This window comes from Rhodanobacter sp. K2T2 (assembly GCF_013408815.1).
Classification (GTDB): Bacteria; Pseudomonadota; Gammaproteobacteria; order Xanthomonadales; family Rhodanobacteraceae; genus Rhodanobacter.
Genome location: NZ_JACCCA010000002.1, coordinates 57,672 through 173,014 on the forward strand (window position 1 = coordinate 57,672; position 115,343 = coordinate 173,014).

Annotated in this window: 100 protein-coding genes, 2 tRNA genes and 1 riboswitch (2 of these 103 cut by a window edge); of the genes, 50 read left to right on the forward strand and 52 right to left on the reverse strand. The window is 63.4% G+C overall.

What is annotated here, in order from left to right:
• Positions 1-164: the start of a sialidase family protein gene (locus tag HDE78_RS03655; RefSeq protein WP_255457614.1), read on the reverse strand. The gene continues 1,102 nt to the left of window position 1, outside the view; only the first 164 of its 1,266 coding nucleotides appear in the window; the start codon lies at positions 162-164; its stop codon lies beyond the left edge, outside the window.
• A gap of 110 nt (positions 165-274) precedes the next feature.
• Between HDE78_RS03655 and HDE78_RS03660 the strand changes: the two genes are divergently transcribed.
• A complete protein-coding gene (locus HDE78_RS03660) occupies positions 275-1,675 on the forward strand; it encodes an alpha-L-fucosidase (protein WP_179477178.1) in 1,401 nt (466 codons plus the stop codon).
• Positions 1,676-1,810: 135 nt separating this feature from the next.
• On the opposite strand, the gene HDE78_RS03665 is transcribed toward HDE78_RS03660, so the two are convergent.
• From HDE78_RS03665 to HDE78_RS03710, 10 genes are all read right to left on the reverse strand, one after another.
• On the reverse strand, positions 1,811-3,655 hold the full coding sequence (locus HDE78_RS03665; RefSeq protein ID WP_179477179.1) for a beta-galactosidase: 1,845 nt from the start codon (positions 3,653-3,655) through the stop codon (positions 1,811-1,813).
• Positions 3,652-6,009 (reverse strand): GH92 family glycosyl hydrolase, encoded by a 2,358-nt coding sequence (locus HDE78_RS03670; protein WP_179477180.1) that lies wholly within the window; start codon positions 6,007-6,009, stop codon positions 3,652-3,654. Before HDE78_RS03670 ends, HDE78_RS03665 begins: the two co-directional genes overlap by 4 nt.
• A gap of 33 nt (positions 6,010-6,042) precedes the next feature.
• Entirely contained in the window at positions 6,043-7,482 is a 1,440-nt protein-coding gene (locus HDE78_RS03675; protein ID WP_179477181.1) for a glycoside hydrolase family 125 protein, read from the reverse strand.
• Between the two features lie 19 nt (positions 7,483-7,501).
• Complete coding sequence (locus HDE78_RS03680) at positions 7,502-10,108, reverse strand: glycoside hydrolase family 3 C-terminal domain-containing protein (protein ID WP_179477182.1); 2,607 nt, start codon at positions 10,106-10,108, stop codon at positions 7,502-7,504.
• On the reverse strand, positions 10,105-12,867 hold the full coding sequence (locus tag HDE78_RS03685) for a glycoside hydrolase family 2 protein (RefSeq protein ID WP_179477551.1): 2,763 nt from the start codon (positions 12,865-12,867) through the stop codon (positions 10,105-10,107). Before HDE78_RS03685 ends, HDE78_RS03680 begins: the two co-directional genes overlap by 4 nt.
• Positions 12,868-12,878: 11 nt before the next feature.
• On the reverse strand, positions 12,879-15,317 hold the full coding sequence (locus HDE78_RS03690; protein ID WP_179477183.1) for a family 20 glycosylhydrolase: 2,439 nt from the start codon (positions 15,315-15,317) through the stop codon (positions 12,879-12,881).
• Between the two features lie 13 nt (positions 15,318-15,330).
• Entirely contained in the window at positions 15,331-16,359 is a 1,029-nt protein-coding gene (locus tag HDE78_RS03695) for a glycosyl hydrolase family 18 protein (protein ID WP_255457646.1), read from the reverse strand.
• Between the two features lie 32 nt (positions 16,360-16,391).
• A complete protein-coding gene (locus HDE78_RS03700; RefSeq protein WP_179477185.1) occupies positions 16,392-18,032 on the reverse strand; it encodes an alpha-L-fucosidase in 1,641 nt (546 codons plus the stop codon).
• Positions 18,033-18,466: 434 nt separating this feature from the next.
• Positions 18,467-21,046, reverse strand: a complete 2,580-nt coding sequence (locus HDE78_RS03705) for a TonB-dependent receptor (protein ID WP_179477552.1) — start codon at positions 21,044-21,046, stop codon at positions 18,467-18,469.
• A 244-nt stretch (positions 21,047-21,290) separates the two neighbouring features.
• On the reverse strand, positions 21,291-22,316 hold the full coding sequence (locus HDE78_RS03710) for a glucokinase (RefSeq protein ID WP_343205679.1): 1,026 nt from the start codon (positions 22,314-22,316) through the stop codon (positions 21,291-21,293).
• Between the two features lie 407 nt (positions 22,317-22,723).
• Between HDE78_RS03710 and HDE78_RS03715 the strand changes: the two genes are divergently transcribed.
• From HDE78_RS03715 to HDE78_RS03740, 6 genes are read left to right on the forward strand one after another with little or no spacing between them, the layout of a single operon-like run.
• Complete coding sequence (locus HDE78_RS03715; protein WP_179477187.1) at positions 22,724-23,749, forward strand: aldo/keto reductase; 1,026 nt, start codon at positions 22,724-22,726, stop codon at positions 23,747-23,749.
• Positions 23,746-24,621 carry an amidohydrolase family protein gene (locus HDE78_RS03720; protein ID WP_179477188.1) on the forward strand — a complete coding sequence of 292 codons (876 nt, stop codon included), beginning with the start codon at positions 23,746-23,748 and terminating at the stop codon, positions 24,619-24,621. Before HDE78_RS03715 ends, HDE78_RS03720 begins: the two co-directional genes overlap by 4 nt.
• 46 nt (positions 24,622-24,667) lie before the next feature.
• Entirely contained in the window at positions 24,668-25,414 is a 747-nt protein-coding gene (locus HDE78_RS03725; protein WP_179477189.1) for an SDR family oxidoreductase, read from the forward strand.
• Between the two features lie 12 nt (positions 25,415-25,426).
• Positions 25,427-26,284: a fumarylacetoacetate hydrolase family protein gene (locus HDE78_RS03730; RefSeq protein ID WP_179477190.1), complete on the forward strand. Its 858-nt coding sequence runs from the start codon at positions 25,427-25,429 to the stop codon at positions 26,282-26,284.
• A gap of 52 nt (positions 26,285-26,336) precedes the next feature.
• Entirely contained in the window at positions 26,337-27,656 is a 1,320-nt protein-coding gene (locus tag HDE78_RS03735) for an L-fuconate dehydratase (RefSeq protein WP_179477191.1), read from the forward strand.
• Complete coding sequence (locus HDE78_RS03740) at positions 27,623-28,804, forward strand: alpha-hydroxy acid oxidase (protein ID WP_255457615.1); 1,182 nt, start codon at positions 27,623-27,625, stop codon at positions 28,802-28,804. The genes HDE78_RS03735 and HDE78_RS03740 overlap by 34 nt, the downstream gene beginning before the upstream one ends.
• A gap of 35 nt (positions 28,805-28,839) precedes the next feature.
• Here the strand turns inward: HDE78_RS03740 and HDE78_RS03745 are convergent, their stop codons facing one another.
• Complete coding sequence (locus tag HDE78_RS03745) at positions 28,840-29,190, reverse strand: L-rhamnose mutarotase (protein WP_179477192.1); 351 nt, start codon at positions 29,188-29,190, stop codon at positions 28,840-28,842.
• A complete protein-coding gene (gene fucP, locus HDE78_RS03750; RefSeq protein WP_255457647.1) occupies positions 29,187-30,485 on the reverse strand; it encodes an L-fucose:H+ symporter permease in 1,299 nt (432 codons plus the stop codon). Before fucP ends, HDE78_RS03745 begins: the two co-directional genes overlap by 4 nt.
• A 212-nt stretch (positions 30,486-30,697) precedes the next feature.
• Here fucP and HDE78_RS03755 point away from each other — a divergent pair, with 212 nt between their 5' ends.
• The 3 genes from HDE78_RS03755 (at position 30,698) to HDE78_RS03765 (ending at position 33,880) form a co-directional block, all read left to right on the forward strand.
• Positions 30,698-31,468 (forward strand): IclR family transcriptional regulator, encoded by a 771-nt coding sequence (locus HDE78_RS03755; RefSeq protein WP_179477194.1) that lies wholly within the window; start codon positions 30,698-30,700, stop codon positions 31,466-31,468.
• A gap of 143 nt (positions 31,469-31,611) precedes the next feature.
• The gene (locus HDE78_RS03760) at positions 31,612-33,087 is read left to right on the forward strand and encodes a DUF4139 domain-containing protein (RefSeq protein WP_179477195.1); all 1,476 of its coding nucleotides are present in this window, start codon (positions 31,612-31,614) and stop codon (positions 33,085-33,087) included.
• A 22-nt stretch (positions 33,088-33,109) separates the two neighbouring features.
• Positions 33,110-33,880: an enoyl-CoA hydratase/isomerase family protein gene (locus tag HDE78_RS03765; RefSeq protein ID WP_179477196.1), complete on the forward strand. Its 771-nt coding sequence runs from the start codon at positions 33,110-33,112 to the stop codon at positions 33,878-33,880.
• Positions 33,881-33,893: 13 nt separating this feature from the next.
• On the opposite strand, the gene HDE78_RS03770 is transcribed toward HDE78_RS03765, so the two are convergent.
• The 3 genes from HDE78_RS03770 to HDE78_RS03780 all read right to left on the reverse strand — a co-directional run bounded on the left by HDE78_RS03770 (position 33,894) and on the right by HDE78_RS03780 (position 36,390).
• A complete protein-coding gene (locus HDE78_RS03770; RefSeq protein WP_179477197.1) occupies positions 33,894-34,745 on the reverse strand; it encodes a sulfurtransferase in 852 nt (283 codons plus the stop codon).
• Between the two features lie 13 nt (positions 34,746-34,758).
• Positions 34,759-35,562: a CoA pyrophosphatase gene (locus tag HDE78_RS03775; protein WP_179477198.1), complete on the reverse strand. Its 804-nt coding sequence runs from the start codon at positions 35,560-35,562 to the stop codon at positions 34,759-34,761.
• 81 nt (positions 35,563-35,643) lie between these two features.
• On the reverse strand, positions 35,644-36,390 hold the full coding sequence (locus HDE78_RS03780) for an FKBP-type peptidyl-prolyl cis-trans isomerase (RefSeq protein WP_179477199.1): 747 nt from the start codon (positions 36,388-36,390) through the stop codon (positions 35,644-35,646).
• A 165-nt stretch (positions 36,391-36,555) separates the two neighbouring features.
• On the opposite strand from HDE78_RS03780, the gene HDE78_RS03785 reads away from it, so the two are divergent.
• Positions 36,556-37,338: an enoyl-CoA hydratase-related protein gene (locus tag HDE78_RS03785; RefSeq protein ID WP_179477200.1), complete on the forward strand. Its 783-nt coding sequence runs from the start codon at positions 36,556-36,558 to the stop codon at positions 37,336-37,338.
• A gap of 70 nt (positions 37,339-37,408) precedes the next feature.
• On the opposite strand, the gene HDE78_RS03790 is transcribed toward HDE78_RS03785, so the two are convergent.
• From HDE78_RS03790 to HDE78_RS03810, 5 genes are all read right to left on the reverse strand, one after another.
• Positions 37,409-38,341, reverse strand: a complete 933-nt coding sequence (locus tag HDE78_RS03790) for a DUF1684 domain-containing protein (protein WP_179477201.1) — start codon at positions 38,339-38,341, stop codon at positions 37,409-37,411.
• Between the two features lie 68 nt (positions 38,342-38,409).
• A complete protein-coding gene (gene mutL, locus HDE78_RS03795; RefSeq protein ID WP_179477202.1) occupies positions 38,410-40,239 on the reverse strand; it encodes a DNA mismatch repair endonuclease MutL in 1,830 nt (609 codons plus the stop codon).
• Between the two features lie 66 nt (positions 40,240-40,305).
• Positions 40,306-41,895, reverse strand: coding sequence for an N-acetylmuramoyl-L-alanine amidase (locus tag HDE78_RS03800; RefSeq protein WP_179477203.1), 1,590 nt, complete (start codon positions 41,893-41,895; stop codon positions 40,306-40,308).
• A 221-nt stretch (positions 41,896-42,116) separates the two neighbouring features.
• Entirely contained in the window at positions 42,117-42,590 is a 474-nt protein-coding gene (tsaE, locus tag HDE78_RS03805; protein WP_179477204.1) for a tRNA (adenosine(37)-N6)-threonylcarbamoyltransferase complex ATPase subunit type 1 TsaE, read from the reverse strand.
• Entirely contained in the window at positions 42,583-44,082 is a 1,500-nt protein-coding gene (locus HDE78_RS03810; protein ID WP_179477205.1) for an NAD(P)H-hydrate dehydratase, read from the reverse strand. The genes tsaE and HDE78_RS03810 overlap by 8 nt, the downstream gene beginning before the upstream one ends.
• Positions 44,083-44,120: 38 nt before the next feature.
• Here HDE78_RS03810 and queG point away from each other — a divergent pair, with 38 nt between their 5' ends.
• Positions 44,121-45,194: a tRNA epoxyqueuosine(34) reductase QueG gene (queG, locus tag HDE78_RS03815; RefSeq protein WP_179477206.1), complete on the forward strand. Its 1,074-nt coding sequence runs from the start codon at positions 44,121-44,123 to the stop codon at positions 45,192-45,194.
• A gap of 4 nt (positions 45,195-45,198) precedes the next feature.
• Here the strand turns inward: queG and panD are convergent, their stop codons facing one another.
• The 5 genes from panD to pcnB all read right to left on the reverse strand — a co-directional run bounded on the left by panD (position 45,199) and on the right by pcnB (position 49,292).
• Entirely contained in the window at positions 45,199-45,585 is a 387-nt protein-coding gene (gene panD, locus HDE78_RS03820; RefSeq protein ID WP_179477207.1) for an aspartate 1-decarboxylase, read from the reverse strand.
• A gap of 100 nt (positions 45,586-45,685) precedes the next feature.
• Positions 45,686-46,531: a pantoate--beta-alanine ligase gene (gene panC / locus HDE78_RS03825; RefSeq protein WP_179477208.1), complete on the reverse strand. Its 846-nt coding sequence runs from the start codon at positions 46,529-46,531 to the stop codon at positions 45,686-45,688.
• A gap of 16 nt (positions 46,532-46,547) precedes the next feature.
• On the reverse strand, positions 46,548-47,378 hold the full coding sequence (gene panB, locus HDE78_RS03830) for a 3-methyl-2-oxobutanoate hydroxymethyltransferase (RefSeq protein ID WP_179477209.1): 831 nt from the start codon (positions 47,376-47,378) through the stop codon (positions 46,548-46,550).
• 76 nt (positions 47,379-47,454) lie between these two features.
• Positions 47,455-47,934 carry a 2-amino-4-hydroxy-6-hydroxymethyldihydropteridine diphosphokinase gene (gene folK, locus HDE78_RS03835; RefSeq protein WP_179477210.1) on the reverse strand — a complete coding sequence of 160 codons (480 nt, stop codon included), beginning with the start codon at positions 47,932-47,934 and terminating at the stop codon, positions 47,455-47,457.
• The gene (pcnB, locus tag HDE78_RS03840; protein ID WP_179477211.1) at positions 47,931-49,292 is read right to left on the reverse strand and encodes a polynucleotide adenylyltransferase PcnB; all 1,362 of its coding nucleotides are present in this window, start codon (positions 49,290-49,292) and stop codon (positions 47,931-47,933) included. Before pcnB ends, folK begins: the two co-directional genes overlap by 4 nt.
• 176 nt (positions 49,293-49,468) lie before the next feature.
• Here pcnB and HDE78_RS03845 point away from each other — a divergent pair.
• A tRNA-Glu gene (locus tag HDE78_RS03845) sits at positions 49,469-49,544 on the forward strand.
• A 138-nt stretch (positions 49,545-49,682) separates the two neighbouring features.
• Positions 49,683-50,006 (forward strand): ferredoxin FdxA, encoded by a 324-nt coding sequence (gene fdxA / locus HDE78_RS03850; protein WP_179477212.1) that lies wholly within the window; start codon positions 49,683-49,685, stop codon positions 50,004-50,006.
• Between the two features lie 96 nt (positions 50,007-50,102).
• Here fdxA and HDE78_RS03855 read toward each other — a convergent pair whose 3' ends face one another.
• Together HDE78_RS03855 and dapA are read right to left on the reverse strand one after the other, a co-directional pair.
• Positions 50,103-50,705, reverse strand: a complete 603-nt coding sequence (locus tag HDE78_RS03855; protein ID WP_179477213.1) for a hypothetical protein — start codon at positions 50,703-50,705, stop codon at positions 50,103-50,105.
• Positions 50,706-50,739: 34 nt separating this feature from the next.
• A complete protein-coding gene (dapA, locus tag HDE78_RS03860) occupies positions 50,740-51,636 on the reverse strand; it encodes a 4-hydroxy-tetrahydrodipicolinate synthase (RefSeq protein WP_179477214.1) in 897 nt (298 codons plus the stop codon).
• A 135-nt stretch (positions 51,637-51,771) separates the two neighbouring features.
• Here dapA and HDE78_RS03865 point away from each other — a divergent pair, with 135 nt between their 5' ends.
• The 4 genes from HDE78_RS03865 to HDE78_RS03880 all read left to right on the forward strand — a co-directional run bounded on the left by HDE78_RS03865 (position 51,772) and on the right by HDE78_RS03880 (position 55,955).
• The gene (locus tag HDE78_RS03865) at positions 51,772-52,335 is read left to right on the forward strand and encodes a glycine cleavage system protein R (RefSeq protein ID WP_179477215.1); all 564 of its coding nucleotides are present in this window, start codon (positions 51,772-51,774) and stop codon (positions 52,333-52,335) included.
• Positions 52,336-52,633: 298 nt separating this feature from the next.
• Positions 52,634-53,095, forward strand: coding sequence for a peroxiredoxin (locus tag HDE78_RS03870; protein ID WP_179477216.1), 462 nt, complete (start codon positions 52,634-52,636; stop codon positions 53,093-53,095).
• Positions 53,096-53,225: 130 nt separating this feature from the next.
• Positions 53,226-54,605: a PhoH family protein gene (locus HDE78_RS03875; RefSeq protein ID WP_179477217.1), complete on the forward strand. Its 1,380-nt coding sequence runs from the start codon at positions 53,226-53,228 to the stop codon at positions 54,603-54,605.
• Positions 54,606-54,998: 393 nt separating this feature from the next.
• A complete protein-coding gene (locus HDE78_RS03880) occupies positions 54,999-55,955 on the forward strand; it encodes an aspartyl/asparaginyl beta-hydroxylase domain-containing protein (RefSeq protein ID WP_179477218.1) in 957 nt (318 codons plus the stop codon).
• Between the two features lie 95 nt (positions 55,956-56,050).
• Here the strand turns inward: HDE78_RS03880 and HDE78_RS03885 are convergent, their stop codons facing one another.
• On the reverse strand, positions 56,051-57,064 hold the full coding sequence (locus HDE78_RS03885) for an isocitrate dehydrogenase (protein WP_179477219.1): 1,014 nt from the start codon (positions 57,062-57,064) through the stop codon (positions 56,051-56,053).
• Positions 57,065-57,075: 11 nt separating this feature from the next.
• On the opposite strand from HDE78_RS03885, the gene HDE78_RS03890 reads away from it, so the two are divergent.
• Positions 57,076-57,255, forward strand: coding sequence for a hypothetical protein (locus HDE78_RS03890; RefSeq protein ID WP_179477220.1), 180 nt, complete (start codon positions 57,076-57,078; stop codon positions 57,253-57,255).
• An 85-nt stretch (positions 57,256-57,340) separates the two neighbouring features.
• Here the strand turns inward: HDE78_RS03890 and HDE78_RS03895 are convergent, their stop codons facing one another.
• Positions 57,341-57,727, reverse strand: coding sequence for a carboxymuconolactone decarboxylase family protein (locus HDE78_RS03895; RefSeq protein WP_179477221.1), 387 nt, complete (start codon positions 57,725-57,727; stop codon positions 57,341-57,343).
• Positions 57,724-57,987 (reverse strand): glutaredoxin 3, encoded by a 264-nt coding sequence (grxC, locus tag HDE78_RS03900; RefSeq protein ID WP_179477222.1) that lies wholly within the window; start codon positions 57,985-57,987, stop codon positions 57,724-57,726. Before grxC ends, HDE78_RS03895 begins: the two co-directional genes overlap by 4 nt.
• A gap of 129 nt (positions 57,988-58,116) precedes the next feature.
• Between grxC and HDE78_RS03905 the strand changes: the two genes are divergently transcribed.
• The 8 genes from HDE78_RS03905 to HDE78_RS03940 all read left to right on the forward strand — a co-directional run bounded on the left by HDE78_RS03905 (position 58,117) and on the right by HDE78_RS03940 (position 70,654).
• Positions 58,117-59,796: a M48 family metalloprotease gene (locus HDE78_RS03905; protein WP_345776025.1), complete on the forward strand. Its 1,680-nt coding sequence runs from the start codon at positions 58,117-58,119 to the stop codon at positions 59,794-59,796.
• 154 nt (positions 59,797-59,950) lie between these two features.
• The gene (phoB, locus tag HDE78_RS03910; protein WP_179477224.1) at positions 59,951-60,640 is read left to right on the forward strand and encodes a phosphate regulon transcriptional regulator PhoB; all 690 of its coding nucleotides are present in this window, start codon (positions 59,951-59,953) and stop codon (positions 60,638-60,640) included.
• A 307-nt stretch (positions 60,641-60,947) separates the two neighbouring features.
• Positions 60,948-62,039 (forward strand): phosphate regulon sensor histidine kinase PhoR, encoded by a 1,092-nt coding sequence (gene phoR, locus HDE78_RS03915; protein ID WP_255457616.1) that lies wholly within the window; start codon positions 60,948-60,950, stop codon positions 62,037-62,039.
• A gap of 54 nt (positions 62,040-62,093) precedes the next feature.
• The gene (gene ppk1, locus HDE78_RS03920; protein WP_179477226.1) at positions 62,094-64,202 is read left to right on the forward strand and encodes a polyphosphate kinase 1; all 2,109 of its coding nucleotides are present in this window, start codon (positions 62,094-62,096) and stop codon (positions 64,200-64,202) included.
• 97 nt (positions 64,203-64,299) lie between these two features.
• A complete protein-coding gene (locus HDE78_RS03925) occupies positions 64,300-65,817 on the forward strand; it encodes a Ppx/GppA phosphatase family protein (RefSeq protein ID WP_179477227.1) in 1,518 nt (505 codons plus the stop codon).
• Positions 65,818-65,890: 73 nt separating this feature from the next.
• Positions 65,891-66,547, forward strand: a complete 657-nt coding sequence (locus tag HDE78_RS03930; protein WP_179477228.1) for a peptidylprolyl isomerase — start codon at positions 65,891-65,893, stop codon at positions 66,545-66,547.
• Between the two features lie 9 nt (positions 66,548-66,556).
• Positions 66,557-67,285 (forward strand): UDP-2,3-diacylglucosamine diphosphatase, encoded by a 729-nt coding sequence (gene lpxH, locus HDE78_RS03935; RefSeq protein WP_179477229.1) that lies wholly within the window; start codon positions 66,557-66,559, stop codon positions 67,283-67,285.
• A gap of 441 nt (positions 67,286-67,726) precedes the next feature.
• Entirely contained in the window at positions 67,727-70,654 is a 2,928-nt protein-coding gene (locus HDE78_RS03940) for a TonB-dependent receptor (protein WP_345776026.1), read from the forward strand.
• 117 nt (positions 70,655-70,771) lie between these two features.
• On the opposite strand, the gene HDE78_RS03945 is transcribed toward HDE78_RS03940, so the two are convergent.
• The 3 genes from HDE78_RS03945 to HDE78_RS03955 form a co-directional block, all read right to left on the reverse strand.
• Positions 70,772-71,710 carry an alpha/beta hydrolase gene (locus tag HDE78_RS03945; protein ID WP_179477230.1) on the reverse strand — a complete coding sequence of 313 codons (939 nt, stop codon included), beginning with the start codon at positions 71,708-71,710 and terminating at the stop codon, positions 70,772-70,774.
• On the reverse strand, positions 71,707-73,266 hold the full coding sequence (locus HDE78_RS03950) for an NAD(P)/FAD-dependent oxidoreductase (RefSeq protein ID WP_218862018.1): 1,560 nt from the start codon (positions 73,264-73,266) through the stop codon (positions 71,707-71,709). Before HDE78_RS03950 ends, HDE78_RS03945 begins: the two co-directional genes overlap by 4 nt.
• Before the next feature lie 72 nt (positions 73,267-73,338).
• On the reverse strand, positions 73,339-74,217 hold the full coding sequence (locus HDE78_RS03955; RefSeq protein ID WP_179477232.1) for an SDR family NAD(P)-dependent oxidoreductase: 879 nt from the start codon (positions 74,215-74,217) through the stop codon (positions 73,339-73,341).
• Between the two features lie 82 nt (positions 74,218-74,299).
• Here HDE78_RS03955 and HDE78_RS03960 point away from each other — a divergent pair, with 82 nt between their 5' ends.
• Together HDE78_RS03960 and HDE78_RS03965 are read left to right on the forward strand one after the other, a co-directional pair.
• A complete protein-coding gene (locus HDE78_RS03960; protein WP_179477233.1) occupies positions 74,300-75,019 on the forward strand; it encodes a TetR family transcriptional regulator in 720 nt (239 codons plus the stop codon).
• Positions 75,020-75,045: 26 nt separating this feature from the next.
• Positions 75,046-76,674, forward strand: coding sequence for a CocE/NonD family hydrolase (locus HDE78_RS03965; RefSeq protein WP_179477234.1), 1,629 nt, complete (start codon positions 75,046-75,048; stop codon positions 76,672-76,674).
• A gap of 422 nt (positions 76,675-77,096) precedes the next feature.
• Here the strand turns inward: HDE78_RS03965 and HDE78_RS03970 are convergent, their stop codons facing one another.
• Positions 77,097-77,927 carry an autoinducer binding domain-containing protein gene (locus HDE78_RS03970; protein ID WP_179477235.1) on the reverse strand — a complete coding sequence of 277 codons (831 nt, stop codon included), beginning with the start codon at positions 77,925-77,927 and terminating at the stop codon, positions 77,097-77,099.
• On the opposite strand from HDE78_RS03970, the gene HDE78_RS03975 reads away from it, so the two are divergent.
• Together HDE78_RS03975 and HDE78_RS03980 are read left to right on the forward strand one after the other, a co-directional pair.
• A complete protein-coding gene (locus tag HDE78_RS03975) occupies positions 77,903-78,325 on the forward strand; it encodes a DUF4902 domain-containing protein (protein ID WP_255457617.1) in 423 nt (140 codons plus the stop codon). The genes HDE78_RS03970 and HDE78_RS03975 overlap by 25 nt on opposite strands.
• Before the next feature lie 148 nt (positions 78,326-78,473).
• A complete protein-coding gene (locus HDE78_RS03980; RefSeq protein WP_179477237.1) occupies positions 78,474-79,085 on the forward strand; it encodes an acyl-homoserine-lactone synthase in 612 nt (203 codons plus the stop codon).
• Between the two features lie 767 nt (positions 79,086-79,852).
• On the opposite strand, the gene HDE78_RS03985 is transcribed toward HDE78_RS03980, so the two are convergent.
• The 6 genes from HDE78_RS03985 to HDE78_RS04010 form a co-directional block, all read right to left on the reverse strand.
• A tRNA-Ser gene (locus tag HDE78_RS03985) sits at positions 79,853-79,945 on the reverse strand.
• A gap of 73 nt (positions 79,946-80,018) precedes the next feature.
• The gene (gene csrA, locus HDE78_RS03990) at positions 80,019-80,222 is read right to left on the reverse strand and encodes a carbon storage regulator CsrA (protein ID WP_179477238.1); all 204 of its coding nucleotides are present in this window, start codon (positions 80,220-80,222) and stop codon (positions 80,019-80,021) included.
• A 277-nt stretch (positions 80,223-80,499) separates the two neighbouring features.
• Positions 80,500-83,127: an alanine--tRNA ligase gene (gene alaS, locus HDE78_RS03995; RefSeq protein ID WP_179477239.1), complete on the reverse strand. Its 2,628-nt coding sequence runs from the start codon at positions 83,125-83,127 to the stop codon at positions 80,500-80,502.
• A gap of 86 nt (positions 83,128-83,213) precedes the next feature.
• The gene (locus HDE78_RS04000; protein ID WP_255457618.1) at positions 83,214-83,714 is read right to left on the reverse strand and encodes a regulatory protein RecX; all 501 of its coding nucleotides are present in this window, start codon (positions 83,712-83,714) and stop codon (positions 83,214-83,216) included.
• An 80-nt stretch (positions 83,715-83,794) separates the two neighbouring features.
• Positions 83,795-84,832 (reverse strand): recombinase RecA, encoded by a 1,038-nt coding sequence (gene recA, locus HDE78_RS04005; RefSeq protein ID WP_179477555.1) that lies wholly within the window; start codon positions 84,830-84,832, stop codon positions 83,795-83,797.
• A gap of 172 nt (positions 84,833-85,004) precedes the next feature.
• A complete protein-coding gene (locus HDE78_RS04010; RefSeq protein WP_179477241.1) occupies positions 85,005-85,502 on the reverse strand; it encodes a CinA family protein in 498 nt (165 codons plus the stop codon).
• Positions 85,503-85,643: 141 nt separating this feature from the next.
• Here HDE78_RS04010 and HDE78_RS04015 point away from each other — a divergent pair, with 141 nt between their 5' ends.
• From HDE78_RS04015 to katG, 11 genes are all read left to right on the forward strand, one after another.
• Complete coding sequence (locus HDE78_RS04015) at positions 85,644-86,750, forward strand: calcium:proton antiporter (RefSeq protein ID WP_179477242.1); 1,107 nt, start codon at positions 85,644-85,646, stop codon at positions 86,748-86,750.
• Between the two features lie 150 nt (positions 86,751-86,900).
• A complete protein-coding gene (gene mutS / locus HDE78_RS04020; protein ID WP_179477243.1) occupies positions 86,901-89,588 on the forward strand; it encodes a DNA mismatch repair protein MutS in 2,688 nt (895 codons plus the stop codon).
• 33 nt (positions 89,589-89,621) lie between these two features.
• Complete coding sequence (locus HDE78_RS04025; RefSeq protein ID WP_179477244.1) at positions 89,622-90,527, forward strand: urease accessory protein UreD; 906 nt, start codon at positions 89,622-89,624, stop codon at positions 90,525-90,527.
• 32 nt (positions 90,528-90,559) lie between these two features.
• Positions 90,560-90,862: an urease subunit gamma gene (gene ureA, locus HDE78_RS04030; RefSeq protein ID WP_179477245.1), complete on the forward strand. Its 303-nt coding sequence runs from the start codon at positions 90,560-90,562 to the stop codon at positions 90,860-90,862.
• Positions 90,863-90,900: 38 nt separating this feature from the next.
• Positions 90,901-91,494, forward strand: a complete 594-nt coding sequence (locus tag HDE78_RS04035) for a HupE/UreJ family protein (RefSeq protein WP_179477246.1) — start codon at positions 90,901-90,903, stop codon at positions 91,492-91,494.
• Positions 91,491-91,826, forward strand: a complete 336-nt coding sequence (locus HDE78_RS04040) for an urease subunit beta (protein ID WP_255457619.1) — start codon at positions 91,491-91,493, stop codon at positions 91,824-91,826. The genes HDE78_RS04035 and HDE78_RS04040 overlap by 4 nt, the downstream gene beginning before the upstream one ends.
• Positions 91,827-91,839: 13 nt before the next feature.
• Complete coding sequence (gene ureC / locus HDE78_RS04045) at positions 91,840-93,543, forward strand: urease subunit alpha (RefSeq protein WP_179477247.1); 1,704 nt, start codon at positions 91,840-91,842, stop codon at positions 93,541-93,543.
• Positions 93,544-93,581: 38 nt separating this feature from the next.
• A complete protein-coding gene (gene ureE / locus HDE78_RS04050; protein WP_179477248.1) occupies positions 93,582-94,124 on the forward strand; it encodes an urease accessory protein UreE in 543 nt (180 codons plus the stop codon).
• Positions 94,114-94,809: an urease accessory UreF family protein gene (locus tag HDE78_RS04055; RefSeq protein WP_179477249.1), complete on the forward strand. Its 696-nt coding sequence runs from the start codon at positions 94,114-94,116 to the stop codon at positions 94,807-94,809. Before ureE ends, HDE78_RS04055 begins: the two co-directional genes overlap by 11 nt.
• Positions 94,806-95,468, forward strand: coding sequence for an urease accessory protein UreG (ureG, locus tag HDE78_RS04060; RefSeq protein ID WP_179477250.1), 663 nt, complete (start codon positions 94,806-94,808; stop codon positions 95,466-95,468). The genes HDE78_RS04055 and ureG overlap by 4 nt, the downstream gene beginning before the upstream one ends.
• A 536-nt stretch (positions 95,469-96,004) precedes the next feature.
• Positions 96,005-98,275 carry a catalase/peroxidase HPI gene (gene katG, locus HDE78_RS04065; protein ID WP_179477251.1) on the forward strand — a complete coding sequence of 757 codons (2,271 nt, stop codon included), beginning with the start codon at positions 96,005-96,007 and terminating at the stop codon, positions 98,273-98,275.
• 375 nt (positions 98,276-98,650) lie between these two features.
• Here katG and HDE78_RS04070 read toward each other — a convergent pair whose 3' ends face one another.
• Both HDE78_RS04070 and HDE78_RS04075 read right to left on the reverse strand, forming a co-directional pair.
• Positions 98,651-99,241, reverse strand: a complete 591-nt coding sequence (locus HDE78_RS04070) for a response regulator (RefSeq protein ID WP_179477252.1) — start codon at positions 99,239-99,241, stop codon at positions 98,651-98,653.
• A gap of 107 nt (positions 99,242-99,348) precedes the next feature.
• Positions 99,349-99,753, reverse strand: coding sequence for a S4 domain-containing protein (locus HDE78_RS04075; protein WP_179477253.1), 405 nt, complete (start codon positions 99,751-99,753; stop codon positions 99,349-99,351).
• A 56-nt stretch (positions 99,754-99,809) separates the two neighbouring features.
• Between HDE78_RS04075 and HDE78_RS04080 the strand changes: the two genes are divergently transcribed.
• Positions 99,810-100,073 (forward strand): ribosomal protein L7/L12, encoded by a 264-nt coding sequence (locus HDE78_RS04080; protein ID WP_218862021.1) that lies wholly within the window; start codon positions 99,810-99,812, stop codon positions 100,071-100,073.
• A gap of 49 nt (positions 100,074-100,122) precedes the next feature.
• Here the strand turns inward: HDE78_RS04080 and HDE78_RS04085 are convergent, their stop codons facing one another.
• Positions 100,123-100,683: a response regulator gene (locus HDE78_RS04085; protein ID WP_179477255.1), complete on the reverse strand. Its 561-nt coding sequence runs from the start codon at positions 100,681-100,683 to the stop codon at positions 100,123-100,125.
• A gap of 67 nt (positions 100,684-100,750) precedes the next feature.
• Positions 100,751-101,650: an AEC family transporter gene (locus HDE78_RS04090; protein ID WP_179477256.1), complete on the reverse strand. Its 900-nt coding sequence runs from the start codon at positions 101,648-101,650 to the stop codon at positions 100,751-100,753.
• A gap of 117 nt (positions 101,651-101,767) precedes the next feature.
• Here HDE78_RS04090 and HDE78_RS04095 point away from each other — a divergent pair, with 117 nt between their 5' ends.
• The 4 genes from HDE78_RS04095 to HDE78_RS04110 all read left to right on the forward strand — a co-directional run bounded on the left by HDE78_RS04095 (position 101,768) and on the right by HDE78_RS04110 (position 106,720).
• Complete coding sequence (locus HDE78_RS04095) at positions 101,768-102,904, forward strand: phosphotransferase (protein WP_179477257.1); 1,137 nt, start codon at positions 101,768-101,770, stop codon at positions 102,902-102,904.
• A 31-nt stretch (positions 102,905-102,935) separates the two neighbouring features.
• Positions 102,936-103,032, forward strand: a riboswitch (TPP riboswitch).
• A gap of 60 nt (positions 103,033-103,092) precedes the next feature.
• A complete protein-coding gene (locus HDE78_RS04100) occupies positions 103,093-105,291 on the forward strand; it encodes a TonB-dependent siderophore receptor (protein WP_179477258.1) in 2,199 nt (732 codons plus the stop codon).
• A 16-nt stretch (positions 105,292-105,307) separates the two neighbouring features.
• Positions 105,308-105,895 carry a nicotinamide riboside transporter PnuC gene (gene pnuC, locus HDE78_RS04105; RefSeq protein WP_179477259.1) on the forward strand — a complete coding sequence of 196 codons (588 nt, stop codon included), beginning with the start codon at positions 105,308-105,310 and terminating at the stop codon, positions 105,893-105,895.
• A gap of 162 nt (positions 105,896-106,057) precedes the next feature.
• Positions 106,058-106,720 carry an MOSC domain-containing protein gene (locus HDE78_RS04110; protein WP_179477260.1) on the forward strand — a complete coding sequence of 221 codons (663 nt, stop codon included), beginning with the start codon at positions 106,058-106,060 and terminating at the stop codon, positions 106,718-106,720.
• A gap of 100 nt (positions 106,721-106,820) precedes the next feature.
• Here HDE78_RS04110 and HDE78_RS04115 read toward each other — a convergent pair whose 3' ends face one another.
• The 3 genes from HDE78_RS04115 to HDE78_RS04125 form a co-directional block, all read right to left on the reverse strand.
• Positions 106,821-108,329 (reverse strand): SulP family inorganic anion transporter, encoded by a 1,509-nt coding sequence (locus HDE78_RS04115; RefSeq protein WP_179477261.1) that lies wholly within the window; start codon positions 108,327-108,329, stop codon positions 106,821-106,823.
• Entirely contained in the window at positions 108,326-109,024 is a 699-nt protein-coding gene (locus tag HDE78_RS04120) for a carbonic anhydrase (RefSeq protein ID WP_179477262.1), read from the reverse strand. Before HDE78_RS04120 ends, HDE78_RS04115 begins: the two co-directional genes overlap by 4 nt.
• A gap of 147 nt (positions 109,025-109,171) precedes the next feature.
• The gene (locus tag HDE78_RS04125) at positions 109,172-109,507 is read right to left on the reverse strand and encodes a hypothetical protein (protein ID WP_179477263.1); all 336 of its coding nucleotides are present in this window, start codon (positions 109,505-109,507) and stop codon (positions 109,172-109,174) included.
• A 356-nt stretch (positions 109,508-109,863) separates the two neighbouring features.
• On the opposite strand from HDE78_RS04125, the gene HDE78_RS04130 reads away from it, so the two are divergent.
• Together HDE78_RS04130 and HDE78_RS04135 are read left to right on the forward strand one after the other, a co-directional pair.
• Positions 109,864-110,496, forward strand: coding sequence for a DUF4124 domain-containing protein (locus HDE78_RS04130; protein WP_179477264.1), 633 nt, complete (start codon positions 109,864-109,866; stop codon positions 110,494-110,496).
• Positions 110,497-110,712: 216 nt separating this feature from the next.
• Positions 110,713-111,408: a mobilization protein gene (locus HDE78_RS04135; protein WP_179477265.1), complete on the forward strand. Its 696-nt coding sequence runs from the start codon at positions 110,713-110,715 to the stop codon at positions 111,406-111,408.
• Between the two features lie 71 nt (positions 111,409-111,479).
• On the opposite strand, the gene HDE78_RS04140 is transcribed toward HDE78_RS04135, so the two are convergent.
• The 4 genes from HDE78_RS04140 to HDE78_RS04155 form a co-directional block, all read right to left on the reverse strand.
• Positions 111,480-113,282 (reverse strand): DUF885 domain-containing protein, encoded by a 1,803-nt coding sequence (locus tag HDE78_RS04140; RefSeq protein WP_179477557.1) that lies wholly within the window; start codon positions 113,280-113,282, stop codon positions 111,480-111,482.
• Between the two features lie 174 nt (positions 113,283-113,456).
• Positions 113,457-113,651 (reverse strand): hypothetical protein, encoded by a 195-nt coding sequence (locus tag HDE78_RS04145; protein WP_179477266.1) that lies wholly within the window; start codon positions 113,649-113,651, stop codon positions 113,457-113,459.
• Between the two features lie 59 nt (positions 113,652-113,710).
• Positions 113,711-114,148 carry a GGDEF domain-containing protein gene (locus HDE78_RS04150; RefSeq protein WP_179477267.1) on the reverse strand — a complete coding sequence of 146 codons (438 nt, stop codon included), beginning with the start codon at positions 114,146-114,148 and terminating at the stop codon, positions 113,711-113,713.
• The gene (locus HDE78_RS04155; RefSeq protein WP_179477268.1) at positions 114,096-114,653 is read right to left on the reverse strand and encodes a GGDEF domain-containing protein; all 558 of its coding nucleotides are present in this window, start codon (positions 114,651-114,653) and stop codon (positions 114,096-114,098) included. The genes HDE78_RS04150 and HDE78_RS04155 overlap by 53 nt, the downstream gene beginning before the upstream one ends.
• A 586-nt stretch (positions 114,654-115,239) precedes the next feature.
• Between HDE78_RS04155 and HDE78_RS04160 the strand changes: the two genes are divergently transcribed.
• Positions 115,240-115,343, forward strand: partial view of an alkaline phosphatase family protein gene (locus tag HDE78_RS04160; protein WP_179477269.1) — the start only. Its footprint extends 1,681 nt past the window's final position; 104 of the gene's 1,785 nt are visible here — the first part of the coding sequence; its start codon is at positions 115,240-115,242; its stop codon lies off the right edge, out of view.

The window sequence follows — 115,343 nt, forward strand, 5'->3', positions numbered from 1 at the left end:
ACCAGCGCGTCGGGCGTTTGCACGATAGTCGATGCGTGACTTTGCGGGGTCGTCGGCATCGTCGCAACAAATTCGCGCAACCGCACCGCATCGACCTCGCCGTGCAGGACACCGACAGGTAGCGCGAGCAGCGCAAAGGCAAGTCGAATCTTTTTTCGATTCAATCGGTTTTATCCTGATTATTGGCAGAGAAAGATAGCTATTTGGCGGCTTTAATGGATACCATCGAATAGACGTTTTTACTTCCAAATAAAGTTGACTGAAGAGCCCCGTAATGAAGCCCTCCCGTGATCGAACCAATCATTGTCGTCATCTCCACCGCCGCGTACTGGCCGGCGTATTGGCCGTTACCCTTGCCTGCGCCGGCACCGCCGCGGCGGAGAACTTCATCGACGTGACGCCGTCGCCGCAGCAAACGCACTGGCAGGATCTCGAATTCGGCGTGATCGTGCACTTCGGCACCAATACCTTTCTCGACCGCGAATGGGGCGACGGCAACGCCGACCCCGCTGTGTTCAATCCCGACCAGGTCGATCCCGGCCAATGGGTGAAGGCAGCCCAGTCGGCCGGAGCGAAGTATCTTGTGCTGGTGGCCAAGCACCACGATGGCTTTGCGTTGTGGCCCACCGGCCAGAGCGACTACTCGGTAAAGAGCAGCCCGTGGCTGCACGGCAAGGGCGACTTGGTGCGCATGACCGAGCAAGCCGTGCGCAAACAGGGCATGGATTTCGGCATTTATCTGTCGCCGTGGGACCGCCACGAACCGCGCTACAAGGACGCCAAGGCCTACGACGTTTTCTACGCCGCGCAGATGGACGAGCTGATCCAGAATTACGGACCGCTGACCGAATGGTGGCTCGATGGCGCGGGCAGCTCGGGCCATGTCTACGACTTCAAGAAATACATCGAGGAACTGCGCACGTACCAGCCCAACACCATGGTGTTCGCCGACGTGGCGCTTTTCGATTACGGCGACATCCGCTGGGTGGGCCAGGAGGACGGCCACATCCGTGGCGAAAACTGGAACGTGATCGATCGCCATGGCGAACTTCGCTGGCGCCCGGTGGAGGTGGACACCCCGCTGCACAAGCTGCAATGGTTCTGGCACCCCAACAGCGACACCACGCTCAAAAGCGTGCCCGAGCTGATGGACATTTGGGAAAACAGCGTCGGCCTGGGCGGCCAGCTGATGCTGGGTCTGGCGCCGAACCGGCACGGCCTGCTGCCAGCTGCCGATGTGGCGCGCCTGAAGGCCTTTGGCGAGGCACTGCAGGCGCGCTACGGCAACGACAGCGATCTGGCCCGCCGGCACCTGCCGACCGATGCCAACACCGCCGCTGCGCTGGACGGCAACGACGACACCTTCTGGTCGGCGCCGGAAGGGTCTCATCACGCCGAGCTGGAGGTGGACTTTGCCCAGCCGGTGACCTTCGATCGCAGCCTGTCCAAGGAATGGCTCAATGCGGGTCAGCAGGTGCAGAAGTACACCGTGCAGGCATGGGTCGACGGCAGCTGGAAAACCGTCGCCAGCGCCGAGGCGATCGGCCACATGAAGATCGATCGCTTCGCGCCGGTGACCACCAGCAAGGTACGCCTGAACATCCTTTCCAGCGTGGGCACCGCGCATATCCGTGGCTTCGAGTTGTTCGACGTGGCTGAACCGGCCAAGCCCTGACACGTCGTCGATGAACCGGGCTCGGCAGTCCAGCGTGCGGCAGCAAAGCGATATGCGCCGCGCGATACGCCTGCCCTTTCGCCAGCCGGCGGCGCGCGATGGCGGTATCGAAGCGGCGCGTCCGCACACCATGCGTCAGTGCGCCGGCACCGACCACACCGGCTGCGCCGAGCCGGTGACTTTGGCATCGTGGCTCGTCTGCAGATCGAAGATCACCAGCGTGTTGTCGCCGCGCGCCAGCCACGGTGCCGGCACGTACAGCGAACGCTGCGGACCAATATTCCAGATACGGCCGAGGTTTCGGCCATTGACCCAGGCTGCACCCTTACCGAACGCACTGACATCCAGGTAGGTATCGGCCGGCTGCGCCACGTGCACGCGCGCCCGGTGAAATGCCGGGCCGTCCACGGCGGCGGCGGTCCACCCGTGCAGCGCATCGGGCGAACGCATAGGCAGCGGATAGACCTGCCAATCGCTCAGCCGCTTGCCGTCCAGCCAGACCGGATCGACCAGGCCGGCACGCCCATCGGCCAGGTGCGGGCCGTAGTTGATGCGTCCGGTATTCTCCACCAGGATATCCAGCGTATGGCGGCCCGCGCCAAGTGTGATTGGCAGCGTTTCCTGTTTCAGGGCGCGATCGGCCGTACCCACCTGCTTGCGATCCACGTAGACCGCCGCGTAATCGCGCACATTGCCCAGATAGAGCTGCCCCTTGACCGGCCCGCTGACCTGGGTGCGGTAGAGGATGTAGCCGTAATCCTGGCCGAACTGCTCCATCGGCGCCGGTTGGTCGACATGGATGGGGTCGGGCAGGTTGTCCCACAACGACGCCGACTCGCCCAGGGTGATCGCCGGCAGCGTCATGAACGGCGTCGGCTCCGGCAGCGGCGGTGGCGTGACGCCGGTCGCCCTGGCGATGACCTGACGGAACAGCGCGAACTTGGGCGTGGGCCGGCCGGCTTCGTCCAGCGCCGCGTCGTAGTCATAGCTGGTGGTCTGTGCGACGTAGTGATCGGCCGGGCCGCCCTGGTCGTTGGCACCGTTCATGAAGCCGAAGCTGGTGCCGCCCTCGAACATGTAGAGATTGACCGAATCGCCCTGCCCCAGCATCCACGCCAGTTCGCTTGCCTGCTGGACGGCGTCGGTGTGCGCGTGCTTGCCGCCCCAGCCATCGAACCAGCCGGCCCAGTATTCGCCCACCATGCGCGGTTGCCGCGGACGAAAGGCCGCGAGTTTCGCCAGCGCGCTTTTCGCCTCGCCGGGCGCAAAATTGGCCACCGCCAGCACGCCGGGCAAGGCATCGTTGGCCAGCATGTCGGCGCCATCGGAGGTGAACAGCAGGTTCTGGCCCAGCCCGGCGCGAACCAGCGATTGACGGATGTCGTCCATGTACTGCCGGTCATTGCCATACGAGCCGTATTCGTTCTCCACCTGCACCGCGACGATCGGCCCGCCGCGCGCGGCCATCAACGGCGCCAGCTCCTGCCCCAGACGCTGGAAATACGTCTCGACCGCCGCGAGGTAGGCCGGATCGCGCGTGCGCACGCGCAGGTGCGGATCGGCAAACAGCCAGGCGGGAAAACCGCCGGCCTCCCACTCGGCGCAAACGTAAGGGCCCGGCCGCAGGATCACGTTCAGCCCCTCCTCCTGCGCCATGCGCACGAAGGCAGCCACGTCGTTGCGTCCGCTGAAATCGAACTGGCCGCGCTGCGCTTCCACCGCGTTCCAGAACACATACGTCTGTACCGTATTGAGCCCCATCGCACGCGCCTTGCGCAAGCGATCGCGCCAGTACTCTCGCGGGATACGCTGAAAATGCATCGAGCCGGAGATGATCTGGTACGGCTTACCGTGGCTGACGAAATGATCGCCCTGGATGACGATCGGGCCGGCCGCGACCGGCGTATCGGCCGCGGCTGACCTGCCACAAAAGCCGTACAACACCGCACACAGCGACAGGCTCAGCAGGACGCTCTTCATACTGTTTCGCCGAATGAGGGTGGCAAATCGACCGCCGCCGATCCGTAATGTTTGTTCGGCTTGTCGCCCATCACGAACAGCAGATGACCGCCCGCCGCCAGGTCGGCGTGTCGGAACCAGGTGCGACTGTAAGGCTGGCCGTTCCATTGCACCGACTGGATGTATGGCCGGTCCGGCCCGTTGTCGCGCGCCTCGATCACCAGGCGGCGCCCTTGCGCCATCGTCAGCTCCGCGCGGTCGAACAGCGGACTGCCCAACACATAGGTGGCACTGACCGGATCGACCGGATAGAAGCCCAGCGCGCTCAGCACATACCAAGCGCTGATCTGGCCGCAGTCGTCGTTGCCCGCCAGCCCGTCGGGCTGGTCGCGATACATGCTCTCGCACAACATCCGCACGCGCGACTGGGTTTTGTAATGCTGGCCGGCATAGGCGTACAGATACGCCACATGATGGCTCGGCTCGTTGCCGTGCGCGTACTGGCCGACCATGCCGGCGATATCCGGCGGCGCGTCGGGCGGCAGGGCCGAACTCATGTTGAACAGGTGATCGAGCTTTTTGACGAAAGCATCGCGGCCGCCGAACATCGTCATGTAGTGATAGATGTCGTGCTGGTTCAGGAAGGTCGCTTCCCACGCATTGCTTTCCGTGTAGTCGCGCCATTTCTTGAAGTGACCCAGCCCACGCGGGTCGAACGGGGTCATCCACTGCCCGTCGGTCGCGCGCGGCTGCATGAAATGGTTGGCCGGGTTGAACAGGTGCCGATAGTTGCGCGACTGCGCCAGCAGGGTGCGGTGGTCGTCCATCGCGCCGGCGGCCTTGGCCATTTGCGCCACGGCCCAGTCGTCGTAGGCGTATTCCAGCGTCTTGCTGACCGCCTCCTCGACTGTGTCGCTGGGCAGGTAGCCGAGTTTGCGGTACTGGGCCAGCCCACGGTAGTCATCTTGCAGAGCGCGCTGGCGATAGATCGGCCAGGCGCTGGTGTAGTCGATGCCGGTGAAGCCTTTGGCCTGCGCCTCGGCAATCACCACGGCCGAGTGGTAGCCGATCATGCAGCCGGTTTCCACGCCCTGCAGCGGCCACACGGGCGGCCCGGCCGGACTCTCCTTGGCCATGCGCACCAGGCCGTTGACCAGATCCGGAACCCGTTCGGGCTGGATCAGGGTGAACATCGGATGCAGGGCGCGATAGGTATCCCACAGCGAATACGTGCTGTAGTTGTGGGCACCGTTCGGCAATTGATGGATAGTCATATCCATGCCGCGGTAACGGCCATCGACATCGCTGAACAGCGAGGGGGCCAGCATGGTGTGGTACATCGCGGTGTAGAAAATCCGCTGATCGCGCGCCGACGGCGTGCTGATGCGCACACGCCCCAGTTCGCGCTCCCAAGCCGCCACAGCCGCCGCGTGCACGCCGGCGAAATCCCAGCCGGGCAGTTCGGTGTCGAGATTGCGCACGGCGTTCTCGACGCTGACCGCCGAAATGCCCACTTTCACCAGCAACGGCGTGTCGTGCGCATCGGGGTAATACAGAACCGTCTTGAGATTGGTGCCGCTGGCATGCCGCGCGGTGGCCGCGAGCGCCGTGTCGTTGGCGTACACCTGGGCGCGGGCGAACGGCCGCGACAGCTTCATCGCGAAATAGATATGGCGGCCATCGGCCCACTCGTGCACGCGACGTCCACCGGTCAGCGTGCGGTCGTCGACCACGGTCAGCTCGGCATCGGACACGCGCGTGGGCGTGGTCGGGTTGTCCTGCATGCCGTGGAACAGGTCCACCACCAGATGACCGCTCTGCCCGGCCGGAAAAGTGTATCGATGCAGGCCGGCGCGCTCGGTGGCGGTCAGCTCGGCGCGGATGCCGTAATCTTTCAGCAGCACGCTGTAGTAGCCCGGCGTCGCGGACTCGTCGGCATGGTCGTAGCGCGAGCGGTAACCGGCCTGTGGATTTTCCAGGCTGCCCGGCACGATCTTTACCTCGCCGGTGGCCGGCATCACCAATACGTCGAGCATGTCGCCAATGCCGGTGCCTGACAGATGGGTATGCGAAAACCCCATGATCGAACCATCGTCACGGTAATAACCCGAGCACGAATCCCACACGGCGTTGTACGTGTCCGGACTGAGCTGCACCATGCCGAACGGCAGGCTGGCGCCGGGAAAGGTATGGCCGTGTCCGCCGGTGCCGATGAAGACATCGACGTGCCGGGTCAGGTCGGCGAGCGCGGCGGCGGCGCCGGCGGAAGACTCCATCGCCTTCGGCGGCAACGGCAGCGCGGCGGCGAATCCGTCGCTGGCAGCGGCCAGCGCAAAGGCGATGGCGCCCTGCAAAAAACCTCGACGTGTAAGCATGCATCATCTCGGGTCGGGCCACCGCACGGCGATTCAAGCCTTCAGCAGCGCGGGATGGCGTTGGTTGATATCGACGATCAGCTCGCCGAACAGTGTGTTGGCCCAGGCGAACCAGGGACGGGTGAAATGGGTCGGGTCGTCCTGGTCGAAGGCTTCGTGCATGAAACCGGTGCCTGCATCGGTATCGCGCAGCCACGCCAGGCACTGGGCGATCTCGGCCGGCTCGTCGCTGGTGAGCGCGCGCATCATGATCGACATCGGCCAGATCATCCGCAGCCCTTCGTGCGGGCCGCCGACACCCTCGGCGGCGCGGCCTTGAAAGAAATACGGATTGCGCGTGCTCCACACCCGTGCACGGGTGCGCTGGTACAGCGGGTCGCTGCGCTGGCAGCAGCCAAGATAAGGCAGGCCCAGCAGGCTCGGCACGTTGGCGTCGTCCATGAACAGCTGGTTGCCATAACCGTCGATCTCGTAGGCCCAGTGCGCTTCGCTGCCGGCTTCGCGCATCAGTCCGTCGCGCTGCGTAGCCTGTTCCACTTCCGTAGCCAGCGCCTCGCAGCGCGCGGCGAAATCGTTGTCGTGATGGATCGCGCGGCTCATCTGCGCCAGCTGGCGCAGCGACACCGTCGCGAAAAGATTGGACGGCACCAGCAACGGATAGAGGCAGGCGTCGTCGGACGGACGGAACATCGAGTGAATCATGCCGTTGGGCCGCGTCGGATTGCCGTAACCCGCCAAAAACTGGGTCTCGGTCGGCACCTCCGACACGCGCTGAAAATGATACGGGCCGCGGTCGTGCTTGCGCTGCTGCTCGACGAAAGTGGACAGCACGAGGTGCATGGCCTGGCGCCAGTCGTCATCGAACGGCTCGGTATCGCCAGTGGCCTGCCAGTAACCGTGCGCCAGCCGAACGGGATAGCACAGCGAGTCGACCTCCCACTTGCGCTCGCCCACGCCCGGATACTTGTCCGTCACATCGTGCACGGACCAGCTCAGCGGCGAATCGTGCGGGCCGGGCATGAAGGCATTGGCGTAAGGATCGATACGGATGCAGCGCGCCTGGCGCCGGATCAGACCGCGATAGAGCTGCCGCAGCGCGGCATCGCGCGACGCCAGCGGCAGATAGGGATGCACCTGCGCGGAAGAATCGCGCAGCCACATCGCGTCGATGTCGCCGGTAATGACAAACGTATCCGGCTTGCCGTCGAGGGTGCCGATCTGCACCGTGGTATCGAGCGTGTTGGGGTAGCAGTTTTCAAACATCCACGCCAGCTTGGGATCGGCGATGCTCGCGCGCACCGCGGCCAGCTGACGCTCCACCGCCTGGCTGACGAATTTGCGCCCGGACGGCGGCGGACGCTTGCTCGTCAACCGCGGCGCGGCGGCAGCCAGAGCAACACCAGTACCGGCACCCAGGGCCGATGCCGCGCCAGCCAGCCCCATCCATTTCAACAGCTCGCGACGCGTCGGCATGCTTTTACTCCCCGCCTCATCAGTGCGGCAGCACTTGCTGACCGGTAATCGCGAAATCGGCACTCACACCAGGAGCTGAGTCGGGCTGGCCGCCACCGACGAATACCTGATACTGGCCGGCACTGACCGCACGCGTGCCGCCCTCATCCACCGTGCTGAGATCGCGCGCGGACAGCATGAAGTGCACATGACGCTGCTCGCCGGCCGCCAGATGCACGCGCTGGAAACCCACCAGCGCATGGCGACTGGCCAGCGGCGTCTGCGGCGGCACCAGGTAGACCTGGACGACCTCGTCACCCTCCCGTCCACCATCGTTGCGCACGTCTACACCGACGTCCAGCGGCTGGCCGGCGGTCAGCTGCGTGGACGACAGCGTCGGCGCGGCATATGCAAAATGCGTATAGCTGAGGCCATAGCCGAACGCATACAGCGGCGTGCCGCGGAAATAACGGTAAGTGCGGCCTTGCATGGCATAGCTGACGAACGGCGGCAGGTCGCGACTGGAGCGATAGAAAGTCACCGGCAATCGTCCGCCGGGGTTGTAGTCGCCAGCCAGTGTCTGCGCGATGGCCACACCGCCCTGCGCACCCGGATACCACGCCGCGACGATCGCATCGGCGTGCTGCTGCGCCCAGTTCAGCGCCACCGCGCTGCCGGACATCAGCACCACGACCAGCGGCTTGCCGCTGGCGGCGACACGCTGGAGCAAGGCGTCCTGCGCAGGCGGCAGGTCGATGCCGGTGCGATCGCCGCCGTCGAAACCCGGCACGTCGATTTGCAGTTCTTCGCCTTCCACATCCGGCGACAAGCCGACGAAAGCCATCACCGCATCGGCCTTGGCCACCGCGGCTGCCGCTTCGGCGAGCTGCGCCGTCGCCGGCGCCAGCCATTGCAGTCGGATGCCCTGATCCTGCCCGCTGTGCACCAGTTCCAGCCGGATCGCATGCGGTTGCGTGTCGGCAAAATGGAGCGGCACCTGCAACGCACCGGCGCCGGTGCGATCGCCCAGTACCGGCTTGCCATCGACAAAAAGACGTACCGGATCGTGGCCGGCGCAGTCGAAACAGCGATCCACGTGCACCGCCAGTACGTAGTCGCCCGCGCCGGGCGGCAGCAGCTGGCCATCCCAGCGCACCGCGTAGCGGTCGGCGCGCAACCCTTCGGCCGGCGCGATGTTGTCCCAGTCGAAATCGATCCGTCTGTCGGTGCGCCGCACGGTCGGCGAGCCGCCGAAGTCGGTGTTGTCGAAATAGCTGCCGGCCAGCCCTACCCGGCCCTGAGGATCGCGCAAGGCGGTTTCGGGAACCGGAATCGGCACGGCAGCGGCAATGGGCGAGCCCTGCGCATAGGCCACGCGGTCGGCACCGAAGCGATCACGCAAACCTTGCAACGGCGTGACCGGTGCGCGAGGGGTACCGTGATAGTTCGCTTCCAGCGTTTCCAGCGTATCGGCATTGGGCCCGACGACCGCCAGCCGTGTATCGGGGCGCAGCGGCAAAATGCCGTGCGCGTTTTTCAGCAGCACCATCGACTCCAGCGCGGCGCGGAGCGCGAGCTGCCGGTCGGCCGGCGTATCGACCTGATCGGCGCCGATCATCCGGTAGGGATCAGCGGATGCCGGCGCCAGCTCGCCCAGCCGGTAGCGCGCACTGAACAGGCGCACCAGGGCGCGATCGATCACGGCGCTGTCGAGCTGCCCGTGCTGCACGGCCTGCGTGAGATCGGCATAGGCATGGCCGCAGTCCAGGTCGGTGCTTGCACGAATAGACGCCGCCGAGGACTGCGCATTGTCCGGTTTGAAATAATGGGATTTGGTCATGTCGTCGACCGCATCGCAATCGGACACGACAAAGCCGCGAAAGCCCCAGTCCTTGCGCAGACGCTGATCCAGCAGCCAGGGGTCGGCGCACACCGGCGTACCGTGCAGCGCGTTGTAGGCGCACATCACCGATTCGGCCTGGCCCTCGACGATGGCCGCACGAAACGCCGGCAGATAGGTCGCCTCCAGATCGTGCGGCGACACGTCGATATCGAAGCCGTGCCGACCCGCCTCCGGCCCACTGTGCACGGCCAGGTGCTTGGGCGTGGCGATGGCGCGCGGATGCGCCAGGTCGTCGCCCTGGATGCCGCCGATGAAACCCACCGCCAGCTTGCCGGTGAGGAACGGGTCTTCGCCGTAAGTTTCCTGGCCGCGGCCCCAGCGCGGATCGCGAAAAATATTCACGTTCGGCGACCAGATCGTCAGCCCCTGGTAACGGCCGTGATCGTGGCCGGCACCGATGGCGTTGAAACGCGCGCGCGCCTCGGTCGACACCACCGTGCCCACGCCGTGCAGCAGCCACGGGTTCCAGCTGGCGGCCAGCGCGATGGCCTGGGGGAATACCGTGGCGTAACCGCCACGGGCCAGGCCGTGCAGACCCTCGCCCCACCACTCGTAAGCGGACACGCCAAGGCGCGGTATCGCCGGCGCCCCGCTCTGCGTCTGGTCGACCTTTTCGGCCAGCGTCATCTTCGCCACCAGCGCTGCGGCGCGCGTATCGACAGTGTCATTCGCGGCATTGGCCGATCCACCCGCCAGCGCGAGGATGGCGATGATGCCGGCGACAGCAACACGGGGCGTCGTCATCGCCGTGCCTCCATATCCCGTACCGCGCTGGCCTGTTCCAGCGACGGCTGAACGTTGCCAGCCTTCGCTGTCGGTGTGCCTGCCAGCGTGCTGGTGGCGATAGCGTCAGCCAGGGTTTGCCAGTGCAGCGCATGCTGCAGCGCGTCCAGCGACGCGGCGCTTTTCACGTGCAGCGTTTTCGTTTCGCCGGGCAGCAGATCGAACGCGTTGTCGGACAGCTCGGCGTCCAGATCGCCGAAGGAAATCCATACGTCGCGCGCCAGTGCATCGGCGCTCAGGGTGAGCTGATAACCATCACCGGTCTGCGCCAGCGACGCGTGGATGCCGCCAACCGGCCATGTCAGGTTTTTCGGCTCGTCGAAAAACACCAGACTACGAGACAGCGAGCGATCGCCGTCCATCCAGTCGAATACCGCGAAGGTCTTTTTCGGATCGCCGCCGTGCAAGAGCTTGGCGTCGGGATAACTACCCACCGGCGTACTGGACAGCGGTGCCAGCGTCAGCTGGCCCTCGGCATGCGCCAGCACCTTGCCATCGAACGACATGACCCGCATGCGCCAGTGCGCGGGCATGGCAGTGGTACTGTCGGACACCATCGACACCGCGGTGGTGCCATGGTTGCGCAGTGCGGCAAGCATCTGCGGCGCATAAAAACGGCGGGCGTGGAACTGCAGCGCTTTCCAGCGTCCGAAATAGTCAATGCTCGACCACGACGCTCCCGGCCACACGTCGTTGAGCTGCCAGTACAGCGAGCCCATCGCGTGCGGACGCGACGCGCGCAAATGTTCGGCGGCCAGTTCGATGCCGTGCGCCTGCATCACCTGGCTGAGATAGACGAAGGTGGCGAAGTCTTTCGGCTCGCCATACGCGCGCCGTATGTACAGCAGCAGGCGCTGGTTACCATTGCCGCTGTCGTATTTCTGGTGCGCGCGCATCACCGTCGATTCGCTCTGGCGGTCGGCCGGATCGGTGAAGGCCTCCACGGTGCGCATCACCGGGAACGACTGCAGGCCGTATTCGGACTGGAAGCGCGGCGTGACGTCGAGATATTCCTCCACCGGCTTGGCCTTGCCCGACCACACGTCCCAGTAGTGATAGTCGCCGTCGTCCAGCACGTTGGCCGCGCCATCGTAATCGGTGCTGGGCGTACTGGCCCAGTAGGGCACGTCCGGCGAATAGCGCGCGACCACGTCGCGCAGCACATTGCCGAACAGATTGACCATGCCGGTGACGATGCGCTCGCGCTCGTCGGGGCTGATCGACAGCTTGAAGGCCTGGCGGTCGGCCCAGGATTCCCAACCCGTCTGCACCTCGTTGTTGCCCGCCCACAGCACGATGCTGGGATGATCGCGCAATCGCGTGACCTGCTCGATCGCCTCCTGCCGGGTGTTTTCGCGGTAGGCCACATCGTAAGGCGGTATCGCACCGCCGAACATGAAGTCCTGCCAGACCATCAGGCCGAGCCGGTCGGCCTCGCTGTAGAACGCATCGGGCAGGTAATAACCGCCGCCCCACACGCGCAGCATGTTCATGTTGACGTCGTGCGCGGCAGCGAGCACCTGGCGCATCTGCGCATCGGTGGCCCGTGTGGGGAAACTGTCGAACGGGATCAGGTTGGCGCCCTTGGCGAACACAGGGATGCCGTTGACCACGAACGCGAAACCCTTGCCCCAGGCATCCTTATCGCGGCGCAGCGTTACCGTGCGCAGGCCGGTGGCGTGCTGGGCGCGATACACCTCGCCCTTACCGTCGCTCAGCGTGGCGACGAAGGTATACATGTCCTGAGCGCCGTAACCGGTCGGGTACCACAGGCGCGGTCGATCGATCTGCAGCGGCACGTTCAACGTGTGACGACCTGCCCCCATCGTTACCGTGCGCGTGGCGCTGGTCAAGCGCTGGCCATCCGGGCCGATCGCCTCCACCGTGGCCTGCAGCGGCACGCTGGTATCGGCATCGACATCGAGTTCCACGTCGACTTGCGCAACCTCTTTGGAGATGTCGGTTTGCGCGACGTGGAAATCGGCCACGCGCAGCCTGTTCCAGCTGTCCAGATGGACGCTCTGCCAGATGCCTTCGGTGACGATGCGCGGGCCCCAGTCCCAGCCGTACTGGTACTGCGCCTTGCGGATGTAGTTGGCGGTCTGCTTGCCCTTGGGCTCGTCGCCGAAAGCGGAGTCGAACTCGCCCGGCAACGCATAAGGCTGCTTGAGCAGCCACGGCTTGAGCCGCTTGATCGGCGAATACAGACGTACCTCCAGCGTATTGCTGCCGGCATGCAGTACTGCCTTGGCCGGGATGCGCCACTGTCGGAACATGTTGTCTGTGCTGGTCAGCTTGTGGCCGTTGAGATAGACGTCCGCAAACGTGTCCAGGCCGTCGAACACCAGCTCCACATGCTCGTGCGACAACGTGGCGGAATCGACCCTGAACGTCGTGCGGTACTGCCAGTCGGACAAACCGACCCACTGGATGGCCGCCTCGTTATCGCGCACGAACGGATCGCTGACCCGTTTATCGCCGAGCAGATCGGTCTGTACCGTGCCCGGCACCGTCGCCGATTGCCAGCTCGTGGTGCCCGGATGCACGGCGGCGGCGCTATCGCCGGGAGCGAGACGGTATTGCCAGCCCTGATTCAATGACTGACGATCCAGCGACTGCCGGTCGAGCGGTACCTGCGCGGCGACACTGGAATAAGCCGCTGAAAGCAGGATCGCCGCCAGCCATCGGCAGCGGCCGATGGCTAACGCGCGCGCAGGCATGTGCCGGGACATCATGGTTCGGTTTTCCCCGAGGAAAGGTGAGAGACGGCGGGCTTCGCCGTCGGAATCAGTTGCACCGTGCCGATGGCGTAGAGCGGGCCGTTCGACGGCGCCGTGAAGCGCATGCACAGGTCGTGCTGGCCGCTTTGCGCAGGCAGGTCGCCGCGCAGATTCAGGCGCGTACCCAATGCATCACCCGCCGGCAGCGGCAGGCGTGTCAGCACCGCGCCGTCGCAGCTATCCAGCCGCACTTCGAGTTCGCCGAAGGGCGTGGCTCGCGGATAGCCGATCACCTTGACCTGGTCGTGGGCCAGACCGAAGTTGCGCGGCAGGCGCGCCGCGTCGACGCGTATCGCGCCGATGCCGTCCAGCCGCGCGGCCGGGTAGATCTTGCACGCGCGGAAGATGTCGGCGTTGTACACGGGAGTATCCGGCGCAGCGAGGTCCGGCAGCAGCGGCAGGCGCAGGCCGCTGTCGCCATCCGGGCAGGGTCGAAGCTCAATGCTGGACAGCGTCCGCAGGCTTTCGTCGTCGAAGCGGCGGCTGCGCGTAGCCGCCAACGCCGTACCGTCGGCCGCGAAGGCGCGCGCGCGTACCGTGGCCGGCAGGCCGAGGTCGAACGGGCCCGCATAGCGCGCCGATGCCGGCGTGGGCTCGCTGCCATCGGTGCTGTAATGAATCTGGCCGTAGCCCGCAGAACCGTCATCGACCTGGTTGCCGAGCGCGATGCGTGCCTTGCCGCTGGACAGCGTTGCATCGACGCTGCCGTCGAGCGTGATGTCCACCGCAAAGGCACTGTCGGCGTACGGGATGCCCAACGCGCGGTATCGCTGCAGTTGGGGCGCAAGGCGGGTCAGAAAACCGGGCCAGTCGCGCTGCGCCGGCATCGACCACGCCACTTCCGAAAACGCGTCGATGCGTGGAAAAAGCGCGTGGTCGATATGCCAGGCCGAGGGCAAAAACTCCGACCACAGCGTGGCTTCAGTGCCCAGCACGTGGCCGGCCTGCGCCGCCGTCAGCGAGCGGTCGATGGGATCGAAGGCATACACTGTTTTCAGCGGCAATACGTCGTAGCGTCCGTTGGGTTCGTCCGCGCGCAGGCTTTGCAGATGATCGAAATACAGCGAGCCGCCGGGCGCAAGCACCACGTCGTGACCCAGGCGCGCCGCGTCGATGGCGCCCTGCGTGCCGCGCCAGGACATGACCGAGGCGCTGGCCGGCAGACCGCCTTCGAGTATCTCGTCCCAGCCGATCAGCCGGCGGCCGTGCTTTTCCAGATACTTGCCGACCTGATCGATGAACCAGCTCTGCATCGCATCTTCGGTTTTGATGCCGAGTTGCTTCATCTGCGCCTGCACGGCAGGTGAAGCCTTCCACTGATCCTTGATCGCCTCGTCGCCACCGACGTGGATGTAGGTCGAGGGGAACAACGTCATCACCTCGTCGAGGACGTTGTCAATGAAAGCCAAACTGCCGGCATGGGTAGCGTAAAGATAAGGATTGACGCCCCAGTCGACCGACACCGGCGGACGCGCGCCAGTCACGCCGACGCGGTCAGGGTACGCGGCGACGGCCGCCTGTGCATGCCCGGGCATGTCCAACTCGGGCACTACAGTGATATGCCGCGCCGACGCGTAGGCCACGATGTCGCGCACCTGCGCCTGGGTATAAAAGCCGCCGTAGCGTGCAGGCTCGCCATGCGCGCCCGCACCCGGCGGCGTGCGCCACGCGCCGGTGGTGGTGAGTTCGGGATAACGCGTGATCTGCAGCCGCCAACCCTGGTCGTCGGTGAGATGCCAGTGAAAAACATTGAGCTTGTGCTCGGCCATGGCGTCGAGCAGATGCTTGACCGTGTCGACGCTCTGGAAATGTCGGGCCGAGTCGAGCATCAGGCCGCGCCAGCGGAATCGCGGCCAGTCACGCACGCTCATCGCGGGCACGGCGACCGCACCGTGGCGATCGTCCGGAGTCAGCAGCTGCCACAAGGTCATGGCGCCGTAAAACAGGCCGGCGCTATCGCGCGCGGTGAGGCTTATGCCATCGCCATCCACCGTCAGCGCATAGCCTTCGGGCTCGGTGACCGGTGCGTCGCTGGTGAGCGCCACGCGGATCGCATGCGGCGATGCCGTCGATTCCTGCCGAACGCCCAGCTTCAGCGAACGCGTGTGCTGCAGCCGGGCGGCCAGATCCTGCACGGCAGCGAGTGCCGCCGTGTCGCCCGTCGGCACGGAAAGCACGGTATCGCCGGTTATTTCAAAGCGGCCGTCGTGCCGCTCGACCTGCGCCGGCATGGGAATCAACGGCAGCGGCGGCGCCTGACCGGCCCGAGTCAGGACCGGGGTTGCCAGCATGGCCATCGCCCATCCGATAACGAGCCCCAAGCGCCCTGCTGTGCTGCGCCGCACAGGACCGCCCTGCGCTGACGACCGGCCGGTCGACACTGATTTCATCACGCGCTCCGTTTCAACGCTTCACGATGGGCAGGGCATCCCAGATCTTCGGATCTTCCGCACCCAGCACCCAGGAACAGAAACCTTCCAGGTTGTACTGATGCACCAGCTGCAGGCGGTCGTTGAAACTGTGCGCGTCGGGCATGAAGACCCACTCGCGCATGTCGTCGCGATAGAAGTAATACCAGGACTCGTGTTCCACCGGGTCCCACTGGATCTGCGCACCCTGCTCCTTGGCCAGTGGGAACGACGCATCGGCGTCGATGTAGTCGGCACTGATGTTGGAGGCCTCGGTGCCATCGGCCTTCACCGGATTGCCGGTGAACCAGTGATAGCCGTACAGGGCGATACCCAGCGAAAGCTTCTCTTTGGGTACGTATTTGAGCGCGTAATCCAGATGCTTGAGCATCCACGGCAACGCATCGACCGGGCCCGGCGTGGTCCAGCGGGTGTGCTGGTCGTAGGTCATCAGGCAGATCAGGTCGGCGTACTTGCCCAGCGCAGCCAGATCGTAAGCGCCACGCCAGTATTCCCACATCCACTTGGAAAACTCGCCTTCGCCGGCGTGGCCCGGCGCATTGGGCACCACGGCGATCGACAACTGCAGTCCGTGCTTGTGCAGCGCCTCGGCCGTTTGCCTGGCCATCAGCGTATAGGCATCGCGATCGGTCCACGAGATGCTCTCGAAGTCGAACTGGAAACCGGTGTAGCCGTATTCCTTGGCCTGCTGCAGCATCGAGTCGATCATCTGCTGCTTGGCGGTTTCGTCATGCAGCAGATCGTGAAAGCCCTTGCGGCCTGCCGTCATCGAAATGATCGGCATCACCGGCAGGCGATGTTCCTTGGCCACTTTCAGCACATAAGGATTAGGGCCGCCGTTGACCAGGCCCTGGCTGTCCACCCCGTACCAGGTGGGCACCAGCAGGCCGATCTTGTCGACGTGGGCAATCATCGAGTCGACCGACTTTTGCGTGTTCATCATGTAGAACAAGGCGGCCGGCTCCGCGGCATGTGCGGTATGTGCAGCACCGCCGAGCATCATGGCGGCACACAGCCACTGGAAGAATCTTTTCATCATGGGTTCCCGTTACTTGAATCGATACCAGGCATCGCGATGCGAAAAACATAGGCGCCCTCGCCCGACGGCTTACCCGGCAAGTGGATGTGCAGACCATCGGCACACTGGGTTGTCTTGAGCGTGCGCCCGTCGGCCAGCAGCGTGACCGCACCGGCATGGTCGGACGGTTTGATCGAATGGATCACCGATTCGGCGTTGTCCGGCCAGCCCAGCTCGATGGCATACAGCGCACCCGGCCGGGTGGTGAAGCGAAAATCATCGGCGGTATAAGGTTTGGTCTTGATGTCCTGAAAACTTCCGCTGGCCACCTCGGTAGGACCTTCGCCGAACACGCGCCAGGGTCGGGTGTCGTAGATGGCCTGGCCGTTGACCTTCAGCCAGCCGCCGATAGCCAGCAGAATGTCGCGCTCGGCGTCGGGAATGGTGCCGTCGGCGCGCGGACCGATATTGAGCATCAGGTTGCCGTTCTTGCTCACGACATCGGCCAGCAGGTGGATCAGCACGGTGGGCGACTTGTAGGTATCGCCGTCCACGTAGCCCCACGACTTGTCGCTCACCGAGGTATCGGTTTGCCAGTGACGCGCCTGGATGCCGGCCAATTGCCCGCGTTCGATATCGAGCACGCCGGCACCTTCGGGAAAATCGCCCAACTTGTAGTTGACCACCACCCCATCGCGCTTCGCGCCCTGGTTGTAGTAGTAGGCCAGCATCTTCGGCAGCGTGTTGCGGAAAGTCGGATGACCGATCCACCAGTCGAAATAGATCATGTCCGGATGGTAGTCGTCGATCAGCTCGGCCGTGCGCGCCAGCCAGTCGTCCAGCCACGCCTGCGAGACGTAGGTCCAGTCCTCGGCAAGTTTCTGGTCGTCCTTGGACAAATGATCTTCCGCCGGGCCGTACAGTCCTGCGTAGCGCGGATCGTTGACGTCCGAATCGACATGCCGGCCGCCATCGAAGAACCAATCGTGCTCGGCGCGATGCGAGGACACGCCGAAGCGCAGGCCCTGCGCACGCACGGCTTTTTCCAGCAATCCGATGATGTCTTTGTGCGGCCCCATCTGGGCGGCAGTCCACTGCGACAGTTTGGAGTCGTACATCGCAAAACCGTCGTGGTGTTCGGCAACCGGCACCACGTAACGCGCGCCGGCGGCCTTGAACAAGGCGGCCCAGGTCGAGGCATCGAAGCGCTGGGCCTTGAACAGCGGAATGAAATCCTTGTAACCGAATGCCGACAGCGCGCCGTACGTAGCGATTTGGTGGAGATATTCCGTGCTGCCCTTTTGGTACATCAGGCGCGGATACCACTCGCTGCCGAATGCCGGCACCGAGTAAACGCCCCAGTGGATGAAGATGCCGAACTTGGCATTGTCGTACCAGCCGGGGGATCGGTACGTTTCCAGCGATGCCCAGTCCGCGTGGAACGGACCGTCGTCCATGTGCCCGGCAACACGACTAAGAATGGCGCTGCGTTCAGGCGCGAATTTTGCGGCCGCGTCTTGCCATGCCTGATCGGCCTGCCGTGGCGTGAGCGTGCCGGCCGTAGGCGACGTGGGCGACGGCGACACCGCATCCGCCTGAGACGGAAGCTGACAAGACAGACCGATCAGGGCCGCACTGGCGATCGTCGATAATTTCATGCGAACCGTGTCTCCGTAACGGGGGGATCGAAAGTGCGGGTTAGATGCGACACATGGCTGTAGCAACGCCAAAGCATTCCACCTTCGCCTGTGGCGCGTTCCACCGTTCGTTTAAACAGCATGGCCAACGATGAAGACCCTAGGCCTCGGCGTTGGCAGAATATCCTGCATGGGATGCACTGGGAGCAGGGACAACGAAGTACCTCCCGATAACCACCTTTGCTGCGGGAATCGTGCACGCGTTGCACGCGTCCGGAAAACATTTCTACGGCGCCAGGGCAACTCGTCCAGGTCAGATCGCACGCTCTTTGCATCAGCACCATCCATCGTGTCGCGCGGGCCGCAAGCGATAGCTCCGCCAAAAAAAAGACACTGGCGACAGGAGAAACTTGGGAGAGAAATATCCCGCCGCCAGTGTTAACGCACACGTTGCATCAAAGCTTGAAGTTGAAACCGATCGAGTAGGTGCGTCCGTTCTTGTACTCGCCGATCGGCGCGTATTTCACCTCGTTGTACGAGTAGTAAGTCGATTCGAGCAGATTGGTCGCGCTCAATGTCACGCCCATCCAGTCGTTGATCTGGTAGCTGACGCTGAGGTCCAGCTCCTTGTACTGGTCGGAGAACTGCTGCGCATCGAGCCGACCGATCTCGGTGAAATAGGGCGTGCGCCAGCTATAGTTGACACGTGCGGTCCAGGGCCCGTTCTCGTAGTAGGGAATGATGTTGATGGTGTCTCTGGACAGATACGGCAGGTTCAACCCCGGACTGGTGTCGGCATGCGCGTAGGTGTAGTTGGTCTGCAGGCCAAAGCCGTAGCCAAGATCCTGCTGATACATCAAGGAAATACCGCGAACCTTGGCACCAGACACGTTGATCGGCGAGGTGATCGAATAGACGTTGGTCTGGCCGGTGGTCGGGTCGAGATAAGAACGATTGGTGGTCGTATCGACGATGTAGTTGCCGATCTTGCGATAGAACAGCTCGGTAGCCAGCAGGCTGGCCGGGGCAAAATACCACTCGCCGGCCAGATCGAAATTGGTCGATGAATACGGTTTCAGGTTCGGATTGCCCGCGCTGCCGGTGTAGTTTCCGCCCGTGCCATTCAACGACACCGCACCGGCCAAGTCCTCGTAACGTGGTCGCGCGATGACCTTGGAAACGCCGAAGCGCACGACCTTGTTCTCATCGAGGTCGTAGGCGATGTTGAAGCTCGGCAAGGGCTTGTAGTAGCGGGTCTTGCCTTGCACCAGGTAATACGCGCCGCCGTTGCTGGATTGGTAGTAATTGGACTTGTCGGTGGTGTCCACATAGCGCACACCGAAGTTGCCGCGCAAGCCGTTGTCCTCAAAGTTCAACTGCGCATAGATATCGCGAGTGATTTCACGGACGTTGAAGATCGACGGATAATTGAGGGTGTAGGCTCCCTGCGGCTGGCTCTTGAGATAGGCCTCCACATCGGCCAGATTCGCCGTCGGCCAGTTGTTCAAATCCCCGCCGGCATTGAGACCGTCGAACAAACCACTCGGCGCCGTGCCCGGATTGAACTGGCTGAGCGAAATGGCATCAGTGGTGTTGATGCGGTTGCCGGAAGCGTTCTGCAGGTTGTCGTGGTTGATGTACTTGAAACCCATCTGAAGCTGGTTTATCGGGCCCCACTCAAGGTCGCGGCTGGCGTCGAACTGCGCATAGCGCTCGCGATCCTCGGTCTGCTGGTAATCGATGCCGCCTGCCTGATATTTTCCATCGATGTTGGCACCCGGCGCCGAACCCGCCGGTGCGGCGGGCAGACCCCAGTTGGCGGCCGAACCGTTGTCGTAATTGACGGAGGTATCGCGACCGTTGTATCCGAAGTTATAACCGCCGGACTGCAGCAGGTACTTCATCAGGTATTCCGGATCCTTGCCGCCCGCCGCCGCCGTGTAGCCCACCTGACTGGTGAACACCCACTCGTCACCGTTGTAGTCGTGGCGCAGGTTCAAGCTCTTGGTGGTGACCGTCGACTTGCGGTAGTTGGCATCCAGCTCGGCGTAGGGCTGGCCATTGGCGGTATTGCCGGACACCGTGGCATTGGTGATGTAGCCATTGTTGAGCGTCAGGTCGGTGATCTTGTTGAGGTCGCCGCAGCCGGGGCAGACGTAGCGCGCTTCGCTGTAGTTGTTGTACGTGCCGCGAATGTAGATGCCGGTCAGATTGAAATCGTTCTTGTCGTTGGGCCGCCACTCCAGTGCCGACTGAATGCCATCGCGCTGGCGTGTCTGCTGGAAGTAATCGCTATTGATGCCGACCGGGTACTTCGCCGTAGCCACGTCCCCGCTGCCGTGCACGGTGGCTGTCGGTGAAATGCCGCCGACGCCCGGCATGGAGTAGCCGAAGAATTCGATACCCGCTCGCGACAAACTTTCCTTGTCATGCGTCAGCGCTGTCAAAAATCCAAAATCGCCATCGCTGTTTTTCCAGCTCCACAGCACCGAACCACGCGGATTCCCATCACGAGAGCGGTCGTTGTAATCGTAACCGAGCGAACCGCGCAGTGTATTGGCCGGCAGGTCCAGCGGCTTGCGGGTATTCACTATCACAGTGCCGCCGATGCTGCCTTCGTCCAGGCGCGCCTCGGGCGACTTGTAGACTTCCATATTGCCGATGATCTGCGGCGACAGCAGCGTGTAGTTGAACGTGCGGCCGCTGGTGTCGGTGGGATTGCCGCCCCAGTCGCCCGATGCAATGGTCTGCCCGTTGACCAGCACGCGATTGAGCGCCGGATCGGTGCCGTTGATACTGACCTTTTCGCCCTCGCCAAACTGCCGGTCCACGGTGATGCCTGGCAAGTGCGACAGCGATTCGGCGGCGTTGGTATCGGGAAACTTGCCGATGTCCTCGGCACTGATCGCGTCGACCACTGCGTTGGCGTTGCGCTTGATGTTGAGCGACTTTGCAAGGCTCTGTCGATAACCGGTGACCGTCACCGCCTGCAGTGACTGCGCCTGCTTCTGCTTCGCCCGCTCCTCGGGCGTCATGGCTTTTGCGGGAGTTCCGTTCTGAGCCGGCGCGGCCTGCGCCGGGGCTGTTGCGGTTACATCCTGCGCGTGCGCGGCAACGGCCATGCCCAGGCCGGCGAGGATGCTCGCACACAAAAATGCCTTATTGTTTTTCATAAAAGTATTCCCCTCAATTGAAGCGTTCTTGCGTTCTTGGAGGTAAGGTCACGTCCCCTGACGAGACCTGCAGAAAATCAGTCGCACTGGCCGTGGGTATAGCGACTCACTGTTCGTTGCCCACGGATTGCGAAACCTTTCCCGCTTCGGCGCGATTCTGCAAAAACCAGCTGGCGGCACCGATAACGCCGAGCTGACCGTGATCGACCACGTGGATCGGAATCCGGTTGAGAAGCGGACGCATCACGCCCTTGTCCGTGAAACGGTCGACCAGTTCGCTGGCGCGCATGAACTCGGTGATCTTCGACAGAAAACCACCGGCCAGGTACACCCCACCCGTCGCCCCGTACAGCAGCGCTAGATCGCCGGCAAACGATCCCAGCCAGCCGCAGAAGAGCGATAGCGTTTCGTGTGCCAGGGACTTTTCGTCGGCAAGCGCCTCGGCGGAAACCTCTGCCGGCGTGTTCAATGTGGGGTAGCGATCGCGCAGCGCGCAAAGGGCAAGATAGAGGCGGTGCAGGCCCGGGCCGCAAAGCACGGTTTCATAGGGCACGTGGCTGTTGGCCATTGCCAAATGCGACAACAGCTGCTGCTCCAGCGCGGTGCGTGCAGCCAGCTGTATCTGACCGGCTTCGGTAGCCAACACACGCGACGGATTGCCTGGGAAGCGCACGGCGGCGCCCAGCCCGGTGCCCGGCCCAATGATCGCCACAGGTCCCTGCACCGGCATGTTCGACTGCGCCGATTTCAGCAGCGTGGTGTTGCTTTCATCGAGGTGCGCCGTGGCATGGGCAAGCGCCTCGAAATCATTGAGCAGGCAAACCTCATCCATCTGCAGCGCGGTCGCAATCTGGGCGGGTATGACCGGCCACGCCAGATTTTTATTGACCACCATGCCTGCATGCTCGTAACCGGCACAGGCCAGCACCATATGCCGAGGCCGCACATCTGAGCGTTCGCAAAAGCAGCGAATGAGATCTTGCAGGTGCGGATGATCCGCGCATCGGTACAGAAGGTAATCCAGCAAAACAGGAGCACTGCCGCTGGCGCCGCACGCTACGAGGGCCAAGCGTGCATGCGTGCCGCCAATGTCGGCAGCAAGGAACGCACCGCGCTTCCGATCAGGCTGCACGGCAGTGCGCTGAAGCGAATCGGAAACTGCCGCCGCTTTCACCGAGGCGCCGTCCGCCACGAGCTGCGCAGGCGGTGATTTGCCCGAAGCTGCGTCATGCCGATGCTTTGTCGACCCGTGCATATCCACCCGCCACCCCGCGAATGCCATTCGTCCCTTCGCCGACTGGCCGTCTATATGTACGGCCATGTTGTTCATCAGCGAACGTTATGTTTATCTGTAACCCGAACGCAACTTAGACCTTTTCCCTGCTCGCCGCAACAAAAAAATCAGCATCTTACGTGCTGCATTGCCACATATGAACTCAAAGTTTATCTGTACACACACGAATCAATTGCGCCATCATGACCGGCAATGATTGAAAAAGTCCGGTGCAATGGACGGGGCGAGGGTCTGGAGAACGACTCATGACGACATCCGAGGTAACAACCCGCGCCGAACGCGCCGTCGGCAAGTCTGGCATCGTGCTCTCGCCGCTCGCCTTCGGCGGTGCGCCGATCGGCAATCTGTATGCTGCCGTAGACACCGCCACGGCGATCGACACCGTATCGCGTGCATGGCAACGAGGCATTCGTCACTTCGACACCGCGCCCTACTACGGCTACGGACTGAGCGAGCGTCGTTTGGGCACGGCGCTGTCCGCCTTCGATCGAAAAAGCTTCACCCTGTCGACCAAGGTGGGCCGTGTCATCGAAAGCCGCCGTAGCAACGTGGATCACGCGGACGGTTTCGCCGTCGACCAAGGCAGCGCGCATTTCGACTACAGCCGCGATGGCGTTATGCGCTCGATCGAGGCCAGCCTCGCCCATTTGCAGACCGATCACGTCGAGTTGCTTCTGCTACACGACATCGGCGCGCTGACGCACGGTGCGCGGCACGAGCATGTCCTTCGACAAGCATTGAACGAAGCGCTACCTGCCATGGCAGAGCTGCGCGACCGCGGGGTTTGCCGTGCCATCGGGCTAGGCGTCAACGAGGAAGCGGTGTGTCTCGAAGTGATGCGGCAGTTCCCGCTCGACGCCATCATGCTCGCCGGGCGCTACACCTTATTTGAACAACAGCACAGTCGTGCCGTCATGGCCGAGGCTCAGGCACGGGGCGTGGCGATCCTGGCTGCCGGACCCTACAACTCCGGCCTGTTGGGCGACTCCGCCGGCCCGGGAGAGTTCTACAACTATCAGGCAGCTACACGGGAAGTAAGGCAAAAGGCACAGTACCTGTACGACATCTGCGCCGCTGCCGATGCCGACGTGGGTGCGGCGGCGCTGCAATTTCCGCTGGCGCACCCCGCAGTTGCCAGCGTGGTCTGCGGCTTGCGTTCGCCAGCGGAGGTGAACATCGCCGCCGAGCGTCTGCAGATGCCCATAGCGTCGGCGATCTGGCCGGCACTGCGCGAGTTGGGCCTGCTCTGTGCCGATGTCCCCGTGCCATGAAAATCGTCGACGCACACCAGCATTACTGGCAACCGGATCGCGGCGACTACGACTGGCTGGCGCACGCACCGGCACTGCTGCAACGCAGCTTTCTTCCGCATGATCTACTCGGCCAGCGCCACGCTGCCGGCGTGCATTTCAGCGTGCTGATCCAGGCCGCGCCGAGCGAGGACGAAACGCGCTATCTGTTCGATCTGGCCCGCACCGACCCTGGCGTGCTGGGCGTGGTCGGCTGGATCGACATGGCGGCCGACGATGCCACCGTGCGTATAGAAAAGCTGGCCCGCGACGGCGACGGCCTGTTGCGCGGCATCCGCCCGATGGCGCAGGACATCGTCGACCCGAACTGGCTGAACAACCCGCTTCTCGATCGCGCCTTCGATTGTCTGCAGGCACACGGCCTGACGTTCGATGCGTTGGTCACTATCGATCAGCTGCCAGCGCTGCATCGGCGCCTGCAGCGCCAGCACGAGCTGCGCGCCGTGCTCGATCACGCGGCCAAGCCGCCGATCGTCGACAGCGAAAATGTCCGCTGGATTCACTGGATCGACGCGCTGGCGCAATTGCCGGGATTGCACTGCAAGCTCTCGGGCCTGCTCACCCAATTAGGGGAAGGCCAAGCGGAAACGGCCATCGAACCGTGGGTCGAACGGCTTTTCGCCAGTTTTGGCGCCGCACGCCTTATGTGGGGCAGCGACTGGCCAGTGCTCACCACCCGCAGCGACTACAGCCACTGGCTGCGCTTGGCCATGCGTCTGACCGCGCACTTTGCGCCGGGCACGCAGGCGCAGTTGTTCGCGTCCAACGCCATCGATTTTTACGGGCTGAACACAGCCCCCGCCCTTTCCCCTTCTTCGGAGAACCCCGCATGATCCAGCATCGTTATCGCGCCGTTTCATCAGCGTATCGGCGGCTGGCATGAGCGGCCGGCTGCGCGAAAAATCCGCCCTGGTCACCGCGGCCGGTGCCGGCATCGGCCGCGCCACCGCCGTGGCCTTTGCCGAAGCCGGTGCACAAGTGCTGGCGACGGATATCGATGCTTCGGCGCTGGCCAGCCTGGCTGGCGAACATCCGGCCATCGCCACCGCACCGCTGGACGTGACCGACAGCGCCGCCATCGCCGCGCTGGTCGAGCGCGCCGGAGCGCTCGATGTGCTTTTCAACTGCGCCGGCTACGTCCACGCCGGCACCATCCTGGACACCGACGAAGCCAGCTGGCAGCGCTCGTTCGCCATCAACGTCGACAGCATGTTTCAGCTGTGCAAGGCGGTGCTGCCCGGCATGCTCGAGCGCGGCGGCGGCAGCATCGTCAACATGTCGTCGGTGGCCTCGAGCGTCAAGGGCGTGCCTAACCGCTTCGCCTACAGCACGAGCAAGGCGGCGGTCATCGGACTGACGCGGTCCATCGCCGCCGATTTCGTTACACGCGGCGTGCGCTGCAATGCGATCTGCCCGGGCACGGTCAAAAGCCCGTCGCTGGAACAGCGCGTGCGCGCGATGGGCGGCGACGAGGCCGCGGTATGGCGCAGCTTCACCGAGCGCCAGCCGATGGGTCGACTCGGCGAACCGCGTGAGATCGCGGCGCTCGCCGTGTATCTGGCCTCCGACGAATCTTCTTTCACCACCGGCACCATCCACATCGTGGACGGTGGCTGGTCGAACTGACGGAACCTTTTCATGAAACTACTACGCTACGGCAACCCAGGCCAGGAACGCCCCGGCATACTCGACGCGCAAGGCCGCCTGCGCGACCTGGCGGCCCAGGTCGGCGATATCGACGATACGGTTATCGGGCACGAAGGCCTAAGCCGCCTTGCCGCCATCGATACGAGCACGCTTCCGATCGTCGACGATGGCGTGCGCCTTGGCCCGCCGGTGGCACGGGTCGGCAAGATCATCTGCGTCGGCATGAACTACGCCGATCACGCCGCCGAGACCGGCGCGTCCGTGCCAGAGCAGCCGGTGCTCTTCATGAAGGCGACCAGCTCGATCGTGGGCGCCTACGACGAGGTGATGATCCCGCGCGGTTCGCTGAAAACCGACTGGGAGGTCGAGCTCGGCATCGTCATCGGCACCATGGCGCGCGATGTGTCCGAAGCCGACGCGCTCCACCACGTCGCGGGCTACCTGGTGGTGAACGACGTGTCCGAACGCGCGTTCCAGCTCGAGCACGGCGGTCAATGGGTGAAAGGCAAGGGTTGCGACACCTTCGGTCCGCTCGGTCCCTGGCTGGCGACCGCGGACGAGATACCCGACCCGCAGAACATCGGTCTCTGGCTCGAGGTCAACGGCCACCGTTATCAGCAGGGCAATACCCGCACGATGGTATTCGGCGTTGCCCACCTGGTGAGCTACATCAGTCGTTACATGACCCTGCTGCCGGGCGACATCATCAGTTCCGGCACACCAGCCGGCGTCGGCCTGGGCCAGCATCCGCCAGTTTACCTGCGCCCTGGCGACGTGATGGAACTGGGCATCGAAGGACTGGGACAACAGCGGCAACGCGTCGTGGCGCATCCCGCCGATGCAAGCTGAGCCTTTTCCTCTTATCGATTCACTGACGCGGCACGACGGAGACCCCATCGCCATGGCGAAAATCACGGAGCTGGAGACGCACGATATTCGTTTCCCCACGTCGCGCACGCTCGACGGATCGGATGCGATGAATCCCGATCCGGACTATTCCGCGGCCTACGTCGTGCTGCGTACGGATCTCGGCAGCGAGATGAGCGGACACAGCCTGGTATTCACCATCGGGCGCGGCAACGACGTGCAGACGGCGGCGCTGGCAGCGCTGCGCCATCTGGTCGTGGGCCGCTCGGTGGACGAAGTGATCGGTGATCTTGGGGCTTTCGCGCGGCACCTCACCAGCGACTCGCAGCTGCGCTGGCTGGGGCCGGAAAAAGGCGTCATGCACATGGCCATCGGCGCCGTGATCAACGCGGCGTGGGATTTGGCTGCGCGCAGGGCCGGCAAGCCGCTGTGGCGTTTCATTGCCGACATGACGCCCGAACAACTTGTATCGCAGATCGACTTTCGTTACATCAGCGATGCCCTGTCGCCGGCCGACGCACTGACCATGCTCAAGGCCGCCGAACCGCACAAGCACGAACGCATCCGCCAGCTGCTGGCCGAAGGGTATCCGGCCTACACCACCTCGCCGGGCTGGCTTGGATACTCTGACGAAAAAATGCAGCAGCTGGCGCGCGAGGCGGTCGCCGAAGGCTTTCGCACGGTCAAGCTCAAGGTGGGGCTCAACGTCGATGACGATGTGCGCCGCTGCCGGCTGACGCGCGCGACCATCGGTCCGGACGTGGCCATGGCCATCGACGCCAACCAGCGCTGGGATACGACGGCGGCCATCGAGTGGCTAGGCCGGCTGAAGGAATTCGACATTGCGTGGATCGAGGAGCCGACCAGCCCCGACGATATCCTTGGACACGCCACGATCCGTCAAGGCATCGCGCCGATGCCGGTGTCGACCGGCGAGCACACGCACAACCGGGTGATGTTCAAACAGCTATTCCAGGCGCAAGCCGTGGATCTTGTGCAGATCGACGCGGCGCGCGTGGGCGGCGTCAACGAAAACCTGGCCATTCTGCTGCTGGCCGCCAGGTTCGGCGTGCGCGTGTTTCCGCATGCCGGCGGTGTGGGCCTATGTGAGTTAGTACAGCATCTGGCGATGGCCGACTTCATCGCCATCACCGGCAAAAAAGAGGATCGCGCGATCGAGTTCGTCGATCATCTGCACGAACACTTCGTCGACCCGGTGACGATCCGCCACGGTCGCTACATGGCACCGGTGGCGCCAGGCTTCTCTGCACAGATGCGGGCCGCATCGATGGCCTCTCACGAGTTTCCCGAAGGACGCGTATGGCGCGACCTCTCCCTGGCTGCCAGCGCCTGATGCCGACGCGCGAGCCCATCACCAATATCATGGACCTGCGCGAGGCCGCGCGCCGGCGCGTACCTCGCGCGTTTTTCGAATACGCCGACCGCGGCTCCTACGAGGAAACCACGCTGCGCGAAAATCGCGCCGCCTTGGACCGACTGCAACTGCGCCAGCGGGTGATGTGCAACGTCGACGAGCGCTCGCTCGCCACGCAAATCATCGGCCAGAACGTCAGCATGCCGTTGGCGATCGCACCGACCGGCCTGACCGGGCTGCAACACGGCAGCGGGGAAATCCACGGCGCGCGCGCCGCGGCCAAGGCCGGCATTCCTTTCTGTCTCAGCACGATGTCGATCTGCTCGATCGAACAGGTGCGCGCCGCCACCGATACGCCGTTCTGGTTTCAGATCTACGTGATGCGCGACCGCGGCTTTACCCGCGAGCTGATTCAGCGTGCGGTAACCGCGAAGTGTTCCGCACTGATGCTCACCGCCGACCTCACCGTGCAGGGCCAGCGGCACCGGGAGATCAAGAACGGGCTTTCCGTGCCGCCGAAGATCACCCTGCGCAACGTGTTGGACATCGCCAGCAAACCGCGCTGGGCGTGGCACGTGCTGCAGGCACCCAGTCGCTCGTTCGGCAACCTCGAAGACCGCATTGGGGGCGCCGACAGCCTGACCACGCTGGCGCAGTGGATCGCCAGCCAGTTCGATCCCACCTTGAACTGGCAAGACCTGGGCTGGATTCGCGAGCTGTGGCCCGGCAAGCTAATTCTCAAAGGCATCATGGACGCCGCCGACGCACGCCTCGCCGCCGAATACGGCGTGGATGCCATCGTGGTGTCGAACCACGGCGGTCGCCAGCTCGACGGTGCACCGGCCAGCATCGACATGCTGGCCGGTATCGTCGACGCTGTGGCGGGCTCCACCGAAGTGCTTGTCGACAGCGGCATCACCAGCGGACAGGATCTGCTCAAGGCGCTGGCGCTGGGCGCGCGGGCCGGACTGATCGGCAAGGCGTTCCTGTATGGCCTGGGTGCAGGTGGCGAAGCCGGCGTGACACAAGCCATCGACATCATCCGCCGCGAGCTCAGTGTCAGCATGGCGCTTACCGGCCAGCGCGACGCACGCCATATCGATCCTGCGGTGATCCTGCGCCGCTGAAGATTCAACCAGGTCGATGCAGACGCTTCGGCGATTCAGTCAGCGCACTGTTGCAGACTGAAAATGCGCGTCATGGGCACCCACTTTTCGCCGGGCTGCGCCCATGGCAACGCTTGCTGAAAATCTTCCATCAACGCTTCCCACGCACGCACGCGAGGGTTGGCGGCATCGGCGACTGCCTTAGCCTGCGGATCGAACGCGTGCCCCACCTCCATCGCCATCACCAGCCGTGGACCGGTGCGGAAGATTTCCATCTCGCGAATGTCCGCCTCGCGGATCGAGGCGACGATTTCGGGCCATATGCGATCGGGCTGGTGCCATTGTTCGTACTGGCGAATCGCGGCCTCGTCGTCGTGCAGATCCAGCGCAAAATACAGCCTCGTCATACGCGCCCGACCTGCCGACCATGACGCGCGGCAAACAGCAGAATCAGCACAAAACACGCGGCGGGTACCAGCATGGCATGAGCGATACCCGCCATATCGGAGGCCGCGCCCATCGCCGCCGTGAGCACGGCACCGCCGATGATGGCCATCACCAATACCGAAGCGCCGAACTTGCGCTGGCTATCGTCGCGCCCCTCCACGCCCAATGCAAAAATCGTGGGGTACATCACCGACATGAAAAAACTACAGGCCACCAGCGCGTATACCCCGATCAAACCAGGCAGCAGCACTGCCACGAGAGTCAGTACGACGTTAGTCAGCGCAAACGCCTTCAGCAGTTGGGCGGGCCGAATATATTTCATCAGCGCGGCACCGGCAAAACGGCCGAGCATGAAACACACCAGCGACGCGGTAAGAAAATTGGCCGCATAGCGCGCGGTGCTTCCAGGCATGGTCGCCTGAACATACCGAATCAGGTAGCTCCACACGCTTACCTGCGCGCCCACGTAAAAGAATTGCGCGGCAACGGCCCCCATGAAGCGCGCGTCGCGCAATAGGTGCAGCGGCACCCTCGTTGGCGCGGCAGCAGACGTCTCCCCCGGCCTCGTATAAAGGGTAAATCGCGTCATCGCGATGAGTATCGCCCAGCCGATAACCACCAGGCCGATGACCAGGTAAGGCCACTGCACGGCAGCTACCTCGGAAAGCACATAAGCGTGATGTTGGGCAGGCGGCATCGCAGCCAGATTTTCCGGCGCCGTCTCGTTGCCGGAAAAGATGAAAAACTGACCGATCAATATGCCGGTGATCGAGCCCAGCGGATTGAACGCTTGCGCGAGGTTGAGCCGTGCCGTAGCCGACTCGGCAGGCCCCAACAGAGTCACCAGCGGATTGGCCGATGTCTCCAGAAACGCCAGTCCTGCTGCAATCACGAACAATGCCAGCAGGAAATTGTTGTAATTGGCCGACGCCGCGGCAGGCCAGAACAACAGCGCACCTGCACCGTAAAGCAGCAGGCCGAACACAATGGCACCCTTGTAACCGAATCGCCGCATGAACAATCCCGCGGGCACCGCCACGAGAAAGTAGCCAAAATAGAATGCGCTCTGCACCAAGCCGGCCTGCAGATCGGACAGCGTGAAAGCTTTCTTGAAATGAGCCACGAGGACATCGTTCAAGTTATTCGCCACTCCCCACATGAAAAACAAGGTGATGACCAAAAACAGCGCCAGGCGGCCGGAAGCGGACTTCCCCGACGCCGATGTCACCGCTATCGTTTCACTGTTCGAATGCAACATAGGTCTGCTCCACCATTCGGCGCCACTGTCATGCCGAAAGCATGCAGCGAGGGATTCCTTGTGCGCATATGAATATAATGTTCATTAGCATAACAAGCTGCAGCGCAACAACGTTCCCTGCGCCGTGCGCATCTGCGTACACTCGATGTCGTTATTTGTAAGCGTCCCGACGCGGAATGTCGGCTTCTTTCTCCTTGCCAGCGACCACCATGCCCAAGGTTCCCCCCAAATATCGCGCCCCTGCCCTGGACAAGGGGCTGGACATCATCGAACTGTTGGCCAAGGCGCACGCGCCGTTGAGTATTGCCGACATCTCCGACGGCGTAGGGCGATCCCGTGGCGAAATATTCCGCATGCTGCAGGTGCTCGAAGAGCGCGACTACATCAGCCGCGGCGATGGCGATGCAGGCTATTCGATCACGCCGCGGCTGTTCCGACTCGGCATGGAACAGCCACCGGTCAAGAGCGCGGTGGAAACCGCCCTGCCGATCATGCATCGACTGGCCGGACAGATCGACCAGTCATGCCATTTGGTCGTGCCTTCGGGCGATCAGATCGTCGTGATCGCCCGCGTCGATCCGCCCGGCGATATCGGCCTGGTGGTTCGCATCGGACACCGCCGGCCGATGGCGCAATCGGCCTCTGGCCAAGTGCTGCTGTGCTGGCAGAGTGAGCACGTTCGCGAGCAGTGGCTGCGCATCATTGCCGAGAACGAGCCGAAGTTCGATCGCAAAAAGCTTCTGAAATCCATCACGCAAATACGTTCCCAGGGCTACGCCAGCCATCCCAGCCGCGAAGTGGACGGCGTCACCGACCTGTCCGCACCCGTCATGGAACATGATCGCGCAGTTTGCGCACTGACCATACCTTTCATCGAGCGCCGCACAGCCCTGAAGACGATCGATTTCACCCTCATGCACCTGCGCCAGGCCACAACGGATATCTCGCACGCCCTGCTCTACGGTTCCGAAGCCAAGTAGCGGCCAGTCGCCAAGCAGACCCCGGCATGTCGATGATCGCGATCGATAGCCAACGCCCTGGAGGTCACCCGAATGATTCGGGAGAACGGCGTTCATCGGCCGCCGCTATGATGGGCGCTGGTACTTTCAAGGGAGTCCTGCCGATGTTTTCAGCCCGCCGCGCCATGCTTGCCCTGACCATTGTTGGCGGCCTCATCGCCGCTAGTCGGACACCTGCCCATGCTGCCGACGGCACGCAGCTGACTCTCTATCGCAGCGACGACGCCGCGCTCTACGCCGGCAGCACCGATGGCAGCACCGATGGCAGCATCGGCGGCGGTTACGCGGTGGTGCGTGAACAGCGCGAGTTAAGCCTCAGCGCCGGCCTGCATGACGTGGTGATCGGCAACCTGCCTGCATCGCTGGACACCGAGGCACTGGCGCTGGGCTTTCCGGACGGCGGGGCGAAAGTTATCTCGCAGCGGCTGCTTCTCGCGCAGGGTCAGGGCGCTGCGCTCACCGGACTGACCGGCCAGGCCGTCGACGTACTGGGCAGCACGGGCCAGACGCTGGCCAGCGGCACGTTGCTGCGCGCGGGTGACGCACTGCTGGTCCGTAGCGGCGACGGCAGCACCACGCTGATTACCCAATACGCCGGCGTGCGAACCACCGGCGCGGACTTTCCCACGGGTGCCAGCCTCAATCTGCGCATCGATGCCACTCGCTCCGGATCCAGCAAGGCCGTGCTCAGCTATCCCACCGCCGGCCTCGGCTGGCGTGCGGCCTATGTCGCGACGCTGCAGCCGGGCAGCGCGTGCCGCATGCAGTTCGAATCGCATGCCAGTATCGCCAACCGCAGCGGCCGCGACTGGAAGGACAGCCAGCTCACCCTGATCGCCGGCGAACCGAATTTCGCCAAGGCCTCGGCGCCTCGGCCGATGATGATGAAAGCCGCTCGCGCGATGACCAGCGCCGATGCGATGCCTGAGCAGTCGACGCTCGCCGATTACCGCAGCTACACCTTGCCCGGCGCCATCGACCTGCCCGACGGCAGCGTGAGTCAGGTGCCGCTGTACGCCACGCGCACGATGAGCTGTGAACGCACCGCGCTATTCGAAAACGGCAACAGCTACCTGCCGGGTCAGCCGATGGTGGACGAAAACTTCAATCAGGACGGCGGCGGCGCGATCGTCAGCACCTTGAAGCTGCAGGCGTTCGACAGCCTGCCGGCCGGCTATCTGCGCGTGCTGACCGCCGACAAGAACGGCACGCCGCAATTTATCGGCGAAGGTCGCATCAATGACACCGCCAAAGGCAGCGATGCGAGCATCACCCTGGGCACCGCGTTCGATCTGCACGCCGAACGCACGCGCACGCATTTCAGCGTCGACAAGGCCGGCCATACGCTGGACGAAGCCTTCCGCATCGTACTCAGCAACGCCAGCGACAGCGCGCGCGTGATCACTGTGCGCGAGCATCCCAACCGCTGGCGCCAGTGGACGCTGGCGTCGTCGAGCAGCAAGCCCAGTCAGCAGACCACGGACACGCTGGAGTTCAGGATCGACGTGCCGGCCAACGGCAAGGCCACGCTGGACTACGCCGTGCATTACGCCTGGACGGCCAGCGATCAGCCACAATAGGCAACTAATCGAGGAGTCGGCCATGCTCAACCTGATCGCACACGACGCCACGACGGGCGGCACCATCAGCGAAATCCAGATGGCCCGGCCGCCGGTCAACGCGCTGAATCTGGACATGCTGCGCGCACTGCGCGCCGCTATCGACGACAGCATCGCCCAGGGCGTCCGCGGCATCGTGCTTTCCGGCGCGCCGGGCATGTTTTCCGCCGGTGCCGACGTACCTTCGTTGCTCGGTATCGACCGCTCTGGCGTACACGCCTTCTGGAGCGAATTCTTCGCGGTCTGCGCGGCGCTGGCACGCTCGCCGGTGCCCGTCGTCGCGTCGATCACCGGACACAGCCCTGCCGGCGGCGCGGTCATTTCGTTGTTCTGCGATTACCGGGTGATGGCCGACGGCCCCTACAAGATCGGCCTCAACGAAGTGCGGGTCGGCCTCCCCGTTCCGGAAAATATCCAGATGGCGCTGCGCCGCGTGGTCGGTGCGTACCGCGCCGAGCGGCTGCTGGTTTCCGGCGCCATGATCGACGCCGCCGACGCGCTTGCCTGCGGCTTTGTCGACGAAACGACCGGCGTGGATCAGGTCACCGTGCGCTCGCTGGTCTGGTTGAACGAGCTGCTGGCGCTCCCGTCCGAAGCGATGCTCGCTACCCGCGCCATTGCACGCGCCGATCTCACCACCGCCTACGCGAACCCGGAGGCGCTGCCGCTGGACGGTTTTGTCGACGGATTCTTTCATCCGCAGACACAGGCCGTGCTGCAGCAGCTGGTCGCGCGCTTGAAGAACAAAGGCTGAGCGGGCGGCCTGTTCAACCCTTCGCTACGGGGCGCGCGGGATCGCTGACCCAACCGCTCCACGATGGTGGATAGAGTCGCGAGCCGTGCAGGCCAGCGTGTTCCATCGCCAGCAGGTTGTGGCAGGCGGTGACGCCCGAGCCGCACATGTGCACCACGCTCGACGGGGCTGTCGAACCCAGCACGGCCAGAAACTCATCGCGTAACTGGGTCGCCGGCTTGAAACAGCCCTCGCTGCCCAGGTTCTCGCCGAACGGCCGGTTCAACGCGCCAGGCACGTGGCCGCCGACGCGATCCAGCGGCTCGACCTCACCGCGGTAACGCGGCGCGGCGCGAGCATCGAGCAAGGCACCATGCGCCACCTCTGGCAAAGCGGCGTGATCCAGCAACATCAGGCGATCGTCGAAGCGCAGCGATACCTTGCTGGCCGGTCGTGCTTTCGCCGCGCCTTTTTCGATCGGCAGACCGGCGGCTTGCCAGGCGGCGTAGCCACCGTCGAGCACAGCGACATGTTTCTCGCCGATCAGACGCAGCAACCACCACAGTCGCGCAGCCGCCAGCGCGCCGCCGGCCGCGTCGTAACTGACGACCCGCATGCCCGGCTGCCAGCCCCAGCGCGACAGCGATTGCGCGAGCGCCGACTCCAGCGGCAGCGGGTGTCGCCCCAAGCCCTCGGCCTGACGCGACAGATCGGACAGGTCGCGATCCAGGCTGGCGTAAACGGCGCCGGGGATATGGCCATCCAGATATTCGCGCTCACCTTTCGCCGGATCGGCCAGATCGAAACGGCAATCGACGATCAATACATCGTGTGGCGTGAGCCGAGAAAGACTGTCGGCATCGATCAGGGGCGTCGTCAGACTCATGCGTGCTCCACGCTCATATGTGCTCCCGGCCCATGCGCTGCAGCAGATTCAACAGCATCGACGCCGTGGCGCCCCAGATGCGATGGCCACCGTGGATAAACTCGACCATAGGGCGCCGGTGGCCGCGAAAATCCATCGTGTAGCGACGCAGATTCGCGGGCTCCAGCAGAAAATCCAGTGGCACCTCGAACACCTCGGCGACTTCATCCGGCGCCGGATGCAGTTGCGCATCGGCGGCGATGCGCGCGACCACCGGCGTGATGACGTAACCGCTGATCGTCTCGAAGCAGTCCAGATAACCCAGCGGCGTCACCAGCGCAGGATCGAGCCCGATTTCCTCCTGGCTCTCGCGCAAGGCCGTGCCGATGGCATTGCGATCCTCTGGATCGCTGCGGCCGCCCGGAAAGGCGACCTGACCGGCGTGCGACTGCAGATGCGCGGTGCGCACGGTCAGCACCAGCCGCGGCTGCACGCCCTCGCGGAATCCGACCAGCACCGCCGCGGGCTGACGATCGGCCGTACCGAGCAGCGTGGTCATATCGTCATGATTCCAGCCCGGCCCGCTCGGCGGTGCCGAAAGCGGATGCAGCGCCGACAGCAGTGGCGCCAGCGCATCGTCTTTCAGCGCTGGATTTTTCCGTGTGGGAAGCTCGTCGCGCATGATCGACAACCGCTCGTCGTCGTTCATCTGCGCCCAGCGACCGATTTCCTCACCAGTGCGCTGGCATCCCACACACAGTCCACGGCTGTCCAGCCGGCAAACGCCGACACAGGGAGTGAGCGCCGTGGCTGGTGCGAGACGGTAGGCATTGGACATTTCTCTCATGCTACCACCGGGCTTGCCGCGATCAGCGGCTTGACGGCCGTCAGGCCGAAGCGGATTCAGGGCCTGGCTGATTCAGGGCTTGTCCGACTGCGGCTTGATGTCGAGCAACTGGATTTCGAACACCAATGCCTCGTTCGGGCCGATGCGCGGTAACGCGCCGGTTTCGCCGTAGGCCAGCTGCGGTGGAATCACTACCTTCCAGCGATCGCCGACACGCATGCGCGGAATCACATCCTGCCAGCCGCGGATCATCTTGTCGACGGTCATGATCGCCGGCGCGCCGTGCGCCCAGGTGCTGTCGAACTCGGTGCCGTCGATCAGCATGCCGCGATAATTCAACACCACCGTGCTGGTAACGCCGGGGCTGGTCGTGCCGGTGCCTTTGGTGATGACGGAATACTGGATACCGGAAGGCAGCTGCACCACGCCCTTCTGCTGAGCGTTGGTCGCCATGAAACCGCTGCTTTTGCGCGCGTTGTCGACCGCGATGCGCTTGTACTCGGTCAATGCGTCGGCATGCATCTGGTGCGCAAGCAGCTGCAGCTGCTCGTGCATCTGCTGCATCGGCACCGCTGGATGGCGCCTGGCGTACGCGTCCTGGATCGCGCGCTGCAGGGTCGGAATATCCACATCCGGTTTGCCGTCGGCAAACTGGTCGCCGATCTGATAGCCGATGGCATATGAGAGCTTGGCCTTGTCGAGCTTGGCCGACGGCGCATCGGTCGGACGACCTTGCGCGCACACCTGTCCGCCGAGCAGAAAACCGCCCAGCAGAATCGAGTGCCAGTACGTCGGCCAATGTGTCGAACGGTTTTTCATCGAGTCCTTCTCTGTCGTTACGGCCGACTGATCATCGCCGCCGGATGCGACATCCTAAGCGGTTAGAAGGCGCGCGTGCAGCGGCTTGTTCGGAAAGTGAGAACCTCCCCGGTGACAAAGGTTCCCGCTGCTAACATGCCGGTTTTGCCTTCATTGGGATTGCTCATGGCCTTTCGCAACCTGGAAATCACCCGCCGCGGCTCCGTGCACACGATCATGGTCAACCGGCCGGACAAACTCAATGCGCTCAACCGCGAGACGCTCAACGAGCTGACCATCGCGTTTGCACAGGCAGCGCAGGACGACGGCGTGCGCGCCGTGGTGCTGACCGGCGCCGGCGAAAAGGCCTTTGTCGCCGGCGCCGACATCGCCGAGATGAACGGTTACACCCCGACCCAGGCGCTAGCGTTTTCGCGCACAGGCCAGCGCCTGATGAGCGCGATCGAACGCCTCGGCAAGCCGGTGATCGCGCGTATTCAGGGCTTTGCCCTGGGCGGCGGCATGGAGTTGGCCATGGCCTGCCATCTGCGCGTGGCCAGCGAAAAAGCCAAGTTCGGCCAGCCGGAAATCAACCTCGGGCTGATCCCGGGCTTCGGTGGCACGCAGCGGCTGCTGCGGCTGGCCGGCCGCGGGGCCGCGCTGGAGCTGTGCCTGACCGGCGCCACGATCAACGCGCAGCGAGCGTACGAGCTCGGCATCGTCACGCGCGTGGTCGCGCCCGAAGCGCTGGATGAGGCGGTTGCTGCACTGGCCGATCAACTCGCCGCCGCGGCGCCGCTGGCGGCCGCCGGCATTCTTGATGCCGTGCTCAGCGGCGGCGAAACCGCGATCGATCAGGGCCTGGCATTCGAAACCCAGGGCTTTGCGCTGGCGTTCTCCACCGAGGATATGCGCGAAGGCACATCCGCGTTTCTGGAAAAGCGCAAAGCCAGCTTCGTCGGCCGCTGAGCCTTCAGGAGTCGATGGCCGGCGCAGCATCGATCATTTCGCTATCGATCCTGCGCCCGCCAGAACGCCATCAGTGCGGATGACCGCCGCGGTATTTTTCTTCGCCGGCCGTCACGCGCAGATCGAGCCGGTTTTCCGGCGGCGCCAGCGGACACGTGGCATACGGCGTGAACGCGCACGGCGGGTTGTAGGCCAGGTTGAAATCGAGAATCACCTTGCCGTCTTTCGGCAGCGGCACGTCCATGAAGCGCGCCGCGCCGTAGGTTTCCTTGCCCGAGGTGCGGTCGGCGATCACGAAGAACAGGTCGCCGCCCGGCTCTTCCTGATACGGCATCAGCTCGTAGGTGTGGCCGTCGCGTTTGAACACCGCCTTGCCCGGCACGTCGACCTTGTCGATCGTGCCGATAACCGAACCGATTTCCATTTTGTGCGCAGGATTGAACGGCACCCAGTCGGCGGTAATGCGCCACGACGGATCGATCAGAAAATAATCCAGGCCGAGAAAATGCGTGCGCGTCTGGGCATCGCTGTCTTTGACGCGCAGCGCCTTGCGACCGTCGCGATCGATCACGTAGAAATTGGCGTGTCCGAAACTGACCATCGTCGGGTTGGTCGTGCCGGTAGCATGCGCGTCATCGATCAGCACCGCGTCCGCAACGGTCTTGCCGTCGATGGTGGCGCCGCTGTCCTTGGCCAGCGCGATATGCAGAATGCCGTCCTTGCCCAGCGTCACCGTGCCCAGGTGCGCCGGGCCAGCCTTCAGCACGATGTCGTTGTCTGCGGCGGCGCCGACGCGGTTGGCGCCGACCTTGAGCCACTCCAGCCCGATCAGGCTCAGCCAGCCGTTGGGCGACGTCAGACGAGCGACACGCGCGTCGCGCAGCTGCTTGATCTGCTGCGTGTAGGCGGCAAGGTCGGTGGGCGAGGAAGCGGTAGGCGAATCGGCGTGCACGAGAGCGGCTCCGGAAAACAGCGCGAGGGCGAAAAAAGCGTGACGAAACATGGCGGCAATCCGTAGCAGGTAGAACGCCGAGTATCACCGGCGATTTGCGCGCAGGGCAAGTCGTGCGATCAGCGTCCGCGCATGAACAGACGATCCAGCTCGGCCACGCTGAGTTGGGTCCAGGTCGGTCGGCCGTGATTGCATTGGCCGGAGCGCTCGGTCGCCTCCATCTCGCGCAGCAGGGCATTCATCTCGGGAATCGTCAGCCGTCGACCCGCGCGCACCGAGCCGTGGCATGCCATGGTCGAGAGCAGCTCGTTCTCCAGCTCCTGCAGCCGACGCGAACTGCCGTGCTGGGCCAGCTCGGCCAGCACGTCGCGGGTGAGCTGGCCGACATCGGCGCCTTCCAGCAGCGATGGAATACGCCGCACCACCACGCCCGACGGGCCACTGCGGGACAGCTCCAGCCCCCAGTCGGCGAGCGCTTCGGCATGCTCCTCGGCGGCGACGGCTTCTTTGGCACTCACTGCGATATTCAGCGGCACCAGCAGTAGCTGCGAGCGCAGATTGCGGCCCGCGCGACCGGCCTTCAACTTTTCGTAGGTGATGCGCTCGTGCGCCGCGTGCATGTCGATCAGCACCAGGCCCTGCGCGTTCTCGGCCAGCACGTAGATGTTTTTCAACTGCGCGATGGCAAACCCCAGCGGTGGCGCTTCGCTGTCGTCGTTGGCAGGCAGGGCTGCCGATGCATGGGGAGATCCGGCATGGCGCGCCGGCTGTTCGCCGGTCAGCGCAGCGTATTCGGCCAGGGGCGCATCGCGCACACCCAGGCTCAAACGACTCTGGCTGAAGCTGCCCGACCACGCTGGCGCCGCAGCGTACGCTGTGGAGGTCGGCGCCGATGTCGACATGGTCAGTGCGCCATTATCCGAGTGCGCGCTCGAGGCCACCTGCCCGGCGCGCGTCTGCGCCAGCGCCTCATGCAGCGTGCGATACAGAAAATCGTGCACCAGCCGCTGTTCGCGAAAGCGCACCTCATGCTTGGCCGGATGTACGTTGACGTCGACGCCGGCCGGATCGAGTTCCAAATACAGCACGAACGCCGCATGGCGTCCATGGAACAACACATCGGCATACGCCTGACGCATTGCGTGGGCGACGATGCGGTCGCGCACCAGCCGACCGTTGACGTAGAAATACTGCGAATCCGCCTGCCCACGCGACGCCGTCGGCAGGCCAACCCAACCGGACAGACGCAGGCCGGCGGCCTCATGATCGACACGCAGGCTCTGCGCGGGGAAATCCTCGCCCAGCACTTCGGCAACGCGCTGCAGCGCCGCCTGCTCGCTGTTGGCGGCTTTCCAGATGCGAACCGGCTTGCCGTTATGGCTGAGCCGGAACTCCACGCCGCTGCGTGCCAGCGCCAGCGACTTCAGCAAATCGTCGATGTGCGCAAACTCCGTGCGTTCGGCACGCATGAATTTCCGGCGCGCGGGTACGTTGTGAAAGAGGTCGCGCACTTCGACGCTGGTACCGGACGGATGCTGCGCCGGACGCGCCGCCAACAACTGACCGCTGTCGACCTCGATGCGGAAGGCCGCATCCTGCCCGCGCACGCGCGAGGTGATGGCGAAACGCGAGACCGACGACACCGACGCCAGCGCCTCGCCGCGGAAACCCATGCTGGCGACGTGCTCCAGATCGTCGAAGCTGCCGATCTTGCTGGTGGCGTGCGACGCGACCGCCAGCGGCAGTTCGTCGACCTGGATACCATCGCCGTCGTCGCGCACGCGGATCAGGCGCGAACCGCCGGCCTCGATGTCCACCTCGATGCGGCTGGCGCCGGCGTCGAGGCTGTTTTCCACCAGCTCCTTGACCACCGAGGACGGCCTTTCGATGACCTCTCCGGCGGCAATCTGATTGATGAGTTCGGGGGGCAGCAGGCGGATGATCGACATCCGGCAAGCTTAAGCGAGCGAGGAGCGGCATGAAAGCGCGCGCGCCGCGATCGCGCGTTTACCGGCTCAGCTGGTCGGTATCGCCAGCATGGTGCCGGCGCGCACGCTGTTGCTGCTGATCTGGTTGGCGGATTTCAGCGAGCTGACGCTGATGCCGTACTGATTGGCGATGCTGCGCAGGCTCTCACCCGGGCCGACGCGATGCATGTCGCGTGCCTTGACGTGCAACGTGGACGACGGGCTGTCGGCCTGGGAGGCGCCGCTGTCGTCGTCGGCATCGGCCAACGCCACGGACGATTTGTCACGCGTACCGGCCGATGCCAGATCGCCACCGTTGCGGCGTGCAGCCTGCGCGGCAAACCAGGTGCCTGGTGGAGGGGTCGACTCGAAATAGCTTTTCACGCCGCCCATGACGGCTGCGGCGAGCTGATCCTGATGCTCCGGGTCGCGCAACTTGCGCTCTTCGGACGGATTGCTGATGAACGCCGTTTCAACCAGGATCGAGGGCACGTCCGGCGAACGCAGTACGACGAAGTTGGCGCGCTCGACGTAGCCACGGTGAGTCGGGCCGAGCATGCCAAGCGCCCGCAGTACATTGTTCGCTACCGTGTCGCTGGCCTGAATGGCCCAGCTCTGTTGCAGATCCATCAGCACCTTGGCCAGGCCGTCGTCCTTGTCGTCGAGCGTGGTGCCGCCGATCAGCTCGGCGTTTTCACGATCGGCCAGAAAGCGCGCCGCTTCGCTGGTCTTGCCGCGCGGCGACAGCACCCACACGGACGAACCCTTGGCATCGTCGCTGGTGTAAGAGTCGGCGTGGATCGACACGAACAGGTCGGCCTTGTTGTCGCGAGCGATCTTGAAGCGCTGGGTCAGCTCGATGAAGTAGTCGTTGTCGCGGGTCAGCACGGCCTTCATGCCCGGCTGGCGGTTGATCAGCGCGGCCAGATCGCGGGCCACGGCCAGCGTGACGTTTTTCTCCAGCGTGCCGCCGGGGCCATGCGCGCCCTGATCCTTGCCGCCGTGGCCGGCGTCGATCGCCACCACCACCTTGCGCTGGCCGCCGAGCATCGCGGCCGCATCGCGCGCCGAAGTGCCGTTGCTTCGAGCGCCGCGTGTAGGTCTGACCGGAACAGGGGCAACGATGACCGGCGCACTATCCGCATCGGCGTCAGCTGCAACTGTCTTTGCCGTATCGACGTCGTCATCATTGGGGCGATGTTCCGCCACCACAGTGCTGTGCGGCATCACCGGACCGGTCGGCGCCGTACCCGGGTACAAATCCAGCACCAGCCGGTAATCCGAGCCGGATGCCGGCTTCAGCACAAAACTTTTCAGGCGGCTGTTGGGTTCAACCTTGGCCGTCAGCTGTAGATGATCGCCCTGCTGTCCGTGCGTCATGCCGTGGAAAAGGCCGTGCGCTACAGGGTCGGTAAAGCTGCCCGCCAACCTGCTGCCGCTGAGATCGACCAGCAGCTGGTCGCCCGACTGGGTCACCTTGTAATCCAGTGGACCGGCGGCATCGATGACCACTCGCGTGTACTCGGGACCGGCCCAGACGCGAGCGCCCTTCAGATCGGCCGCATGAACCGCACACAGCGAGCTGGTCGCCGCGATTGCGACGACGATTCCACCAAGGCTGTTCAGGTATCCCCTCATAAACCGCATTGAAGCGCAGTCTCAACGCGAATGCAACAGCATTTTTCTTTGTATTTCCGTAACCTGCGGGCTGTTTGTCAGGCTACGTCCAGTTATCGACTGCAAGTGGCGCTTTAAGATAAGGATCATGGCTGCAAGTCGACTAATGAATTTTCAAGCAAAAATCGATACTTAGCTTTTTCTATCGCAGCTTCTTCACCGACGAACCGGAGCTCGCGCCATCAATCCAGCCGCGACAGCAGCCGCTGGCCACGGTTGGTCAACGCGCGCACCGTGGCGTGGCGGCCTTCGCCGGCGTAAGCCAACTGCCATTCCAGATCGGCCGCCGGCAAGGCACCAGTGCCGCGCTCGGGCCATTCCACCAATACGATAGCCGCAGGGTCACTGAGCGCATCCAGACCGAGCCACTCCAGCTCGGCCGGATCGGCAATCCGATAGAGATCCAGATGCCAGGCCGGTCGCCCTTGAGCGACGTAGCCTTCGATCAAACTGTACGTCGGGCTTTTGACCCGCTCGCCGACGCCCAGCGCGGTTAGCAGCGCCCGCGCGAAGCTGGTTTTGCCGGCACCCAAGGGACCGTGCAGATAAAGGACCAGCCCATCGTCGAGCGCGTCGGCGACCCGAACGGCCAAAGCACGCGTGGCGTCCTCGTCGGGCAGCTCCCACTGCCAACTGTTTGGCGATATGTCAGTCATGGTCACGCTCATTGGCGGGCAAGCCGTTCACCAGGGCCTGCAGCGGCCGCAGCAGATCGGTGGCCAACAGGCCGCGCTCGCCGTGGCGTGCGGCCGCGTCTCCCGCACGGGCGTGCAGGCCGACGCCAAGACAGGCCGCTCGCCAGGCGTCGCATCCTTGCGCCAGCAGCGCCGCGATAATGCCCGTCAGCAGATCGCCCATGCCTCCCGAGGCCATGCCCGGATTGCCCCAGGGACAGACGCTCAGACGTCCGGACGGATCGGCAATCAGCGTGCCCGAACCTTTGAGCACCACCACGGCGTGGTAGCGCCGGACCAGCTCGCGCGCGGCGGCGAAGCGATCGCGTTCGACGTCTTTCGTCTCGATACCCAGCAGACGCCCGGCTTCACCGGGATGCGGCGTAAGGACGGTAGCGCTGGTGAACTGCCGCGGCTCGACCGACAGCAGATTCAGGCCGTCGGCATCGAGCACCAGCGGCTTGCCGGCGTCCAGCGCAGTCAGCCAAAGCGCGTGACCCCAGCCTGTTTTGCCCAGACCCGGCCCAACCGCCAGTACGCTGGCGCGCTCGAGCAGGGGCTGCAGCGTCTGCGGCCCGTCGACCTCATGCGCCATCAGCTCCGGACGCGCGGCGTTCAATGCGGTGATATTGCCCGGGCGCGTCGCCACGCTGACCAGTCCCGCTCCCGTGCGCAGGGCCGCTTCTCCCGTCATCCGCACCGCACCCGCCGTGCCATGGTCGCCGCCGATGACCAGCACATGGCCGTTGTTGCCCTTGTTGGCATATCTCGGACGCCGCGGCAGCGAATCCACCGCCAACAGTTGCGCATCCGAATGGATGGACGCGTACACGCTGTCGGGAACGCCCAGCGTGGCCAGTTCCACGATCCCCACGAAGTCAGCCGCCTGCCCCGTGTGCAGGCCGCGCTTGTTGGCGATGAAGGTCACTGTGACGTCAGCCGCCACGGCCACACCAACGTGCCGCCCGGAGTCTGCATTGATTCCCGAGGGAACGTCGAGCGCCAGCACCGGTGCGTCCATGGCGTTGATGCGTTCGATCAGGTTGGCAGCCGCCGGCTCCGGCGCACGATTGAGGCCGATGCCGTACAGCGCGTCGACCTGGACATCTGCCTTCGGCAATTCGCTATCGGCGCTCCACACGTGCACCGTGCCGCCGTCGGATGCCCAGGCCGCTCGCGCCAGCGCCGCGTCGCCATGCGACGAATCGCTAAGCGCAACGATCTCTACGTGCAGGCCCGCTTCCCGCGCCAGCAGCCCGAACAGAAACCCGTCCCCACCGTTGTTGCCTGGTCCGCAGTAGACGGTGACGCGCCGCGCTTCGGGCCAGTGGCGACGCAGGCTGTTCAATGCCGCGCTGGCCGCACGCCGCATCAGATCCGTGCCGGAAACATCCAGAGTGGCAAACGCATCGCTTTCGAGCGTGCGCAGCTGTTCGACGGTGTAGAGCTCGCGGGTGTGGTGTGCGTTGGCCATCCGGAATTATAGGCACGGTCACCGTCTACAATGGATCGATGTCCGACCCCGATACACGCCCTCACATCGACTACGCCGCACTGGCCGGCGATATCAAGCGCTGGGCGATCGAGCTGGGCTTCGCCGACGCGGGCATCAGCGGCACCGATCTCGGCGCCGACGAGCAGCACCTCGAACGCTGGCTCGACGACGGCCATCACGGCGAAATGGAATACATGGCGCGCCACGGGGCCAAACGCAGCCGCCCCGCCGAACTGGAGCCGGGCACGCAGCGCGTGATCTCAGTGCGGATGGACTACATCCCGCCCGGGACGGCAAACGCCTGGGGCGTCATCGAGGATGCTGAAGCCGGCTACGTGGCGCGCTATGCGCTGGGCCGCGACTATCACAAGCTGATGCGCAACCGGCTGCAGAAGCTGGCCGACCGCATTCACAGCGTCGTCGGCGACTTCGGCTATCGCGCCTACGTCGATTCGGCGCCGGTGCTGGAAAAGGCGCTGGCGCGCAACGCCGGGCTGGGCTGGATCGGCAAGCACACGGTGCTGATCAATAAGCGCGCCGGCTCGTATTTCTTTCTCGGCGAGCTGTATACCGACCTGCCGTTGCCGGTGGATGCGCCGGCCAGCGCGCACTGCGGCAGCTGCAATCGCTGCATCGACATCTGCCCGACGCAGGCCATCGTTGGGCCGTATCGACTCGATGCGCGACGCTGCATTTCCTATCTCACGATCGAGCTCAAAGGCAGCATTCCCGAAGCGCTGCGCGCGCCGATGGGCAACCGCATCTTCGGTTGCGACGACTGCCAGCTGATCTGCCCGTGGAACAAGTTCGCCCAGGAAACCACCGAGCCGGATTTCGCACCACGCCATAGCCTGGACGGCGCAAAACTGATCGACCTTTTCGGCTGGAGCGAAGAGGAGTTCCTCAAGCGCACCGAAGGTATGGCGATCCGCCGTACCGGCTACGAAGGCTGGCTGCGCAATATCGCCGTGGCGCTGGGCAATGCGCCGACATCGGCCGCCGTCACCGCCGCGCTAGAGGCGCAAGCGGAGCATGTTTCGCCAGTGGTACGCGAACACGTGCAGTGGGCGCTGGCCCGGCATCACCGCTGACGAATCAGGCGGCGGCCATCTGCTTGGGGATCGAACGATTGGTGTGCGAGATGCGATTGTGCGCATCGGCGTATACCAAGGTCGGCTGGAATTTCTCCAGCTCCGCTTCGCTGAGCTGGGCGAAGGCGGCGATGATGATCAGATCGCCCGGCTGGGCGCGATGCGCCGCGCTGCCGTTCACCGAAATGATGCCCGAGCCTTCTTCGGCACGCAGCGCGTAAGTGACAAACCGCTTCCCGTTGTTGATGTTCCAGGCGTGGATCTGCTCGTACTCACGGATGCCCGACGCGTCGAGCAACAGGCCATCGATCGCGATCGAGCCTTCATAATGAAGCTCGGCATGGGTAACCGTGACCCGATGGATCTTGGCCTTGAGCATGTTCAGGTGCATGACGTACTTCCCGCAGGAACAGCCTGCGTAACGGGTAATTATCGAAGCCCGGAGGCTTGACCGCAACTGGGCGGCCGGATGGAGCCTATTTAGGGGCGTCCTAGTCGAACATCAAGTTGTCGATCAGGCGCGTCGTGCCCAGCCGGGCGGCAATGAGCGCGACCAGGCCCTCGCGCTGATCCTCGGCGGGCTCGGCCAGGTCGTCGGCGCGGCGAATCACCGCATAATCCGGCGCAAAACCGGCGCGCGTCAGCCGCGAGGTTGCCACCTGCTCCAGGGCCCGCCAGGCGTGGCCCTGCAGGAACAGCTCGCGCATCTTGCTCAGGGTGTCGTAGATCAGGACAGCGCGGGCCCGCTCGTCCGGTGACAGGTACTGGTTGCGCGAACTCAGCGCCAGGCCATCTTCGGCGCGCAGGGTCGGCGCGGCCATCACCTTCACCGGCAGCGACAGGTCGCGCACCATGCGCTCGATCACCTTCAGCTGCTGGAAATCCTTCTGACCGAAGACGGCGATGTCCGGCTGCACCAGATTGAACAGCTTGCACACCACCGTGGCCACGCCATCGAAGTGCCCCGGCCGATGGGCGCCTTCCAGCGTCTCGGTGATTTGCGGCACGCGCAGGCTGACGCTGTGCTCGGCGCCGAACGGATAGATCGTGCCGACGTCGGGGGCAAACAGCAGGTCGCAGTCCTGGTCGGCCAGTGCGGCCTGATCCTGCACAAGGGTACGCGGATAGCGCTCGAAATCCTCGTTCGGACCGAATTGGGTCGGGTTGACGAAGACGCTCGCGACCACCCGCTCGGTACGCGCACGCGCCAGCTTGATCAGCGACTGATGGCCTGCGTGCAGGTTGCCCATGGTCGGCACAAAGCCGACGGTTTCGCCCTTGCTGCGCCAGCCGCGGATAGCCGCGCGCAGCGCGGAGACGTCTTGTACGGTCTGCATGGTTGGCTTTGGCCGGTCAGTTGAAACAGTGTTCGGGCGCGGGGAAAACGCCACTGCGCACATCCTCGGCGTAGGCCGCAATGGCCGCTGCCACAGAATCGCGCCCAGCGAGGAAATCCTTGCTGAACTTCGGTCGCTTGCCCGGGGTGATGCCGAGCATGTCATGAATCACCAGCACCTGTCCGTCGCAATGCGGGCCGGCGCCGATGCCGATGACAGGGATATTCACGGCGCCCGTCACCCGCTCGCCCAACGCCGTCGGCACGCCTTCCAGCACCAGCAGATCCGCGCCGGCGGACTGCGCCGCCAGCGCCTCGGCCAGAATATGGTCCGCTGCCGCCTGCTCACGACCCTGAATGCGAAAGCCGCCGAACTTGTGCACCGATTGCGGAGTCAATCCCAGATGCGCGCACACGGGAATCGCCCGGGCGACCAGCGCCGCAATGCCTTCGAGGATATGCGGCGCGGCGCCTTCGATTTTGACCATCGCCGCACCGGCTTCGCCGACCAGTCGCGCACCGGCTTCCAGCACATGCGCCGTGTCGCGATCGGCCATGAACGGCAGATCCGCCACCAGCATCGTGGCGGACAATCCGCGGGCGACTGCCGCGGTGTGATAGACCATGTGATCGAGCGTCACGGGGAGCGTGCTGCGATGCCCCTGCACCACCATGCCCAACGAATCGCCGACTAGCGCGATGTCGACACCGGCATTTTCCAGCTGCCAGGCGAAGCTGGCGTCGTACGCGGTCAACATGACGATGCGCCGCCCCTGCGCTTTCATCGCCTGCAGGCCCGGTACGGTGACCGGCTTGCGTTCGGGGGTGCTGGCGTTCTGCACGTACACGGCAATTCCTTACGTTAACGAGAACAACGGGCGCCGATTATCGGCGGCCCGCACTGGCGGCTCAAGGTCGAAACGCTCAAGGCAGGCGCTCGCAGCCGGAGGTATCGAGGTTTCCCAGCAGGGCGTGCACCGTTCCCTGACCCGGTATATCCAGTGTCGGCGCGATAGCGGACAGCGGCAGCAGCACAAAGGCGCGCTCGGCCATGCGCGGGTGCGGCAGGGTCAACTGCTCATCGTGGCGAGTCACGCCATCCATATGAAGCAGATCCAGATCCAGCGTGCGCGGACCATTGCGCTCGGCCCGCACGCGGCCAGCGTCGCACTCGATTTGCAGCAACGCATCGAGTAACGCTTCCGGCAGCAATGCAGTATCCAGTGCGACAACGGCGTTGATAAATGGCGGCTGCTCGATCACACCCCAGGGCGGCGTCAGATACAGCGGCGAACGCCGTAGCACGCGCGTGGCTGGCAAGGCGTCGAGTGCGTCCATCGCAGCGAGTACCTGCCGCTGCGAGTCACCCAGATTGCTGCCCAGCGCGACGTAAGCCAGCGTCACGCCGGGCCCGATTTGTCGCCCGGCTTGCGCCGGCGGCGCCGGGGCCGTGGCGGCTTGGCCGAGGTCGCCACCACGTTGTCGCTGGGATAATTGCCGCCGCCGGCAGGCAGCGCCGCCGCCAGCACGTCCTGCGGCAGCAGCTGCGCATGCGCCCACCACTGGCCCAGCTCGCGCATCGCCGGCGACTCGTCAGCGCGCAGCAGCAGAAAGTCGAACGCGGCGCGAAAGCGCGGCTGGGTCATCAGACGGAACACGCGCTTGCGCTGGATCTGCTCGAAGCGCGGCTGCAGCGACCAGATCTCTTCCATCGTAAAGGTGAAACGACGCGGGATCGCCACCCGTTGGCACTGCTCGGCCACCACCTGCGCCGCGGCGCGCGCCCAGGCTTCGTTGCCATCCATGCCCTGACTTATCCACTGGTGCGCAAGATCCCGTACTTCGCCCCACAACAGCACCGCAAACAGGAAGGCCGGCGTGACCGATTTGCCTTCGGCGATGCGCGTATCGGTATTGGCCAGACCCTGCTCGACCAGCGAACGCAGCGCCTGATCGCCACGCTTCAGCGCGCGGGCGGTGGCCGGAAACAGAAACTTCAGCAGGCCGCATTTTTCGAGCATGCGGAAGCTTTTCAGCCCCTGGCCGCCGAGGAACATCTTCAGCGATTCGTCGAACAGTCGCGCCGGTGCGGCCTCGGCCAGCAGTGGCCCGAGCGTCTCGAACGGCGCCATCGCGGCAGCATCGATCCGCATGTCGAGCTTGGCTGCCAGACGCGCGGCGCGCAGCATGCGCACCGGATCTTCGCGATAGCGCGTGACCGGGTCGCCGATCAGTCGCAGCACGCGGTCATCGAGATCCCTGCTGCCGTCGACATAGTCGCGCACCGAAAAATCGCTGATGTCGTAGTACATCGCGTTGACGCGGAAGTCGCGGCGAATGGCGTCCTCTTCGATCGTGCCCCAGATGTTGTCGCGCACGATGCGCCCATCGACGATGTGGCGATCGCCCTCGGCACCCTCTTCCCCGAGGCCACGAAACGTCGCCACCTCGATGATCTCCGGCCCGAATACCACGTGCGCCAGACGAAAACGTCGACCAATCAGACGGCAGTTGCGGAAAAGCCGCTTGACCTCGTCCGGCGTGGCGCTGGTGGCGACATCGAAGTCCTTCGGGTGCAGGCCCAGCAGAAGGTCACGGACGGCACCACCGACCAGATACGCGGTGTAGCCCGCCTCGTTCAAACGGTAAAGCACGCGCAGGGCGGCCTTGCTGATGTTCTTGCGGGAGATGATGTGCTGGTCGCGCGGAATGATCCGCAACGTCGGCGTGATGTCGGTGTCGGTCCTTGGTTCTAGGTTCAAGCGGTAAAAATCCTTGCAGGACGATTGGCCGTGAGTTCAATGACTGGATACACTTTCGTCTCAGGTAACGTGCGAATCGATGCGGTGGGTTACGCCGGAGTACGCCATAAACTGTTGTATATCCAGCATTGCCGGGCGAAACAATTCCGTTATACTAGCGCGCCTCACAGCATAACGCTCCCTTCGTCTAGTGGCCTAGGACACTGCCCTCTCAAGGCGGGAACACGAGTTCGAGTCTCGTAGGGAGCACCATGGTTTTTGCAATCTTCCATGATTGCTGTTGTCTGGAGAGGGTTCGGGTGACGCGCGGCTCTCTGCCTTGGCTAGTCCAGAAGCGGCCATCCATGGCCGCACTCTTCATAAAACACCGCATTTTTAACGGGCTATCTCATGACGTTTGTTGTCATCGACAACTGCATCAAGTGCAAATACACCGACTGCGTCGAAGTCTGCCCGGTCGACGCTTTCCACGAAGGCCCCAATTTTCTTGTGATCGACCCGGACGAGTGCATCGACTGCACATTGTGCGAGCCGGAATGCCCGATCAATGCGATCTATCCGGAAGACGACGTGCCGGCCGGTCAGGAGTCGTTCGTCGCCCTCAACGCGGAGCTCGCCAAGGGCTGGCCGGTGATCACCGAGCGCAAGGATGCTCCTGCTGACGCGAAGGACTGGGAAAACAAACCCGGCAAGCTCGACCTGCTTCAGCGCTGACGTTCTCCCCGCATTGCAAAACGAAAAAAGCCGCCCTCTAGAGGGCGGCTTTTTTGTCGCTCCCCCGCACCATCACGATGCAGGGCAAGCGCCGGTTTATTTGTCTTTCTTCTTGCCCAGTTTCGTCCTCAGCGCATCGACCACTTTGATCACCGCAGGCGCATCGCCCTGAGCCCGCACTTCACTGGCTTCCGTACCGCTGCTGTCGATCATGATCTGCACCGGATGCGTGGTCGAACCGGCCGCATCCGTGGGCACCGGCGCGCTCTTCTTGAACATGCCGAAGAAGCCCTTCTTTTTCTGCTGAATCACGGCGTTGGGCACGCTAACCGTATAGGTGCGGGCGGCATCGTCGTGCGCCGTCACCTGGCCAAGGCTGCCGTCAGCCAGCTGGGCACCGACCTGCTTGTAGGCGTCGTCGACGTTACCGGTCATGACGAAGCCATCGGTGATCGCACCGGCCGAACCACCGTTGACGCTGGCCGTCGCCCCGTTGGACGTGGGCTGGTTGCCACCCGGCGGCGGAATCACCAGTGCCGCCGTGGTCGTGGGGCGATCGAGCTGCGGCGGAATCTCCAACGGCGACTCCTGCTGGGCGGTGTCCCACGCCTTGTGCGAGCGGAACATGCCGCAGCCGGAGAGCAGCAGACCACTGAGGGCCAGAAGCGGCAGGGCCACGAGGAGTGGTGTTTTCTTCATGTAATCGGATTCCGTGAGAAAGTTCAGACAGCCGTCAAGCAGCGGCAGTCGCCAAGGATGCCAGACTGGACAGCGCTTGGTGCAATCGGGCGCGATCCGGACCGTCGTTCAATTCAACCAGAGGCAACCTTGGCACAGCCAAGCCCAGCCCCAAAACCGGCAATCCGGCCTTTACCGCAATCGGGTTCGGCGCACAGTCCAGTGCCTGCACCAGCGGACTCAGCGCGGCATCGCAGCGCGCCGTTTGCGCCGTGTCGCCGGCAAGCGCCGCATCGCAAAGTGCCCTGAAAGCCTGGGGCACAAGATTGACCACCACCGATATTGTACCGCCCGCACCCGCCAGCATGGCGGCACCGGCCGATGCGTCGTCGCCGGAGAGATAGACGAAATCCGGGCTCACAAGTTCCGCGAGGGCGTCAATACGCTCGCGATCGCCGCGCGCCTCCTTAATGCCGATGATGGCCGGATGATCACGCAGACTCGCCACCGTCTGCGGCAGCAGGTCGCTACCCGTGCGGCTTGGCACGTTGTACATCAGCACCGGCAGCTCGCCGTGATCGGCCACGTCGAGAAAATGCCGACGCATACCCTCCTGGGTCGGGCGGACGTAATACGGCACCACGACCAGCGCGGCATCGACGCCCGAGGCCTTGGCACGACGGGTCAACGCGATGGTTTTGGCCGTACCCGCCTCGCCGGTGCCGGCAATCACCGGCACCCGTCCGGCGACGCGCTCCACCGCGTACGCCAGCAGCCGATCGAATTCGTCGTGCTCCAGCATATGCGCTTCGCCGGTCGACCCGGCCACCACCAGCGCCTGCGTGCCGCCAGCCAGCTGAAAGTCGATCAGCCGGCCGAAAGCCTGCAGGTCGAGCGCGCCGTCTGCCGTGAAAGGGGTAACCAGCGCGCAAATACTTCCGCGAATGTTCAAGAATCGATTCCGCTCCTGGGCAGAACGCACATGTTACTGGCGGCTTCACAAGGCCGGCAAGTAAACCCGATAGAGTAATCTCCCGATTCCGCACCGCGCGGCTTGCTGCCCATACCGTCACCAGGTGGATTTTTTTTGAAACCCTCTTCCGCTTCCGCCCATGCCAGCAACGACAACCAGCTGCTGATCCACGCGCTTACCCCCTCGACCAAATCCCCGCTGCTGGCGCTGGCCAAGCGCATCGCCGACGCCGGCTGCAACCTTACCGAGTCGCGAGTTTCCAGCGTTGGCACCGAGGTATCGCTGATGCTGCTGGCCAGCGGCGCGTGGGATGCACTGGCCAAACTCGAAACCGCGCTGACCAAGCTGGCCCGCGACGAAAGCCTGCGGCTGGTGCAGTACCGTACCGGACCGCGCGAAAACAGCTCGCATCTGCTGCCGTATCTGGTGGAAGTGGTGGCTGCCGACCGGCCCGGCATCGTGGTGCGTATCGTGGAATTTTTTACCCAGCATGGCATCAGCGTCGAACAGCTGAACTCCACGCGCTATCAGGCCATGCAAACCGGCGCCGAGATGTTCCAGGCCCAGTTCACCATTGGCGTGCCGTCGGAAATCCACATTGCCGCGCTGCGCGACGATTTCCTCGAACTGTGCGACGGGCTGAACCTCGACGCGATCATGGATCCGGTGAAATTCTGAAACTCACCCGGCCGTTGAGCATCGCGCGATAACGGCCGGCTGACAAGGACTGTTATCTGCAGTCACGCACGCGCTAGTCTAGCCCCGGGACTTCAGAGGGACGTTGCATTGCAGCCAGCTCATCGATTCACGCGGTCAGCCAACGGCGCACCAGTCGCTGCATCGGCGACACCGTCACTCCAGGCCGCTGCCGTTAGCCCGCAACCCTTCGCTGTTCGCAAGCCCTCCATCCTCTGTTCCGATTCCGTTTTCCTCAAAAACATCGATCACGGTGACGTCTCACCGTGCCGGAGTAACCATGCCCGAGCTCGGCAAGAAACTTCCCCCACTGAAAGGCCAGGTCAGCGACGGCAGCGAGCTGCAGCTGGCCAGCCTCAAAGGCCAGTGGGTGGTCGTGTATTTCTATCCCAAGGACAGCACCCCCGGCTGCACCACTGAAGCGAAGGATTTTCGCGACTTGTACCCCGCATTTCGCAAACGCCATGCCGAGGTCATCGGCGTATCGCGCGACTCGCTGAAATCGCACGCCAACTTCAGCGCAAAACAGGAATTGCCGTTTCCGCTGATTTCCGACACCGACGAAGCCTGGTGCCGGGCCTTCGACGTCATCCACGAAAAAGTGCTGTACGGCAAGCGCCACATGGGCATCGTGCGCAGCACGTTCCTGATCGATCCCGATGGCAAGCTCAGCAAGGAGTGGCGCGGCGTCAAAGTAACCGGACACGCGCACGCCGTGCTCGACGCCATTGCGTCCAAGTGAACTTCGCCCGAGCTCACGTTTTCAAAGTCACGGCAGCGCGGCGTCGCCGCGCCGGTCGCCGCGACTATCCGACGGCGGCAAACCAGCCGCCGTTACTGCGCCAACCACCCACCAGCGAGGACTCTTCCGCATGACCGGAAGCACGCGAATCTACGCTCTCGACACCAACGTCCTGCTGCATGACCCGACCTCGCTGTTCCGCTTCGCGGAGCACGACGTCTTTATCCCGATGACCGTGCTGGAGGAACTGGACGAAAAAAAGAAAGGCGCCTCGGAGGTTTCCCGCAACGGCCGACAGGTCAGCCGGTTTCTCAACGAACTGATCGAGCGCGGCAAGGGCCACAACCTCAACGAGGGCCTGGAGCTTTCCAACCCGCAAGGCATCAATCTCAAGCGCGACAACGCGGTGGGCAGGCTTTATTTCGAGCAGCGCCTCAGCGCCAATCGCGGCAAGGCCGACAACCAGATTCTCGCCTCGGTAATGGAGCTGCGCGATCAGCACGCCGATCGCGACGTCATCCTCGTCACCAAGGACATCAACCTTCGCATCAAAGCCAGCATCGAGGGGGTGGTCGCCGAAGATTACGAAAACGATCGCGCGCTGGACGATTTTTCGCTGCTGTATACCGGTGCCGCGGAACTGCCGGAAAACTTCTGGAACCTGCACCCCGAAGTCAAATCCTGGACCGAGCGCGGCCGCACCTTCTACAAGGTCGATCGCCACGATGACGAAGAATGGCACCCCAACCAGTGCCTGTTTTTACCGGGCGAAAACGAGGTCGAGCTTCGCGTACTGCATTTGGACGATGTGAATGCCACGCTCGTGCTGCTGGACGATCACTCGCATGCCAACCATCACGTGTGGGGCATCGGCGCACGCAACCGCGAGCAGAACTTCGCCCTCAACGCGCTGATGGACCCGGACATCGATTTCGTCACCCTGCTCGGCAACGCCGGTACCGGCAAGACCCTGCTGGCGCTGGCCGCGGGTCTGGCGCAGGTGATGGACCAGCAGCGTTATCGCGAGATCATCATGACCCGCGCAACGGTTTCCGTCGGCGAGGACATCGGCTTCCTGCCGGGCACCGAAGAAGAAAAGATGACGCCGTGGATGGGTGCGCTCACCGACAATCTCGAAGTACTCGCCAACCCCGAAGACGGCGGCAGCTGGGGGCGCCAGGCCACCAACGACCTGCTCGCTTCGCGCATCAAGATCCGCTCGCTCAATTTCATGCGCGGACGCACCTTCCTGTCGCGCTATCTGATTATTGACGAGGCGCAGAACCTCACACCCAAGCAGATGAAAACCCTGATCACCCGTGCCGGCCCCGGTACCAAGATCGTCTGCCTGGGCAACGTCGAGCAGATCGACACGCCCTACCTCACCGAAACCACCTCCGGCCTCACTTACGCGGTGGACCGTTTCAAGCAGTGGGAGCATTCGGCGCATATCACCCTGCGGCGCGGCGAACGCTCGCGGCTGGCGGACTTTGCGGCGGAGGCGCTTTAAAGGCGGAGAACGGGGGAAAGCGGACTACGGCTAGTCCGTGATTCCGCTCCTTAGTTCCTCGTAACTAATAAAATGAGCACTGCGCGCACTTCCAAGGATCGCGCAGCTTTACCGTAAGTTATTGATCTAACAATTTAAAATGGACTTTCAATGTGGCCATGTATTTACCTCTACTAACCGATTTTCTGTGCCTGGTTTTCGGTCTTGCCTTGGTTATCTCCGGGATAAGGCTATTTTGGATCGGAGGTAGCTACCTTAAGAAAAAGATGAAATCTCTGCCGTAATTTTTAGCGCGCCCATCTGGATCCGCTCAAGGCTGAAGAGGCAGTCATGGTTGCTGGGGGCAAGCGAGTACAATGATGTTTATCGGCTCTGACGGTTCTAACTGCCTACATGATCTTTACCCCCCGACTTGTCTTGCTGGCGCTCTTCGCTTTTTTTGCGCTATGTGTGCTGCTGGTGCACCTGCGCGGGCGCGTGCGGCTGCGGTTCGATCGGCAGTTGGTGGATCATTCGGCGGTTTTCGCCCCTTACAACCTCTTGATGTACGCCTTCTCGGCAGTGCCGGCGCGGCCGATTCTCGATCGCCGCGGTTTCCCCCAGCTCGACTTGCTGCAGGCCAACTGGCGTGTGATACGCGACGAAGCCATGCATCTGTTCGACGAAGGCTATATCCGCGCGGCCGCGAAAAATGACGACGCCAGCTTCAACAGCTTTTTCAAGCAGGGCTGGAAGCGCTTTTATCTGAAGTGGTACGGCGAGCCGCTGGCCTCGGCCGAAACGCTCTGCCCCAATACAGTGGCGCTGCTGAAGTCGATCCCCAGCGTCAAGGCGGCCATGTTCGCGCTGTTGCCACCGGGCGCCAAGCTCAACCCCCATCGCGACCCCTTCGCCGGTTCCCTGCGCTACCACCTGGGGCTGATCACGCCCAACTCGCCGGCCTGCCGCATTTTCGTCGATGGCCACGAGCACGCGTGGGGCGACGGCAAGGACGTGGTATTCGACGAAACCTACGTGCACTGGGCCGAAAACGGCACCGACCAGACTCGGGTGATCCTCTTCGCCGACGTCGAACGCCCCTTGCGCACGCGCTGGATGAACGCGATCAACCATCGCGTAGGCGCTTTCATGGGCAGCATCACCGCATCGCCTAACTCCGATACGGACACCGAGAAGACCGGCTTCATCAACCGCCTGTTCGCGCTGAGCAAGCGCAAAGGCGATTCGTCGAACTCGTTCAAGGCGCGCTTAAAGAGCCGCCACAAGAAAGTCTACAAGGGCCTCAAATACCTTGGCATCGTTATGATGATCTGGCTGATCTTTCTTGCGCCCTGGCCAATCTTCCGCTGAGTGAAGTTCTGAGGCGACTGCATATTCACCAAGAAAAAAGCCGCGGATGGCTCCGCGGCTTTTTCTTTTTGGACGGCTAAACCGCAGACGTCAACTCAGGCCTTGAGGCGCTTGACGATGGCGTCCGCAAAGCTGTCGGTGCTGCCCTTGCCACCCAGATCCGGCGTGATCTGATCGCGGTCGTTTTCCACCGCGGCACGAATCGCCGCACGCAGCTGATTGCCCTTGGCGACCATGTCCAGATAATCCAGCATGTCGGCGGCGGCCAGCAGCAGCGCGCAGGGGTTGGCGATACCGCGACCGGCGATATCCGGCGCCGAACCGTGCACGGCTTCGAAGATCGCCGCGTTGGTGCCGATGTTGTCGCCCGGCGCCAGACCCAGGCCACCGACCAGACCCGCGCACAGGTCGGAGAGGATGTCGCCGAACAGATTCGTGGTCACGATCACGTCGAACTGATGCGGATTCATCACCAGCTGCATGCAGGTGTTGTCCACGATCATCTCGTTGAACTCGATCTGCGGATATTCCTTGGCGATTTCGCGCGCCACGTTGAGAAACAGGCCGGTGCTGGTCTTGAGGATGTTCGCCTTGTGCACGGCGGTGATCTTCTTGCGGCCTTTCTTCACCGCCATCTCGAACGCGTAACGCACGATGCGGGTGCTGCCCTTGCGCGTATTGCGGATGATCGACTGAGCGATCTCGCCATCTTCGGAGAGCGTCTGGCCTTCGGCGAGATACGCGCCCTCGGTGTTTTCGCGCACCGTAATGATGTCGATATTCTCGTAGCGCGACTTGGTACCGGGAAAACTGATCGCCGGACGCACATTGGCGTACAGGTCGAAATGCCGGCGCAGGGTCACGTTGACGGAGGTGAAGCCACCGCCGATCGGCGTGGTCAGCGGGCCTTTCAGCGCCACCTTGTGCTTACCGATGACTTCCAGGGTCGAGGCCGGCAGCAGGTCGCCGTGCTTTTCCAGCGCAACCATGCCGGCATCGACAAAGTCATACGTCAGATTACAATCGAGCGCATCGAGCACGCGCAGCGTAGCTGTCATGATCTCCGGGCCAATGCCATCACCGGCGATCACAGCAATCGTCTTGCTCATGGGGAAACTCCTTGAAACGGGGAATCGAGCAGCGCGCGCAGGAGGAGGAAGAAACAAAGGCGGCGCTGATAACCTGTCGATTATCGCCGATGTGGCGCGATGCGGCCAGTGCAGGGGTTCGCTTCGGTGCTGAAAATACTCGCACGCAGCGTTGCAAAAAGGCGCATGGGCGCGGAACGACCACCCGGTGAAAGCCAGACGACGCACTGCTTTCCCGATAAATACGCCTTACCGCGCCTGCCGAAAGAGGCCGCGCGAAGCGCGGCCCTCGAACGATTAATTGGCCGCGTGATCCGCACAACCGGCAGCATCGCTGGCCGCGCCGGCTTCGAGCTGGTCGAGCAGATCCACGCCGCGGCGCAGATGCGGAATCACGATGGAGCCGCCGACGACGAGAGCCACGCTGAATACCTCGAAGAACTCGTTGCGCTGCACGCCGGCTTCCTTGCACTGGGCGATGTGGTAACTGATGCAGTCATCGCAACGCAGCACCATCGACGCCACCAGGCCCAGCATCTCCTTGGTTTTGACGTCCAGCGCGCCGGCCTTGTAGGTCTGCGTATCGAGCGCAAAAAACCTACGAACGACCTGATTGTCCTCAGCAAGGATGCGGTCGTTCATGCGCTGGCGGAATTCGCTGAACTCGGCGAGGCTGTCGCTCATGCGGACAGCTCCAGCAGCTGGGTCAGCTTGCCGCTGCGATCGGCGGCGACCAGATCATCGAAGCCGCCGACGTGCTGATCGTTGATGAAAATCTGCGGCACGGTGCGCCGGCCGCCGCTGCGGGTCAGCATGGCATCGCGCTGCACCGGGTCCGTATCGATGCGCACTTCCGTCCACTCCAGCCCCTTGGCCTTGAGCAGATTCTTGGCCGACACGCAGTACGGGCAAACGGCGGTGGAATAGACCTCGATCTTGGACATGACGACACTCCGGAACGGTAGGAACGATGGCAATTATTTGGGGGCAGACGCGCCGCGGCTCAAGCCTTCGTCGGCGGGAACCGCTGCAATCCCGCGCGGTCTCGGTGGTATTGTCGCTTACCTATGACCATGGCACCACGACGACTGGTTCAACGCCTGCTGGCGCGACGTCTGCTGACCGCCGTGCTGGCGGCCGGCCTGACCTGTGCCGCCAGTGCCCAGCAGGACGTGCGCCTGCCCGATCTGGGCAGCTCGGCCAATGCGCTGATCTCGCCGCAGGATGCGCAGGATTACGGCGCTGCCATGCTGCATCAAATGCGCGCGCTGGATCTGGTCGTCGACGATCCGCTGCTGGACGACTACATCAACGACCTGGGCTTTCGACTGGTCGCCAGCAGCGACAAGCCGAAAGATCACTTCGCGTTTTTCGTGGTGAAAGATCCCGAGATCAACGCGTTCGCGGCGCCCGGCGGCTATATCGCGGTGAACTCCGGCCTGATCACGATCACCCGCAACGAAAGCGAGCTGGCCGGCGTGATCGCCCATGAAATTGGCCACATCACGCAAAACCATCTGGAGCGGGCGTTCGAGGATTCCAAAAAGGATGCACCGCTGATGGCGCTGGTGCTGCTCGGCGCCATTCTCGCCGGCGCCGGCGGCCACGCCGGTGACGCGCCGGTCGCGGTTCTGGCCGGCGGGCAGAGTCTGATCGCGCAGAAGTCGATCAACTTCACCCGCCACGACGAGATCGAGGCCGATCGGGTGGGTATTCAGACCCTAGGCCGTGCCGGCTTCGATCCGAATGCCATGGCGACCTTCTTCGAGCATCTGGAAGACGTCACCAGCGCCGACGCCGGCGGCATCCAGACGCCGTCGCTGCTGCAGTCGCACCCGGTGACCACCGAGCGCATCAGCGACGCGAAATCTCGCGCCGGCTCGCTAATAGCTGCGCAGAAACTTCGCCCCACCGTGTCCAGCATGGACCAGAGCCAGTGGGAGAAAATCACCGCACCGGTGCCGTTCGTCCGCGACCCCTCGGTGCTGACGGCCGGCACGAAAACACCCGATCAGCTGGACACCTACTCGCTGATGCGTGAGCGCACGCGGGTGCTGGCCGACGACGCGTCCAAAGTGGCGCTCTACTACGCGTCCAATCTGAAAGATCAGTACGGCTTCGACACGCCGGCGACGCGCTACGGCTATGCGCTGGCGCTCACCCGCAGCGGTCGCGGCGCACAGGCGATCGAGCAGTTGCAGCCGCTGCTGCAGTCGCACGGCGGCGACCTGATCCTGAAGCTCGCCATGGCCGATGCCCGCCTGCAGGCCGGCCAGCGCGGCGCGGCGCTGGCCATGTACGAGGAGCTGACCACGCAGTCGCCGCGCAATCGGGCGGTAGCGCTGGCCTACGCCGATGCGCTCGTGGCCCGCGGCGACAAGGCGCAGGCCACGCAGGCGGCGAACCTGCTGCGCCCGCTGCTGGACAATGCCGACGAGCCCGAAATCTACAGCGCCTACGCCCGTGCCAGCGAAAAGGCCGGCGACAGCGTGCGTGCCGGGGAAGCCTTCGCCGACGCCAGCTATTACGCCGGCCGGCCGTTCGATGCGATGGAGCAACTGAAGCGGATGCTCGAGCGCAGCGATCTGGACTACTACGCCAGGGTACGCATCCAGTCGCGCATCAGCCAGCTGACCCCGCTGGTGATGGAGCTGCACAAGCGCCGCATCAGCACCGACGACAACCCCGACGGCCGGCAGCAGCCGCGCCAGAATCAGTTGTGCAGCGACCGATTGTGCTTCGGCGCCCGCTGACCGACGCCGTCCCTGCCAGCCACCGGCCTGCCGCGGGCGACCAGGCTTCGTGACAATCCGGCACGATTGGGCTAGAACGAAGTGACCCATGTCATCGACACGTAACATTGATGGGTTGCAATACTCCCGTCATAAGCCACCGGCAGACCACCGCGTGCACAAGCGCATTTTGATCGTTGAAGATGAAGTCTCGATCCGCGAGATGATCGCCTTTGCCCTGCGCAAGGCCGGCATGGACGCGATGCAGGCGGCCGATGCGCGGGCGGCCCAGCTGGCTATTGCCGAACAGGTGCCCGACCTGATCCTGCTCGACTGGATGCTCCCCGGCACCAGCGGCCTGGAGCTGGCGCGGCGCATGCGCAAGGAAGAACTGAGCCGCGAGATCCCCATCATCATGCTCACCGCCCGTGGGGAGGAGATGGACCGGGTCAATGGTTTGGAAGCCGGCGTCGACGACTACGTGGTCAAACCCTTCTCGACGCGCGAGCTGATTGCCCGCATCAAGGCCGTGCTGCGTCGCAGCCAGGGCGACGACGGTTCGGGCATGGTCGAACTCGGCGGCCTGCGCATCGACGGCCCCGCGCATCGCGTGTTTGCAGGCGAAGACGCGGTGCCGATCGGCCCGACCGAATATCGCCTGCTGTACTTTTTTATGACCCACCCGGAGCGCGTGTACTCGCGTACACAACTGCTCGATCACGTATGGGGCGGCAGTGTTTACGTGGAGGAGCGCACGGTCGACGTGCACATCCGCCGCCTGCGCAAGACGCTGGAGCCGTGGAAGCTGGACGAAATGGTGCAAACCGTGCGTGGCACCGGCTACCGGTTCTCCGTCAACGCCTGAAGTCGTGCATGGCTGAGTCACGCATGCCCTGCCCGATAGCCATGGCTCGGCTCGCCGGGGTTGCGGCGACGCAAGCTTTTGCCGATGCTGGCCGCCCGGCCTGCAAGGCCGTCCAGCCAAACGCCTCATGGCACAACCTGCCGCTTCATCGCTCGCAAAATTGTCAATTGCTCTGACGGCGGCATTAGCCGTTGGCGCACTGCTGGGCTGGTTGGCCGGCGGCCATATCGCTACCGGCGTGGCGGTTGTCGCGCTTTTCGAAGTCGTCTTGCTGCTGACTCGAATTCGTCATCAAACGCAGCCCATCATGCCTATATCCGCTGGCGTCAGCCCTCTACAGCATGACCGTTTCATGACACGTTCCCGACGTATTGCCTCCAGCCTGCGTGATTTGCGCAACGCCGCCAGCCAACTTCCCGATGCGGTGGTGCTGCTCGATCAGCAACAGCAGGTGCGCTGGTTCAACCACGCCGCCGAGAACCTGCTGGGCCTGCGTCGCCCGCGCGACCGCGGCGTACTGCTTCACCAGCGGCTTGCCTCGTCCGACCTTTCCGGGTGGTTGCAGGACGGTGCGCTGGAACCTATTAACGACGTCATCGCCCCGGGCCATCCGGAAAGCCGGCTCAACGTCAGCATGCTGCCGTTCGGCCGCCGCCAGCACCTGCTGCTGGCGCGAGATATCAGCCATCTGAACCGGCTGGAGCAAATTCGTCGCGACTTCGTCGCCAACGTCTCGCACGAGCTGCGCACGCCGCTGACGGTCATCCACGGCTATCTCGAACTGATCGATCCGGAAGACGTGCCCGAGCTGGCGTCGGTGCTCGGCGAGATGCGTGCACAGTCCAAGCGCATGGGTCAGATCGTGGAAGATCTGCTGACGCTGTCGCGACTGGAAACCCAGCACCAGATCGCCGACGAACGCGTGCCGATGGCCTCCCTGCTGGCGACCGTGCGAAAGGAAGCCGAGGCGCTCAGTCAGGGGCGGCATCAGATCGCGCTGGAGTCCACTGCGGAAGCCGACCTGCTCGGCTCGCCGAAGGACCTGCACAGCGCGCTGTCGAATCTGGTCAGCAACGCCGTGCGCTATACGCCGATCGGCGGCAGCATTACCATCCGCTGGCGGCGCACGCCGCTGGGCGCAGCGTATTCGGTCACGGATACCGGCTTCGGCATTCCGGCCTCGCATATCGCACGACTGACCGAGCGCTTCTACCGGATCTCCTCCAGTCGTTCGCGCGACAGCGGCGGCACGGGCCTGGGCCTGTCGATCGTCAAGCACGTGCTGAACCTGCATCAGGCGCAGCTGCAGATCGAAAGCACGCCGGGCGTGGGCTCAACCTTTGCTTGCCATTTCGGCAACGCACGCCTGCTTACCGCGGGCGGCAATGACGAGAGCTGAACTCCCTGATCGCACCGTGTGTATTTGGCCAGCAGCATGGGCCAGAATGACGATATGCCACGTCGCTCACCTGCCCCCTCACCACCGATCGAGCCATCGCCGATCGATTTGAGTGCACCCCACCTATATCTCAGCAGCGAACTGGCGACGCTGGAATTCAATTTCCGCGTCCTGGCAATGGCGCGCGACATGTCGGTGCCGATACTCGAACGGTTGCGTTATCTGAGTATCGTAGCCAACAACCTCGACGAATTTTTCGAAGTGCGCGTGGCAATGCTCAAGCATCACCACGCCTACGGCACGTCGGCGCCGGGACCGGATGGCATCACGTCGGGCGAATTGCTCTCGAGAATTCGCAAGCGCGCGCTTGAACTGGTCACCGAGCAGTTCACGACCTGGCAGGAACACCTCATTCCACAGCTCGACGCGCACAACGTGCGCGTACTGACGCGCACGCAGTGGACGCCAAAACAGCGCCGCTGGTTGCAGGGCTATTTCGAACACGAGGTGCTGCCGGTGCTGTCGCCGCTGGGGCTTGATCCCTCGCACCCGTTTCCGCGCATTCTCAACAAGACGCTGAATATCGCGGTGGTGCTGAAGGGCCGCGACGCCTTCGGCCACGAAGGCCATATGGCCCTGGTACGCGCGCCGCGCTCGCTGCCGCGCATCATCCGCGTACCCGACGAAGTCAGCGGCGAGGGCGATCACTTCGTGTTTCTTGCCGAACTGCTCCAGGCGTTCACCGACCTGATGTTTCCCGGCTTCAAGGTGGTTGGCTCGTACCAGTTCCGCGTCACGCGCAACAGCGAGTTGATCGTCGAGGAGGCCGAAGTGGAAAACCTGGCTCACGCGCTGAGCGAGGAGCTGATCGGCCGCGGCTACGCGCGTCCGGTGCGGCTGGAAATCGCCAACGATTGCCCGAAGGCGATCACCGCGATGCTGACGCGCAACTTCGAGCTGGAAGACACCGACGTCTACCGCTGCGACGGCCCGGTCAACATCATTCGCGCGCAGCTGATCTACGATCTGCTCGATCGGCCCGAACTGAAGTTTCCACGCTTCAATCCACAGCTGCCGGCGGCGCTCGACGGGGCGAAGAACAAGTTCGACCTGATCAGCCAGCGCGACGTGCTGCTGCATCACCCGTATCAGAACTTTGCCGCCGTGGTCGATCTGTTACGCCAGGCCAGCGTCGATCCGCAGGTACTGGCGATCAAACAGACGCTTTACCGCGCGGGTGAGGACACACCTTTGGTCGGCCTGCTGGTGGACGCGGCGCGCAACGGCAAGGACGTGACCGTAGTGATCGAGCTGCGCGCGCGCTTCGACGAAGCGGCGAACATCCAGCTCGCCGTGCGCCTGCAGGAGGCGGGCGTGCAAGTGGTGTATGGCGTGGTCGGCTACAAGACCCACGCCAAGATGATGCTGATCGTGCGGCGCGAGGGCGACGGGCTACGCCGCTACGCGCACCTGTCGACCGGCAACTATCACCAGATCAACAGCCGCACCTACACCGACATTGGCCTGATGACGTCCAACCCGGCCATCGGCGAAGACCTGCACAAGATCTTCCAGCAGCTGTCTGGTCTCGGCCCGATGATCAAGCTCAACTGCCTGCTGCATTCGCCATTTACGCTGTATACCGGCCTGGTCGCCAAGATCGAGCGCGAAACCGCGCACGCGAAAGCCGGTCGTCCGGCGCGCATCGTGGCCAAGCTCAATGCGATGAACGAGTCGCACGTCATCGAGGCGCTGTACCGCGCCTCGCAGGCCGGCGTAGAGATCGACCTGATCGTACGCGGCGCCTGCACGCTGCGACCGGGCCTGCCCGGCATCTCCGAGCGCATTCGCGTGCGCTCGATCATCGGCCGCTTTCTCGAGCACAGCCGCGTGTACTGGTTCGCCAATAACGACGAGCCTGAGCTCTACTGCGCCAGCGCCGACTGGATGGCGCGCAATCTGATGCGCCGTATCGAGATCGCGTTTCCCATTCTCGACGCCGAACTGTCGGCCCGTGTGTTCGAAGAAACCCTGGCCGGTAGTCTGGCCGACAACACGCAGGCATGGCTGCTCGACAGCGACGGCCGCTATGCGCGCGCCGAGCCCGGCAACGATCCGCCCTACAGCGCGCAGCAGAGCCTGCTCGATCGATACTGCCCTTGAGCTTTTCCACGCGTAGAAACATCTCAGCGGCCATGGATGACATCAGACTCACGCAGGCATGCGAGAATCCGCCTTCATTCGATCAGGGAGGCTTGACGTGAGCCCAGCCGATGCCACACCGATCCGCGACGGCGAACTGATTGCCGCCGTGGACATGGGTTCCAACAGCTTCCACATGGTGGTGGCCCGTATGGAACACGGCGAACCTCGCGTGATCGATCGGCTGCGTGAAAGCGTACGGATGGCCGCAGGCCTGCGCGCCGACGGCACGCTGGACGCCGAACGCCGCGCCCGTGCGATGAACTGCCTGGCGCGCTTTGGCCAGCGCATCGCCGGCCTGCCCTCGCTGCGCGTGCGCGCGGTGGCCACCAACACCGTGCGCCGGCTTGCATCGCCGCAGACATTTCTCACCGCCGCCGAAGCGGCGCTTGGTCACCCGATCGAGGTGGTTTCCGGCCGCGAGGAAGGCCGGCTGATTTTTCTCGGCGCCGCGCACGATCTGCCCGCCTCGCGCGAACCGCGGCTGATCATCGACGTCGGCGGCGGCAGCACCGAGTTCATCATCGGCCGCGGCCTGGCGCCGCTGCATACGGAAAGCGTACAGGCTGGCTGCATCGCCTCGACGCTGCGCTTTTTCCCCGGCGGCAAGCTCACGCGTAAGCGCTGGCAGCGCGCGCGCAGCGAGATAGGGGTACTGCTGCAGCAGTTCGACGAGGACTATCGCGAAGCCGGCTGGCAGGACGCCTACGGTTCGTCCGGCACGGCAAAATCCATCGGCGCGGTCGTGCAGGCGATGAAATTTTCCGATGACGGCATCACACCGGCGTCGCTGGCGTCGCTGCGCGAAGCCATTCTGGAACAGGGCCAGATCGGCCTGCTGAAACTGCCTGGCTTGGTCGAGGACCGTGCCGCCGTCTTCGCCGGCGGCGTGGTGATCTTCGAGGCCGCGTTTGCGGCACTGGGCATCGAACGCCTGCGCGTGTGCGAAAGCTCGATGCGCGAAGGGCTGATGTGGGATCTGATCGGCCGCGCCGGCGGCAGTGACCCACGCACGGCCAGTATCGATGCGCTGGCGACCCGCTACGGCGTGGATCGCGCGCAGGCCCGACGAGTCGAGTCCACCGCGCTGATGCTGTTCGATCAGGTGGCCAAGGCCTGGAAACTCGACGCCGACGCGCGCGAATGGCTGTCGTGGGCCGCGCGCGTGCACGAGATCGGCCTCGCCATCGCACACAGCCAGCATCATCATCATGGCGCCTACATCCTGCGCCACGCCGACCTGGCGGGCTTTTCGCGGCAGGAGCAGCAGCTGCTCGCTGCGGTGGTCGAAATGCATCGGCGCAAGCCGGACAAGGCGCTGATCATCACGCTACCGGTGCGCTACCGCGCGCTGGCCCGCTACACCACGGCGCTGCTGCGCCTGGCCGTACTTTTTCGCCGCGCGCGGCGGGCCGAGTCGCTGCCGCCGATGCGCGTGGCCGCTACCAGCCAGAAACTGCGCGTCACCCTGCCACTGGCCTGGTTCGAGCAACATCCACTCAGCGAATCCGACCTGCAGCAGGAGCAGTCGCCGATGGCTGAGCTAGGACTGAAGCTGGATCTGTCAAGCAGCTGAGCAAGCGGCTTTCATGAACCATGCCGGCTGCGTGCGCGTATCATGTTGGCACGCCAAAAAACGCCCGACACTCATGCTCAAATCTCTGCTCGCCACCCTGATGCTTCTCGCGCCACTGGCGCTGCCCGCACAAGCCGCCCAGCCTGCGCCCGCCGCTGTCGCAGCGGCGCCGGACGTGGTTCTGCATACCTCACAGGGCGACATCACCGTCGCACTGTATCCAGACAAGGCCCCCAAGAGCGTGGCCAATTTTCTGCAATATGTGCGCGACGGATTCTACGACGGCACGGTATTCCATCGGGCGATTCCCGGCTATCTCGTCCAGGGCGGCCTCTACACGCGCGATCTGCAGCCCAAGCGCACGCGCTCGGCAGTAGCCAGCGAAGCGGACAACGGCCTGTCCAATCTGCGCGGCACGCTGGTCGTGGCACGCGGCGCCGATCCGAACTCGGGCACGTCGCAGTTCTTTTTCAACCTGGTCGACAACCGTCGGCTGGATTTCACCGGCAACCAGAGCAGCCTGACCTGGGGCTATACGGTCTTCGGCAAGGTCATCAAGGGCATGGACGTGGTCGACAAGATCGCGGCGCTGCCCACGCGCGGGCTGGGTCCATTCGCCGCCGATGTACCCAATCCGCTGGTGGTGATCAACAGCGCCCGCGTCGTGGGCGAAGAGTCCACCGTCGACGACGCTGCCGCGGCGCCGGCCAAGAAAGCCACAAAGCATTAAGGCTGCCCGATGGTCACGCTGTTTATTGCCGACCTGCACCTGGATCCATCGCGTCCGCAGATCACCGAGCTGTTCGAACACTATCTGGCCAGCGACGAAGTGCGCCGCGCCGATGCGCTGTATATCCTCGGCGATCTGGTCGAGGCATGGGTGGGTGATGACGACGATGCCGAGCTGCCCGAACGCATCGCCACGGCGATACGTTCCGTACGAGATGCTGGGGTGCCGGTGTACTTTATGCCTGGCAATCGCGACTTTCTGCTCGGTGAAACCTTTGCACAGCGCGCCGGCCTCACGCTGCTGGAAGACGGCGCCGTGCACGACCTCTACGGTCGCCCCACGCTGCTGATGCACGGCGACCTGCTGTGCACCGATGATGTGGCGTACCAGACCGTACGCCAGCAAGTGCGCACGCCGCAGTGGAAGGCGCAGATTTTGGCCATGCCGCTGGAGGCGCGTCGCGCTTTTGCGACCAAGGCGCGTGAGGATAGCCGCGCGCATACCGGCACAACCCAGGAAAGCATCATGGACGTCAACGCCGACGCCGTGCAGCAGGCGCTACGCCATGCCGGGGTGACTCGACTGATTCACGGTCACACCCATCGACCTGCGGTGCACGCGCTGCAATTGGACGATCATCGCGCCGAGCGCATCGTGCTCGGCGACTGGTACGAGCACGGCTCTGTGCTCAAAGTCACGCCCTCCGGCGCTGAACTGCACGGACTTTCCGTCAGCTGAGTTCCGCCATCGCCACGCGCGACGTCGTGCGAGGCGCCAGCCAATAGACCTTTGCAAGTCAAGGCTGCGACAGCCAGCGCCCTCGCCGTGAGACGACCGGCTCGCCATAAAGAACGTTTTGTTATGTGCGTATGATGAATACTCATTGCATTTGGACGTCTAAATGTCCAAATCTTGTGTAGTATTTATCACGCAGCCAGCATCGTATCGACGATCGCCATAGGGGCGAAAGACTGCGGCTTTCTTGTTTGATCAGTCGGCATCCGTGCCGCGCAAGTCGTCGTTCGCCATCGACTCGACATCCATGTTTGAGCAAAACGCTCCGAGCTCAGCACACCTTTCCAGGCTTTCGAGAGTCCCACATTGAACAATAGAATAACGCCCAGGCCAAACGCCCTGGCAGCAGCACTAGGCTTTGCGATTTTCGTCGCCGCAGCACCGGTGTTCGCGCAATCGACCACGGGCAGCATTTTCGGCCAGGCACCGGTCGGCGCCAATGAAACTGTCCAGGTAAAAAGCAGCACCGGCATTTCGCGCGTGGTGAATGTAGACAACCACGGCCGCTATAGCGCAGGCGAACTGCCTCTGGGTACGTACACCGTCGTGCTACTGCGCGACGGCAAGACGATCGATACGCGCAGCGACATTAGCTTGCGCGTCGGCGGCGGCACGGAGGTATCGTTTCAGCCAGCGGCGGTCAAGAATCTCAATGCGGTGACAGTCAGCGCCAATCGCCTGCCGCCGATCGATGTCACCAGCGTCGATTCACGCACGGTAATCACCTCCGCCCAACTCGCGCAGCTGCCACTGGGCCGCTCGGCCGAAGCCATCGCGCAGCTGGCACCTGGCGTGGTGAACAATAGCGGCGGCTACGTGGGGCCGACGGGACAATCGCTGGTGAGCTTTGGCGGTTCCGCCGCCAGCGAGAACGCGTATTACGTCAACGGTTTCAACACGACCGATCCGCAGCGCGGCTTCGGTGGAATCACGCTGCCATACGGTGCCATTGAGCAGCAGGAAATCTATACCGGTGGCTACAGCGCGCGATATGGCCGCTCCGACGGCGGCGTGATCAACATGGTCGGCAAGAGCGGCACCGACCAGTGGCATTTCGGCGGGCAGGTGCTGTGGGAGCCCGAGTTTGCGCATGCCGACGGCACCAATACCTACTACACCAACGGGCTTCCCGCCTCGCCGGTCGCCGGCAATCTGTACGACCCCAACAGCAAGAATCGTCAGTGGACCAAGACCTACGATGCCTATGTCGGTGGCCCGCTGATCAAGGACAAACTGTTTCTTTTCCTTGCGGCCGAAACGTCGACTCAGAATGGCGACACGGTCAACAATGTGTCCTATGCGCAACCCTACGTGCGCTACCAGTATCAGCAGCCCAAATGGTACGGCAAGCTGGACTGGAACATCACCGACAGCAATATCCTTGAAGTCACGGGTGCCTCGAACAAGAATCAGACCAACGGCAGCGTGTACAACTACGACTACAACGCGCTGAAGCCCGGCAGCTTCATCAACTATGCCGACAGCATCAAGACCGGCGGCGACGTCTATACGGCCAAGTTCACCAGCTACATCACCGACAGCCTCACGCTGACCACCACCTACGGCAAGATGAAAACCGTCAACTACGATGCGCCGGGCGGTTACGACGGCAGCCTGACCTATCTGAGCAACGTTCAGTATCAGAACCCCGCTTTCAACAACGGCACGCCGATCAGCAACAGTCAGATCACGCAGTCGCTGTACAACGCCAACCGCCATGATGTCAGCAACAATCTGCGCCTCGACCTGACCTACCAGCTCGGCCAGCACGCCATTTCGTTCGGCATCGACAATCAGAACTCGCGCGCCATCGACCAGGGCAGCCAGACCTCGGGACCGGGCTACTATTGGGGTTACGCCTACACCACCACGCCGACAGTGCCGCTGATCCCCAATCTGGGCGTGGGCGCGCCCGCGAATTATCCGAACGGCGCCTCCGGCTATTACGCGATCCAGTACATCAACAGCTCAATCGCCAGCGTGCGCTCGGCCCAACGCGCGCAGTATGTCGAGGACAAATGGCAGGTCAGCGATCGCTGGCTGCTCTCGCTGGGCCTGCGCAACGACCAGTTCACCGACTACAACGCGGACGCACAGTCGTACATCCGCCAGACCACACCACAGTGGGCGCCGCGCCTGGGCTTCAGCTGGGACGTGAACGGCGACGCCAGCTTCAAACTCTACGGCAACGCAGGACGCTACTACCTCGGCCTACCGCTCAACCCCTCCCTGAACGCCGCAGGCGCTTACGTTTCTACCCAGCAATACTTCACTTATAGCGGTATCGCCGCCGATGGCACGCCTACAGGCCTCACGCCCTTCTCCAACGCCGTGTCGTCCAACAACACCTACGGCGTGCTGCCCGACCCAAAAACGGTGACGGCGCAGAACCTGAAGTCGGAGTATCAGGACGAATTCATCCTGGGCTTCACCAAGACGATCAGCGACCAATGGGTGTATGGCGCCAAACTGACGCAGCGCATTCTGCGCAACGCCATCGACGACTATTGCGACGTCACGGCGATCGAGAACAAGGCCGCCACATTGGGTTACGACGTCAATGCGACCAACAGCTGCTATCTGATCAATCCCGGCCGCGCCAATACGTTTACCGTGGCCGATACCGGCGGCACCTACCGCAGTGTGACCCTCACCAATGCCGACGCCGGCTTTCCGCCATTGAAGCGCCAGTACTACGGCCTGGAAACCTTTCTGGAGCATCCGTTCGACGGCACGTGGTACGGCAAGATCGACTACGTGTTTTCACGCAGCTACGGCGATACCGAAGGCCAGCTGCGCTCCGATATTCAACAGACCGCTGCATCCACCAGCATCGACTGGGATTTCCCGGCGCTGATGTCGTACAGCAACGGCGCGCAGAGCAACGATCACACGCATCAGATCAAGATCTTCGGCTACTACCAGCTCACGCCCGAGTGGCAGATCTCAGGCAACATCCAGATTGAATCGGGCAACCCACGCAACTGCCTGGGCTACTACGGCCCCAACCAGACCGATCCGGATGGCTACGGCAGCTACTACCACTGGTGCGGCGGCCAGCCGTCGCCGCCTGGCACGTATCGTCTGCCGTGGAACAAGCAGGTGGACGTGGGTGCAACCTACCGACCGAGTTTCGGCGAGGGCAAGCTGGCGTTCTCGGTGAATGTCTTCAATCTCTTCAATAGCCAGACCATCCTCAACGCCTACCCGTTCTTTCAAATCTCGCCCGGTACGCCCGATCCACTCTACGGCTCCGCCGTGGTGCGGCAGCAGCCTCGTTACGTGCGGCTGAGCGCGACTTACGATTACTGATGACAGCGGCGCTAAGCGGAGGCCTCGCCATCCTTGATGCATGGAGCTGAACACGCCGGCGCCCACTGCGGGATGTAAACACTTCGCTTCATCCAGGAACGGATGAAGCGAAATCGTTCAACCGCCGGCAATGGCCAGCAGCCATTCCGTCGTCAAGGCCGGCACGGTCACCGGCAGCATATGGCCACCGCCGTCCACCAGTTTCAGCGTGGCGTGCGGAATTTTCTGCGTCAGCGCCTCACCGTGCTGCCGATAATCGAGGACCTGATCCTGTCGGCCGTAGAGCACGTCGATCGGCATTCGTAGCGTGCCGTACCGGCTTTCCATGGTCGGCAGATCCTCGGCTGTGGCCAGCATGTCGGACGAAGCCGCGTAAAAACTGTTCGGGCGAAGCCCGAGCAGGCCACCGCCCTTGGTTCGAAAATCCTTCGGCACCGGCTCCGGCCCAAAGACAAAGGCCAACACTTCGGGGCCTTTGCGAATGGACAGCGGCGTGGCGAGCGTGTGGGCGATCGCACGGCGCATCAGCGGCGAGGGAATCATCAGGCCGCGAAAGGATTCCGGTGGTTCGCTCTGCGTGTGCGTCAACGGTGCGACAAGAGCCAATCGTGAAATGGACTGCGGATGATTCAGCCCTACCGCCAGCGCAATCGCGCCACCCAGCGAATGACCGACCAGCAGCGGCTTGTCGAGCTTCAACGCCTCGATGAAAGCGGCAACGGTCGCGGCCTGATTGACGATGGTGGCTGACGAGCCCTCCCCGCGCGTGGAATAACCCGCACCCGGACGGTCAATCAAAATCACCCGATGCGATCGCGCCAGCTTCTGCAGATCGAGATAGGCAAAGTTGAGCAGCTGGCCGCTCAGTCCGTGCACCAGCACGATCGGCGAACCGCTGCCTTGCTCGACGTAGTGAATGCGATCGCCGCCGATATCGATAAAACGGCCGCACGGCGGCAGCGCCTTCTCGACCTTGGCGGCGATATACGCGGAGAACGCGACCAGTGCCGCGATCACCACAACGAGCAAAATGACGATGGAAAGAATAACGGTCACAGGCTGGCACTCGCTTTGGCTGGCTGGCGGGGCTCACGGTTGGCGGAACTCTTCGACACCCGGCGTCGCTCGAACTGCATCGCACCATCTTCGAGTTTGCCGTAGCGAAAAGCGGCGAGGTCACGCGCATAGTTCTGGTGGTAGATCCAGGGCTTGTGCACGCCCTGCTTCGGCAGCTGCGCGGCGGCCCGCTGGATATAGCCTGAGGTAAGGTCGACCGCCGGCTGCGTGCCGGCGTCGGCGCTGTCGAGCACCGGCACGCAAGTGTCGTAGCCGCCGACCTTCATGTGCTCGATCAAACGGCACACGTACTTCGCCACCAGCTCGGCTTTAAGCGTCCACGACGCGTTGGTATAACCGAACGTCGATGCAAGATTCGGCACGCCGCTGGTCATCATGCCCTTGTAAGACACCGTGTCACCGAGATTGATCGTTTTACCATCGACCGTGATGGTCGCGCCGCCGAGCAATTTCAATTTCAGGCCTGTTGCGGTCACGATGATGTCGGCATCGAGCTGCTCACCGCTGCGCAGGCGCAGCCCGGTGCTGTTGAAGGATTCGATTTCGTCGGTCACGATGGATGCCTTGCCCGCGCGAATCGCCTTGAACAGATCGCCATTGGGGATCACGCACAGGCGCTGGTCCCACGGCTTGTAGCGCGGCGTCAGATGCTTGCCCACATCGAAATCCGGGCCAAGCTGCTTGGCCGCCATTTTCAAAATGGCCTTCTTGGCCGCGTCGGGCTTGCGCCGTGCGTAGTTGTACAGATACATGCTGAGCAGCACATTCTTGGTGCGGATCAGCCGGTGCGCGATCTTCGAGGGAAACCAGCTGCGCAGCTTGTCGGCGATCGCGTCGCGCGACGGCAGCGCGAAAATATACGTAGGCGAGCGCTGCAGCATGGTGACGTGCTCGGCCGTTGCAGCCATGGTCGGCACCAGCGTAACCGCGGTGGCGCCGCTGCCGATCACCACCACGCGCTTGTTCGCATAAGCGAGATCGGCCGGCCAGTGCTGCGGATGGACGATCTGCCCGCCGAATTGATCCATCCCCGGCCACTTCGGCTCATGCCCGGTTTCGTAGTCGTAATAGCCGCTGCACATGTAGAGAAAGCTGCAGCTGTAACGCAGCTGCTCGCGACAGCCGTCGACCGTGCGCTCCACCAGCACGCTCCAGCTCGCGGTCGCCGAGTTCCAGTCGGCGCCGAGCATCTTGTGCTCAAACTGGATCTTCTTGTCGATACCGAACTCGTGCGCGGTGTCCTTCACGTAGTCGAGGATGTTCTGACCCTCGGCAATCGCCTTGTCGCCCTGCCACGGGCGGAAGCTGAAGCCCAGCGTATACATGTCCGAGTCGGAGCGCACGCCGGGGTAGCGAAACAGATCCCACGTGCCGCCCAGTGTCGTGCGGCTTTCCAGAATGGCGAAGCGCGTCGACGGCAGCCGATCCTGCAAATGGAAGGCCGCAGCGATGCCCGATAGCCCGGCGCCCACGATTAGCATGTCGTAGTCGACCTCGGTACTAGCCGGCGCACCGGATGATTTGAATTCGCTCATCGATATCATGCGATCTCTCCTGGCGAGGTTTGCTTGCCGCCGTGATTTGGACGGCCATACAAAACGGTGGATTCAATCGCCCGCAGGCGGCGCACTGCTGCTTTTCGCTGGACTACCCAGCATGCTGCGCGCGCGTCGAAGCACCAGCACCTGATACGCCGAACCCAGCAAGCGAATCAACTTGTCCATCACCCATGCATCCTTGCCCACCAGCACGCGACGCGCGTTTTTCTCCACCCCGGCAAGAATCTGCAGCGCTGCGGCGTCTGGCGTGGTGACGTTGATCAGCCGATTGGCGCGACGGCGGTGGGTTTCCTCATCTAGTCCGGTGGCGTCGACAATCTGCTTGTCGATGCGCGACGAGTTCACGATATTCGTGGCCACGCCGCCGGGGTGGATACTGGTTGCGCTGACCGGTGCACCCTCCAGTTCCAATTCCATACGCAGCGCTTCGGTGTAGCCGCGCACGGCGAACTTGCTGGCGTTATAGGTGCTCTGGGTCGGCATGGCCATGAGACCGAACAGGCTCGATAGATTGATCACATGGCCTTCGCCGGAGGCGCGCAGATAGGGCAGAAACGCCTGCGTACCGTGCACCACGCCCCAGAAGTTGATGCCCATGATCCATTCGAAATCTTCGATGGTCGCCGTGGCCGCCGAGGCGGTATGCGCCACACCGGCGTTGTTGAAGATCAGATTGATCTTGCCGTGCGCGGCGTTCGACAGGCGTGCCCACTCGAATACCGCCGCCCGGTCGGATACGTCCAACATTTGGGTCGTTACCTTCACCGCGTGTGTTGCGCACAGCGCTGCGGTTTCCTGCAGGCCCGCCTCGTTGCGATCGCTGAGCGCCAGAGCGCAGCCGCGCCGGGCCAGCTCGACGGCGAGACTGCGGCCCATCCCCGATGCCGCGCCGGTGATAGCAGCGACCTTGCCCTTGAAGATCTGCACTGGACATTCCTCAACCACCACGCAAGTGTGGTGTTACGTGTCACCACTTTAAATTTTGCTCTTTCTGCTGTCAAATGAACGCATGAAAAAAACTGCTGAACCCCAAGCTGCCGGCCGGCCCTACGGCGGCGTCGCCCACGAGGACCGTGCCGCCGAGCGGCGCCAGGCGTTGATCCAGGCGGCGACCCAGGTGTTCGGCACGTTCGGATTTCGCAAGGCGACCGTGCGCGCCATCTGCCAGCAAGCCCGATTGAACGATCGTTATTTCTACGCGGCGTTCGACAGCACCGACCACCTGCTGCGCGCGACCTATGAACACCACGCCCAGCGGCTGCACGCAGCGCTGCAGCAGGCGATAGAGAGCCAGGGCGAACGCCTTGAAGAACGCATCGATGCCGGTCTGCGCGCATTTTTCGCTTTTTTACGCGATACCTGCGCGGCGCGCGTGCTGATGCTCGAAGTGATGGGCATCAACGCGGAAACCGACGCCACCTATCAGCGCAATTTGTCCGAATTCGCCAAGCAGATCATTGCCTCGGCCGACCCGACCACGCAGAACGCGCTGGGCGATCACGCCGATCAGCGCATTGTCGGCATGGCGCTGGTCGGCGCAATGACCAACGCAGGCACGGCCTGGCTGCTCTCGGGTTATCGCGACTCCGAAGAAAAGATGGTGCGCAACTGCAGCCAGGTATTGCTGGGAACTTACGCCTACGCCATCAAGCAGGCCCGTAACAGCCGATCGAACCGCGCCGCGCTGAACCATGCTGCCGTAAAAAACACCTCGCGAGTGCGACGCTAGGCGTAACCCAACGTCGCGAGACCCGCATGCTGCTCGATCGCCTTTTGAAACTGCCGCCACGCACGTCGCGCACCGTTCGGCATCGCGATGTGCGCATGACAATGCGCGATGGCGTGAGCCTTCTCGGTGACGTCTATCTCCCGGCAGAGCCATCGGGTCAGCCAACCGTATTGTTGCGCTCGCCGTACGGCCGCGGCAGCGTTTTCGGCCTGATGGCGCAGGCCTTTGCCAACCGCGGATATGCAACTGTCATCCAAAGCTGCCGCGGCACATTCGGCTCCGAGGGTCGCTTTCATCCCTTTTTCCAGGAGTCTGCCGACGGCATCGATACGGTGAGCTGGATCGAAAACCAGCCTTGGTTTGCCGGCCGTTTAGGCCTTTATGGCGGCAGCTATATGGGACAAGTGCAGTGGGCGATGGCGGCCGAATTGGGCGATCGCCTTTCCGCCATGGCCATGAGCGTCACCACCAGCGATTTTCAAGAAGCCATCCACGACGGCGGCGGCTTTCGGCTGCAGGATCTGCTGGTCTGGGCGCACCTGCTGGAGCATCAGGAGCGCAGCCATCGCTTGCGTAACGCCATCCGCGAACGTCTATTCGGCGATCCGCTTAAACGCTACTACGCTCGGTTGCCGGTCCACACCATCGACGTCGACGCGCTGGGCAGGCGGGTCGATTTCTGGCGCGAGTGGGCCACAGGCAACCCGCAGGACGAGCGCTGGGCGCCGATTCGTTTCACCGACACGATCGACCGCATCAAAACGCCGGTCAGCATGGTCACCGGCTGGTCGGATTTTTTATTCGCCTACCAGATGCGCGACTTTCAGGCGCTGAGGGCGTGCGGCTGCACGGCACGAATGACCGTCGGCCAGTGGACGCACTCGAGCATCGGTATGATCGGCGAAAGCCTGCGTGACGCACTGGAGTGGTTCGACATCCATCTCAAAGGTGCGAGGCCGGCGCGGGCGCAAGACCTCGATCGGGTGAAATTCTGGTTCAACGGGCCGAATGAATGGCGCTCGACAACCACATGGCCGCCGACCGATATCCGGACAACGCAACTTGCCCTGAGCGCCGACGGCCGCCTTTCCGATAACCACGTGACCCCTGGCGTTCGTTCATTCACCTACGATCCATCCGACCCGACGCCCAGCGTGGCCGGCCCCATGCTGGCGAACCGCAAAGGTCGCGGCGACGTTCGCACGCTCTGTGCGCGCAGCGATGTGTTGAGCTTCGACGGCCCAGCCCTCGAGCAAGCCCTCGACCTTATCGGCGATATTCGCGTGACGTTGACCACGTCATCCAGCAGACCGCATCACGATCTTTTTGTCTGCCTGTGCGATGTCGACGCTTGGGGGCGCACCGTCAACATCACCGACGGCTACACCAGGCTTCGACCATCGTCATCGCCTGACGCAAGCCCTCGCACAACCGTGCTCAAGACGTCCCCTGTCGCGTGGCGAGTGCCTCCCGGTCACCATCTGCGGCTGCTGGTATCCGGCGGTGCCTTCCCTCGATTTGCGCGCAACTTCGGCATGGATGAAAACGACGGCGGCGACGGCACGATGGCGCCAGTCGAAATCACCCTGCATTGCATCTCGGCCGACGCCTGTTTGCTGACTTTTTCAAGTAAAGCCGCCACATCAGCTCAGTGAAGCCGTGCATGGATGACCTGTGCATTGGCACCCCACCATCGCCATACGCAACCAAGCATCGAGCCGACTGGCCAGTGGATCCGAGGCCCTATTCATAGCCCCGCACAATGTCCGCGAGTTTGAGGGGCATCCATCGTGGTGTACCGCACGAACCGCTTCGGGTTTCGCTGCAAGCCGCGAAACCCGCATACAAAAATACCAGGCCGATGTGTCACCGGCCTGGTACGTTTGAATCAACTCATATATGCCTAACGACGGGGCACACAATCTCGAAAACGACTCAGCATGCTGACCGAGCAATAGAATCGGCTTGGCTCTATCGATGTTCGCTCCGATCGGGCTGCTTCGGCAGAGGCAATGGCATGCACCCGCCACTGGAATCGAAGGCTAAACCACCATACAAACCTTGCCGATCTTCGCCATCAGAGAATATTGAACAAGAAAGCCTTGGTTACGGCTTGGACTTTATTCGTCGCATTGAGTTTGGCAAGGGTGCTCGTGATATGAAACGTCACGGTACGCGCGGAGATTCCGAGAATGGTCCCAATTTCATCCGCTGTTTTCCCACCCGCGCTCCAACGCAAAACTTCAAGCTCGCGCTCGGTAAGTCGGTGATCGATATCCGCCCCCCATTCCTTGGTTTCAATCGCACTGATGAGACCATGGGTTACGTGGGAGAGCCAAACAAGCTGCGGTTCGATATCCGACAGTTCTCGCGCGCTGACTTTGTCGTGACTTCGTGCGAGAGAAAGCATTCCGGTGGTCATGAATTTGCCATGCGTGGCGAGCGCCCATCCATGCTGAACACCATGCGCCCTCGCCTCCTCCCAAAACTCCGGCTGGTCCCGGGACTCCCCGCTCGCCCAGACCACGGGGGCAAGGTCGCGAGAAGCTTGCTGAATGAGTGGATCCGTCTCTAAGTAATGATGTGAAAAATAGTGATCCAACCACTTATCCGGATAAGTGCTCGACCAGGTCACCGTGGGACTGCCGATAGGAAACGGCACACGAAGCACATAGGAACAGTACTCGAACCCCATTTTATCAACGATGGCGGCAAGTTCCTTCAAAATGCCGTCAGACGACGACGCCTTCGAAGACAATAGGTCCAGGCAATCTTCACGCCAAGTCTTCACACTGAACGATTCCCCTAATACTGTTCTTTCTAGCAGTTTGTTACCTTCCCAACTGCAGCTACGGTGTAGCGCCGCATCGACCCGGAGGCGCCATGAGGCTGCCAGCCCCATCAACATCGAAAGTCGCCCAAATCTGTTTGGACGGCTATATTCGTATGACCTTCGAAGTCTTTACCGGACTCGAGTTTACTCTTCGAAAGTCCTGGGAAGACAGCACTCTCAATGACGACCTTCGCCATGAAGGTATCGAAACCCACCACGCAGGCTACTGCGAATGGGAAACCGATGCCACACGAGCCGTCAGCATCGGATGGGCCTGGTTTGAGTGTCCCAATGGAACGCATGCCATTGCGCCAGGCGGCATCAGTACGAACGTGATGCTCATCACACCAAAAACCGGCTACGACTTGGGGCAGGCGAAAACGGAAGAGCTACTGCAAGCATGGCTTAGTGGTGAACCCTGGCAACCCAAGGAATGCGCACCGCCCTTGGCTATGAACCGTTTGTCGTCATAAAAACGCGACCACCTTACCCAACCAGAACCGCTACGCCTGGGTTAAAGCGTCGACATTTGAGCCAAAGTCAACTGTATGAGCTTCCAGTTATTCGTACCTGGGGAATCTCCTCCAATGCCGTCAATCCCCCTTTGTGGAGTAACGGCACATGTTTACAGTGGCAACTGGAACGGAAAGCGAGCTTCCCATCGGCCTCGAAATAGCGCTCGCCGCGTATCGGTATGAAGTCTTCATCAAGGCACTGCAATGGCAGCTGCCCGTCGAAAATGGTTTGGAGCGCGATCAGTTCGACCGACCGGACACACTATACGTCGTCGTCGGAGATGCCAATGGCATTGTGTGTGGTTGTGCGCGCCTGCTGCCAACGACCAAGCCCTACTTGCTCGATGAGGTGTTCCCGGAACTGATGAATGGCTCACCAGCGCCCCACTCCCCCGACACCTGGGAGCTGTCGCGCTTTTCAACGATGGCCCCCGGCGAATCGACTGCGCCTTCCCGGGAAGAGGCCAGGCGACGCTTTTGCTCCTTGTTCGCGTCGGTGGTTGAGGTCGCCTGCGCACAAGGTGCAACCCGCCTCATTACCTTCACCGCCCTTGGAGTCGAGCGAATTCTCAGAAGCATTGGCATACATGCGCACCGAGTTGGACCACCCCAGATGATTGATGACAAGCCCGTGCTCGCACTCTGGATTGAACTGGATGATAGGACCCGAAAGGCTTTGGGCTTACCCGCTATACCGGTAACTGCTAGCGAACAGTAAAAAAATACCCAGTCGAGGTCACCTCGACTGGGTATTTTTAGTCGTTCAATGTCGGTCAAATCCCGCCGAATCCTTGGTCCATTCCTTAGGACCGCCGACGTCTGAATTAAAAACTCAATGCCAAACCGGGGCTACTGCAAGAAATGACAGGTATCAAATGTGCTCTGCACTGCGGTAGGACGACTTACAGAGCCAACCGGCTTAAAGTGTAGGCCGCACCAGAACGCCAAAGCTTGTCTTCAAAAGGCGTTAGCACAAGCGCAGTACCAGCACTGGAGAGGTTCGCTCTCTGTTAATCAGTGAACCTGCTGCCAATGGTCCGCATCGCGCTTATCCGGTACTTTCCGCCCTCGTCTGGCCTGAATCGACTAGCAAGAATCGTTACAGCTCGATCCCATGAAGAGATTGGGCGTGAAGAAGCGTTTCCGAAGGACAGATCATCGGCTTACCGCGCGAAGCGGAGTCCGATCGGCAATAAGAGAGCTATGCCATTGGCTTGTCGGAGGCCATCTCTATCTGTCCGTAGCGCAGCAAATTCGGCGGATGACGGGGCGGCGCTACTCATTCTAAAACGCTTGCTCAAACGCTTACGACTACTGACCGACATCAATACGACTGGCCTAGGCCAAAGGTTTTAGCATACTGTAAAGTTTTGCAAAGCTTTCAAATGATGCATGAGCAACGGAACCCATGGGTTCCGATTCGCATCTCGACGACTCGCTCCCAGACCACAAAAAAGCCTTGAATAATCAAGGCTTTATGTAAACTGGCGGAGAGAGAGGGATTCGAACCCTCGATAAGGCTTTTGACCCTATACTCCCTTAGCAGGGGAGCCCCTTCGGCCACTCGGGCATCTCTCCATAATTCTCCACATCGCTGTGGAGCCGGCAAGGATACCGATCGACGTCATCAAGGTAAAGACTTGATGCTCAATCAGTGCTCGACGGCCTCATCGGCAGGACCGTCCGTACCACCTTCGCCCTTGATGCGCTGGTAAATTTCCTCACGATGCACCGCGACGGTCTTGGGAGCATTGATGCCTATGCGCACCTGATTGCCCTTGACGCCCAGAACGGTGACGGTCACCTCGTCGCCGATCATCAGGGTTTCGCCGACCCTGCGGGTCAGAATCAACATGATTGTTACTCCATAATTTTTTGTGTCATGGGCCTGTCGACCGATGGGCGCCTCACCCCTGAGCCTCCATCTGTCCACAATTCGACGATTGATCCATCGAAGGCCCTACCGCCTTCCCGGTTCACAGCCCTGACCCTAATGATTAGCTGTCATGACCGGCGACGCTACCGTTGCTTTGGTAACGTCGACATTCGACTGATACTAGCCGAGCGCCGGTATCCCGCGCAATGCGTCTGAACGATGACAAGGGGCATAACGCAACGTTTTCAGCCCCCGGTCAGTGGCTGGAAATCCACTGCGGTAGTTCAGCCAGCAGCTTGGGCAGTCCAGGGGCATCCGCACCGCCGCCCTGAGCCATGTCCGGCCTGCCGCCGCCTTTGCCGCCGATCTGTGACGCGATATGGGCGACGATATCGCCAGCCTTGATGCGCCCAAGCGCCTTGCCGTGCACGCCGGCAATCAGCGAGACGCGACCATCCGCCGCGCCCGCCAGCAGCACCACGCAATCGCCGAGCTGCTGCTTGAGTTGATCAACGCCATCGCGCAGCGACTTGGCATCGAGCCCTTCCAGCCTCGCGGCGACGACCTTGATCCCATCGACGTCCTGCGCCGTCACCGCAAGATCGGCGATGGCCGAACCGGCCGACTTGCTGCGCAGCGACTCCAGCTCGCGCTCGAGCTTTTTCTGCCGATCGAAGATCTGCCGCAGTTTTTCGACAGCGTCATCGCCGCTGCTGGACAAAAGATGCGAGAGTTCGCCCAGGCGACGCTCCTCGTCAGCCACGTAAGCCAGCGCACCGTCGCCGGTGACCGCCTCGATCCGGCGCACGCCGGAGGCCACGCCCGCCTCGCTGACGATCTTGAACAGGCCGATGTCGCCGGTACGGCTGACGTGCGTGCCGCCGCACAACTCGGTGGAAAAATCGCCCATCTTCAGCACCCGCACTTCGGCGCCGTATTTTTCGCCGAACAAGGCCATGGCGCCGAACTCGATCGCCTCGTCATACGCCATGTTGTGGATTTCAGCCTCGGCGTTGCGACGCACTTCGGCATTCACCATCGCTTCGACCGCGGCCAGCTCCTCGCGACTCATCGGCTTGAAATGCGAGAAGTCGAAACGCAGCCGCTCGGCCGCCACCAGCGAACCTTTCTGGGTGACGTGATCGCCCAGCACCTTGCGTAGGGCCGCATGCAGCAGATGCGTGGCCGAGTGGTTGAGTACGATGGACTGCCTGCGCAATGCGTTAACGCTGGCCTCGACCACGTCGCCGGTGCGCAGCGGCTGGGCGCCATGCCAGCGACCCGCGTGGCCGAAGAACACGCCGCCCATCTTCAGCGTATCGCGCACTTCGAGCCGGCCGGCGGTAGTGATCAGCTCACCGGTATCGCCCACCTGCCCGCCCGACTCGGCGTAGAACGGCGTGCGGTCGAGTATCAACAAGCCCTCTTCGCCATCGGCCAGCTCGCTCACCTGCTTGCCGTCGCGCACGATGCCGACGACCTTGCTGGCATCGCTGTACATCGCGTCGTAACCGAGAAATACGGTGGGCTTGAGCTGGCTGGCCAGGTCGGCGGGCATCAGTCCCTTCGCCTCGAAGCGGCCCGCCGCACGGGCGCGCTCGCGCTGCTCGTTCATGGCCTTGTCGAAGCCGTCCATATCCACCTCGAGCCCGCGCTCGCGCGCGATGTCGGCCGTGAGGTCGACAGGAAAACCGTAGGTGTCGTAAAGGCGGAAGGCGTCGGCGCCGGGTATCGTCTTGCCAGATTTTCCGGCCACGTCATCGAACACTCGCATGCCGTGTTCCAGCGTCTCGCCGAATCGCTGCTCCTCGGTGCGCAGCGCCTCTTCGACGAACGACTGCTTAGCGGCCAGTTCGGGATAGGCCTGGCCCATCTCCTCGACCAGCGGCTGCACCATCTTCCAGAAGAAGTCGCCGCGCACGCCAAGCATCCAACCGTGGCGCAAGGCGCGCCGGATGATACGGCGCAGCACGTAGCCACGGCCTTCGTTGGACGGCAGCACGCCGTCGACAATCAGGAACGCGCAGGCGCGGATATGATCGGCGATCACGCGCAGCGACTTGTTGCCCAGATCTGTCGTGCCGGTGAACTTGCCGGCTTCGGCAATCAGATGCGCGAACAGATCGATTTCGTAATTGGAATGCACGTGCTGCAGCACCGCGGCCAGCCGCTCCAGGCCCATGCCGGTATCGACGCAGGGTGCCGGCAGCGGGCTCAGCGTGCCGTCGGGCGCGCGGTCGAACTGCATAAACACCAAGTTCCAGATTTCGATATAGCGGTCGCCGTCCTCGTCCGGCGAACCCGGCGGCCCGCCGGCAATATCCGCGCCATGGTCGAAAAAGATTTCCGTACACGGACCGCACGGGCCGGTATCGGCCATTTGCCAGAAGTTGTCCGAGGCAAACGGTGCGCCCTTGTTGTCGCCGATGCGCACGATGCGCTCGGCCGGCACGCCGATCTGCGTGTGCCAGATATCGAAGGCCTCGTCGTCGGTGTGATAGACCGTGACCCAGAGCTTCTCGGCCGGCAGCTTGAACACGCCGGTCAGCAGCTCCCAGGCGAAATGGATCGCGTCGCGCTTGAAATAGTCGCCGAACGACCAGTTGCCCAGCATCTCGAAAAACGTGTGGTGGCGCGCGGTATAGCCCACGGCATCCAGATCGTTGTGCTTGCCGCCGGCGCGCAGGCAGCGCTGCACGTCCGCCGCACGGACGTAGCCCGGCTTCTCGCTGCCGAGAAACACGTTCTTGAACTGCACCATGCCCGAGTTGGTGAACAGCAGCGTCGGATCGCTGGACGGTACCAGCGAGCTGGACGGCACGATGGTATGACCCTTGGAGCGGAAATAATCGAGAAAGGTAGAGCGGATTTCGGAGGTTTTCATTCGAATCGTCGTTGCCATCGGTCGGGAGGCCACACCGCGCGCGAGCCCACGCGATGGACCCTGGCATCATCGCAGGATGATGGATTTCAGGGGCTGTCGTCGGCGGCTTCGTCCACGTCGGCGTGGGTAACACTCCGTACTGTGGAGCCGTCAAAGCCCCGGCGCAAGAGGAACTGCGCCCGCTTGGCGCGTTCGGCAGGGTCGGCGACGCCCACACTGCCATAGCGGCGGCGCAGCTGGGACGAGGCCGACGCGATCCAGTCGACTTCTGCGTCATTCAACAATGCGCGGATTCTGGCATCGCTGAGGCCATGGGTTTTCAGCTCCATGCGCAGTCGCATCGGGCCGTAACCCTGGGCGATCCGGCTGCGCAGCAGCACTTCGCCAAAGCGGTCGTCGTCCTGATACTGCTGCTCGCCCAGGCGCTCGATCGCCTCGGTGGTTTCCTCGCCCTCGTAGCCGCCCTGGCGTAGCTTGGTTTTCAGCTCGCGCTTGGAATGCTCGCGCCGCGCCAGCAGGCCCAGCGCCTTGTCGTAGGCGCTACGCTTGGGCTTGGCCGGGTCATCGGAGCCTGGGGAGCGTTTCATGGGGTTACCTCCGCCACAAACGCACATGGCCCGGACGAGCCGGGCCATGTTGCCTGCCTTGAAGCGTCAGGAGGCAAGACTCACGCTTCCTCGAGCGCCTCTTCGGCCGCGGCGGCGGCCGGCTTGCCGACCGGCACCAGCAGGCGCTCGCGCAGCTGGGCGTCGACTTCGTTGGCGATGGCCGGATTGTCGCGCAGGAACTGGCGCACGTTTTCCTTGCCCTGGCCGATGCGGTCGCCCTTGTAGCTGTACCAGGCACCGGACTTGTCGATCAGGTTCTGGGCCACGCCCAGCTCGATGATCTCGCCTTCGCGCGACGTACCTTCGCCGTAGAGGATTTCGAACTCGCACTGGCGGAACGGCGGCGCCACCTTGTTCTTGACCACCTTCACGCGGGTTTCCGAACCGATGATCTCGTCGCCGCGCTTCACCGCGCCGATGCGGCGAATATCCAGGCGCACCGAGGCATAGAACTTAAGTGCGTTGCCGCCAGTGGTGGTTTCCGGGCTGCCGAACATCACGCCGATCTTCATGCGGATCTGGTTGATGAAGATCACCAGCGTGCCGGATTTCTTGATGTTGGCGGTGAGCTTGCGCAGCGCCTGGCTCATCAGGCGAGCGTGCAGGCCGACGTGGGAGTCACCCATCTCGCCCTCGATTTCAGCCTTCGGCGTCAATGCGGCGACCGAGTCGACCACGACCATGTCGACCGCGCCCGAGCGCACCAGCATGTCGGCGATTTCCAGCGCTTGCTCACCCGTATCGGGCTGCGACACCAGCAGGTCGTCCACTTTCACGCCGAGCTTTTCGGCGTAGGTGGGGTCGAGCGCGTGCTCGGCGTCGATGAAGGCCGCGGTGCCGCCGGCGCGCTGGCAGCTGGCGATGGCCTGCAGGGTCATCGTGGTTTTGCCCGACGACTCCGGCCCGTAGATTTCCACCACGCGGCCGCGCGGCAGGCCGCCGACGCCGAGTGCGATATCCAGCCCGAGCGAGCCGGTAGACACGGTTTCGATGGCTTCGTTGACACGGTCGCCCATGCGCATGATCGCGCCCTTGCCGAACTGCTTTTCGATCTGGCCGAGCGCGGAAGTGAGTGCCTTGCGCTTATTGTCATCGATCGTCATGGTCTTGAATTCCGGTTGGTCTGAAAGAGGTGTCGCTGAAAGACGGGTGGGTCACTGGAGAGGATCATGCCCGGCGCGGGTCTCACGGGCTGCGATCACGGCGGATCGTTTCGCTACCGTCGCAGTATCCCACACCCGTCAAGCCGATCTGGCGGCGCGCGGCGCTTCATTCCGTCAGAATTTTGCGCAAACCGGCGAGCGCCGCCGCCACGGTCTGCCGCCTGACCGCCTCGCGATCGCCCGGAAAATGGAATAGCTGCGCACAACCGTAGCCGCCGCGCCGTTTCCAGCTGATCCAGACCGTGCCGACCGGCTTTTCCACGGTGCCGCCGGAAGGCCCGGCAATACCGGTGACAGCTACCGCCACGCCCGCACCAAAGCGCGCCAGTGCGCCGGAGACCATTTCCAGGGCGGTTTCCTCGCTGACGGCGCCGGTACGCTCCAGCGTGCGCGGATTCACCCCGAGCAGTGCCTCCTTGGCCTGATAACTGTAGGTCACCACGCCGGCGTCGAACCAGGTCGAACTGCCCGGCAGATCGGTCAGCGTCTTGGCAATCCAGCCGCCGGTGCAGGACTCGGCGGTCACCAGCATCAGCTTCTGCTCAATCACGATGCCCGCCACGTCCTTGGCCAGCTCGTGCAGATGCGTATCGGAAAAATCCATCGTTGAACTCGATGACTGATAAGGCCTGATTATGTCACGGCGCGTTCGCGTGCTTTTCGCAACAAAACCGTCGAAACCGTCGACGAACACCAGCCGCATTACACTCGCAGACCACCTTCCGCCGCTGTTCGGAGCCACGTCATGAAAGTATTTGTTCGTCCTGTTCTTGCGTGGCTATCGGTCGCTCTGTTTCTGGTGTTCGGCGCCCATTGGATGAGCGCACTGGCCAGCCCGATCGTGGGTGTCGGCCTCTTCGCCTGGCTGTTTCTGGTGATCATCTGGGTCGCATTCGGCGTGGTGCACGAGGCGGAAGAGCTCGCCCACATACTGGGAGAACCCTTCGGCACGCTGATTCTTACCCTGTCGATCGTGCTGATCGAAGTCGCGCTGATCTCCGCCGTGATGATCAGCGCGCAGGACGCCTCGACACTGGCACGCGACACCATGTTCGCGGTGCTGATGATCGTGCTGAACGGGGTGGTCGGCCTGGGCCTGCTGATCGGCGGGGCGCATCATCACGAACAGTCCTACAACCTGCAGGGCGCGTCGGCCTACCTCGCGGTGGTCATTCCGCTGTCGACCATTGCACTGGTGCTGCCGAAGTTCACCGCATCCACCTCGGACAGCACGCTGACCTCACTGCAAGCGGCCTGCTTTTCCGTGCTGACGATTGCGCTTTACGGCATCTTTCTGTGGCTGCAGACGGGACGGCATAGCGGTTTCTTCGTCGAGCCGGCCAATGGCGATCAGGCGGTGGTTGCCGAAGCCACCGTCACTGCGCCAGCAGCGTCCAAACGAAAGCTTTTCGGCCATGTGGCGATGCTGCTGGTCCACATTCTACCGATCGTCATTCTCTCCAAGAGCCTGGCCAAAGTGCTCGATCACGGCATCGCCGCCATGGGCGCGCCGCCGGCCCTGGGCGGTGTGGTGATTGCGATGCTGGTGTTCACGCCGGAAGGTATTTCCGCGCTGATCGCCATCCGCCGCAACCAGCTGACGCGTGCGATCAATCTCTGCCTCGGCGGCGCCACCTCCACCGTGGGACTGACGGTTCCCGCCGTCCTGATCATCGGACTGATCACCGGCCAGAAAGTCGTGCTCGGCCTGCCGCCGGCCAGCATCGTGCTGCTGGCGGCCACACTGATCCTCAGCGGACTGACGTTTTCCGGCTCGCGCACCACCATGCTGGAAGGGGCAGTGCACCTCTCGCTGTTCGCGGTCTTTCTGGTGCTGGTGTTCAGCCCATGAGACGACCGGCCCGGCCTTGTGCGCACGGCCAGCATCCCTAGGAACACACCGCATGCGAAACTGATGGACTGACATTCCTTCGTCTGGCGGGTAAAGCCGCCGGACGCGTTCCGTCCCTGTTCCAAGCGACCACGCCAAGACCCGCATCGCATGACCCAAGACGATCTTTCCCAGCACACCCCGTTCATGCGTCAGTACCTGGGCGCCAAGGCGGCGCATCCCGATGTGCTGCTGTTTTTCCGGATGGGCGATTTTTACGAGCTGTTTTTCGACGATGCGCGCAAGGCCGCGCGGCTACTGGATATCACTCTCACCCAGCGCGGACAATCGGGCGGTGCGCCGATTCCGATGGCGGGCGTGCCGTATCACGCGGCGGAGAATTATCTGGCGCGGCTGGTGCGGCTGGGCGAATCGGTGGCGATCTGCGAGCAGATCGGCGATCCGGCGCTGGCCAAGGGCATCGTCGAGCGCAAGGTGGTACGCATCGTCACGCCGGGCACGGTGACCGACGCCGCTCTGCTGGAAGAGCGCCGGGACAATCTTTTGCTGGCGATCGCCGGCGGCCCGCGCGACAGCTACGGGCTGGCCTGGGTCGATCTGAGCAGCGGCCGCTTTCTGCTCAGCGAAGTGCCCCATGCCGAAGCGCTGGCCGCCGAACTGGCGCGGCTGCAGCCGGCCGAAACGCTGGTCGACGAAAACATCGCGTGGCCGAAATTCGTCGGCAACCTGCCCGGCCTGCGCAAACGGCCGCCGTGGCATTTCGATATCGACACGGCCAAGCGTGAGCTCAACCGTTTCTTCGGCACGCGCGACCTCGGCGGCTTCGGCGCGCACGATTTGCCGCTGGCCATCGCCGCTGCCGGCTGCCTGCTCGGCTACGTCGAGGAAACGCAGAAAAGCGCGCTGCCGCATCTGTCCGGCATGGCGGTGGAAAACGCCAGCGAGACGATCGCACTGGATGCCGCCACGCGGCGCAATCTGGAAATCGATACCCACCCCAGCGGCCGCACCGAACACACGCTGCTCGGCGTGCTCGATGAGACCGTCACGCCGATGGGGGCGCGCTTGCTGCGCCGCTGGCTCAACCGGCCGCTGCGCTCGCGCGAGGTGTTGCGTCTGCGGCATCAGGCGATCGGCACATTGATCGACGCCCGCCGTTACGAGGCCCTGCGCGAACCGCTGCGCGGCATCGGCGATCTGGAACGCATCCTCGCCCGCGTGGCGCTGCGCTCGGCGCGGCCGCGCGATCTTTCCACATTGCGAGACGGCCTTGCCGCAGCGTCTGGTATCAGTGCGCTCATCCATGAGCGCGAAGATCAAGAAGCGGCCATCCCTGGCCGCACTCCTCGAGAAGCGTCGCCCTTGCTGGCTTCTCTCGTCGAACGCATCGGCGACCACGCCAACATCGCCGAGCTGCTTACGCGCGCTGTGGTCGCGCAGCCGCCGGTACTGCAGCGCGACGGCGGCGTGATCGCCGACGGCTACGACGAGGAGCTGGACGAACTGCGCCGGCTGTCCACCCACGCCGATCAGTACCTGGTCGAACTGGAGGAGCGCGAGAAAGCCGCCAGCGGCATCACCACGCTGAAGGTCGGCTACAACCGCGTGCACGGCTACTACATCGAAATCACCAAGGCGCAGGCGGACAAGGCGCCGACGCACTACACGCGCCGCCAGACCACCAAGAACGCCGAGCGCTACATCACCGAAGAGCTGAAAAACTTCGAAGACAAGGTGCTCTCCGCGAAAGAGCGTTCGCTGATGCGCGAAAGGGCAATTTACGAAGCGCTGCTCGACACGCTGATCGAACAGCTGGAGCCGCTGAAATCCGCAGCCATCGCAATGGCCGAACTCGACGTGCTGGCCACGCTGGCCGAACGCGCCGACGCGCTGGACTGGAGCGCCCCTGAACTCACCGACATACCCGGCATCGCGATCAAGCGCGGGCGTCATCCGGTGGTGGAAAAAGTTCGCGACGAGCCGTTCGAACCGAATGACCTGATCCTAGGCGATCCGACCCGCGACGATGCCGCCGAGCGCAGCGCTCGCCGCATGCTGGTGATCACCGGCCCGAACATGGGCGGCAAATCGACCTATATGCGGCAGAACGCGTTGATCGTGCTGCTGGCCCATATCGGCAGCTATGTGCCTGCCACGCGCGCGACGATCGGCCCGATCGATCGCATTTTTACCCGTATCGGCGCCGGCGACGACCTGTCGCGCGGCCAGTCCACCTTCATGGTGGAGATGAGCGAAACGGCCAACATCCTGCACAACGCGACCGAGCACAGCCTGGTGCTGATGGACGAAGTCGGCCGCGGCACCAGCACGTACGACGGACTGTCGCTGGCGCGCGCCGCGGCCGTGCATCTGGCGGCGAGCAGCCGCTCTTACACCTTGTTCGCCACGCATTATTTCGAGCTGACCGAGCTGGCCGGCGAGTATCCGTCGATCGCCAACGTGCATTTGGATGCCGTCGAATTTCACGACAAGAAGCTGGGCGAGCAGCTGGTGTTCATGCACGCGGTGAAGGACGGCCCGGCCAACCGCAGCTTCGGCCTGCAGGTGGCGGCGCTGGCCGGCCTGCCGAAATCGGTGATCGCCGACGCGCGGCGCACGCTGGCCGAACTGGAGCGCGGCGGTGCCGAGCACCGTTCGTCGCATAAGCGTGGCTCCACGCAGTCGCCGCAGCTCGGCCTCTTCGGCATGCCAGCACCAGCCGCGCCCGAACCGTCGGCGCTCGACCGCGCTATGACCGAGATCGATCCGGATGCGCTGACCCCGCGCGAAGCGCTCGATGCGCTGTACCGGCTGAAAGGTCTGCTAACGTCGGGTTGAGCCGCCCAAAAATTTCGCGCAGGGATTTCGTCGTTGTCTTATCGCTCGACGCCAGATGCTGCCCCCGCTGTCGACGCCCATCCCCGGGCATCGCAGCTCGACGCATGGTCGGCGCGGCTCGAACTGCGCTTTGCCCGCCGCGGCGACACCACGGAGGCGGTGCATCGAAACCATCGCGGCCCGCTGCGCGTGCAGCGCATGCTGTATCCGGAGGGTACCGGCTGCTGCCATGCCCTGCTGCTGCATCCGCCCGGCGGCATCGCCGGCGGCGACCGGCTTGAAATAGACGTCCACATGGAAACCGGCGCACACGCCCTGCTCACCACGCCAGGTGCCGCCAAGTGGTACCGAGCCGGCGATGCCGCACCGGCACAACAGGCGCTGCATCTCACGGTGGATGACGACGCCTGCTTGGAATGGCTCCCGCAGGAATCGATCCTGTTCGACGGCGCCAAAGTGGTGCAGACGTGCCAGATCACCCTGGCGCCGCGGGCGGCGATGTTCGGTTGGGACATCGTGCAGTTGGGCCGGCTGGCGGCGGGCGAACGATGGAACCAGGGCTTTTGGCAGCAGCGGCTCGCGCTATCCCGCGGCGTTCGGCCGGTGTGGCTGGAACAGGCGCATCTGGATGCCCACGACCCGCTGCGCGATTCGCCGCTGCGGCTGGCCGGCCACCCGGTATTTGCCGCGGCCTGGGCGTGCTCGCCGCGACTCTCGGCCCAGCATGCCGACGCGCTGGCCGCTGCGCGCGCCACGGCATCGCGCTTCGATCTTCCCTGCGGCATCAGCTGGCTGGGGGCTCCTGCGGAGTTGCTGGTGATACGCGCACTCGGCGCCAGCGGTCACACAGTGCGTGAATTGTTCGAAGCGTTGTGGCATACCTTGAGGCCATGGAGCTCGGCCATGCCGCCGCAGCGGCCGCGCATCTGGTCTACCTGAGCCGCAACAAGCCAAACCCGTCGAGATGAACCATGGAACTGACGCCGCGCGAAAAGGACAAGCTGCTTATCTTCACCGCGGGCCTGCTGGCCGAGCGGCGCAAGGCGCGCGGGCTCAAGCTCAACTACCCCGAGGCGATCGCGTTTATCAGCGCGGCGATCATGGAAGGCGCGCGCGACGGCCGCAGCGTCGCCGAGCTGATGCACTTCGGCACCACCCTGCTCGGCCGCGACGACGTGATGGACGGCATCGCCGAGCTGATTCCGGACATCCAGGTCGAAGCCACCTTTCCCGACGGGACCAAGCTGGTCACCGTGCACGATCCGATCGGCTGAACCCGCACCACTGAAGCCCTGAAATCTTGAGGATTGCCATGCACCGCACCCTGCCACGCCGCCTCATCGTCACTGCCGCCGCCCTGCTGCCCACCATCGCGATGGCGCATCCGGGCCAGTGCGGCCACGGCTTTGGCTCCGGCCTCGCCCATCCGTTCACCGGTATCGACCATCTGCTGGCCATGGCCGCGGTCGGCTGGTGGAGCGCCACCACGCAGCAGCGACGCTGGTGGATGGTGCCGCTGGCCTTTGCCAGCTGCACGCTGCTGGGTGCGCTGATCGGCTTGAACGGCGTACTGCAGCTGCCCGCCAGTGAAACCATGATCGCGCTCTCGCTGGTGGTCTTGGGCGCACTGCTGATAGGCAAACTGCGCCTGCCGACGGCGGCAGCCTGCGGCATCGCGGGGGCTTTCGCACTGTTTCACGGCTACGCGCACGGCGTGGAGATGCCCGCCTGCGGCATGGGCGAGCCGTGGCTGGCCGGCATGGTGACCGCCACGGCGTTGCTGCACCTGGGCGGCGCGTTGGCTGGACGGCTGGCCGCACGGCATGCCGATTGGGCCACGCCACTGGCCGGCGGCGTGACCGCGCTGACCGGCGTCGCCCTGCTGACCGGAGTGATCAGCGCATGAAGCCCAGCCCGATGAACGGCGGTGGCTGCATACCCGGCGAATACCTGATCGACGATGGCGACATCGCACTCAACGTCGGTCGCGACAAGCTCACGCTGGCGGTGGCCAACACCGGCGACCGGCCGATCCAGATCGGCTCGCATTATCACATCGCCGAAACCAATACCGCGCTGCATTTCGATCGCGCCGCCGCGCGCGGCTTTCGCCTGGATATCGCCGCCGGCACCGCGGTGCGTTTCGAACCGGGGCAGTCACGCGAGGTCAGCCTGGTGGCACTGGCCGGCGATCGGATCGTCTACGGTTTCAACGGCGGCGTGATGGGACGGCTCTGATGGATATGTACGAATGACCATGCTCAGCCGCCGCGCCTATGCCGAAATGTTCGGCCCCACCACCGGCGACCGCGTGCGGCTGGCCGACACCGATCTGATCATCGAAGTGGAAAAGGATTTCACCACCTACGGCGAGGAGGTGAAGTTCGGCGGCGGCAAGGTGATCCGCGACGGCATGGGCCAGAGCCAGCGGCAGACCGCCGACTGCGCCGACACGGTGATCACCAATGCGCTGATCGTCGACCACTGGGGCATCGTCAAGGCCGACGTCGGCCTCAAGCACGGGCGCATCAGCGGCATCGGCAAGGCCGGCAACCCGGACATCCAGCCGGGCGTGACCATCGTGATCGGCCCCGGCACCGAGATCATCGCTGGCGAGGGGCTGATCCTCACCGCCGGCGCCATCGACAGCCATATCCATTTCATCGCGCCGCAGCAGATCGAGGAAGCGTTGATGTCCGGCGTTACCACCATGCTCGGCGGCGGCACCGGGCCGGCTACGGGCACCAATGCGACCACCTGCACGCCCGGACCCTGGCATATGCAGCGCATGCTGGAGGCGGCCGAAGCGTTTCCGATGAACCTGGGTTTTCTCGGCAAGGGCAATGCCAGCCTGCCTGAAGCGCTGCACGAACAAATCCTCGCCGGCGCGATCGGCCTGAAGCTGCACGAGGACTGGGGCACCACGCCCGCCGCGATCGACTGCGCGCTGCGCGTGGCCGACGAAACGGATACGCAAATAGCCATCCATACCGACACGCTCAACGAATCGGGTTTCGTCGAAGTGACGCTGGCCGCGTTCAAGGGTCGCACTATCCACACGTACCATACCGAGGGCGCCGGTGGCGGCCATGCGCCGGACATCATCAAGGCGGCCTCGCTGCCGAACGTGCTGCCCAGCTCGACCAATCCGACCCGCCCCTTCACCGTCAACACGCTGGACGAACACCTCGACATGCTGATGGTCTGCCATCACCTCGACCCGGGCATCGCCGAGGACGTGGCGTTCGCCGAAAGCCGCATCCGCCGCGAGACGATTGCCGCCGAGGACATCCTGCACGACCTGGGCGCGTTCTCGATGATCAGCTCCGATTCGCAGGCGATGGGCCGCGTCGGCGAGGTGATCCTGCGCACCTTCCAGACTGCGCACAAGATGAAGGTGCAGCGCGGTTCGCTGGCCGGCGACCCGGCGCGACACGACAACAGCCGGGTCAAACGCTACTTGGCCAAGGTCACGATCAACCCCGCAATCACGCACGGCATCAGCCACGAAGTGGGTTCGATCGAAGTCGGCAAGTGGGCCGACCTGGTGCTGTGGAAACCGGCGTTCTTCGGCGTGAAGCCTGCGCTGATTCTCAAGGGCGGCAGCATTGCGGCAGCGCCGATGGGCGACCCGAATGCCTCGATCCCCACGCCGCAGCCGGTGCACTACCGGCCGATGTTCGGCGCCTTCGGCCGCAGCCTGACGCAAAGCTCGCTGACCTTCGTATCGCAAGCGGCGCTGGATGCGGGACTGGGCGAACGACTCGGCCTGCAGAAGAAACTGGTCGCGGTGCGCCACTGCCGAAGCATCGGCAAGGCCGACATGATCCACAACGCGGCGATGCCCGATATCCAGGTCGATCCGCAAACCTACGTGGTGACCGCCGATGGCGAGCGGCTTTGGTGCGAGCCGGCCGAGGTGCTGCCGATGGCGCAGCGTTACTTCCTGTTTTGAGTACTTGGTTTGAAAGCAACTTATTTTGAGATCAGCGCATGCTGATGATCCATCGTCACCTCGATGCATCGACGAAGCGACAGGCCGACGACGTGCCGCTCGAACTCGCGTTCGATACGCGCAAGCGCAGCCGGCATCGGCTCACGCTGCCCGACGGTCGTGAGCTCGCGTGGGCGCTGATGCCCGGCCTGACGCTGCGCCCTGGCGACCGGCTGCAGGCCGACGACGCGTCGGTGTTTGTGGTGGTGGCCGCGCCCGAGCCCGTGCTACGCGTGACCGCCGACACGGCGATCGCGTTGACGCGCGCGGCCTATCACCTGGGCAACCGGCATATCGCGGTCGAGGTCGGCGACGGCTATCTGGCGATTACGCCCGACCCGGTGCTGCGCGACATGCTCGATCAGCTCGGCGTGCGGGTCGAGGCGACCGAAGCGCCGTTCCAGCCGGAAACCGGCGCCTACGGCGGCGGCCACAAGCACGGCCACGATGCCACGTTTGCGGAGGATTACGCGCTGGCACAGGCAGTCTTCCGCCGGCACGAGCCCAACCTTTCGCCGCTGCGCGATCCGCATGAGCGCTGATCGCTCGAACCTGCCTGCTCTGCTGCAGCTGGCGTCGGCGGCGCTGCCGGTCGGCGCCTTCAGCCATTCGCTGGGGCTGGAAGCCGCGCTGGAAGCAGGCGTCGTGCGCGATGCCGCCAGCGCCGAACAGTGGATTGCCGATTACCTCGCACTGGCCTTGGCCGACGGCGAGGCGCCGCTGTGGCGCGCGCAGTACGCCGCGTGGCTGGCGCTGGATGAAAACACCCTGCTGGCGATCAACGACCAACTGGTCGCCATGCGCGAAACCGCCGAGCTGCGCATGGAGAGCGAACAGACCGGCCGCTCGCTGGCGCTATGGCTGCAGGCGCTTCCGCAGTTGTCCACGTTCACCGAAACCCATCGCGCGATGCTGGGCCGACTGCTTCCGCCGGCCTACGCCAGCGTGCACGCGTGCGCGTCTGCCGTGCTTGACCTCGACGAGCGCGATGCGCTGCAGGCGATGGGCTGGAGCCTGGCGGAAAACCTCACCACCGCAGCGGTGAAGCTGGTACCGCTGGGACAGATTGCCGGGCAGGCGATGCTGCGCCGCCTCGCCAGCCAACTGCCGGCCTGGGTCGAGACAGCGATGGCCCGTGCACCAACCCAGGCCCGCAATTTCACGCCGATGCTGGGCATTCTGTCCGCGCATCACGAAACCCAATACACGAGGCTGTTCCGCTCATGAGTATCGCCACCGCATCACGCCCCCATATCACCCGATCGCCCCGCACGCGCGCGCTGCCGCCGCTGCGCGTGGGCATCGGTGGCCCGGTCGGCTCGGGCAAAACCACCTTGCTGGAAATGCTGTGCAAGGCGATGCGCGACCGCTACGACCTCGTGGTGATCACCAACGACATCTACACCAAGGAAGACCAGCGCCTGCTCACCGTCGCCGGCGCGCTGGAACCCGAGCGCATCATGGGCGTTGAAACCGGCGGCTGCCCGCATACGGCGATTCGCGAAGATGCCTCGATCAATCTCGAAGCGATCGAACGCATGCTCGACATCTACCCCGATGCCGACATCGTGTTTATCGAATCTGGCGGCGACAATCTAGCCGCGACGTTTTCGCCCGAGCTGTCGGACCTCACCCTCTACGTGATCGACGTGGCCGGCGGCGAAAAGATTCCACGCAAGGGCGGCCCCGGCATCACGCGCTCCGATCTGCTGGTCATCAACAAGACCGACCTGGCCCCGCACGTCGGCGCCTCGCTCGAGGTGATGCGCGAGGACACCTTGCGCATGCGCGGCGACAAGCCGTTCGCGATGACCGACCTGCGTCGGCAGAACGGCCTGGAGCAGATCATTCGCTTCATCGAAACGCAGGGCCTGCTGCTGCCCTGATCGGCGTTATGCACGCCGACGTACTGAGACCACCATGCAGGCTTCGCTCTTGCCGACCGCTGTCGTTTGCATGCGAAGCGAGTGAGCGCATCACGACCCCCGAAACGCCGCCGACCTCATCACGGAACTCACGCGCTTCTGTGCCGCCAAATGACGCGGAGCAGCAAAATTGTCATAGGCCAGCGCTATCGTTTACATAAAAATAATCTAGTTCTATTGATGATGCAGAGCGCGTAGATTCCGAAGGACGGTACGTCACCCGCCAGCCACTCTTGTCCGCCACTCGCAAGGAGCCAGCACCATGAGCAACGATCGCCACACTCTGACTACTCGCATCGGTATGGCCAAGCCCGACCACTGATGCCACCTCGCCGCCGGCTTCTTACAGACGTTTGTCCGTGAGGCAGCCCCCTGCCATCGAGGCGCTGGCGCCACCTCTAGAACCAAAAAGCAATCAAAAAAAATCACTGATGTAGCTACCTGCACGCCGAACCGGCGCGCATAGCCAGATTCCAACGAACCAAGGTGGAGAACCCATGACCAACGAAGCCAAATGCCCGTTCAATCACGCTGCCGGCGGCGGTACGACCAACCGCGACTGGTGGCCGAACCAGCTGAATTTGAAGATCCTGCATCAGCACTCGTCCCTGTCCGACCCGATGGGCGAGAATTTCGACTACGCCAAGGAATTCAACAGCCTCGATCTGGCGGCGGTGAAGAAGGATCTGCTGGCGGTAATGACCGACTCGCAGGACTGGTGGCCGGCCGACTTCGGTCACTATGGCCCGTTCTTCATCCGCATGGCCTGGCACAGCGCCGGTACGTACCGCACGGGTGACGGGCGTGGAGGCGCGGGCGCCGGTCAGCAGCGTTTCGCCCCCCTGAACAGCTGGCCGGACAACGTGAGCCTGGACAAGGCGCGCCGCCTGATCTGGCCGGTCAAGCAGAAGTATGGCCGCAAGATTTCCTGGGCCGACCTGATTGTGCTCACCGGCAACGTCGCGCTGGAATCGATGGGCTTTAAGACCTTCGGCTTTGCCGGCGGTCGCGCCGACGTGTGGGAACCGGAAGAAGACGTCTACTGGGGTTCGGAAACCAAGTGGCTCGGCGGCGACGTGCGCTACGGCAACGAAAAGAAGGATATGGAAAAGCCTGGTGACGGCGTGCTGGTGGCCGAAGCCGAACTGCACGGCAGCGAACAGAGCCGCAACGAAGGCGACCGCAAGCTCGAGAATCCGCTCGCCGCGGTGCAGATGGGCCTGATCTATGTGAACCCGGAAGGTCCGGATGGCAACCCCGATCCGCTGGCATCGGCACACGACATCCGCGAAACCTTCGGCCGCATGGCCATGAACGACGAAGAGACCGTGGCGCTGATCGCCGGCGGCCACGCCTTCGGCAAGACCCACGGTGCCGGTCCCGCCGACAATGTCGGCCCTGAGCCCGAAGCCGCGCCGCTCGAGCAGCAGGGCTTCGGCTGGAAGAACAGCTTCGGCACGGGCGTGGGCAAGGACGCGATCACCAGCGGCCTGGAGGTGACCTGGACCAGTACGCCGACGAAATGGAGCAACGAGTATTTCGAAAACATGTTCCGCTACGACTGGGAGCTGACCAAGAGCCCGGCCGGTGCGCATCAGTGGACGCCGAAGAACGGCGGCGGTGCGGGTACCATTCCCGATGCATTCGATCCGTCCAAGCGTCACGCGCCGACCATGCTGACCTCGGATCTGGCGCTGCGCTTCGATCCCGTCTACGAGAAGATTTCGCGCCGCTTCCTGGAAAATCCGGATCAGCTCGCCGATGCGTTCGCGCGCGCCTGGTTCAAGCTGACCCACCGCGACATGGGCCCGCTGGCCCGCTACCTCGGCCCAGAAGTGCCTTCCGAAGAACTGCTCTGGCAGGATCCGATTCCGCCCGTCGACCATGCCCTGGTCGATGACAAGGACATCGCATCGCTGAAGGAGAAGATTCTGGCCTCGGGCCTGTCGGTCTCGGAACTGGTGTCCACCGCATGGGCAGCCGCCTCCACCTTCCGCGGCTCGGACAAGCGCGGTGGCGCCAACGGCGGCCGCATTCGTCTCGCCCCGCAGAAGGACTGGAAGGTCAACGAGCCCGAGCAGCTGGCCAAGGTGCTGAAAGCGCTCGAGGGTATCCAGAGCGAGTTCAACGCGGCGCAGTCCGGCGGCAAGAAAGTCTCACTGGCCGACCTGGTCGTGCTGGCCGGTGGCGTAGGCGTGGAAAAGGCGGCCAAGAATGCCGGCCAGACCGTCACCGTTCCATTCACCGCGGGACGCGCGGACGCCTCGCAGGAGCAGACCGACGTCGAGTCGTTCGGCTATCTCGAGCCGATCGCCGACGGCTTCCGCAACTACCTCAAGGGCAAGTACCGCGTGTCGGCCGAGGCGCTGCTGGTCGACAAATCCGAGCTGCTGGAGCTGACCGCGCCCGAAATGACCGTGCTGCTCGGCGGCCTGCGCGTGCTGAACATCAACCATGGCAAGAGCAAGCACGGCGTATTTACCAATAAGCCGGAAGCGCTGACCAACGACTTTTTCGTGAACCTGCTCGACATGGGCACGGAATGGAAGGCCGTCGGCGGTGGCACCGACGAGTTCGAAGGTCGCGATCGCAAGACCGGCGAAGTCAAATGGACCGGCACCCGCGTGGATCTGGTCTTCGGCTCGCATGCGCAGCTGCGCGCGCTGTCGGAGGTTTACGGAAGCTCGGACGCGAAGGAGAAATTCGTCAAGGACTTCGTCGCCGCGTGGACCAAGGTGATGAACCTGGATCGTTTCGATCTCGCGTAGTCAAGATGGAAAAGTAGACTGCCATCCATGTCTCCTGTGGACGGCCAAATAAAAACGGCGGCTCGCAAGAGCCGCCGTTTTTATTATCTAAGCACCAAGACTAGTGACGATAACAACGTAGCCGCGTAGGTTGGGATGAGCACAGCGAATCCCCAACACCGATCTCACGAACTCGTTGAGGGATTACGCGCTGGTCCTGCCAATCGCTCTGCGCCACAGGCCGGAATGAGCGCAGCGATTGTGGAGGCAGGCTGCCGGAACGAACATTCGCGAAGCGAATGGAATCGCCCGCAAGGCGAGCGGCCGTAGCGGCTCGTCATCATGGATCGCGCGAACTCGTCGGGGTTCGCTGCGCTCACCCCAACCTCCAAGGGCTCATGCATGCCAGTCGCCAAATCCATGCGCGATCTCGGCATCCGGCATGGCGATGTCGGGAATCGCGTCGTGTGCGGTGGCGACCGCAGGCATTACTGGTGTGCTGACGGCGTTCGCCGCGGAACGAGGCGCCAGCCGCCCGGCCAGCACCAACTGACCGATCCGGTGATACACCTCGTCGCGACCGAAGGGCTTTTTCATGAAATCGTCGGCGCCAAAACGCTGCAGATAAAACTGCTCGGTCGCCTGCGCGTTGCCGCTGATCATCACGATGGGGATGTGCTGGGTGCGCGGATCGTTGCGCAGGGCGCGCAGCACGTCGAAGCCGTTGAGTCCGGGCATCACCACGTCGAGAAAGATCAGCGCCGGCTGTTCCCGAATCGCCATGATGATGGCGCTATGGCCGTCGCTCGCCTTCAGCACCGCGTACTGATCCTGCAGCAGCATCTTGCCGAGCACCGCGCAGATCGTCGGCGAATCGTCGACCACCAGCACTCGCGCACCTGCAGCGGCCTGCGGACGCGCGCCCGAACCGATGCTGTTGAGCAGGCGCTGGACAAAACTGGGCTTGGCGAAGCTGACGTTACTCATGATGCAATCCCCTGAGGCGGACCCATGGTCGAAACGGCGCCGCGCCGTGTCGATGGCGCTGTTGGAGATAGTTCCGCAAATTCCACCGGAAGAATGCGATGCACGGCTCAGCGCGAGTCCTTCATCCGGCGCAGATCGCGGCGCGCATGCTTGTCCGGACGCGACGGCGGGTGATCGAAGGCTGCGCCGCTGAGCCGTCGCTGCTCTTTCAGCGTCTCGCGCGCCAGTCGGCTGGCGTCGGTTTCGCGGTACAGCGCCTGCGCCGCACTCGCCGGGCCGCGCTTGTCGGAAAGCGCCAGCACGACGACCTCCATTCGCTCGTCGCCGCGGACCACCTTCAGGCGATCGCCCACGTGCAGCGCCTTGGCCGGCTTGCAACCGAGGTCGTCGACGTCGATCTTGCCTCCCTCGATCGCCTGCTTGGCCAGGCTGCGCGTCTTGAAGAAACGGGCGACCCACAGCCAGATATCGACACGCACTTCGTGCACGGATTTGCTCTCTCGTTCGCTCATGCGGGATAGTCTCGCTCGATCGACGTCACAGATGGGAGAAAAGCATGGAATGGCATATGTCCAACAGCATTGTCGGTGCGCTGCTCTTTGTCGGCGGCTACGCGCTCGGTCGCGTCAGCAAGACGCTCGACATCGCACGCGAGACGCGCGCCCGATGGACGCCGAACCCCAACATCGACGACGCCGATATCGAAGCGGCGATTCGCGCAAAAACCAAGATCGAAGCCATCAAGCTTTACCGACAGCGCACCGGCGCCGGCCTGAAGGAAGCCAAGCAGGCCGTCGAGGCGATCGCGCAGCGCATCAACGTGCGTCTTTAAAGCGTACGTGCATTCGCCACGTGTAGGCAACGAGCGCCGGCACGACGACTCAACGATCGTGCGGATCGGGCATGGCGATATCCGGGATCGCATCCTGCACCGTCTGATCGACCGGCTCGTCGGTCACTGCCGCCTGTTCGCGCTCACGCACGGTCAGGCGTCCGCTGGAGGTCAACGCCTGGATGCGCGCAAACACTTCGCCGCGGCCGAACGGTTTTTTCATGAAATCATCGGCGCCGAAGCGCTGCACGTAGAACTGCTCGGTCGCCTGCAGGTTGCCGCTGATCATCACGATCGGAATGTCATGAGTCAGCGGCTCACGGCGCAGTGCGCGCAACACGGCAAAGCCGTTCATACCCGGCATCACGATATCGAGAAAAATCAGGTCCGGCAGTTCGCTCCCGGCCAGCGCGATCGCTTCTTCGCCGGTGCCGGCCTTGATCACCACATGCCCGTCCTGGCTGAGCAGCTTGCCGAGCACGGCACAGATTGTCGGCGAATCGTCGACTACCAGCACATGCAAACCTTTGGGCACACCGCTGCGCGGCGCAGCCCTGCGCTCCGACTGACCGCTACCAAAGATCCGCTTGATCCGCTCGAACGTGGCCATGCAACGACACTCCCCTGAGTATGGTCTCAGTCTCGGCGCACCGGCACCCGCACGCAAGCATCGCTGGCTAGCCCAGCAGCCAGTTACCCAGCGGTATGCTGGCCAGAGAGAGCACGATGCCGCTACTGAGAACGGTGTTGGCCAGCGCCGGATCCAGATCGTATTCGTCGGCCAGCATCGCTGCCGAGATCATCGGCGCCATCGCCGCCTGCAGCACGCCGACCGTCAGCACCAGACCATGCACGCCGGCCAGTTTGCCCACAGCAAGACAAACCAGTGGCGCCAGCAGCATTTTCCAGCCCAGGCCTGCAGTCACCGCAGCCATCTCGCGTTCACCGGGGCGAAACCTAAACTGCAGGCCGACCGAGAACAACGCCAGCGGCGTCAGCGTGGCGCCCAGCGGAATCAAAACGCCGTCGATCGCGGACGGCCAGCCGCCCAGTCGGCCGACCACGATGCCGATGACCAGGGACACGAAGGCGGGAAACGTCAAAATGCGCCGCAAGATCATCGCCGGCTGCGGCGTGCGCCCGGCATAGATCGACGCCACCACCACGCCCGCCGACGCCAACAGCGGAAAGCAACCCAGCTGATCGGCCACCACGGCCAGGGTCAAACCGTCCTTGCCATGCAACGCCTGAATCAGCGGATAGCCCATGAACGAGGTATTGCCCAGGCCGCATACCAGGATCAGCGCGCCGATTCGGCCCCGCGACCAGCCCAGCCGCGGACCCAGCAGGCCGAATATCAGCCACGCACCGAAGAAGGTGATCCACATCGCCGCGACCGGAAACCACAGCGGCGGGTCGAAGCTGACCTTGGGGATCAGCTCCAGCACCAGCGCCGGCAGCGCCACATTGATCACCCACCAGTTGATGCCCGGCACGATGCCGGCCGGCGGCCGGGCAAGGCGCGCTACCAGCGCGCCGAGCACAAGACAGGCAAACAACAGCAGCAAGGCACTCATCGAATCTCGCGTAGCGATGACAGCAGCCGCCATTAGACGCGATGCTGCGCCGGCCTGAAAGCGCCGATGGCGGCATTCGGAGATAATCGCCGCCTTCTTCGACTCGCGCGCCCACCCATGTCGGACATCACCCATCGCGTGCACGGCCTGGCCGATGACGTCGTTTCACCCGACTGGCCGGCGCTGCATGCCGACGAAGTGGCGCTGTTGTTGCACCGCTATCCCGCACTCGGCAAACCGCTGAGCATCCGCTGGCATAGCCCGCGACCGCTGTCGACTGCCGTGCTGATCGACACCGATGCCGGCGCCGCCTTCGTCAAACGGCATCATCGCCTGGTGCGTTCCGTGGCAACGCTCGGCGAAGAGCACCGCTTTATGGCACATCTGCGCGCCGCAAGCATGCCCATACCCGAAGTGATCGAGGATATGGACGGCCAGACGGCCATCGCGATCGGCGACTGGGTCTATGAAATCCACGCCGTCGCCGATGGTACCGACCTTTACCGCGACGCCATATCCTGGTCGCCCATTGTGGAAAGCGGACATGCGCGGGCGGCCGGCCACATCCTGGCAACGCTGCACGAGGCAGCCGCCGGGTACCTCGCCGATCAGCGCAGCACGCATATACTGGTGGCGCGCAGCGAGCTGCTCGCGGCGGACGATCCGGCCGCCGCACTTGCTCTGCAGCTAGCCGATAGGCCGGGTCTGGCCGACTACCTGCGACAGCGCGATTGGCCGACCGATCTTCAGCGCATGCTGGCGCCCTGGCACACCACACTGTCGCCGCGTGTGGCCCAGCAGCCTGTGCTGTGGACGCATAACGACTGGCACGTATCGAATCTCTGTTGGAGCGACGATGGCCCTAACGCTCGCGTCGCCTCGGTACTGGATTTCGGACTGTCCTCGCGCACGTTTGCGCTGTTCGATCTGGCTACCGCGATCGAACGCAATGCGATCGCCTGGCTGGCGCTGGAACAAGGACATGGCGCCGTACACGCCGATATCGCCAGCGCGCTGATCGACGGCTATCGCGAAGTACGCGCACTGAGCGCCGACGACATCCATCTGCTGGCCGACCTGCTGCCGCTGGTGCATGTCGATTTTGCGCTATCGGAGGTGGAATATTTTCACGCCGTCACCGGCTCGCGCGCCAATGCCGACGTCGCCTACGATACCTTTCTGCTCGGCCATGCCGCGTGGTTTGCCACGCCGCCCGGGCGGACCCTGTTGCAGGCGATTCGCGCACAGGCCTGACGCATAGCCCGCGTTTCGTGATTCAATAGCGGTCTTGAAGCGGGGGTGCCCGGCGTTTGCCGGGCTGAGAGAGTCCCTTGGAACCTGACCCGGTTAGTACCGGCGTAGGGAGCTTGCTGAGTCGTTCGCGTCCAATCGGGCGTGCGGCTTGCCGTCGCTTCGTGTGCCCCACCACGAGACGATGACCCATGCTGCTTATCCGCCATCCGCTTCCGCTCGCCCTGCTGTCTGCCTGGGCGTTCACCGCTGCGTTCGCCGTACGGGCCGACGACGCCACCACACCCAACGCAGCGCAGGCTACTGCGCTGGCTACGGTCAAGGTCAAAGGCAAAACCGACAAGGGCTATCGCGCCGAGAGTTCGCAGGTCGACACGTTCGGCAGCTTCGGCAACGCACCGCTGCACGACACGCCGGCCGCCGTCACGGTCATCACGCGCGACCAGTTGGACGACCGCCAGCCGCGCACGCTGAGCGAAATCGCCCGCTCCGACGCGGCACTGGGCGACAATTACGCGCCGGTCGGCTACTACCAGGACATCTCCATCCGCGGCTTTCCGCTCGACCTGGCGACCGGCTTTCGCCTCAACGACATGACCATCACCGCCGAGCAGCTGACCCCGCTGGAAGACAAGCAGCAGGTAGAAATTCTCAAGGGTTTGGCCGGTCTGGAAGCCGGCGTGGTCGCACCCGGCGGCCTGGTCAATTACGTCAGCAAGCGCCCGGCAGACGTCCAGACAATCACTGTCGGCACCGACTCACACGGCTCGCAGTACACCGCGCTCGACGTGGGCAAGTGGCTGACACCGAATTTCGGCGTGCGTGTCAACGCGGCGCACGAGGACATCCACTCCTACGTCGACCATACGAACGGCCGGCGCAGCTTTATCTCGCTCGCGGCGGACTGGAACATCAGCGACAACGCCACCGTACAGCTGGATACCGACTACCAGACCAGCGGCCAACGCTCGGTTTCCGGCTACCAGTTGCTCGGCGGCACCACGCTGCCGCCGCATCCCAGCAGCACGCAGTTGCTGGGTTACGAGCCGTGGCAGCAGCCGGTCGGCATACACGCCAGCAATACCACGCTGCGCTTCAACTACCGCCTCAGCGACAGCTGGAGCCTTCAGCTTTCCGGCAGCCACAGCCACAGCGTGATCGACGACAACGTGGCGTATGCGTACGGCTGTTTCTATGCCGCCGCGTGCGCCAGCGGCGCCACGCCCGGCTATTTCTTCGCACCAAACGGCGACTACGACATTTACGATTACCGCAGCCCCGACGACACGCGCGAAAACGACGAAGCGCGCGCCGTGCTCAAGGGCAGTTTCGATATCGGCAGCGTGAGCAACGAGGTCAGCCTGGGCACCAGCGCCTTCCGTCGCACGCTCGATCAGCGCCCGTATGTTTACGACTACGTGGGTACGGCGAATATCAGCGAGTTCAATCCGCCCTACTACGCGCCGTCGCCGAATGAGCCAGGCCTCTCAGCGCGCACGCTGACCAGCTGGCAGCATGCCGTGTTCGGACTGGATCGTATTCACTTTGGCGAGCATTGGCAGGTGCTCTTAGGCGGCCGTTTCGTGCATCTGGAAGAGCGTGCCTATGATCCGTACGGCGTGCTTCAGCGCGACACGCGCCTGAGCAAGGTGCTGCCGCAGGCCGCCGTGATGTGGCAGCCGACGGCGCCGCTGACGCTCTACGTGAGCTACAGCGAAAACCTTTCGCTCGGCGCACAGGCGCCGTACTGGACCTCCAACGGCAACGACGTGCTGCCGCCGCTGCTGTCACGGCAGGTCGAAGCCGGCGCGAAGTACGCGTGGAGCGATGCGCTGGACCTCACCGCCGCGCTGTATCGCATCAGCCAGCCGTATCAATTCGCGCAACCCAGCAATACCGCGGCCGGCTTCACCTTCGTGCAGGAAGGCATAGAGAAACATACCGGTCTGGAGCTCAACGCCGACGGCCGCCTTACCGACAATCTGCGCCTCACCGCCAGCCTCAATTTCATTCAGGCCGAAGCGTACGACACCGGCACACCCGCCTACGAAGGGCATCAGGTGGTCAACGTGCCGCGCGCGCGTTCGGCCGTCTATCTGGATTACCGCCTGCCGTTTCTTACCAACCTCAGCCTGCTCGGCGGCTGGCGCTACGCCAGCGCCAATCCGGCCACGCCCAATGGCCTGGTCAGCGTACCGGCGTACAACGTCTTCGATGCCGGCATGCGCTACACCACCACCCTGGGAGGCCACGCGCTGATCTGGCGATTGAATATCGACAACCTGTTCAACCATTTCTACTGGCGCGATACCGGCACCTCCGGCGGCGACAGCTTCCTTTTTCCGGGCGCGCCGCGGCTGGCGCGACTTTCCGCAACGCTGGCGTTTTGAGGCCGATGCAATGGAAATGACCTGGATCGAACTGATCGGTGCCCTGCTCAGCGCGTGGGCGGTCTGGCTTACCGCCCAACGCCGGCCGTGGTGCTGGCCGATCGGTCTGCTTTCGGTAGCGGTCTACGTGGGGATCTTCGCCGAGGCGAAGCTCTATTCCGACGCCCTGCTGCAGATCGCCTTCGCCCTGCTGATCGTCTACGGCTGGCTGCGCTGGCTGCGCCATCTCAACGACGACGGGCGCGTGCAGGTGGCCCCACTGGCGACGAAAGACGCGCTGGCACATATCGCGATTGGCATCGTAGGTTCGCTGACACTCGGGTTCGTGATGCATCGCTGGACCGACGCGGCGCTACCCTGGCTCGATTCGGCATTGACCGCTTTCAGCCTGGTCGCGCAGTGGTGGCAGGCGCGTCGTCATATCGCCGCCTGGTGGCTGTGGATCGTGGTGGACGCGATCTACGTGGGCGAATACGTCTACAAGCATCTGGTGATCACGTCGGTTCTGTATGCCGGCTTCATCGTGCTGGCATTCATTGGCGTGCGCAGCTGGAAAAAGGCCGGTCAAGGCAACGGGGCGGACAAAAAACCTGCCGTCGCCTGAGGTCGAGGTGCCCATCCAACGACGACGGTGTATCGCTCGTCGCCCATTCACTGCGGCCGCCTATCCTCCGCTCGTGTAAGGGTAAGCTGAAGTCACGCTAGGATGACGTCCGCGCATACACTTAGCCGGCACAGCAAGCAGGTGGAGTAAGCAGCAATGTCGATGAGCCTGAGTTCCGTCAATGTCTCGCGACCAATGGAAGTACGGCACGGCGACACCTCGGTGATGACCGGCATTTTCAAGCGGGCTGTAGTCGGTACGGTCGCGGTGCGCCGACTCAATCTCGATGGCGACGGCCAGGCGGATCTCGTCAATCACGGCGGGGAGAGCAAGGCGGTCTACGCGTACTCGCTGGATCACTACGACTACTGGCGCGAGGCACTGGGTCGCGATGACATGCCTTACGGACAATTCGGTGAAAACCTCACCGTGGCCGGACTCGACGAAGCGCGGCTCTGCATAGGCGATCAGCTGCAAATCGGCGATGCGCTGTTCACCATCAGCCAGCCGCGAGTACCGTGCTTCAAGCTCGGCATTCGCTTTGCCGACAAACGCGTACCGAAGATGTTCGCGCTGTCCCTGCGCACCGGCTTTTATCTGCGCGTGTTGAAGGAAGGCACCCTAAAAGCCGGCGACACGGTGGATGTCGTTGCCAAAGGTGTGGGAGGCTTGTCGATCCGATCGCTGTTCGATGCCTACCTGAAGCCCAACGATCGCGAAGCGCTGCGTCTTCTGGCACGTGCGATCGAAATACCGGAACTGTCGCCGGAATGGCGCGGGCATATCGGCGAGAGGCTTGCTCGACGACCCGACCTGGGCCGTTAATCGCTGGTCATTCATCTCCAATGACCCGATCATCTTCAACTGCAGACGAACGACGATGACAAGCATCGGTCGATGCTTGTCATCGCAGCCATCCCCTCGATTACGCCGCCGCGCGCTGACCTTCCACGCGTGAGTGCAGCGCCTTCCAATCGACCACCAGCTCGCAGCCGCGCGCCGACGCATTGCGCGACCACTCACGTAGTACCTCCAGGCAGGCCTGGTCGACGTGCGACAAACGATCGAGCACCAAGGTCAGCCGCGTGTTGTTCGGCACCCGCTCCAGCGTGCGCGCCATGCTCGGCACCTTGAGGAACGTGGCCGAACCTTCCAGGTGCAGCGACGCCTCACCGGGCGTGGCGTCGTTGTGCAGGCCGATCTTCAGCCGTGACGACAGCAGCGCGAGACGAAACAGTGACAGGCCGAAGCCGATGATGACGCCGGCCAGCAGATCGGTCGCGACAATCGCAATCGTGGTCGCCAAATAGATCGCCGCCGTTCCCTTGCCGTAAACCGCAAGATCTCTGATCTGCCCCAGGTTGACCATCTTCACGCCGGTGTAGACCAAGATGCCGGCCAGGCACGAGACCGGCGTCATGCGAAGCAGCCACGGCAGCAGCAGCGCGAACACCATGAGCCACGCACCGTGCATGATCGTCGCCCCGCGCGTCGCCGAGCCGGACTGCACGTTGGCCGAACTGCGCACGATCACGCCGGTCATCGGCAGCGCGCCGAGAAAGCCGCACAGCATATTGCCGACGCCCTGCGCGGTAAGCTCTCGGTCGTACTGCGTGCGTGGACCGTCATGCATGCGATCCACCGCGGCGGCCGATAGCAGCGTTTCCGCACTGGCGATAAACGCGAACGTCACCGCCGCGATCAGCAGGGTTGGATCGAACACATCGGCCAGTCCGCTCCAGGTCGGCATAGTGATCGCCGAAAACAGGTTCGACGGCACATCAACCTTCTTCACGCCGATGCTCGCGAGCTGCACCACGCCAGTGACGGCGACGACCGCCAGCAGCGCGCCAGGCACAAACTTCAGCCTGGCCGGCCGCAGCTTTTCCCACGCCAGCATGATGGCGATGGTCGCCAAACCTACCGCCAGCGCGGCCTTGCCGGTACCGCCTTCGAACGCCGTCATCAGCGCGCCCGGCAATGCGGCGAAGTTTTGCAGACCCTTCGCCGCCGGGCTGGCATCGAGCATCACGTGCGCCTGCGAGGCGACGATGAGTATGCCGATGCCCGACAGCATGCCGGCCACCACCGCCGGCGAGGTCATGCGAAACCAGATGCCGACGCGGCATAGTCCTGCCGCCACCTGGATCAATCCCGCCAGCAAAATCACCGGGCCCAACGCTGCCGCGCCGTGCGTGCGCACCAGCTCGAACACCAGCACGGCGAGGCCCGCCGCAGGACCGCTGACCTGCAGCGGCGAACCGGAGATGAAGCCGACCATCAGGCCGCCGACGATGCCGGTGATCAGACCGGCGGCCGGCGGCATGCCCGACGCAATGGCGATCCCCATGCACAGCGGCAGCGCCACCAGAAACACTACGACCGATCCCAGCAGGTCGCGGCTGAACAGGCCTTGGGAGAAATAGTTTTTCATCGGGGTGACCTCAGGCCGCCGTGGCCGCGAGCGATACGAAAACGCGCCATTGGAGAAGCCTGCGGCACTGGATGACCTGAGACCGGTACATCGATAAATCGGCCCTCGGCGCCGTCGAAGGCGCGCAACTCGGCATCGGGGATATCGAATATCCAGCCGTGGATATTCAGGTTGCCCCTGGCCATGCCCACCGCGACCGCCGGCAAGGTGCGCAGATGCTCCAGCTGGGCGACCACGTTCTCTTCGGTGAGGCAACGCAGGTAATCCTCGCCGTGCAGATGCGCGCACTTTTCCGCCGTGACGTGCTGCGCCACATCGGCATGCTTCAACCAGGATTGCACCGACGGCATGCCGTCGAGCTTGCCGGGATGTTGCAAGGCCTTCATCGCGCCACAGTCCGAGTGCCCGCAGATCACGATGTGCTGCACCTCCAACACCTTGACCGCGTACTCCACCGCGGCCACCACGCCGCTGACGTGCTGCGCGTACGGCGGCACGATGTTGCCGATATTGCGATAGACGAACAGCTCGCCCGGCTGTGCCGAAAACATCATCTCGGGCATCACTCGCGAATCGGCGCAAGTGATGAACATCGTGTGCGGGCTCTGGCCCTTCGCGAGTTGTTCGAACACCTCGCGCTGCTCGGGGAAAACCTCGCGACGAAAACGAGCAAAACCATCGATCATGCGTTCCATGGGATATCTCCAGAAATAGTGGCCCACGCCGCCGAGGCGGCGAAGCGAAAACAGTTGCCCGTCGGCGCCGTGCGGCGCTTCGTGAGGCTTGAGAAACAAGGGAGAGAAAGGCCGCGATCCGAACGGATCGACGGCAGGCACGGCGCCTCAGGCGATGGGCGGGCGCAGCTCGGAGCTGACGTGCCACTGCAGCGGCACGGCGTGCGAGGTCATAGGACGAGACCCTGCGAGGAGCGCGCATGGCAACGTCAACGCGTCGGGAACATCCAGCGTGTCGTGCTCGGCGTTGTCCTGCGGGGAAGCGGTGTCGTCCAACTCGGAGGTATCCGGATCACCGGCAGCGCTATCGACGGCAGCCGCCAACGAATGACTCGATGTGAAACCCGCATGCGTCGCTGCCGCCGTACTCAGCAACCCGGCGAACAGCACCAGTGCAAGCAGCGCACGGAGCAGAGGACGGCGATGGACGATGGCAGAAAGCATGCATTCAACCTACGCAAATCGATGCACCCTGACAAGTGGTGCACTGCAAGATAATTTTCCATCTTCAGCTTCGCGGAGCCTGGACGTCCGTACATCGCGTCATATCGAGGTTTTCTTCAAAAGAGAAATAGCCGTCCGATTCAGTTAGGCCTTTCACTGAGCCGGTGTCGTCCGACACCTCGGCTCACGTGTCTGCGCGATGCATGCCAGCGCGAACTTCCTAACGAACGCGGAAAGCAGGCGCCACTTTTCCGATCGATCGCACCGGGCAACGAACAGACAACGCGAGGCATTATTTCTGCGTTTTTTACTTCAACGCTTTTATTACGCTCGATAGGTGCAAAATAGTGCCCAAGATGAACAGCCAGCCCCACGCCAAACGACTTTTCTGTCTCGCCGCGATTCTGCTGGCGACGTCCGGTGCTGCCGGTGCGCAGGACATCTACAAATGCACGAAGGCTGGACAGGCTGTCTACACCGACCGACCGTGCATCGGTGGCAGGGGCGAATTGCTGCATCAGGCCGACGACACGGAAATCATCGACCAGTATCTCGACCTCGGCCAGGACGACGCGGCGAAGCGCTATGCCGTCTCGCACAACATCGCCTCACTCTACAAACAGCGCCTCGACGCGCGCAAGCAGCGGATCGAGGCGAAGGCGCAGCAGCAGGCCGACGAAGCCGAAGCCGACCGGCAGCAGCAGGAAGCCGATCTGCGGCAGGCCCAGATCGATGCGGCAGCCGCGCGCGGCCGGCTGCAGGGCGAGAACGACGCGCTGCGCCAGCAAAACGCCATGTATCAGCAGCAGCTGGCGCAGCCGGTTTACGACGATGCCGGCCCGTACTACAACGCCGCACCCGGCTACTGGGGCGGCATCCCTCCGTACGACGGACATCACCACCCTGGCGACAACAAGCCACCCAGGCCGCCGATTCCGCCCGTTTTTCACCCGTGCGTACCGGTTGCCGGTGGCACGGTGAAGTGCTGAGCGTCAGATCGTAGGCATGACTCCAACGACGCCATATCGCCGCTCTACAGATCGAGGATGGCTTGCGTCCGGCATCGGCATCCATCTCGCTGGCGCCTTGGCGCAGCGGGATGAAGGCTAATCACAAGAATCCGGTCGACATCTTCACCCGGTATTTTCTACGCTTGACCTTCCCCGCTTCATTTCATCCGTTCAAGCAACCAGGAAAAACCGGACATGAGCCACATCCACTTTATCGGTGGTGAAAAAGGCGGCGTCGGCAAGTCGGTGGTGTGCCGCGTGCTGGCCCAATATTTTATCGATCGCGGCATGCCGTTCCGCGGCTTCGATACCGACCGATCACACGGCGCGCTGCTGCGCTTCTACGCCGACTTCGCCCAGCCGGCCGTGCTCGATCGGCACGACAGCCTCGACCCGGTGATCGAGTGCGCACTAGAGGATCCGCAGCAGCACGTGCTGGTCGACCTTGCGGCGCAAACACATCAGGCGTTGACCCGCTGGCTCACCGATTCCGACGTGCCAGGGCTGGCCGCGGAAAGCGGCCTGACGCTGACCTGGTGGCACGTGATGGACAGCGGCCGCGATTCGGTCGATCTGCTGAGCCAGTGGCTGGATCAGTTCGGCGGCAAGCTCGATCTCGTGATCGTACTGAACGAGCTGCGCGGCGATCGCTTCGATATTCTGGACGCCTCCGGCCAGCGTCAGCGCGCCGAAGCGCTGGGCGCCAAGATCATTTCCCTGCGCCGCCTGCCCGACACCGCCATGCTGAAAATCGACCAGCAGAACGCCAGCTTCTGGGCCGCACTCAACCATCCCGATCGCGCGAGCACAGGCCTCGGCCTGCTGGAGCGTCAGCGGGTCAAGGTATGGTTGAACAACGCTTACGCGGAACTGGGCAAGCTCGAGCTCTGAGCTGAGCGCCGGCAGATCCGACCACGGTTATCGCCCGACAACTATCTGCCGGGCGATAACCGCTGTCGTCGTTACTGCGGCCGCTTGCCGCCGTGGGCGGGGATGAACTGCGTGTCCACTGCTTCGGCCAGCTGATCAGGCGGCAGCAGGCCCTGCGCGATCAGAAAGTCGTTGAACTGCTTCAGGTTGAAGCGGTCACCCAGTTCGATCTGCGCATGCGCGCGCAGCTCGAGCAGGCGGGTATAGCCGTAGAAGTACGCGGTGGCCTGACCCGGCGAGCGGAAGGTGAAGCGGTCCAGTTCCTCGCGTGCGAACGCCTCGGACAGACCCACATCGTTGACCAGAATGTCGTGCGCACGATCGTGTGTAATCAGGCCCAGATTGAGCATCGGGTCGAGGAAAGCACGCGCCGCGCGCAGCAGACGCAGCTGCAGCACGATCATCTGCCCGCCCTTCGGCTCGTACGGCATCATCATGTATTCGGAGTACAACGCCCAGCCTTCGACGTTGACGCTGTTGAACGCGAACAGCGAACGCGCCAGCGAGACGCCATGTTCGACCATCGCCGAAAACTGCAGCTCGTGCCCGGGCCTGCCCTCATGCGCGACAAGCGTCCACGCGCAGGATTTGCAGGTGAAGTCGTCGTAGGCCTGGTTGTCGCCCTTGCCGTTCGGCGGATTGCCCAGCGGCAGCACAAAGGCGCCGCGTTCGCCGTGGTTGTCGATCAGCGGAGGCGGATCCATGTGCGGCGCCGGCTCGGCAGCGCTCTCGGCTTCGGAGGCCACGCGCATGATCATTTCGCGATTGGGCAGCGAGACAATGCCCTGCTCGCGAATGATGTCCTGAATCTTGCCGATCACCTGATGGTAGTAAGGCTCGATCGAATCGCGATCGAGCTGATCTTTCTTCAGCCCCTTGATCACGTCGCGATAGTCGGTAGCGCCTTTTATTCCCTCAGCCTTTGCCACATCCGGTGCCATCATCTGCATCTGCGCCTGGGTTTCCATGAACTCCAGCTCGGCCCGCTTGATCAGCTCCTGCGGACTGATGTCGAGCCCGACCTGCTTGAGGTTATTGGCGTACACCGCTGGCGGCAGGCGGAAATCCGTGCGCGCATGCGGCAACACGGTGGACTTGACCCAGGCGTCGTACTCGTTCAACTGGTTCTGCAGCGTATCCAGCGCGGGATCCGCGCCGTCGATCTTGTACTTGGCGTACAGCTTGCGGATGCCGTCGACGTAGCGCCCGGTATTCGCCAGATTCTGCTCGACTTCGACCTTGTACGGGCCGATCAGCTTCGCATCGCCGAGTTTCGCCTGAAACAGCGCCTGCGCCTCCTTGGTCACCGGCACACAGCCCGGAGTCATGCCGACATAGCACTGCAGCCGCTTCAGCGCCGCCGGCCGGCGCGCAGGCGCGACCTGATCCTGCAGCAGGGTGAACTCGCCCTGGAAAATCGTCTGGCCGATGTCGTTGTAGGGCAGCAAGTATTGCTCGTTGAGCTTGCTGCCCTCGATGCTGCGATCGGCGGCCTTGATCATGATTTCCAGATCCTGGCGCACGTCCGGGTCGGTTTCCGCCGCCAGCTTTTTCTGCAGCTGATCGCGCGCCGCCGTGAGCGCCGCACGCGAACGTTCGCCCACGTTCGGCTTCAGATCGATGGCCTTGTCATCGAAGCCCGGAAAACCGAACTGCGAGGCAAATTCCGGATTGAAATCGGCCAGTGCCTTCAGCAGCGGCTGCGCATCGGCATTGCTTTTGGCGACCCAGCCCGGCGTGGCCGGCGTCGCCGAAGTCGATGCGCTGGTGGGCGCTACCTGCGCCGCAACCACGCCGCTGATGGCCAACGCGATACCCGCAATCAATGGTTTCAACATGAATAGATCTCCCCGGTAGATAGCCGAGCGTAGACCGTGCAGCGCCATGCCGGATATGCCGAAGGTCATGCAGGTGCCATTCGGCAGCATCTAGTGGCCTGAGCGGCGGCACAAGAAAACGGCGCGAAGGGACTCAAACGCCATGCCAAACCTGGCTAGCTCGGCGCCCGATTAAATCCGTGCCTGCGGATACAGCCAGCGGGCCTCGGTGCGGGTGATGAGAACCGGCGGGCCGGAGGTTTCGTTCCACAGCGCGCCGCATACTTTGCAGCGCATGAGGTAGGCAGGCATTTTCGGATTGGCCGCCACACGCTCAAAGCGGTCATAGGGCGCGCGATAGCCGGACTGGCACTCGGTACAAAGCATCGACGTACTTCAAAACGGGATAGACCCATAATCCCACAGGTCGACCGGATGCCATGGACTCAGAACGAGCAGACTCGCGCCACACCGACCGGACGCAGCGTATCGGCGTGCGGCGACGACGCCGGCGTGACCCGATTGCGCCCCTCGGACTTGCTTTGATACAGGGCGCTGTCGGCGCGACCGATCGCTTCCTCCAGATTTTCATCGGGCGCCAGCGACGCAACGCCCAGCGATAGCGTGAAGGCCATCTTGCAGCCGTCGTGATCGACGGCCATCCCGGCGATGCGCGCACGCACGCGCTCGGCGAAATGCAGGGCAGCGTCGGTGTCGGTATTTGGCAGCAGAAAGAGAAACTCCTCGCCACCCCAACGCGCGACGACGTCCTGGCCGCGGCACGCGTCACGGAACATCGCGCTGGCCTGGGTCAGGACCAGATCACCGGCCTCATGCCCGTGCTCGTCGTTGATGTGCTTGAAATCGTCGATATCGGCAAGCACTAGCGACACCGGCTGAACGGCGTACCGCGCGCGCGATTTCCGGCAGCGCCAGCTCGATCAGATGACGACGGTTGGACAATCCGGTCAGCGCGTCGCGCGTGGCCAGCTCGCGCAGCTTGCGTTCGCTCTTGCGCACCAGTTCGTAATAGAAACGCGCCGTGTAACTGGCCATGACGAAAAAAACCGACACATTGAACAGGTTGAGAATCTGCAGCGCCGCATCGCCTATCGGCGCCAGCGTGCCGATGACATGCGCTGCCTGGTGCAGACCCATATAAGCCAGAAACAGCACGATCAGCGGCAGCGCCACCTGCCGCATGCTGCCGCTGACCACGATGGCGGGAATGAACATCAGCAGGTAATAGTGAAAGCCGCTGTCCCAGCCCACCAGCAAGGTGCCGATGGCCGCATGCCCCACCACCTCGGTCCAGATCAACGCCAGCGCGGGAAAATTCCGCCGCCGCAGCAACGCATATGCCGCTCCGTACATGACGATGCTGACCACGTTGAGTCACACGAGCAGCGGCGAACCCTCGACCAGAAAAAACACCAGAAACGCCGCGTCGACCGAAGCGGCCAGAACGGTCACGCGGCGGGTCATGACCCAAAACGCCGAATGCGCTCTGCTCGGACGCCGGATGCCCGCCGAGTCCGCAGCCGCCGCCCCCGGCACAGAGCCGGTAGCGGGAGCAGGGTGCGATGTTGCGGACATGTCGGGCGGACGCCTGTGTTCGATCAGAACGGTGACGGGATACGGCTTATCGCTGTATGCCTGAGTGTTGCACCACGGCACGCACCTGACCAGATGTAGAACCATAAGGGATAAGAGCCCGTTCAACATATCCCCGTGCCACGCATCGCCCTTCTGCGCAGCAGCTCAATGATGCAAATCCGAATCATTCGGCAGCCGCCCTGCCAGCGAATCGCATCTGTAGCCCTGTCTCGGAATGTTCATGTCGGGATGCTTGAATGACGTTTGAGCCCAGCCCGGTCTTGCCGTGGCCAGCTCTCATCTATGCAGCGTTTCATCGCATTTCGCCGCCACCGCCCGATCGGTGCTTCCCGTTGCATCCCTCAACAGGAGTCCTCACATGTTCCGCCATCGACTATTCCGCAAGACTCTGCTGTGCGCTTCCATCGCCTCCGTAGGCCTGGCCCTCGCCGTTTCGGCGCAAGTGGCGCCTCAGGCGGCCTC

What these genes read in the sequence shown, in the direction of transcription:
- HDE78_RS03930 (WP_179477228.1), top strand. Translation starts at nt 65,891, where the DNA reads ATGCTCAAATCTCTGCTCGCCACCCTGATGCTTCTCGCGCCACTGGCG.
- HDE78_RS03855 (WP_179477213.1), bottom strand. Translation starts at nt 50,705, where the DNA reads ATGAAGAAAACACCACTCCTCGTGGCCCTGCCGCTTCTGGCCCTCAGT.
- HDE78_RS03875 (WP_179477217.1), top strand. Translation starts at nt 53,226, where the DNA reads ATGACCGGAAGCACGCGAATCTACGCTCTCGACACCAACGTCCTGCTG.
- HDE78_RS03660 (WP_179477178.1), top strand. Translation starts at nt 275, where the DNA reads ATGAAGCCCTCCCGTGATCGAACCAATCATTGTCGTCATCTCCACCGC.
- ppk1 (WP_179477226.1), top strand. Translation starts at nt 62,094, where the DNA reads ATGCCACGTCGCTCACCTGCCCCCTCACCACCGATCGAGCCATCGCCG.
- HDE78_RS04100 (WP_179477258.1), top strand. Translation starts at nt 103,093, where the DNA reads ATGCTGCTTATCCGCCATCCGCTTCCGCTCGCCCTGCTGTCTGCCTGG.
- HDE78_RS03715 (WP_179477187.1), top strand. Translation starts at nt 22,724, where the DNA reads ATGACGACATCCGAGGTAACAACCCGCGCCGAACGCGCCGTCGGCAAG.
- panC (WP_179477208.1), bottom strand. Translation starts at nt 46,531, where the DNA reads ATGCAGACCGTACAAGACGTCTCCGCGCTGCGCGCGGCTATCCGCGGC.
- mutS (WP_179477243.1), top strand. Translation starts at nt 86,901, where the DNA reads ATGACCCAAGACGATCTTTCCCAGCACACCCCGTTCATGCGTCAGTAC.
- HDE78_RS03770 (WP_179477197.1), bottom strand. Translation starts at nt 34,745, where the DNA reads ATGAGTCTGACGACGCCCCTGATCGATGCCGACAGTCTTTCTCGGCTC.
- HDE78_RS03980 (WP_179477237.1), top strand. Translation starts at nt 78,474, where the DNA reads ATGTTTACAGTGGCAACTGGAACGGAAAGCGAGCTTCCCATCGGCCTC.
- fdxA (WP_179477212.1), top strand. Translation starts at nt 49,683, where the DNA reads ATGACGTTTGTTGTCATCGACAACTGCATCAAGTGCAAATACACCGAC.
- HDE78_RS03725 (WP_179477189.1), top strand. Translation starts at nt 24,668, where the DNA reads ATGAGCGGCCGGCTGCGCGAAAAATCCGCCCTGGTCACCGCGGCCGGT.
- HDE78_RS03690 (WP_179477183.1), bottom strand. Translation starts at nt 15,317, where the DNA reads ATGAAATCAGTGTCGACCGGCCGGTCGTCAGCGCAGGGCGGTCCTGTG.
- lpxH (WP_179477229.1), top strand. Translation starts at nt 66,557, where the DNA reads ATGGTCACGCTGTTTATTGCCGACCTGCACCTGGATCCATCGCGTCCG.
- HDE78_RS03970 (WP_179477235.1), bottom strand. Translation starts at nt 77,927, where the DNA reads ATGTTGATGGGGCTGGCAGCCTCATGGCGCCTCCGGGTCGATGCGGCG.
- HDE78_RS03745 (WP_179477192.1), bottom strand. Translation starts at nt 29,190, where the DNA reads ATGACGAGGCTGTATTTTGCGCTGGATCTGCACGACGACGAGGCCGCG.
- HDE78_RS03700 (WP_179477185.1), bottom strand. Translation starts at nt 18,032, where the DNA reads ATGAAATTATCGACGATCGCCAGTGCGGCCCTGATCGGTCTGTCTTGT.
- HDE78_RS04135 (WP_179477265.1), top strand. Translation starts at nt 110,713, where the DNA reads ATGAGCCACATCCACTTTATCGGTGGTGAAAAAGGCGGCGTCGGCAAG.
- grxC (WP_179477222.1), bottom strand. Translation starts at nt 57,987, where the DNA reads ATGTCCAAGATCGAGGTCTATTCCACCGCCGTTTGCCCGTACTGCGTG.
- HDE78_RS04110 (WP_179477260.1), top strand. Translation starts at nt 106,058, where the DNA reads ATGAGCCTGAGTTCCGTCAATGTCTCGCGACCAATGGAAGTACGGCAC.
- ureG (WP_179477250.1), top strand. Translation starts at nt 94,806, where the DNA reads ATGAGTATCGCCACCGCATCACGCCCCCATATCACCCGATCGCCCCGC.
- HDE78_RS03950 (WP_218862018.1), bottom strand. Translation starts at nt 73,266, where the DNA reads ATGAGCGAATTCAAATCATCCGGTGCGCCGGCTAGTACCGAGGTCGAC.
- HDE78_RS03960 (WP_179477233.1), top strand. Translation starts at nt 74,300, where the DNA reads ATGAAAAAAACTGCTGAACCCCAAGCTGCCGGCCGGCCCTACGGCGGC.
- HDE78_RS04090 (WP_179477256.1), bottom strand. Translation starts at nt 101,650, where the DNA reads ATGAGTGCCTTGCTGCTGTTGTTTGCCTGTCTTGTGCTCGGCGCGCTG.
- HDE78_RS03905 (WP_345776025.1), top strand. Translation starts at nt 58,117, where the DNA reads ATGGCACCACGACGACTGGTTCAACGCCTGCTGGCGCGACGTCTGCTG.
- HDE78_RS03730 (WP_179477190.1), top strand. Translation starts at nt 25,427, where the DNA reads ATGAAACTACTACGCTACGGCAACCCAGGCCAGGAACGCCCCGGCATA.
- katG (WP_179477251.1), top strand. Translation starts at nt 96,005, where the DNA reads ATGACCAACGAAGCCAAATGCCCGTTCAATCACGCTGCCGGCGGCGGT.
- HDE78_RS03785 (WP_179477200.1), top strand. Translation starts at nt 36,556, where the DNA reads ATGGCCTTTCGCAACCTGGAAATCACCCGCCGCGGCTCCGTGCACACG.
- panD (WP_179477207.1), bottom strand. Translation starts at nt 45,585, where the DNA reads ATGCACCTGAACATGCTCAAGGCCAAGATCCATCGGGTCACGGTTACC.
- HDE78_RS03705 (WP_179477552.1), bottom strand. Translation starts at nt 21,046, where the DNA reads ATGACGCCCGAGGAGCGGGCGAAGCAGAAGCAGGCGCAGTCACTGCAG.
- pnuC (WP_179477259.1), top strand. Translation starts at nt 105,308, where the DNA reads ATGACCTGGATCGAACTGATCGGTGCCCTGCTCAGCGCGTGGGCGGTC.
- HDE78_RS04145 (WP_179477266.1), bottom strand. Translation starts at nt 113,651, where the DNA reads ATGCTTTGTACCGAGTGCCAGTCCGGCTATCGCGCGCCCTATGACCGC.
- HDE78_RS03665 (WP_179477179.1), bottom strand. Translation starts at nt 3,655, where the DNA reads ATGAAGAGCGTCCTGCTGAGCCTGTCGCTGTGTGCGGTGTTGTACGGC.
- mutL (WP_179477202.1), bottom strand. Translation starts at nt 40,239, where the DNA reads ATGTCGATCATCCGCCTGCTGCCCCCCGAACTCATCAATCAGATTGCC.
- HDE78_RS03720 (WP_179477188.1), top strand. Translation starts at nt 23,746, where the DNA reads ATGAAAATCGTCGACGCACACCAGCATTACTGGCAACCGGATCGCGGC.
- HDE78_RS03885 (WP_179477219.1), bottom strand. Translation starts at nt 57,064, where the DNA reads ATGAGCAAGACGATTGCTGTGATCGCCGGTGATGGCATTGGCCCGGAG.
- HDE78_RS03735 (WP_179477191.1), top strand. Translation starts at nt 26,337, where the DNA reads ATGGCGAAAATCACGGAGCTGGAGACGCACGATATTCGTTTCCCCACG.
- HDE78_RS03780 (WP_179477199.1), bottom strand. Translation starts at nt 36,390, where the DNA reads ATGAAAAACCGTTCGACACATTGGCCGACGTACTGGCACTCGATTCTG.
- queG (WP_179477206.1), top strand. Translation starts at nt 44,121, where the DNA reads ATGTCCGACCCCGATACACGCCCTCACATCGACTACGCCGCACTGGCC.
- HDE78_RS04115 (WP_179477261.1), bottom strand. Translation starts at nt 108,329, where the DNA reads ATGAAAAACTATTTCTCCCAAGGCCTGTTCAGCCGCGACCTGCTGGGA.
- HDE78_RS03680 (WP_179477182.1), bottom strand. Translation starts at nt 10,108, where the DNA reads ATGACGACGCCCCGTGTTGCTGTCGCCGGCATCATCGCCATCCTCGCG.
- HDE78_RS03775 (WP_179477198.1), bottom strand. Translation starts at nt 35,562, where the DNA reads ATGTCCAATGCCTACCGTCTCGCACCAGCCACGGCGCTCACTCCCTGT.
- csrA (WP_179477238.1), bottom strand. Translation starts at nt 80,222, where the DNA reads ATGTTGATTCTGACCCGCAGGGTCGGCGAAACCCTGATGATCGGCGAC.
- HDE78_RS03880 (WP_179477218.1), top strand. Translation starts at nt 54,999, where the DNA reads ATGATCTTTACCCCCCGACTTGTCTTGCTGGCGCTCTTCGCTTTTTTT.
- HDE78_RS04000 (WP_255457618.1), bottom strand. Translation starts at nt 83,714, where the DNA reads ATGAAACGCTCCCCAGGCTCCGATGACCCGGCCAAGCCCAAGCGTAGC.
- HDE78_RS03790 (WP_179477201.1), bottom strand. Translation starts at nt 38,341, where the DNA reads ATGTTTCGTCACGCTTTTTTCGCCCTCGCGCTGTTTTCCGGAGCCGCT.
- HDE78_RS04095 (WP_179477257.1), top strand. Translation starts at nt 101,768, where the DNA reads ATGTCGGACATCACCCATCGCGTGCACGGCCTGGCCGATGACGTCGTT.
- HDE78_RS04040 (WP_255457619.1), top strand. Translation starts at nt 91,491, where the DNA reads ATGAAGCCCAGCCCGATGAACGGCGGTGGCTGCATACCCGGCGAATAC.
- HDE78_RS03810 (WP_179477205.1), bottom strand. Translation starts at nt 44,082, where the DNA reads ATGGCCAACGCACACCACACCCGCGAGCTCTACACCGTCGAACAGCTG.
- HDE78_RS03685 (WP_179477551.1), bottom strand. Translation starts at nt 12,867, where the DNA reads ATGCCTGCGCGCGCGTTAGCCATCGGCCGCTGCCGATGGCTGGCGGCG.
- phoR (WP_255457616.1), top strand. Translation starts at nt 60,948, where the DNA reads ATGCCTATATCCGCTGGCGTCAGCCCTCTACAGCATGACCGTTTCATG.
- HDE78_RS03675 (WP_179477181.1), bottom strand. Translation starts at nt 7,482, where the DNA reads ATGCCGACGCGTCGCGAGCTGTTGAAATGGATGGGGCTGGCTGGCGCG.
- HDE78_RS04080 (WP_218862021.1), top strand. Translation starts at nt 99,810, where the DNA reads ATGTCCAACAGCATTGTCGGTGCGCTGCTCTTTGTCGGCGGCTACGCG.
- HDE78_RS03695 (WP_255457646.1), bottom strand. Translation starts at nt 16,359, where the DNA reads ATGATGCTCGGCGGTGCTGCACATACCGCACATGCCGCGGAGCCGGCC.
- HDE78_RS03800 (WP_179477203.1), bottom strand. Translation starts at nt 41,895, where the DNA reads ATGAGGGGATACCTGAACAGCCTTGGTGGAATCGTCGTCGCAATCGCG.
- HDE78_RS04070 (WP_179477252.1), bottom strand. Translation starts at nt 99,241, where the DNA reads ATGAGTAACGTCAGCTTCGCCAAGCCCAGTTTTGTCCAGCGCCTGCTC.
- HDE78_RS03895 (WP_179477221.1), bottom strand. Translation starts at nt 57,727, where the DNA reads ATGAGCGACAGCCTCGCCGAGTTCAGCGAATTCCGCCAGCGCATGAAC.
- HDE78_RS03965 (WP_179477234.1), top strand. Translation starts at nt 75,046, where the DNA reads ATGCTGCTCGATCGCCTTTTGAAACTGCCGCCACGCACGTCGCGCACC.
- HDE78_RS03975 (WP_255457617.1), top strand. Translation starts at nt 77,903, where the DNA reads ATGAGGCTGCCAGCCCCATCAACATCGAAAGTCGCCCAAATCTGTTTG.
- tsaE (WP_179477204.1), bottom strand. Translation starts at nt 42,590, where the DNA reads ATGACTGACATATCGCCAAACAGTTGGCAGTGGGAGCTGCCCGACGAG.
- HDE78_RS03760 (WP_179477195.1), top strand. Translation starts at nt 31,612, where the DNA reads ATGTTTTCAGCCCGCCGCGCCATGCTTGCCCTGACCATTGTTGGCGGC.
- HDE78_RS04010 (WP_179477241.1), bottom strand. Translation starts at nt 85,502, where the DNA reads ATGGATTTTTCCGATACGCATCTGCACGAGCTGGCCAAGGACGTGGCG.
- HDE78_RS04075 (WP_179477253.1), bottom strand. Translation starts at nt 99,753, where the DNA reads ATGAGCGAACGAGAGAGCAAATCCGTGCACGAAGTGCGTGTCGATATC.
- HDE78_RS04055 (WP_179477249.1), top strand. Translation starts at nt 94,114, where the DNA reads ATGAGCGCTGATCGCTCGAACCTGCCTGCTCTGCTGCAGCTGGCGTCG.
- HDE78_RS03870 (WP_179477216.1), top strand. Translation starts at nt 52,634, where the DNA reads ATGCCCGAGCTCGGCAAGAAACTTCCCCCACTGAAAGGCCAGGTCAGC.
- HDE78_RS04120 (WP_179477262.1), bottom strand. Translation starts at nt 109,024, where the DNA reads ATGGAACGCATGATCGATGGTTTTGCTCGTTTTCGTCGCGAGGTTTTC.
- HDE78_RS03740 (WP_255457615.1), top strand. Translation starts at nt 27,623, where the DNA reads ATGGCGCGACCTCTCCCTGGCTGCCAGCGCCTGATGCCGACGCGCGAG.
- HDE78_RS04125 (WP_179477263.1), bottom strand. Translation starts at nt 109,507, where the DNA reads ATGCTTTCTGCCATCGTCCATCGCCGTCCTCTGCTCCGTGCGCTGCTT.
- HDE78_RS03755 (WP_179477194.1), top strand. Translation starts at nt 30,698, where the DNA reads ATGCCCAAGGTTCCCCCCAAATATCGCGCCCCTGCCCTGGACAAGGGG.
- ureA (WP_179477245.1), top strand. Translation starts at nt 90,560, where the DNA reads ATGGAACTGACGCCGCGCGAAAAGGACAAGCTGCTTATCTTCACCGCG.
- HDE78_RS04085 (WP_179477255.1), bottom strand. Translation starts at nt 100,683, where the DNA reads ATGGCCACGTTCGAGCGGATCAAGCGGATCTTTGGTAGCGGTCAGTCG.
- HDE78_RS04015 (WP_179477242.1), top strand. Translation starts at nt 85,644, where the DNA reads ATGAAAGTATTTGTTCGTCCTGTTCTTGCGTGGCTATCGGTCGCTCTG.
- HDE78_RS04130 (WP_179477264.1), top strand. Translation starts at nt 109,864, where the DNA reads ATGAACAGCCAGCCCCACGCCAAACGACTTTTCTGTCTCGCCGCGATT.
- alaS (WP_179477239.1), bottom strand. Translation starts at nt 83,127, where the DNA reads ATGAAAACCTCCGAAATCCGCTCTACCTTTCTCGATTATTTCCGCTCC.
- HDE78_RS03670 (WP_179477180.1), bottom strand. Translation starts at nt 6,009, where the DNA reads ATGCTTACACGTCGAGGTTTTTTGCAGGGCGCCATCGCCTTTGCGCTG.
- ureE (WP_179477248.1), top strand. Translation starts at nt 93,582, where the DNA reads ATGCTGATGATCCATCGTCACCTCGATGCATCGACGAAGCGACAGGCC.
- HDE78_RS03765 (WP_179477196.1), top strand. Translation starts at nt 33,110, where the DNA reads ATGCTCAACCTGATCGCACACGACGCCACGACGGGCGGCACCATCAGC.
- HDE78_RS04035 (WP_179477246.1), top strand. Translation starts at nt 90,901, where the DNA reads ATGCACCGCACCCTGCCACGCCGCCTCATCGTCACTGCCGCCGCCCTG.
- ureC (WP_179477247.1), top strand. Translation starts at nt 91,840, where the DNA reads ATGACCATGCTCAGCCGCCGCGCCTATGCCGAAATGTTCGGCCCCACC.